This is a genomic window from Pseudomonadota bacterium (genome assembly GCA_013285465.1).
In the GTDB taxonomy this organism is placed as follows: Bacteria; Pseudomonadota; Alphaproteobacteria; order Micavibrionales; family CSBR16-224; genus CSBR16-224.
In genome coordinates, this window is record CP053449.1 from 1,517,632 (window position 1) to 1,632,974 (window position 115,343).

Here is a 115,343-nt window from a genome sequence, read left to right on the forward strand (position 1 = left end):
AGCTGATGGAGAAACACGGTATCAGCGATCTTGATTATATTGTCGGCACGATGATCGAACTGCCGCGCGCCGCGCTGAAAGCGGATGATATCGCACAAAGCGCCGCTTTCTTCAGCTTCGGCACAAATGACCTGACGCAAACCGCGCTGGGGCTCAGCCGTGATGATGCGGGAAGCTTCCTGCCCTATTACCATGATGTCGGTATCTGGGCGCGCGACCCGTTCATGACCATCGACAGCGAAGGTGTCGGCGAATTGGTCAAGATCGGCGTGGAACGCGGCCGCAAAACCCGTGCCGATTTAAAAATCGGCATCTGCGGCGAACATGGCGGCGATCCGCTATCCATCGACTTCTTTCAGGATGCCGGGCTGGATTACGTTTCCTGCTCGCCCTATCGCGTGCCGATTGCCCGTCTGGCGGCGGCACAATCCGCCTTAAAGCAGAAAAAAGGTTAAGCCGTATGATTATCCGCGACATGCTGTCCGCCCCCGGCGCACCCGCCCGTCCGAATGAGGATGTCTGCGGCGGCGTTGCCGAACGCGGCGCAGCATGGGTGATTGACGGCGCAACCGGTCTTGCGAAAATGCCGCTCATTGCCGGTGAAGACATGACGGATGCGGCATGGTTCTCCCATGCGGCGCATGCTTTGCTGATGCATAATTTCAAAAAATTCGACGACTCCCATGCGGAAACGGCTGTCGATTACGTGCAGGATATTCTGGACAAAACCGTCACGGAAATCCGCGCTGAATTCGACCGCAGCAAGCACCGCGACCCTGTAGACGGCTCGGAAATGCCCTGCGCCAGCCTTGCAATTGCCTATGCGCCGCCCAGTGGCCCGGATGTCTATTGTTTCAGCCTCGGTGACTGCCCGATCGTGCTGGAAACGCCGGAAGGCGTTGTCATGCATGCGCCCGACCCAATGCTGGTCGAGCTGGATCGCGCCTCCATCGCTGCGGCCGCGCCGCTACTGCAGGCCGGTTTTGATTTCCCCGGTGTCCGGCAAAAGCTGCTGCCGCATCTTGCAAACCAGCGCCGGAAAATCAACACGGAAGACGGCTATCCGATTTTCTCTCTCGATGCCGCGGCTCTCAAAGGTGTACGGCATGAGAAATTTCCGCGTAAACAGGGCGGTCACGCATTGATTATGTCAGACGGCTTTTCCGCGCTGGTTGATAAATACGGGCATTACAATAATGAAACGCTGATTGCCAAGGCAAAATCCGCCGGACTGCCGGCGCTGTATGACGAGCTGCGCTTTATCGAGAATGAGGAAGACCCGCAGGGCAAAAACTTCCCGCGCCTGAAAAAATCGGACGACGCAAGCGCCGTCCTGATTCAGCTTTAAACATCCGCCGACTACTCTTAGACGGGCTGGCGGACTTTACCGTCCAGCATGCCGCGCACATAGTTGGAGAGAAATGTCATGCGCGATTCATCCACATCTTCATATTCGATTTCTTCAAAACGCTCGGCAAAATTGAAAAAATCAGCCGGAACCGATGTGGAGACCTTGGCCAGATGCGCCAGCAATTTGGCTTCCAGCTCACCCAGATCATCATCCTCGCCGATCATGGCTTTCAGCCAATCCCATTCGGTATCATCCATAACGCCCCAGGAAATTTCATCCGCCAGCAGGAAGGCCGTAATCGCCTCGATAAACAGCTGGTCATATTCGCGGCATTTGCTGCCGCCGTCAGACACGGCATCATTAATGGCAAACAGCATTTCCGCCTCTTCCTGATCAATCGCGCCGTCAGCGACAATGCTGGCGCGCATCATTTCGACTTCATCTACGCTGATATGATGGTCTTCCAGAATTTGATGGGCAATATCGAGCAAATCCATCGTCTCGTTTTCATCTGCCATGATTTTCCTCCTTATAGTCCTTTAAAAAATAATACGATCTTACCAAAGATTCGGCTTGTCGGGGCGGTAATTCACCGTAAAGCGGTTTTCAAAGCTGTTGACCGCATGTTTGATCTGGATATGTCTTTGGCGCGCCGCCTCCAGTTTTTCTGCCCTTCCAGAATGCGCACCTATCGCGTCGCTGGCAAGTGCTGTTTCCGGATTGGCGAGTAAAATATTGAGCTCAATCGCCTCCAGGAAAGCACCGGCAATGGCAAAACAATCGGCAATCCGTTCAATTCTGCCCGCCTCGCCGCCTTCCGCCGTGAAGTGAAAAGTGTGATGACGCGTCCCCCCCCGATGCATCAATGAGGTGCGCGTAATCTCCCCGCTATCGCGGAAAATTGCGGCGATATTCGCGCTATGCTTAACCTGGACAGGCTTTTCCAGCTTATCCATGACGGTCTCGACCGTTTTTAAGGTCTCATCATAATTATACAATGTCGCCAGCGCACAACGTTCGACCACATCGGTAAAGGGGGATTTCGTTGTTTCATAAACGTTTTTACCGTCGATATAAACAGCCACCCAGTTATTTTCGGTGTTGAAATGTGCGCCATAGAGAGAAACAGCCTGCTGCCACATCGACCGCCATGGCGGTTTGCGCGTACTCAGCGCCCCTTTCCACATATGGTCTTCCACAACCCGCGCCGCCATGCGCAGCGTGTCACCCATATTTTGTGCACGGATGACGACATTATCCGTGACATCCCCTTTCACCAGCCGCAAATAAATGCGGTTGCTGCGGATCACCGTTGGCTCCTCATCACCGCCCTCGGCATCTTGCGGCAGAAAGACGATTTTTTCACGCACCAGCGATGTCACAAAATCATTCATATAAGAAAGAACCAAAACAGGTTTGTGCTTGCAGAAAACAGCATGCCACGGCTTTTGAACGGCGGCAAGAGTTTCCTCTTGATTTTGCAAAAACTTCCGTATAATCTGCCCATGGTTTGCCGCAGTAGCTCAGGGGTAGAGCAACGCATTCGTAATGCGTGGGTCGGGAGTTCAAATCTCTTCTGCGGCACCATTTCCACATTTCCACCAAAGCCACACCACTCTACTCGCCAATATTTCACTTTAAGATTGAGTCCTGTTGTAAAATTACAGACTGCTTATTAGGTAATTACTCATATTTACTGATCTTTTATAAAAGAATGATATGCTAATTTAAGCTCGTGCATTTACATGAAATTATATGATTGGCTGCCGAGAAATATTTGCACTTACAACTTTCAGGCTCGCGCATGAAGAATTTAATGCCGCTCATAAGGTTAACCGTCCTTTTCGCATCTTACTCTTTTTCCATTTGGGCAAGCTGGCAATGGATATGTGCGACTTACTTACGCCTTCCGGCAGAAGCGCCTGTTCCTTTGCATTATGGCCTTGTTCTACTGTTATTTCTCTTGCCCTTTTTTGTGGCCAATTACTATCTTTGGATGCTTAGCACCGTCCATAGGGAAGTCATTCCCAAACTGTTCCCATGGTTTAAACCTACCTATTACAGAATAAGGAATTGTATTGAAAAGAATTTTCCTCGTTTGGGTAAAAATCTGTTCTGGGGACATGAAGATCCTCCCGATAATCTAAATCCAACGCAAAAACACAACGACAAAAAACCGGAATAATGAGCGCTAACAAAAAAGAATATAGTCTAGCAGGACCTTAATAATCCGGTGTTTTTTCCGTCATCGAGAAACTGCGCTATGTCGCACCAAGCATTGCCGCAAATTCATCTGCACGCGGATTTTTTTCGTGATAACTCTCGAGAAGTTCTCTAATGCGGCGGATCGGGCGCTCTGTAGCCGGAATATCAAAAAGAAAGAATTCCTTGTTAGGATTAAGCGTACCGCACATTAATTTCCGCATTTCCGGAGTGTGAATGCTAACATGAATATCTACAAATTTATCATCTGATGACGGTGGACGCGGCGCCAATTCCACACCTCTAATTTCAAAATAAGGAAGGGATATGGAGCGCTTCTTTGGAGCTGTTTTGCCATCCAAGCCATACTCCATATAGTTATACTTTAACACGCGCTCATAAAATTCGTAGGAAATATCATAACCACCGCGGCCAGAAACATAACGGTGTGCGATAAGCAATGATGCCGCAACCACAGCCACTACAATATAAGCAAAGTTCTCGTCCAGATCGATGCGCAAGAAAAACATTAATAGAACAATCAAGACAATAGATGCGGCAGGCCAAACGGCTCCTATGATAAACACGCTTCGGGGACTCCGTCTTCTCGGACTATCCGGACTGGGCTTCAGAATAAAAAGCGGTTGATCATGTCCCCCCTCTGACTCTAAATTTCTATTGTTGATCATCACGCCCTCCTGCCTCTGAATTTCTGGCCTTGCTCTGCAAAATCAAACGCAGAATTACAAGCACCACAGAACCGAGAATAAGAACAACTACCAATGTAGGCTGTTGTCTGGATGGTATATAACCAAAAGCAAATAACCCGCCGAATACAAAAATAATTATAAATATATCAATGAATGTAAGTAATGTTTTACGCATTTATGTCCCTCCACACGACGATTATAAGCTCAATAATACAGTTCATAAAGCCTCTATATCAAAGTCATAATGCTACACATTACGATTTATTGTAATAAGGCAGTAATAAGGTTGGAAGGTATTGTCTGGTATAAATAGATATTTAAACAGCCGCTCAGGTGACGCGCTAAGAAGCCAAATAACACAAGAAACAGCGTGATTTTTTATTACTGCATCTTAATAGGTATTTGCCAATATTGCATTAGCCATAAAATAATTCGTAATGCGTGGGTCGGGAGCTCAAATCTCTTCTGCGGCACCACTTCTTTTATCTTTAAATCATCGCACAGGTTACTGATAGCAAAAAGCCGGTTTCAATCTGAAAGCCGTGATGCGCTTTTTCTCGACATGCGTCGCGGTAACACGCCATGTATCCGGCATCTCATCCGCATATGTGGAGACAAAAATTGTATCTTTCCCCGCCCCCGGCAAATCAGCTTCCGTTTCCAGATAAGCCAGAACTTCACAGCTATTGCCTTCGCATAAAGTGCATTTAATGTCAAAACGTGTTGGTCGTTGTTTGTTGCCGTCAAGCCACTCTTTCAAAGGTCTGTTCTGACGATTTTTTTCAAGCATGCTTTTTTGAACGCCACCGACAGCCGCATTCAAAAGCGTTTCATCATTCCATTGCAGTGCTTTAATAAATTTCTCGGCAGCCGCTTCAGCCGCTTTCATTTTAACCTTATCATTCGTTACAATCTGTGCCTTGGTAACGCCACCGGAAGCTTTGAGTGGCAACAACAGCTCACTATAGGAGGCGTTTGCAGTCGCCAGCGTTTCAGCAAGACCATCGCCTGTAGAGGCCAGAATTTTGCTCCAATCAGATTTTTCTAAAGGCCACTCGGCACTCAGAATACCATTCGAAAATCTCCGTGATGTGCGCGGGGTTAGCGTGGTCTGTTGGCCGCCGGCATCCACAAAAGCATCGCCATGATCAAGGTGATAATCTGTTGTGGCGGTATCAGGATTATAAGTGATGGCGACTTCCGTGCCACGAATACCGCATAATGAAGTGCCGGTTCTAACATTAAAAGAACTGCGGTAGCCCCAATTTCTGACAAAGCCCCGAACCGTTCCCCTGATTAAATCCAGAGTGCTTTGAGGTGGTCTTTGCATGCCTTTTATAAAGCGGGTCATTTTCACCTGAGAATCGCTACCGATATTAATGATGGCGCGTCCGGCCTGTCCCTCACTATAAGCCGTATCAAAAACAATACGGGCACGCCCTTCCGATCCCGTGCGTAGCTCATCACTCATGCGCAACTGGTATCCTCTTTTCACCTGCTTCCAGCGATTGCCTCGGCCACCCGGAAGAACCTCAACACTTTTGTGTGTGCGTGATACGACCGCAACCACATCAGTGGATGCCCGCTCTGTGCCTATCGCAAGATTATCAAGGTCACGATCAGCTTGCCGCTTTTTCTCAAGCTCTGCCTCTAGCTCTGCTATGTGGACGCCTAGACTTGGAATACTGTCATAGAAATCCACCAGATTATTATAAGCATTCGTATGTGCATCATAGGTTAAAATACCATGCGCCTTTAATATCGGATATCCGGGAAGATAGCGGGCATAGCAAGTCTCAAGATCTTTAATCGCATTTGTGTTCTCATCCTTTAGCTCTTGCGCTTGCCGACCATAATTACCTGTCGTTTTATTTTGCACTCGGCTGTTCAGCTCATCCAGCGCATCACGCGACTCTATGGCTTTTTTCCGGTATGTACCGCAAGTTGAAGTGCTTTTAAGGCCGTTCTGTGCCTGATCCAGCTCACGAAAAAACTTGGCTTCTTCAATCTCTTTGATCAGATCCGCTATAGAGGTTTTTCCGGATTGCGCTGCGCTTTCAGCATCTTTTGTGACCACAAGCTCTTCGCTATATTGTAAACGGTCCGTGTTGCCACGCAAGAAATCCTGCGTCTCTTTGCGTTTCGCGCGCGCTGCTTTTTCTGCTTTTTTAAGGCATGCCTCATCTTTTCCACATTCTTTAATGATTTTAATGCGCTGATTATAGTAATCTTCGCCGCTTTGCGCCTGCACAACAGAGGGCATAAGCATGACGCATAGCGCAATTATGCTTACAAAAATCGAAAGGATATAATCCTGCTTCATAATATACTCACAAATTTAATACTGGTTGGTCGCCCGTTATTGGCATGCAAATTGTCCCGGCATATAAATCAAGCCGCTCTTCCAATCTTCATCACGCCCCATCGTCATTGGGTACATATAATTCTGCGGAGCGCAATAAGTGCCGAGTATCACTTTATCATTCCCTCGACACTCACAAGTTCTTACTGCCGGAGCAGCTTTCTGTGTCGCTTCCACTTTTCCGGTCAAAGCATCTCTACCTTCTGCGCGGGAGCGATTGACAGTCAAGCCTGACGGTTTCTGTTTTGAATGACTTTGTTGCTGGCTTCCACTGTTGCCCGCGCTCCCCTGATTTCTTCCAATCAACTGATCCTGATAAGCCTCCTGCGCAGCATCTTGTTTTGCACGTTGCTGCGCCTCTTGTCGTTGACGTATTTGCATCTGGCGTTGCATGTCTGCATAGGGGTCATTTTGCGGCTGCGCTACAGGCTGCGCGGGTTGTGAATTAAACGGTTTATATTTCTGCTCAAAATTCTTATTATTTGCTTCAATCTCTTGCAAGAGCTGTTTTGTTTCCTGATTTTTACGCAGCCGCTCGTTTTCAGCATCTCTTTGTGCTTTTTTTTGAAGTTCTTCTTTATAGCTCTTATCGACGCTTTCAAAAACAGCATCCCATCTCGGATCATCCAAGCCCACTTTACCGTCTGCGCTTTGCGCGTAAACGGCTTGTGGAAAAGAGACTGTATTCATTGAGAGAAGGCTCAAAAAAAGCACCAAGAAAAAAGTCTGTTTCACAACGGAAATTCCTTATAATTATAAAATCAATGACAAACAGATTGTTTTTATACCATAACTAATTTATTGATGTCACGAATGTTTTCTGGCTTTATGCAACCTCCCCCAAGTGAGGAAAGGAAAGATGATGAAGACAAAGATAATAGCCTTAGCGCTTATTGTCATTGCATTGGGTTTGGCGCTCTTCCTGTTTCGCAATGCCGCACATCAAACGCAAAACAGCAATTCCATTGAACGCGGATTAAATGCGAAAAACGCCGCTGCGGAAAGACAAAACGCTGTTCCCGTCAGACCTGCCCAGCCCGGTAACAGGGCAAGGTAGTCAACAGCATAAATTCCTACTGCACATTTTTTATTGCTGAATATTGCAGCATAGGACAATTTATAGTATGTTAAATGCTAAAATCGTAACAATGGATTACAGTCACTATGTCCGACACGGATTGGAATTATCGCGTCATTTGGGCCTCCACCAAAGGCGATGTTGAAAAATTGCGGGAGGCTCTGGAGAACGGCGCCGACTGCGATGCCCAAGATTATCTGGGCACAACAGCCATCATATGGGCGGCCTATAACGGCCATGCCGATTGCGTCAAAATTCTTATCGAAGCCAATGCCGACATCAACGGGAAAGACAGTCTGGGCAGAACAGCCTCATTCTGGGCGGCAAGCGAAGGGCATAAGGATTGCCTGCGGCATCTTGTTGCCGCACATGCGGATATTACTATCGCCGATTCAGGCGGTAATACCGCCTTATCCAGCGCCTTAAAACAAGAACACGCCGATTGCGCCGCGCTTTTACGACACGCTTTAGACATCTCCGGCATCAAATCAGACCAACATCAAAACTTGCGCCGTTATATAAAGTCAAACAAGCCCGCACCTTAAGTTCTCTTATACAACTATTGAATGTCGAACATTTTTTTTACGATGCTTTTAAATGGGCGGACTGCGTTCACCGTCGTCCAATTGTTAAATTATGCCAAACATGATAAAATTAGGATTGTATTGGCAAAATGGTTTCAGCGGTTTTTCTTAAGAGTTTTACGCGTTGGATCATCCTAAATTATGCGCATAATGCATAGGAGTGACGGCAAATGAGCGACGAAAAAATGAACCTTGAAGAACAATCTGAACATGAAGAAAATACAGTACCTTCCGAAAGTACTCCATCAAGAAAAAAGAAATGGAAATTCTATATTGCTCTTGCCGTATTCGCAGGGGTATCTCTTGCACTCGCCTATATGAGTAAAAAATTTTCAACTCCACCTCCTAGCATCCATCATACGACACTAGGGGGTGGCTGCCCCACCTGCGGATTAGGATGAAGCTTAAATGACCTATGAAACCGTGCGCACGGGAATTGCATTTTTTCCAAATGATGCGGCGCGGCCTGTCTATCAACAACTGATTGATACGGGGCATGTTGCCGCCCTTGAATGGACGGTAGACACGCAATCAATCACAGCAGCAGACCAGAAAATTCTGCAAAGCTACGCTGAAAAACAATCATTGGTCGGTCACGGCGTACATTACTCTGTTTTATCCGTAGGAGGAGAAAAACAACGCCGCACATGGCTTGAAAGGTTAAAGACATGCCCATGGACAGCACATTACACACAACTATCTGTGCATTTCGGCTTTTCAAGCGGCTGGATATTCAAATATGGCGCTCCCTTACCTGTTCCCTATTCACAAGAAGCCGTTGCCATCGGTCATAAAAATATGGCGACGCTTGCCCAAGCACTACCATGCCGCATCGGCCTGGAAAACCTTGCGCTAGGCTTCTGCCGGAAAGATGCTGAAAATCAGGGCGCTTTCTTAGAAGAGTTACTAGCACCTTTTCAAGGGTATTTACTGCTTGATCTGCACAATCTCTATTGTCAGGCAAAGAACTTTACAATAGAACTTCCAGCTCTTCTCAAAACGTATCCGCTAAAGCATGTGGAAGAAATGCATATCTCCGGCGGTAGCTGGTCACGCGGTAGCCATACAAAAAATATTCGCCGGGATACACATGATCATGCCGTCCCTGATGAAGTCTGGGATATATTGCCCACCGCTTTAGAGGCCTGCCCCAATTTAAAATATATCTTTCTGGAACAACTACCGCACACTCTTGGCAACAAAGAGGCCGCCAATGCATATATTACGGATTACAAAAAACTTGTGAAGATCGTGAAAGGTTGATGAATGCTGCGCAACCCGTTTAAAAAGAAAACACCGCTGGAGCATTTTCAAACTCGGCTTTTGCAGATGCTCGCCTTGCAAATGCCCCCCGAGAAAATTACAGAGCAACTTTTGCAAGACAAACAACTTGCCGATTATCACGCCTATATTAAAGAATTTGATCCCGCCATGATCGAGATTGCAGAAGAGCTCGTCCAAAAATGGAGCGGACGATAAAAAAGACCGGAAAATTATTTTCCGGCCTTTTCGTATGGAATTTTCTATTAGCTTATTTTTTCAGCGAGCTTTGCGCCGTGCGCTTTGGTTTTGCTTTTTGCGTTTCGTAATTTTCCGCAACAAACTGGTCCAGCAAACGCACGCCGTAACCTGTGGCTTCGCTGCTGAACGCCGTTCCCGCAATATCCAGATGCGCCCATTCGCGGCCGTCATCAATGAATTTTTCAAGGAAAGACGCGGCAGAGGAACTGCCGGCCTTGCCGCCCATATGCATCAGATCGGCAATGTTTGATTTCAAACCATCGGCATAAGCACCGCCAACCGGCATGCGCCAAAGCTTTTCATCGGTTTTTGTGCCGGCCTCGAGCAGCTTGTCGGACAAGCTGTCGCTATTGGTGAACAATCCGGCATGTTCGCTGCCCAGTGCGGAGATAATCGCGCCGGTCAGCGTGGCAAGATCAACCACAACTTTCGGATCATGTTTTTGCTGTACATAGGTCAGCGCATCAATCAGCACCAAGCGACCTTCCGCATCGGTATTGACGATTTCGACCGTTTTGCCGGACATCGAGGTCACAACATCATCCGGACGCTGCGCGGAGCCTGACGGCATATTTTCCGCCAGCGCGATCACGCCGACAACATTGGAGCCTGCGCCGCGTTCCGACAGTGTTTTCATTGCACCGACAACAGCCGCCGCACCGCACATATCATATTTCATTGTACGGCCGCCGCCTGATTTCAGCGAGATCCCGCCGGTATCAAAGGTAATGCCTTTACCGACAAAGGCGACCGGGCGTTTTTCATCATCGGAGGCCGTATCCGGCGCACCGTTATATTCCATCACAACCAGACGCGACGGGCGCTCGGAGCCTTGACCAACGCCAAGAAGCGCACCCATACCCAGTTTTTCCATCTCTGCCTCGTCCAACACGCGGACGGTGACGTTACTGCCTTTAAACTCGTCAACCACGCGGTCGGCAAAGCTTTCGGGATAAAGCACATTCGGCGGTTCATTGCTCAGATCTTTTGTCAGGAAGACCCCTTTCGCCGTCGCACTCAGCTTCTCAAAAGCTTTCTCGGCTGCAGCCGGATCATCAACGACAAAATTCAACACGCGCTCATCTTTCTTTTTCGCGCCGGTTTTATATTTGTCAAAGCTGTAGGATTCCAGCGTGGCACCCAAAGCCATTTCCGCAGCCATATCCGCCGCTTTCGTGCCGCGCACGCTATCCAGCTCGACATCGACTTTTTTCACGCCGTTCTGGTTAAAAATCGCCGTCAGGCTTTTACCGTTTGCCTGCAGTTTTTTACCATCCAGTTCTGCGGATTTGCCTAATCCGGCAATAACGACATGTTTTGCATCTTCATTCGCGGGACCGGAAATGCTGATATTCTGCCCGGCATTGCCTTTAAAGCCCGTGGCCCTGACTGCGCGGGTCAGCGCACCGCCCGTTTTGGTATCCAGCGCCACTGCCGCATTACGCAGCTTGGCGGAGGATAGTGAAGTGACGACAACGGCATCACGTTTATCTGATTGTGTGGATGAGAAAGTGACTTTCATGCGGAATATGCTCCCTGAAATGTTTGATATGTATTTCGATCATAAATAATCGACCATATCATTCAGTAGCAAAGTTGCAATTATATGTCAATAAATTATTGTTACACGCATTTATCTTAAGGCAGAAAACCCGACCATCTTCTGATTATCCTCATCCCACAGCGCCAGCGTCAGGCATTTGGGGATATCCTTGAAGGTACGTTTCGGCACGGTTTGTAGCACCGGCACTGTTTCAAAACATTCGCGTAGTCGGTAAAACGGGATGCGCGAATTCAGGTGATGGATATGGTGGATATTGATATTGCAGATCAGCCAGCTGGGGAAACGGCCAAATTCAAAATAGGCGCTGCCCTTCCATCCGGCGTTGAAATAACTCCAGTCCTTATGCTCACGCCAATACATGTCTTCAAACTGGTGCTGGATATAAAAGATCAACACACCCAGAGAGCTGGCAAGCCAGCTGACCGGCAGCGCGACAAAGAACAACGCCTTCCAGCCGAGGAAATAAACAATCGCCGTAATCACCGCAACCAGCCCCAGATTGCTAAGCATGATATTCTTCCAGCTTTTCCATGAATGGAACGGGTTATCCAGCGGCACGCGATGCTTCACAAAAAACAGCGCGATCGGCGCGATAATCAGCATAAAATACGGGTTCCGGTAAAGGCGGTACCATGTCCGCTTAAAAAACGGCAGCGCTTTATATTCCGCGATTGTCAGCGTGTTGACATCACCGATGCCGCGCCGTTCAAGATTGCCGGAAAAAGCATGATGCACATTATGGTTCTTGCGCCAGTAATAATAAGGCGACAGCGTAAACACGCCCAGAATACAGCCGAGAATATCATTGGCCTTGGTCGAGGTAAAAAACGAGCCGTGACCGCAATCATGCTGCAAGGTAAAAATCCGCACCATCAGCACAGCCGCCGGGAATAATCCCAGAACCGTCATCCAGTACTGCCCTTCCAGCCCGAGAACCATCAGGGTAAAAATGGCGGTGAAAGCTGTTATTGTGAATAAAAGTTCCAAAACGGCTCTTTTATTATCGGCAACACAAAATTTATTGAGTTCAGCCATGATGGCTTTTTCATCAATCGTCTTCTGGATTGTATCCTTCGGGGCCATTATCCTGCGCTTTTTGTTGTTTTATACTGCTTTGATGTGATTTGCCCGAACACTTTACCCTGCAAAATCCGGCAGGACAAGCAAATCTGGCAAAAGCGCCGGATAAAATCTTGCCCGCCCTTGCCGCTTATGATAAGTTCATATCTCAATAACCCACAGGAATAGACAGATGTCCGACACGACGAAACTCCCCGAAAAGGAAAAGACGCCGCTTGCCGCGCGTCTGCGCGCCGTTCTGGACGGCGATTACAGCCAGTCCCGCGATGAAGCGCGCAAATTTATTTCCCGCCCGTCCATGGCGCCGGTTTCACCGGAGACGCCGAAAGAGGAACACCGCGAGCAAACACTCAGCTGGATCAAAGACATGATCGCCGAAGGCTATACCAAACTGCCTTATGAGAAAAAATACGGCGGCGGCGGTGAGCGCGAGAAATATATGAATATCGTCGAAGTGATCGCGCATCAGGATATGAGCCTTGCCGTCAAACAGGGTGTCCAATTCGGATTATTCGGCATGAGCGTCGAAACGCTGGGAACCGACAAACATCACGCAGAATATATCCCCGACATTATGACGGGCGATCTGCTGGGCGGTTTCGCCATGACGGAGGTCGGCGGCGGATCAGATGTGCAAGGCATCACAACTACAGCCGTCTATGACCACGACACGCGCAGCTTTACCATTAACACCCCCGATGATGATGCCCGCAAAGCCTATATCGGCAATGCCGCCCTGCATGGGGAGATGATGGTTGTCTTCGCACAGCTGAAAATGGACAAAGACAGTGATGAATCCATGGGCGTTCACGCCTTTATGGTGCCGATCCGCGATAAAAACGGTGACACGAAACCCGGCGTCAAAATCGAGGATTGCGGCCACAAAATCGGGTTGAACGGCATTGATAACGGCTATCTGGGCTTTGAAAATGTCACGGTTCCCTATGACAGCATGCTCGACCGTTTCGCACAGATTGATGAAGACGGCAAATACCAAAGCGCCATCGAGAAAAAATCAAAACGCTTTTTCAAAATGATCGGCACATTGGTCACGGGACGGATTTTCGTTTCCATGATTTCGCTTAGCGGCACAAAAAACGCCCTGACCGCCGCCATTGACCATGCGGAAGAACGTAAGGTCTTCGGCGATACGCTGATGGATAAACAAGCCACGCAAATGCGCATCCTGCCGCATCTGGCCGAAGCCTATGCCATGCATTTCATGACGCGCCATATGATGGAAGAATATCAGAACGGTAATGAATATCTGGAAACCATGGCGGCTGCCATTAAAGCCAAATCCTCCGATGCCGCACTCAAAGTCGTGGATGAAGCGCGCCTGCTGGGCGGTGCTGCGGGATATATGTCCGAAACCCGTTTTGGCGCATTGCGCAATGACATGGATGTGTTCCGCACTTTTGAAGGTGACAACACGGTTCTGCGCCTATTGGTTGCCCGAAACCAGCTGACGCGCTTCTCGAAAAAATTCAACAATCTCTCCGGCATTCAAAAACTCGCCAAAGGTACGGCGCTGCAAATGAAGAGCCTGTTCACGAAATTCAATGCGGAAAGCGGCAAAACCGACCCGACGCATTTCGGCGACCCCAACTTCCAAAACAAGATTTTCGCCGCACGCGAACGCGCGATGATGTATGCGCTCAGTTCCAAACTGATGAAAATCGCCAAAGCGGAAAACCCGGAAGTCGCGGCCAATAAATGCCAGACCGATATGCTGGAATATGCCGATGCCTATGCCGAACGCCTGATGATGCAAAAATTCATCAAGGCTGTCGAGGCGCAGAAAGATCCCGAGGTCAAAGAATTGCTGAAAGATGTCTGCGACCTTTACGCTGTCCATACGATGCGTAAAAACGGGCTGTGGTATGTTGAAAACGGCTTGATGAAACCGCAGACAACAAAGGCTCTGCGCCGCGTCGAACGCTATCTGACCGAAAAAATCCGCCCGCATGCCAAAACTTTGACGGATGCTTTCGGTGTTCCGCCCGCAGTTCTGGGCTGCACATTGGAAACGGATGCGAAACCCGCACAACCGAAAAAACAGGCTGGCGGCCCGCGTCACGGTTAATCAGTCAAGAAGACCGCTTCAAACTTGTCCGACAGCATGGAAATGCCTAGACTGCGATTTATATGTTATCGTGGTAATCATGCTTTAAGGAATTTTTCATGCGGTTTTCAACAAGATACACACCACTTCTTCTCGCACTCCTTCTCTGCGTCTTTCCGGCAGCGTGCAAAGCAGAGCCGTCCGGCGCTTCACAACAAATTGTCGTCAATGTCAAAAACAAGGCGGAGCAATCCCAGCAGCGCCTGAAGTACCATCTGGAACAAGGACATGATGTCGGCCACATCATTCATATGATGCAGCAAGTCAAAACGCTCGGCGAAAAGGGGGATCTGACAGAGGCCGAAGCGCTACTGGACAAAATTCATGCCGCCTTTGATGTGCTGGATAAAACGCCCGAAGTCATTCCCGAAAGTGCGCTGTTCACCCAACCCGTGGAAGTCGCCATCGAAGGATATGATGGCGATGCGATGGAGCCGTTCATCAGTCGTGACGGAGAGTATCTGTTTTTCAATTCCATGGATGACGATAATGAAAAAGATATGTACTACGCCAAGCGCATCGGTGAAAACCGCTTCCGTTTTCAGCGCGCCTTCACTGAAATCAACAGCAAGGAAGTCGATGGCGTGCCCGCAATTGACAGGCAGAATAATTTCTATTTTATCTCCACCGCGCATTACTCCCTGTTCAACAAGGTCTCGGCCTATCAGGCAAAATTCCGGGACGGAAAAATTGAAGATGTCCGCCCGATAAAATCCCTCTCCCTCCGTAAAGCCGGATGGCTGAATATGGATGTGGAGATCAGCGCCGACGGCAACACCCTGTATTATTCCAATGCCTATTTCGGTGATGGCGCACCACCGACAAAGTCCTTTCTGTCCTATGCCGTGCGTGACGGTGACAGCTTTAAGCCAGCCGCGGATACTGCTGAAATTTTCAAAAACCTCAACCGCGATGAAATTATCTACGCCCCCGCGATTTCTCCTGATGAATTAACAATCTCCTACACCCGCCTTAGCAACAGGCACAAACTGGAACAAGCCCTCTTCCATACGCTCATCGCAACACGTTCCGACAAAAACGCGCCTTTCGGCGTGCCGCAGATTATCCCTGTCATCACAGGCTTTGCCGAAGCGCCGAGTATCTCCGGCGATGGCAAAAAAATCTATTTCCACAAAAAGCCGCCGGGGGCCGCGCGTTTTAAAATCTATATGACCCAAAGAAAAGATTAGCAGCATCACTGCATGCAAATAATCTTGACAACATTCGCATATTTTAATATATTAGAAATGTTGAATATATTAAAATATGAATATATCGAATCAGGGATAGCCCATATGCCTAACCGTGCCGTTGCCGCAAAAGAACTGGCCAATATCTTCAAAGTCCTGTCGCATCAGGACCGTATCCGTATTGTGGAAGAGCTGCGTGACGGCGAAAAAGACGTTAATACGCTGTGTCAGCTTTTCGAGCTATCCCCCTCAAGAGTCTCGCAACATTTAAGTCTTATGCGTGCGCACCGATTAATTGAGGAGCGCCGCGAAGGCCGTCATGTCTTTTATCATCTGGTGCAGCCCGATATCGCCAAATGGATCGTGGACGGACTCGTCTTTCTGGAAGAACGGCTAAAAACCGAAGGGATCAGCCAATCCGCAATCGAAAAAGCCCGTGAATTATGGACAGCTGATCAAAAAAAATAATCATCCCATAGCAAAAAAGAAAAGGAATAAAGAACATGCCGAATATCGTGAACGGTGTCGTTAAGTTCAAACAACAGGTTTATCCCGGCAAGCGCGAACTGTATGAAAAACTGGCGACCGGACAATCACCGGAAGCCCTGTTCATTACCTGTTCGGATTCCCGCATTTCCCCGAATCTTGTCACACAGACGGAACCGGGCGAACTGTTTATCTGCCGCAACGCCGGCAATATCGTGCCGCCGCATACCAAGGCCACAGGCGGTACCACGGCAACCATCGAATATGCCGTTGCCGTGCTGGAAGTGCCGCATATCGTCATTTGCGGTCACACCGAATGCGGCGCCATGAAAGGTGCAATGGATCCGGGCAGCCTGAAAGATCTGCCGCATGTGTCGAAATGGCTGGCCTATAGCAGCGCTGCGGTTGAAATCGTCAAGGAAATCGGCGGCGAATTTGACGAAGCTGCACGTATGCGCATGCTGATCGAACAGAATGTCTTGCTGCAAATGGTGCATCTGAAAACGCATCCCTATGTTGCCGCCCGCCATGCCGCCGGAAAGCTGCAAATTCACGGATGGGTCTATGATATCCGATCCGGCAATGTTGTTGCCTATGACGACAAACAGAATAAATTCCTGCCGGTCGAAGAGCGCTATGCGCAGGAAATCGAAAAACTTACAAAAAACAACATCATACAAACCTGTTAAAACAATAAAAAAAGGGTGTAGAAAAAATGGGTATTTTTAACCGTGAAACCATGCGCGGCGATATTTTCGGCGGCATCACGGCGGGGGTTGTTGCCCTGCCGCTGGCGCTTGCTTTTGGAGAGGCTTCCGGTGCAGGCCCGATTGCGGGGCTTTGGGGCGCCATCATCGTCGGTTTTTTTGCCGCGCTTTTCGGCGGTACCAAAACACAGGTTTCCGGTCCGACCGGACCGATGGTCGTGGTTTTTGCCGGACTTTTCGCCTCGCTTTCCGGTGACCCGCGTCTGGTCTTTACGGCGGTTATTCTGGCAGGGCTGTTTCAGATATTGTTCGGGTTTTTAAAATTCGGCCAATATATCCGCCTTGTCCCCTATCCCGTTATTTCCGGCTTTATGAGCGGTATCGGCTGTATCATTATCGCTCTGCAGGTTTCGCGGCTGTTCGGTTACAAGCCGGAGGGCAAAAGCACAATCTCCGCCTTAAAAGCCATCCCCGATGCCGTCATGCATATGAACCTTACCGCCGCAGCGCTTGCAGCACTGACATTGCTGATCGTGTTCTTATGGCCGAAAAATGCGCGTGTTGGGCAGTATATTCCCTCTGCACTTGCCGCACTTGTCATCGGCACCCTTGCCAGCCTCTTTTTCCCCGGCGCGCCGGTTTTGGGCGATATTCCCACGGGACTGCCCGAACTCATCATGCCGTCTTTCTCCAAAGACACGGCCTTTATGGTCGTCGAAGCCGCGCTTATTCTTGCCGTTCTCGGTGCGATTGACAGCTTGCTGACCTCATTGGTCGCCGACAATATGACGCGCAGCCGCCATGATTCCGACAAAGAACTGATCGGTCAGGGTGTCGGCAATACCATTGCCGGATTTTTCGGCGGTATCCCCGGCGCAGGCGCAACCATGCGTACCGTCATCAATATCCGCTCCGGCGGCACGGGGAAACTCTCAGGCATGACTCATTCCCTGCTGTTATTGGCTGTTGTTTTGCTGCTTGCACCTTTCGCGCAGCAAATCCCGCATGCGGTGCTGGCCGGTATTCTCGTCAAAGTCGGCTTCGACATCGTTGACTGGCAGTATCTGCGCAATGCACATCGCGGCCCGCGCTGGGACTTGGCATTGATGGTGCTCGTACTGAGCCTGACAGTTTTCGTGGATCTCATCACAGCCGTCATTGTCGGTGTTGTTCTGGCGGCACTGGCCTTTGTCAAACAGCTGGCGGATGAGCAGCTGGCCACCATCGGCCAGGAATCCACGCACTCCATCACCAAAGCCGAAACAAAGCTGCTCAAAACCGTTGAAGGCAAAATCACGATTTTTGACTTTGACGGGCCGCTCAGTTTCGGTGCCGCAGCAGATGCCGGACATCATTTTCGTGAAAGAAACCAGGAACACTCTGCCGCGCTGATACTGGATTTCGGGCGCGTTCCCTTCATGGATGTTTCAGCGGCACGCGCTGTCGAGACCATCACCTGTGATGCCAAAAAAAGCGGCAAAACCGTCTATATCTGCGGTATGAAACCGAAAGTCGCCAAAATATTACGCGGATTGGAGGCGGATTGCTGCATGCTGCCGAAATTCAAATTTGAAAAACGCATCGATGCCGTCCGCGCCGCCGTAAAGGAAGTTACCGACGCCGCAAAAAATACAGGCTAGGTCAGCACGTCAATTTCTGCCGTATTTTTCTTCCCCCCGCCGTGATATATTAAGAACAGCGGGGGGAGAAAACAGTATGACGCACACACGCAGAAAAATATCCAAACAGGAACGCGATGTCTGGCTGAAACGTCCGGCCAATCTGATCGGCCAAGGACTATATACCGGCGGCATGATCGGTTTCCTGATCTTGCTGGCCGGACTTGAACTGGAGCTGCGCTTCAAACTGTTCATGGCCGTTTGCTTTTTCGCCTCGACAATCGGCATGGCCCTCATTCAAGGCTGCATTGAAGATCATTATTTAAGAAAATTGCTTTCCAGCAAAAAGGATAATAACGACCTTCGTTAACCGGAAAAACCGCTTCTTTTCTTGCCAATAAATTTGAAAAGACTCCCAGCTTGCGCTATACAGGGCGCAAGCAATAATAACGCCTAAAAACGGCATGAAAAGAAGGCAATATCCGTCCATGTTCACGCGCAGGCATATTGAAAGCTGGGCTTTGCTGTTATCGCGGCCTGCCGTACTGTTTTACAGCCTGCCCTGGTTGATGGCGCTGCTGATTGCCGGTACGGTCGCACAGAAATATCTTGGCCTTTACGATGCGACAAAGCTTTACCTGACCGCGCCGATCATCTGGCTGGGCGGTGTTATTCCCCTGCCCGGCGTTCCGCTGATCCTATTTGTGATCTTCCTGAACCTTGTCTTCAAGCTGTTTTTCAAAAGCCCGTGGAGGCCGGAAAACGCCGGTATTATCATCACCCATTTCGGTGCGGCTTTTCTGTTTCTGGGTATGGCGCTGACTGCAGGTCTCAGCAATGAGGGCTATATCGCCCTTGCCGAAGGCGAGAGCAGCACAAAAATCAGCGATTATCACCGCCGTGAACTGGTCTTTTTGCAAGACGGCAATGATGCCCTGCGTCTGCCCTATCAAACACTTAAAACCGGCATGATTGTGCAGAACCAAAGCCTGCCTTTCAGCGTTGAAATACTGGATGCCTGCCGCAACTGCACTATGCAGATGAATGATGCCGCAGATGATGACACGCCGCGTCACGGGCTGGCGGAAAAAGTCTCCTTACAAGCTCTGCCGCTTGAAAAAACGGAGGAAAGCAACCTTTCCGGCGTGATGATCCGTATCCGCGGCGCGGCGGAACAGGCGGACGGCATTTATATCGCTTTCGAACCCGTGAAAAACCTGCCGCAAATCACGGCAAAAGACGGACGCGTTTACAGCCTTGCCCTGCGCCGCGCGGAAACCACCCTGCCCTTTGCCGTCGAGCTGCTGGATGTCAAACGCGTACTCTATCCCGGCACATCCATGCCGCAAAGCTATTATTCCGATCTGCGCGTGCATGACGGCGATATCCTGTGGGAAACCCGCATCGAGATGAACAGCCCGCTGCGCTATAAAGGCTACACTTTCTATCAGTCCGGCTATACGCTTGCCGGAGAGACGGAAGTCTCCACCCTTGCTGTTGTAAAAAACGCCGGACGCGCCTTCCCTTATATCGCCGGACTTTTGCTCGGGCTCGGCATGCTGGTTCATGCCGTCATCCGCATCAGTGCAAAATCTGCAGGAGGCAAAAGCAATGCGTCATAAACTGCTTTTCCTTGCCTTTGCCGTCCTTTTTCTGCTGACAGCGCTGCTGCCGCGCATGGCAGCAGCAGAAACACCCCCGGCCTTCAACTATCAGGCTTTTGCCGAAATTCCCGTCCTGCATGGTGGACGCATCCGCCCGCTGGATAGTTTCGCACGGATCCAGCTGCGCAGCCTGTCAGACCGCGACAAAACCGTTGAGGGCGACAGTGCCGTGGAATGGCTGGCACAGACAATTTTCACGCCTTATGAGGCCTTACAGAAACGCGTCTTTCTGATCCGCAATCCCGAACTGAAAAATATGCTGAAACTGCCGAAACGGCGCGGCCATCTTTACAGCTATGGCGAATTATCACCGGGGCTGGACGCATTGCGTGACACAATTGCCCGTATCGCCGGAACGCCGCAAAAAGACTGGACGCAGGCGCAGAACGAGCTGATTGAACTGCAGCGCAACAGCCACAGCTTTAAACAGCTGCTCAGCGCCGTATCGCTGTTGCTGCCGCTGGCCATTGATCTGCCGCAGGATATCCGCGAAAAAACCGGCGCCGCACCGGATGCTGCGCTGACCTATCTTGATGCGGTCAAGGCGGAAGAACATCTGAAACAGCGCGTCATCGCGCTGCATGCGGATAAAGGCGCGGAAATAGACCGTTATACGGCACAGGAAATCGCCCTTGTCGAAGCCGCTTTTGCACTGGAGCAGATTGCCCGCGAAGGCGTACAAAGCAAATTGCTGCGCATTATCCCGCCCGCCGCAGGTGAAAGCACCCAAGACTGGCTGTCCCCTTGGGATGCGATGCTGTCGGGACATATCTCCCCGCAAAATGCCGGTTTAAACGACGCATGGCGTGCGCTTGCCGCCGCCTATCAGGCCGAAGATACCGCTGCATGGCAAGGTGCTGCGGAAAAGGCACGCGATACGGGCCGGCAGCTTGCCGCCACGCAAATTTCCACCACCCGCCTTGCGATGGAGCTGTCTTATAACCGTACCGCCCCTTTGAAGAAAAGCGCCCTGTTTTACGGGCTTGGTTTTTTCCTGCTGATCGGTTTTCTGCTGTTCCCGAAAGTTTTTCCGGCACGCAAAATCGTTATCGCAACGCTGGGGGTCGGTGCCTTTTATCATTTTTCGGCCATCGTCGTGCGCGTTATTGTGTTGATGCGCCCGCCTGTCGGCACACTTTATGAATCCGTTTTATTTGTCGGGCTGATTTGCGTATTGACCGGATTTCTTATTGAGTTCCGCCGCCGCGACAATGCCGGATTACTGCTTGCCGCCATATCCGGCGCGGTGCTGGGACTGGTCAGTCTGGGGCGGCTGGCAGGGCCGGACGATATGAATGTGCTGGTCGCCGTGCTGAATACGAATTTTTGGCTGACAACCCATGTGCTGATGATTACGGCAGGATATGCCTTCGCCATCATCACGGCGCTGATTGCGCATCTGGTGCTGTATCTGCGGCTTTTCGGACGGAAAGAAAAATCCGATCTGCTGCTGCCCGCTCTGCAAAAATCCGCTTTGATTGCCTTGCTGTTTACCGCGACAGGAACGGTTCTTGGCGGTGTCTGGGCCGACCAGTCATGGGGGCGTTTCTGGGGCTGGGATCCGAAGGAGAACGGCGCGCTGCTGATCGTGTTGTGGCTGTTATGGATTCTGCACGGGCGGCTGTCGGGGCATATCCGCCGCCTCGGCATGATTGCGGGGATGGCTTTCTTGAATGTCATTGTCGCGCTGTCATGGTTCGGCGTAAATCTGCTGAATGTCGGCTTACATTCCTACGGCTTTATCGATTCCGTCTTCTGGTCGCTGACAGGTTTCTGCACAATTGAAACGCTCATTATCGGCATTCCCTATCTGCGCCTGCTAAAATCAGGAAAAGAGCGCAGCGCATGAAACAGAAAATCATCCTCATCACCCTGTTCCTGCTGGCAAGCCTCGCGGCCATCATCTATGACCATACCGACCCGCCGAAAATACTCACCCTTCCGCCCACAGAAACGCCTGTCACATTGACGAATATGCCGCTATCCGGCGATATTCAACTGACGGATTTCAGCGGCAAAAGCTTTCCGCTGTCCGATCTGTACGGACGCATCATCATTGTCAATTTCTGGGCATCATGGTGCCTGCCCTGTGCAACGGAACTGCCCGCATTATTGGAAATCGCCGCAAAACAACAGGACAGCCTGACTCTGCTGGCTGTCAGCGTAGATGATAAGCAAGAGAATGCCGAAAAACTGCTGAAACTGATCAAAACCCGCAAGCCTGATCTGGTCTTTCCCAAAAACGCCCTTTTTGCATGGGACCCGCAGAAAAAAATCGCACAGGATGTGTTCCAGACCACCCGTTATCCTGAAAGCTATATTCTCGGCACGGATGGCAATATCAAAGTGAAAATTGTCGGTGATGATCTGGAAAAACTGCGCGCTGCGCTGGACGCGGTTAATGATGACCAAAGAAATAGTAATAAGCCAGCGGCCCCCAGATAAAAGAAACCGTCAGCGTCCCCTTCACAGCCTGATAGGTAATCCAGACCCAGAAGATTCTTTTACCGGCCTCTTTCTTGCCGGTAATACCCAGTTTCTCTTTGATGGAAGACAAGATGCGCATTGACTGCTCTCCGCCGTTTTTTTATGGCGTCAAATTATCAGTTTTGGCGGCAGTTGTCAAAAAACAAGACATAAAAAAACGCCTTGCGTATAAACGGCAAGGCGCTTTCTTAAGATATGGATGGCGTCAGGCTTATGCCGCGTCCGCAGGACGCAGCTCTGCCGCACATGAGCGTCCGTTGCGCTCTTCAATCTCGTAGGAGATTGCCTGGCCTTCTTGAAGCTCCTCAAGGCCCGCGTCCTTAACCGCGCTGATATGTACAAACACATCTTTGCCGCCGTCTTCGGGTGTAATAAAGCCATAGCCTTTTGCTGGATTAAACCATTTGACTGTACCGGTAGCCATCTTCAAGTTCCTTTCACGTCACGTTTCGTCGTATTTGCCGCAATGCGGCGGATTCTCGGCCAGACAAGGCCGGAACAGTCACGAAGCGAAATCGATCGGACGAAAGTACCGGTCACTTGATAATCATAACCTTGTTAATGATGCTAAAATCTTGCGCAGCCTGCGTCAAGCGCTATTTTACAGCCCTTGTTTCCGTCCCGATGCGCCCGGATGTGTCCGCCGCGCGGGGCTTTCCTGATGTCGTGATTCATATTTTTGCAGCACGCCCTGATAGCCCTCACCCAGATGCGTTTCCAGCTCGGCAAGGCTGATAAACATCTCATCCGCCAGTTTCGTGAAATCAACGCGGGCACCGCCCATCTTTGCGTTCGCCTCTTCCGCCAGCGCGTCAAGATCGGCTTTCATTTCTTTTGCGGCCATCACCCACAACGCAAAATATTCATGCGGATAGTGGTAATCCTCTTGGCGGGTCAACGCTTCTTTGAAGGTCAGTACCTCGGCCTGATCGGTTTCCTGATAACCGTTATGATTTTCATCACGATGCGAAATTTTGGCATTACCCGGGAACAACGCCTCCCACAATTCCGGTTCGGCCTCATAGGCATGTAGACGCGCATCCACAGCAAAGCCCTTGCCGTTATTAATCAGAAATTTATCGTCTTTTGCCGCATACAGAAATGTGTAACGCTCCTCTTTCAAATCCGGCTGATAGCCGAGAAGCTCTTCCATTTCCTCCTGCCCTTCACGCAGGGCATTACGGATCCCTGTTTTCAGATCATCGCCGGGGATGATATCTTCATCCTCGCCCAGTCCGCCGAAATGCGCCAACCCTGCACCGACATTGCCGCTGCGTGTGCTGACAATAATCTCGACACTATCAACATCGGACAGATCACCGCGCCAATAGATTGACCCCGCGCCGCGTCGCGATAGCGGGTCGCGGTTTTCCGGCTTTTTCAGCCATTCAATGCGTTCATCTCTTTGCGCGGGAATATTGCTCATCACGGTTGCCTTTTCTGTTTAGGCGGTTGCCTGTTTGGCATCTTCGTCATCACGGGCGGTTTTCGGCATGATTTCATCAACACCCATCACCGGACGCAAGACTTCGGGAACAATCACCGTGCCGCGCTCGGTCTGGAAATTCTCCAGAATGGCGATCGGCGTGCGGCTCATCGCAATCGCAGTGCCGTTCAGCGTATGAACAAAACGGTTCTGGCCTGTTGCCTTGTCTTTATAGCGGACATTCAGACGGCGCGCCTGAAAATCGGTGCAGTTACTGGCCGACGTAATCTCGCCATATTCTCCGTTTTCACCTTTGCCCGGCATCCATGCTTCGATATCGTATTTCTTCCATGCCGGCGCACCCAGATCTCCTGCGCAAATGCGTACAACGCGGTAGGGAATTTGCAACTCCTGATAAATGCTTTCCTCCAGCGCCAGCAATTCTTCATGCACGGCGGCACTTTGCTCCGGCGTTGTGAAAGCGTAAAGCTCAACTTTGCTGAACTGGTGTACGCGATACAGCCCTTTACTGGCTTGTCCTGCCGCGCCCGCTTCGGTACGGAAACAATGGCTCCACGCGACATAGCGCAGCGGCAACATTTCCTCCGGCAGGATTTCACCCGCATGCAAACCGCCGACAGGGATTTCCGCCGTCGCGACCAGACTTAAATCCTGATCTTCGATACGGTAGGTATTGCTTTCATTGCCGCGCGGCGCAAAGCCTGCGCCCTGCAAAACCTCGTTACGCGCCAGATCGGGTGTTTGCAGCGGAATAAATCCGTGTTCAATCGCCTTTTTGAAGGCAAAATGCTGCAACGCCATTTCCAGCATGACCGCTTCGTTTTTCAGGAAATAGAATTTCGCACCGGCAACTTTCGCGCCGCCTTCGAAATCGATCAAATCCAGAGATTTTCCGAGCTCGATATGGTCTTTCTGTTTGAAATTGACGCGCGGCGGCTCCAGAAAGGTTTTGACGGTTTCATTCGCCGTATCGTCTTTGCCTTCAGGCGTATCGCCGGGCAGCGTATTGGGCACGGTCAGCATCAGCTCTTTCCATTCCGCCTCATGCGCCGCCATTTCCTCCCCGAGTTTCGAGGTCTCGGCCTTCAGCGCGCTGCCGCGTTCGATCAGCGCCGGACGCTCAGACGGGTCGGCCGTGCTGATGGTTTTTGCGACCGTATTGGCCTCGGCCTGTTTTTCCTCCAGCGCCTGTTTGACACTGCGGAAACGGTCATAGGCGTCAATCACCGCATCCAGATCGGTTTTGAAATGACGCAGTTCAATGCTGCGTTCGACTTCCTCGCGGTTCTCGATAATGTATTTGATGTCCAGCATAAGCTTAAATTACCCTCTTAAAAAAAATGTCCTGACAATCGCCGTCACTATAGCGCGCCTTGCACCTATTATGCAATATCAGGATTGACCTGAAACCATATTTTTTCTATAAATATGCGGCATATACTCCATGAAAGAATGAAGAATGACAGCGGATATCAAACATTACATCGTCGTCCTGCATCAGGGCTCCCGCCCCGATGATTACAAAACGCCCGGCAAAGCCCCGCATGCGGAGCTGAACCATGCCAAGGAAGTCCGCGATGACATCCGCCGTACTGCCCGCAATTTCGGCTTTGAAAGCGAATTGAAAGACATCAATATCATTCCCGGCGCGCCGGTGATCTATGTCGAATGCAGCGAACGCCTTGCCGAAGAACTGCAAAATATCGCAGGCATCCGCGAGATTACCCGCAATACCTCCTTTGACCGCGAACCCGACAACGCCCCGCGCGCCGCCGTAAACCGCAACAACCGCCCCCGCGGCAATATTTTCAAGCGTTAATTTTCCGCACAGCCGTTCTTCCATACGCTCTCGCGGCATTCGTTTTCCCAGAGAGTTGTTTTTGCTTTATTTCGTGATAAAGGGCTTTAGAATGAAAGCCGTTATTTTAGTTTTAACTAGGAAGGATGGCACGGGATGAGGATTTCAATCTACTCTGCCCCCTTTGCCTAGATTTTGAAATTAAGGAACGAGTGGAGATGAACCGGATGAAATTTCAGTATACTTGGCCTCTTTTGTCGCTCTCTGCCGCTTTTAATCTTATAAAAAAAATTAAGTCTACGACCATTACGATATTTGTTGCATGTATTCTTGGTGCATCGAGTAGTATCGCCTACGCGACAAGCGAATTAGGTGTAACACCTATGGATCCCCCCTCATATGCGTGGCCTTTCACAATGCTGACATATGCGGAACGCGTTGCGAGACTTGATTTTTTTATTAACATCAAAGATTTGGCGTTTTACGAACGTTCCAGTACCCAATCAAAAAAAATCTGCGATGATTTACTGCAAGACTTGAAAGATAAAGAATATAAGATTCTTAAACCGCAATACTCATTCCCTATAAAAAATGATAAGGAAAATATTGCGTTCCCACGCTGTGTTAATCGTATAGACACATATTATATTCACGGCAGCGCACAAGACGCGGATCATTTTCAAAGAGCAACATCTCTTTATAATAGAGAATATTACGATTTGTCAGAATTTCTAGGACAGAACATCTGGGGCTTTTTTGCGGAAGGTGGACGTTTGGAGTGCGGTAAAGAAGTTAAGCAAATATGCCAGCCCTTTAATAAAGGATATGGTGGTGGCTACGCATCAGGTGCCATTTTCAATTCAAATGATTGTACCACCTTGGTCGGGCAGCCGTTTATTTTCTCTAGGCTGGAACTACTGAATGATGAGCGTACTCAATATCGCGAGGCAGCTTCATTTAATGCCTTCATACAACTTAGAGAAAATATTTACAGGCTTGTTTTCGATATTCCTTGGCTTGGAGGATGGTCTGAGCTTCTGTCTCCTGGATTTGCCACCCTTATTTTGACTTCTTCTAAAGAAGATAAGTGTGTATTTAGCGCCCCCTAACTTAATTATTTGACAAAGGGGCAGGATAAATTGAAAATCCGCGAGGCCTCAGCCTCCCCGCTTTACTTGCTACGGCAAATGCTTATAATTTTGCTTATTCATTTCTTATGCGGGAGAGAGATTCATGACACTGGAATATATGACGGGCTTCGGAAACGAATTTGCGACAGAGGCTGAAAAAGGCGCTTTGCCCGAAGGACAGAATTCTCCGCAAAAACCGCCTTTCGGGCTTTATGCCGAACAGCTCAGCGGCAGCGCCTTTACAATGCCGCGCGCAGAAAACCAACGCAGCTGGCTGTACCGCATCCGTCCCTCCGTCATGCACCGCCCCTTTGTACCGATGGATCCGTCCCGTATGACATGGGGCAGCACCCCTTTTAATACAGAGGATGTCACACCGAACCAGCTGCGCTGGTCTCCCGCGAAAATCCCGACGGTCGGCACCGATTTTATCGACGGCATCATCACCATGGCAGGCGGCGGCGACAGTTTCTCATGGGCCGGACTTGCGGCACATATCTATATCGCCAACCGCCCGATGAAAAAGCGCTATTTCTACAATTCCGACGGTGAGATGCTGGTCCTGCCGCAGGAAGGCGGCTTGACCCTGCGCACGGAAATGGGCGTTTTGGGTATTGAAACGGGTGAGCTTGCCGTCATTCCGCGCGGCATCAAATTCACCGTTGATCTGCCCGATAAAACCTCACGCGGCTATATCTGCGAGAATTACGGCGCGCCCTTTATTCTGCCCGATCTGGGGCCGATCGGTGCAAACGGTCTGGCCAATCCCCGCGATTTTGAAACCCCCGTTGCCGCCTATGAAGATATCGAAGGCGAATTTGAGTTGATCACAAAATTCGGCGGCAATCTGTGGAGCGCCTATACGCGTCATTCCCCGCTGGATGTCGTAGCATGGCACGGCAATTACGCACCTTACAAATATGATCTGTCAAAATTTATGGCCATTAACACGGTCAGTTACGACCATTGCGATCCGTCGATTTTCACAGTGCTGACCTCGCCCTCCGAACGCCGCGGTCTTGCCAATATTGATTTCGTGATCTTCCCGCAGCGCTGGAATGTTGCGGATCACACTTTCCGTCCGCCCTATTATCACCGCAATGTGATGAGCGAATTTATGGGACTGATCAAAGGCGAATATGACGCCAAGGGCGGCAAAGACAATAAAGGCTTCCTTCCCGGCGGCGCCAGCCTGCATAACTGCATGTCCGCGCACGGCCCCGATGCCAATGCCTTCAAAGCCGCCAGCGAAGTTGAGCTGAAACCGGATTATATGGCGGACACATTGGCCTTCATGTTCGAAAGCCGCTTCATTATGGCACCGACTCATCATGCCATGTCGATGAATACCCTGCAGAAGGATTATTACCATTGCTGGCTTGATCTGCCGAAGAATTTTGCCGCTCCGGAAAAGTAAAAACGGCAAACAGGGATTTTTTTTCGCAGGATTCTGACGTTCGCGGACGTATAACTCTTAACGGAACAAAATGCGGACGGAAAAATGATCTCAAACAGCGCCTATATCGCCATGCACCGCTTCGGCCTCGGGCCGAATGAAAGCGATGCCGCCCGCATCGGCGCCAGCCCGCAAAACTGGCTGCTGGCGCAGATGCAGAATTTCAATCCCGCCCCCGCCGCTTTTCAGGATTTGCCGACAACCGCCTATATCGCAGAAAACGCACTGGGGAAATTGAAACAGCTACGCGACGCCAAAAAGAAAAAAGGGGCCGATCCGGAAGAAAGCCAGAAAGCCGTCAAAGCGATGCTGAAGACTCTGGTGACGGATCTAACGGGCGAGATCACCACGCGGCTGAATTATGCCGCAACAACGGAGACACCGTTTATTGAGCGCCTTGTCCATTTCTGGAGCAATCATTTCACCGTTTCCACCACGCGCAAAGAAGTCATCGGGCTGGTCGGCGCCTATGAACGTGAAGCCATCCGCCCGCATATTTTCGGAAAATTTTCCGGCCTCGTCTTTGCGGTGCTGCGCCATCCGGCCATGCTGCTTTATCTGGATAATGTCCGCTCCATCGGCCCGCATTCTCCCGCCGGAAAGCGCGGAAAGAAGGGCCTGAACGAAAATCTTGCCCGTGAATTGCTGGAACTGCACACGCTGGGCGTTGACGGCGGCTATAGCCAGCAGGACGTGCAGGAAATGGCCAAAATGCTGACAGGCTGGACGGTCAATATCATGAAAGGCCTGCAAGGCAAAGATGTCGGCGCATTTCATTTCGTTAAACTGATGCATGAGCCGGGATCAAAAACCCTGCTGGGCAAAACCTATCCGGAAAGCGGCGAAAACGAAGTACGGCAGGCCGTTTTGGATATTTGCGCCCACCCTTCCACGGCGCGTTTTCTTGCCCGCAAAATGGCGCAGCATTTTATCAGCGATAACCCGCCGGACAGTGCCGTCAAAAAACTGGAAAGCGCCTATAAGCGCAGCGGCGGCGATTTGACCGCCCTGACCAAAGCGCTGATCGCCCTGCCCGATGCATGGAAGCTGCCCGCATCCAAAGTCAAAACCCCGCATGAGCTGGTCATCGCCACAATGCGCGGCTTTGGCGGCGATGTGAAACTAAAACCGGCGCTGATTGCCGCAACATTGAAACATCTGGGACATGTCCCCTTTTCCGCGCCCTCGCCTGCCGGATGGCCGGAGCGCGCGGAACACTGGATCAGCCCCGAGGCAATGATCCGCCGCATAGACTGGTGCCGCCTTGTCGCCGCCAAAATGCAGCGCGGTACGGATATCGAGACACTGATGGCGCTTTTACTCGGCGAGGCCGCTTCCCCCGAAACCCGTTTCGCGATCACCCGCGCACCCAGCAAAAATGATGCGCTGACATTGCTTCTCGCCAGCCCGGAATTCCAGAGGAGATAAGCGATGACCATCATGGACCGCCGTAAATTTCTGTACACTGCCGCAACCGGACTTGCCGGTGCCGCGACACTGACTGCCTTCCCCGGCTTGGCAACCGCCGCACTGCCAACGGATAAGCGGCTGATTGTCGTATTGTTGCGCGGCGGAATGGACGGGCTTGCCGCCGTGCCGCCGCTGGGTGATAAAGATTATGCCGCCGCACGCGGTAAACTGGCCTTGACGGACGGCCTGCCGCTGGACGGTTTTTTCGCCCTGCATCCCGCACTTGCACCACTGCATGCGCTGTACAAAAAGAAGGAGCTCACAGTCTTTCACGGCATTGCCAGCCCCTATCGCGAAAGATCACATTTTGACGGGCAGAATTTGCTGGAAAACGGCACTGACCGCCCGAACGGCGCAGATAGCGGCTGGCTGAACCGCACACTGGCCAGCTTTCCCGATGAGCGCGCCGACCGCGTTAAAGGTCTTGCCATCGGCCAAAATGTACCGCTGATCCTTTACGGCAAACAACCCGTGGCATCATGGGCGCCCTCGCGCAGCAAAATGCCGGATTCCGCGCTGCTGGATCAGCTGGAACGCATCTATGATAATGATGCACTGTTCCACAATGCGCTGGCACAAGGCCTCGCTATCCACGAAATTGCCGATGAAGCACTTTCCGGCGAGCAAAAGCAACGCATGAAAAACATCAATCGCGGCAATGCGGCAGGTGTGCTTGCCGCCGCTGCGTCAAAACTGTTGCAGGATAAAAACGGCGCACGGATTGCCACGGTGGATGTCGGCGGCTGGGACAGCCATGCGCGGCAGGGCACATCCGGCGGCAGCCTTGCCAATAACCTGAAAGGTTTTGCGCAAGGCGTTGAAGCCTTTACAAAAAATCTTGCGCCGATATGGGATAAAACCGCCGTACTGGTCGTAACGGAATTCGGGCGGACGGTGCATGAAAACGGCACCGGCGGCACCGATCACGGCACGGCAAGCGCCGCTTTCCTGATGGGCGGTGCGGTCAATGGCGGGCAGATTTACGCCGACTGGAAAGGGCTGGATAAAAACAGCCTTTACCAAAACCGCGACCTGATGCCGACCACCGATATGCGCGCCTTGTTCAAATCCGTTTTGCGTGACCATCTCGGCATCCCGCTTTCCACCATCGAAAATGTTATTTTCCCCGGCAGCCGCAGCGCCGGAACGCTTAGCAAGCTGATCCGCAAATCCTGATTATTCTCACCGGATGTGGATAACACCCGTACAAATCCGGCTTGCCTTTCCGTTCAAAATATGTATAACTCATATCGCAAATATTAGAGTGATTTTGAGCGAGTCTCCCATGGCCAAATTGTGGCAACGGCAATATAATCCCAACACACGACAAAGCGATCTTTCCGAAATCGCGCTGGACAGCCTGCGCATCAATTCCCCGAGTGTCGTGTTCTTCTCCGGCTGCACCACCATCAACCGGCATAAACGCCATATCGCCGGCGCAATCAAACGCATCGAAGAAATGCTTGGCATGGAAGGCCGCACGGAAAAACCTGTCAATATTTTTTCATGGTCATACAAAGGCTTAAAAGACATGTTTAATGTCGTCGCCTATCATTTGCGCCCGCAAAGCTTTGCCTCCAAAGGCGCGCGCAAAGCCGCCGCACATATTTTGATGCCGTTGCTGGGCAAAGATGTCAGCTGTGATAAAAAATTCCGCATCACCGGCGGCACCCCCCTGCCCGCGGAACAGGTGAAAGCCAATCTGAAAAACCTGACTCTGTTCGGCTACAGCTCGGGCAGCGCCTTTGTGCAGGAAGTCTATAACGCAACACTACAGGGCATGACGGCGATCGGCTATGACGAAAAAGCCGCTAAAGAACTGCTGCATGAGGTTGTGTTGATCAGTGCGGGCAGCATTTCGCAGCCGAAAAAGGAAACCGACCGTTTTACAACACTGTATCTGGCGGCGGATAACGACCATATCATCCGCGGCAAGGACGTCCTGACCTTTACCAAACCGCTGACAAAAATTTTCAATTTCCACGCCAAAAAGCTGAAGGTCAAACCGCTTTCAAAAACCAGCCTGCATGTCAGCGCCCCCGTTCCGGCAGATATGCATGAATGGAAACGTGAAAAGAACGGCAACTGGTCGCAGGAAAAGATCAAAACATTCTATCCGCGCTGGATGCTGCTGCGCAGCCATCACGAGCTACCGCATTACGTCACCTATGAAGACAAACAGAATGAATTCTCAAAAATGGCGATTTATGCCCTGACCAATGCACTCAAGCGCAAAGCACGGCCTGAACATGTCACAGAGCTTATCAAACCCGTTGATCCGTTCCCCGGCGCGTCCTACCCACCAAGTTTCCAAGAAAACCGTCACCATTACACCACCCGCATCACAGCGGCGATGCACCCTTAAGACATGCGGGCAAGCTTATTTCATTTTTAAGAAATGCACTTTAGCGCTTTGTAAATTAACTAAAAATCTCCAGCCCGACCCGTCCGATGGCGGCAACAATTCCTGCTTTAGAATTTTCGCCGGAAAATTCAGTGCTACATTCACAGCCTGCCCGTCTCCCGCAGATAAAGCCTTATAAGACGCAATCAAGGGTGAGAATTCCGGTGCCCAGTCGCGCGGCGCGGTCCAGCCGGTCGCCGGCAGTTTGATATTCAGCATTTTTCCGTCTTTTGACAATTCCGCCGCAGCATTGCTCTTACCCGTCAAATCCAGAACAATCTGCGTAGATGCCGGACGTTCCTGAATATTGAAAGCGGACACCAGCGCGGCATATTTTGCCGCCTCTGCCGCCGCAGCCTGTTCGGCCTGTTGCTGCGCCTCCAGCCCGCTTGTCAGTTTTTCCAGATGTTCAACGCGACTGCGCAGATCATGCTGCCCGCCCGACAAATTGGTCACCGCCAGCGCCAAAGTATCAGCATCTGTACGGTTTTGCTGCGCCGCTTCTTCCAGTCTCTTCAAGCGTGCGCTCTTACTGCCTCCCGCTTCTGCGAACAGTTCTTCGGTCTGCAATCCGGCGGCAGGCGCCCAGTCACGCAAAGCCTGCATGGATGTTTTCGGCGCGGCAGGCTGCACTTCTGCCGTCAATGCGGGCGGCGGCGCTTGATCTACAGCACAGCCTGCCAGCATCAGGCAGATACCCGTAACAACGGTCTTCAATTTCATGGAATTCTTCTGTCGCACGGCTTGTCTCCCGTCATACCGCTTCTTACCTTTCATGCTACGCGAGACGGCAGAAAATCGCAAGCCGCGCTTTTAACGGCGCGGCTTGCTGCATGAGAAAGTCGTAAAATCCAAAATCAGGCGCGCTTATTCAGCCAGTCACCGACCGAAGGCGGAACAAGACTGCGTGCGGCGCTGCTGACATAAATACCGATATGACCGCCTTTGAAGGACAGCTCGGTATAATCTTTGGTGCCGACATATTTGCCAAGCGGTTTCGACGCGCTGGGCGGTACCAGATGGTCGTCCTCGGCAAAGATGTTCAGAACCGGCATTTTGACGTTTTTCAGATCAACCGTCTTCCCGCCGATTTCAACCTTGCCTTTAATCAGCAGGTTCTGCTGGTAAAAATCTTTGATAAACTGGCGATAAGCTTCGCCTGCCTGATCGGGGCTGTCATAAATCCATTTTTCCATCCGCATGAAATTGTTCAGATATTGCGGATTATCAAGGATGTTGACCATATCGACATATTTCTGCGCCATCAAACGGTAGGGTTTCAGCGTCAGAAAGGTCCAGTTCAGATAATCACCCGGAATATTACCCAGCGTATCGACAAGCAGATCGACATCAACTTTCTGAATCCATTTGCTCAGCATGTTTTCCTTGGTGTGATAATCAACCGGTGTAACCATCGTAATCAGGTTCTTGACCTTTTCAGGATGCAGCGATGCGTAGCAAAGGCTGAATGCCCCGCCCTGACAGATGCCGAGAATATTGACATTGTCTACTTTATGGCGACGGCGCAGCGTATTAACGCAGCGGTCAATATAACCGTTGATGTAATCATCCATCGTCGTGAATTTATCGGCACGGTCGGGATAACCCCAGTCAATCAGATAGACTTCCTGTCCGCTTTCGATCAAACCGCGCACGAAAGAGATTTTTTCGTTCAAATCTGTCATGTACGGACGGTTGACCAGCGCATAGACAATCAGAACCGGTGTCTTGTTAACCTTCTTCGCCTTTACATGCGGCTTGAAGTGATAAAGGATCAGCTTATCTTCGGCATAGACCGCTTCTTTTTCGGTCACACCCGTCGGAATTTCTTCAAGATCCATCAGATTTTTAAGCCCGACAGCAAGTTTGCTGTTAAAGCGGATAATTTCATCCGCGATCTGTTCGGGACGGAATTGCGATGACATCATGGCTTATTTCCCCTTTTTCCCAGTCGTGTCTGTTTTGACAGGCGTTTTCAGCGCCTTGATTTCGTTTTTCAATGCGCCGACTTCCTTGCGCAGAGCGTCTACCTCTTTCACAGCGGCTTTCAGTTCTTTCAAAGCCCCCAGTTCGCTGCGCAGGTCTTCCAGATCTTCCAGCTTGTCCTGCATGCGGCGATGCTCGCGGCGCGCCTCATGGACACGCTGGTGCAATGTATTGACTTCTTTATGTGTCGGCATATTCATCGCCTCGAACACTTCATCCGACACAACCGCCATCTGTTTTTTCAGCGCCATCAGCGCATTGACCAGATTACCGTACAACGTGGTGTATTCATCCGACATCGCGAATTCGGCATAAACCTCTTCGCAGGCATCGACCCACAGGTCATAGATGTCTTTCACACTGGTCAAAGCCTTTTTCGCGGTTTTCTTTACCGCATCCGCACCGTCTTTGACCGTGCCGATCTGGGAGAGTTCCGTGACTTTCTTCTGGAACAGTTTCAGCGCTTCCTGATTGACCTTTGCAATCTCTGCACCATAGGCATACATGCTTTGCTGATAATCCAGCCACAGGCTTGAAAGCTTCTGATACTGGCCTTGCGTCTCGCGGCTGTAACCAACGGACGGCGTTGCCAGAAACTGGCTAAGATGTCCGTGGATATCGCCCGGACCGCGCGTGACCCCTTCAGGGCGTACACCGCGGAAGAAATCACCCGGAAACGGCGACAGGGAAGATGCCGTCCGCGCCCATGTATCTTGAAATAAATCCCACAATGCGCCGTGGCTGCCAACAGAGTGCTGTTGTGCATTATTATAGCTGCTGCTCATGTAATTGACCCAGTCCGTCGCCAGTTTCGACAGATTCATACCATCGGCGGATGCGCCGGAGAAATGCTGGATCATGTTGAAATACTGTTCCTGCGCGGCGAGCATTTTTTGCAGAATATCCTGCGCAGCAGGCGGGGTATTTTGTTGCGGAAAGCTCGTCCAGGGGTAGAATTGCTGCCATAAGGCATCATCATTCGTGCCGGTACCTGCGGCTGATTCGGGTTTTGCGGCACCTTCGCTGGCGACTTTCATCCAGCCGTCCCAGAATTTCCTTTGCGCCTCAAACCATTCATTATTGGTAAAGATATTTTCCGCTGTCATAAAGCTACCCCTTGGTAAAGCATTCAAATACTATGTGCTATTGTTCCTACACTATATTCTTGTGCGCTGCAACATCTTTATTTACCCGCGGATTCCGTAACTTCGCAGCGGGTAAGCATTTTTATTTTCACTTGCTTTTTTTTCCTGAAAATTGCTAAATACTGCTTGACAGGGAAACGGGCATATGTCCTTTTCCGAAGAAGACGGAATTTTTTATTTATTTTAATTACCACCGGGGAGTAACAACGAAATGGGACAAGCGTTGGAACAAAATTCAGATAACCCAAAGGCGGACGCAGCAAATCAGGTCGCCCTTGTCACCGGCGGCACCGGCGGCATCGGAACCGCTATCTGTGAAACACTGGCCGCTCACGGCTATAAAGTCGCGACAACCTACCGCAATGAAGCCAAAGCCAAAGCATGGCAAAAATCCATGCAGGATAAAGGCTGTGACGTTGCGATCTATCAATGCGATGTCGCGGATTTCGATGACTGCAAAAAACTGGTGGATGATATCACAAATGATCTCGGCCCCGTTGCCGTGCTGGTAAATAATGCCGGCATCACGCGCGATTCCACTTTCCGCAAAATGACCCATGACCAATGGCGCGATGTCATCAGCTGCGATCTGGACAGCGTTTTCAACGTCACACGCCCGATTATCGATACGATGCTGGAAAAAGGGTATGGCCGCATTATCAATATCTCTTCGATCAACGGCCAGAAAGGCCAGTTCGGTCAGTCCAACTACTCCGCCGCTAAGGCCGGCATGCACGGCTTTACAAAAGCGCTGGCGCAGGAAGTTGCGCGCAAGGGCATTACCGTCAATACGATTTCTCCGGGCTATATTGCCACCGAAATGGTGATGGCCGTTCCCGAGGAGGTCCGCAACAGCATTATTGCGCAAATCCCTCTCGGCCGCTTCGGCAAGCCGGAGGAAATCGCCCATATCGTCGGATTTCTGGTTTCGGAAGGCGCAAGCTTTATCACCGGAGCCAATATCACAGCGAATGGCGGCCATTACATGGAATAACGGATAACGACAGGGGGATAAAACCGTGGCAAGCAAAACGACAAAAGCCGGTAAGAAAGACGACAAAACCGCAAAAAGCGCAAAAGACGAAAATATCCGGATTATCAAAAAATATCCGAACCGCCGTCTTTACGATACGGCGACCAGCCAGTATATCACGCTGTCGGATGTGCGCGAGATTATCCGTCTTGGTACACCGTTCAAAGTCGTGGACACCAATACCGAGGAAGACATCACCCGCAATATCCTGATCCAGATCATCACGGAACAGGAAAACAGCGAACATACCGTTTTCACCACCGATATGCTGATGAAGATGATCCGCTTTTATGACGGATCAACCCGTAACATGTTCTCCGATTATATGGATCGCAATTTGCAGATTTTCAGCGAACAGCATAAAAACTGGCAGGAACAGGTTGGTCAGTTCATGGGCGCGCATCCGATGTCCGCCTTTACCAAAATGACCCAGCAGAATCTTGAATTCTGGAAGGAGATGCAGGACAACTTCTTCAAAACCAAAGGCTTTCCCTACCGCGTGCCGGAAACGGACGAAAACACCGATCAATAGGCGGTCCGCGCCATTTGGTGCAGTGCAATATTTTTTTAAATAAAACGGCGATAATGCTTGACATTAACGCCGTTTTATTGTTAATGTTGCAGTGCAGCAATTGTTGCGGTGCAACATTGCATATTTAAACGAATCACTAACCTATAACCAAGGAGTCAATACGATGACAACACCTAAAGACGTATTTGAAGCATGGGCAGACTGGAACCAGCAAACCTTCGAAGCTGCGAAAAAACTGGCTGAACTCAACCTCGCGCTCAGCGAAAAACTGATCAAAGAACAGTCTGATCTGGCGAACAACATTGTTGAACTGACAGCGAAAAACGCTGACACATTCAGCAAAGCCAAAGACGTTCAGGAAGTAATCGCAAACCAGACGGCAGCCTCGCAGGAATGCAGCAAGCAAGTCCTGAAAAGCTACCGCTCTTGCGCAGACATTCTGGGCGAAGCACGCAAAGCTTACAGCGACCTGTACGAAAAATCTTGCAAAGCTGCAGGTGACCTGAACGCAACGGCTGCAAAAAAATCAGCTTAAATTGCGACGGCGCTGTTATAGAAAATAGCGTTATAATAAGTGTTAAATAACGAATAAAAGAAAATAAAATGACACAAAGAACAGCGTTAATTACGGGTGGAATTGGCGGCATCGGATCAGCACTTTGCGAGGATTTCCTCAAAAACGGCTATCGTGTTGTCGCCAATTACCCGCCTTTTTTGCAGGAAGAAGCGGAAAAATGGCTTGCCAAACAAAAAGATAACGGCGCAAAAGACGTCTTTATCGCTGCAGGCGATGTTGCTTCCTACAAGTCATGTGAAGACATGGCGGCAAAGGTCAAAAGCGAAATCGGGCATATTGACACATTGGTCAATTGCGCCGGCGTTACGCGGGATAAAACCTTTAAAAGAATGACGGAAGAAATGTGGAACGAGGTCATTGATATCGACCTCAACGGTCTGTTCAACGTCACCCGCCAGTTTATCGAAGATATGGACGACAAAAACTTCGGTCGCATCGTCAATATCTCCTCGGTTAACGGGCAAAAGGGACAATTCGGACAAACCAACTATTCCGCAGCCAAGGCCGGCGTTCACGGCTTTACCATGGCGCTTGCGCAGGAGGTTGCGCGCAAAAATATTACGGTGAATACCGTATCGCCGGGTTATGTCGCGACGGAAATGACGAAAGTCATGCCGCAGGAAATTCTGGACCAGATTGTGGCCCATATTCCCATCGGCCGCATGGCGGAACCGGAGGAAGTTGCTTTCGCCGTGTCCATGCTGTGTGAAGAACGCGCCAGCTATATTTCCGGCACAAATTTGGGTGTGAACGGCGGTTTCTTTATGTCTTTCTAACGGACTCTCTCCCCTGCCGAAAGACGCAAAATAAAGAAAGAACGTGAACACCAAAAAGCGGCTCTGGAGCAATCCGGAGCCGTTTTTCTTTTAAGGATTGAAACGCTGCGGCGGTTTTCTGACTGGCGGTTTCGGCTTTGCCGCGTCATTGGCGGGCGCTTTTGCGGGGATCAGAATTTCCGCCAGATTGGCCAGTAATTCGACGGCTTTATCGGAAATATCATGCCCCTGCCCGTGCAGCATGGCAAAATCGGTGCGGAAGCCGAGCCTGTCGAGATATTCATGCGTGTCCTTGGCTTGCGGCATGCCGGAGTAATCCCCCTGCTCATACTCGCCCGCCAGCAGCGCCACAGGCGGTTTTGATTTAATCTCGTCAATCTGGCGCAATGCACCGCCCGACAGGCTGTAAACACCCGCCACGGGCTTGTCGCGCATCAATGCCGCGTAAAAAGCCATGGTCGCACCTTGTGAGAAGCCTGCGATAATCAGGCGGCTTTCATCAATGCCTTCTTCTTTGAGAACCTCGTCGATATATTTATTGACCTCTTCCGCCGCAGCCGCCGCGCGCGGCGCAACCGCATCAACCGAAGGCGCATCGAGAATATCCTGAATATCGAACCAGCTGTGATAACTCGCGCCGTCAAATTCCGCCAGTTTTTCCGGCCCTTCGGGACAGCGCAGCACGGCACCGGGAGCCTGCGGCATCAGTTTATTGCCGACATGGTCCAGCATCTGTGCGCCGCCGCTGCCGTAACCGTGAAAAAAGATGATGACATATTTGTCGCGGCTGTTATCCGCGCTTTCCCGGCGGTGATCTTTCACGCGCGCCTCCTCATAATCAGCTCAAGATAAATCAGTCTAATAAATATTAAACATAAAAAGCAATCTTTATTTCGCAGATGTCGCCTGCTTAAGCCGTTTCGGCGGTACGGCCCGCCTTTTTGCGCTCATGCGGGCACAGGAATTTCTTGCGCAGACGCAGCGATTTCGGTGTCACTTCAACCAATTCATCATCATTGATATAGGACATCATTTCCTCAAGGCTCATACGGCGCGGCGGTACAAGCACCACAGCCTCGTCAGAGCCGGAGGCGCGCATATTCGTCAGCTTCTTCCCCTTCAGCAGGTTGATTTCAAGATCATTGTCGCGGTTATGCTCACCAACCACCATGCCCTGATAAATCTGGGTTTGCGGATCGATAAACATGATGCCGCGCTCCTGCAGGTTAAAGATCGCATAGGCCACCGCTTTCCCGCCTTCCGTCGCAATCAGCGCACCGTTACGGCGCTGCGGAATATCACCCGCATAAGGAACATAGCTGTGGAACAAGCGGTTCATCACCCCCGTGCCGCGCGTATCGGTCAGAAACTGGCTCTGATAGCCGATCAAGCCGCGTGACGGTGCATGGAACACAACCCGTGTCTTTCCGCCGCCCGATGGACGCATATCCTGCATCTGTGCCTTACGTGCCGTCATTTTATCAATCACCGTACCGGCATATTCATCATCCACATCAATGATGACTTCTTCCATCGGCTCCAGACGTTTGCCGTTTTCATCTTCCTGATACAGCACACGCGGGCGCGATACGGATAATTCAAAGCCTTCGCGACGCATGGTTTCAATCAAAACGCCCAGCTGCAATTCACCGCGGCCGCCGACTTCAAAAGAGTCACGGTCGCCGCTTTCCTTAAAGGTAATGGCGACATTGGTCTCCGCCTCGGCTTTCAGCCGTGAGCGCAGCAGCGTCGAAGTGACTTTCTTGCCTTCGGTTCCCGCCAGCGGCGAGGTATTGACCGAAATCGTCACCGCCATGGTCGGCGGGTCAACCGGCGTTGCCCGCAATGCTTCATTACAGGCAGCATCACAGATCGTATCGGCAACCGAGGCTTCGACCAGCCCTGCGATACAGATAATATCCCCCGCCTCGACCGTTTCAACGGGAACGCGGTTCGTGCCTTCGAATTTCAGCAGTTTCGTCAAACGGCCTGTTTCGATGGTTTTATTTTCAAGATTAATGACTTTCACCGGTGAATTGATGCGTGCCTTACCGCTTTCCACGCGGCCTGTCAGGCAGCGTCCCAGATACGGGTCGGAATCCAGCAAAGTCGCCAGCATCGCAAAAGGCTTATCCAGATCAACCTGCGGCGGCGGTACATGGGAAATAACGGTTTCCATCAGCGGCGCAAGGCTTTCATGCGGGTCTTCCAGTTCACGCGCGGCCCAGCCGTCACGTCCGGCAGCATACAGGATCGGGAAATCAAGCTGTTTGTCATTCGCATCCAGCGCCACGAACAGGTCAAAAACCTCGTCCAGCACTTCAGAGGGGCGTCTGTCGGGGCGGTCGATCTTGTTGACCACGACAATCGGGCGCAAGCCCTGCGCCAAAGCCTTGCCCAGAACGAATTTCGTCTGCGGCATCACACCTTCCGCCGCATCGACCAGCAGAATAACGCCATCGGCCAGTCCCAGCACGCGCTCCACCTCGCCGCCGAAATCGGCGTGACCGGGCGTGTCAATAATATTGACGCGTGTCCCGTCCCACTGCACAGAGGTACATTTGGCCAGAATGGTAATACCGCGCTCGCGCTCAAGATCATTGCTGTCCATCATGCGTTCAACGGTCTGCTTATGTTCGTGGAACATACCGCTTTGTTTCAGGATTTCGTCAATCAGGGTTGTTTTGCCGTGATCGACATGCGCGATAATCGCAATATTCCGCAAAGTTTCTTTTGTCATTTTTTTTATCAAACCGCCAGATGCTGAGTTTTTCCATTTCTGCGCTGTTCGCCGTCTTTCGGGCGGCACTTATACTGGCACCAGATATAACCGCCGATGCCAACCGATATGTTGGCGAGCGCAGTCGCCACATAAAGTCCTTTCAAGCCGAGGAAATGCGACAATAGCAGAGCCGGCGGCAGATACAACAACAAAAGACGCGAAAAGGTTAAAAACAGTGACGCTTTTGGTGAACCAATCCCGTTCATCATACTCCCCGAGATCATTGCAACCCCTAAAAAGCTGTAAGTAAAAGGCACAATCATCAGATACCAGAAGGCAGAGTCAATCGCCGCCGGATTGTCATCAAACAGCCGGATTAAAGGCAATGCCGCCGCCCACAGGAAAACCGCAACCGACAATCCCCAGATCATGGAAAACCGCGCACCGCGATACACCACATGCCCGACACGGTCTTTACGCCCCGCACCCCAGTTCTGCCCGACAATCGGTCCGGTGACCGAGGACATCGCATAAAGCACAATCAGACACATCGCCTCCAGCCGCGTTGCCACACCGTATCCGGCCACCGCTTCCGTCCCGTAACGCGCCACCAGCCAGGTCGTCAGCGCCATGGATAAGGGACTCATCAGATTTGTTCCCAATGCCGGAATACCGACATGCAGAATGGCTTTCCAGCTTTCCCAAACGCGCCTGAAGCAGCTTTCCAGATTGATAATCCGCATGCGCTGCGCCAGCACGTAAAGCGAGACGCAAAAAGCCACGGAATAGGATATCACCGTTGCCAAAGCTGCCCCCTGCATTTCCAGTCGCGGAAAGCCAAACAGACCAAAAATAAAGATAGGGTCAAGAACCATATTCACAACAGCGATCAACACCATGATATAACCGGGAAATTTTGTGTTACCCATCGCGCGGATCGAGGCATTGCCGACCATCGGTACAACAACAAGAAAACAGCCGAAATACCAGATCCCCATATAATCGCGAATATAGGGCAGCAGTTCCTTTTCCGCCCCCAGCATGGTGAAAATCGGATCCATCAATGTGTAACCGGTCACGGCAAAGGTAACGGAAATCATCAGCGCCAAAATCAGCGCCTGCGTCGTATAAGCCTTCACTTTCTCGGTATTGCGGCTGCCAAGCGCCCGTGCCACGACGGATGATACGCCGACACCAATCCCGAAAGCCAATGCGTTCCGTATCATGACAACAGGAAAAATAAAGCTGATTGCCGCCAGATGCGTCGTTCCCAGCTGTCCGACAAAGAAAGTATCCACCACATTCATCATAATGACCGCCAGCAACCCCAAAATCATCGGAATTGTCATACGAATCAAATGTCCTTGAATACGTCCTTTTGTCAGATCGACTTGCATGGCTATACATCTCTTTCCTTATGCTTTTCTTCATGCGCGATACGCCGCCATTTTGCAAGGAATTTATACTATCTTTACCTTTTGCCTGTAGTATATGTTAAAGGCTGTGGTTGGAGAAAAACATGAAAAAAGACGCATTTTATAACGCGCATGAAAAAATAGGCCATACGATCCGCGAAACCGCTTTTAAGCGCTTCCGGAAGCATAATATGTTCGAATACACGGCGACAACGGATCGCTACGACCCGCTGGCACAGGTACTTGATGCGTATCTGAACCATTTTGAAGCCGCATGGGTCGAATTATGGGAGATGCTTGATCTGGGTGATTATGACCCCGCGGATGCAAAAACCGGAAAAGATGAAAGCTGTAAAAACGCGATGGGTTTGGCGGAATATATGCGCGACAGCACAACCACTGCCGTCCTTGCCTATGAGGCCGAAGAGCCGGGGCAGGAATTTTTTGCCATGGTTCTGGTGGCACGCGATGCGCCGATGACACCGCTGACGGATGAATTTCAATGCGTTTTCGAAAACGAAGATGAAAACGACCATATTGAGGACAGCGTCCGCGCCATCGCAAATATTGCCGAAACCGTTAAACACGGTATCTGCGATATTCTGCGCAGCACGGCGGAGGATGCCTATATCGCGTTTCACAGCAAAGCGGGACAAGAACCAACCCTGCCAAAACAGCGCAAAGCCGGTAAACCCAGCCTGACCGTCATCAGCTAAAACCCGTTGTCAACAGCAAGCGCCGGATTCGCATTCCGGCGCGGTTTATGTTATGGTTTTCCTGATATTCTTATGAATGAGTCGACAGAAAAGGACATGGATATGACCGTCGATCTTTATGCACAAGCCTTCGACAAGGCCGGCACGGATGTGGTAAAAAAATCTCTGGAACGCCTGATGTGTGGGCATTTGTCCGAATTCGGCGGCAATGCCGATTATACACAGCTGGAAAAAGATTTCGCCCGCGCTCTGGCACCGCATTTCGCCGGACTTTACGCTGATTTATGGAACAATGTTGAAATGGATGCCCATGATATTTACGATGCATCCGGCGGGCAGTTCTATGGTTACCGCACGGCATCCGCCCTCGCCGATTACGTCGCACTCAATGTAGAGGCAACAGATATGGATTTCACAATCCGCCACATCCCTGACGGTCAAAGTGAAACCGATGTCGCGCTTGATTTTGTTGAAATGTTCAACAAGTTGAAAAATGATTTCTGCGAAATTATCCGGGTCACAGCACAGGAACAACAGGATTCCATGCGCAAGCTTGCCCCGGATGCGCCGAAACTGGATGCCGCGGCGAAACCGAAACCGTCCGGGCCAAAAGACCCTTATACGGTTTCCGACGATCCTTATGCTTAAAGGCACGCTCTTCCCATGGAAAAACCACAACGTCTCAGCTATAAGAGAGCCGTCAGCCATGCATAGCTGATTAAGATTGCCCTATATGTAAAATATGTGTATACTATGCACACAAGAAGATTGACGACAGGACAAAGATGAAAAACACCAAACAGCCGCCAAAAAAGCGCAAAGGCATGGGATGGAAGGGGAAAACCCTAATCGGGCTCGGCATCACCTTCGGTGCTGCCGGCGGCGGGTTGTATTATCTCGGTGAAAAAACGCTGGAGATGGAAGCCCGGATTGATCAGAGTAATTTTGACGAAGTCTGCGTTACTGTCGGCGAAGCTGCCGGTCTTGCCGAAAACCCGCTAATGAATGTCTTTAACAGCGATCTGACAAAAATATTCAATGCTGTGCAGTCCTCCCCGCTTGGTAAACAGCTTTACGATTATGCCGATGCTGCAGATTTAAAGACCTGCTATCTGGACGATATCGCCCAAGAAATTCATGCGAACGCTTTTCTGGATATGCAGGATCCGCCCCATATGGGCTACAGCCTCAACATGATTACCAGTTCCACCCATAGCGGTGCGGAAACGACAGGGCACGAATTTTTTCATTTTTACCAGCGCGAAAATGCCCAGGCCGCACGCTTTGTTCCCGGTAATGCGGGCACAGGCGATCACCTGCTGCGTCTGATGATTATGGAGGCTGCTGCAAAAACCGTTGGCACAATGGTATTGTACGAAATTGACGAATCCCCGCAGGAAAGCGTCAGCCGTTACCGCCTGACGGCAGATGACCGCGTCAATTTCGATTGGTATAAAACATTCCTGAAAAAATATGATGATAAACCGCGGGAAGAGGCAAAAACCATGGCCGCGCAGGATATGATGCGCCATCTGCTGATTGGTGATGTTCTCAATGACGGCTGGCGTGCCAGCTACCTGAAACGCCTCTATGTGAATGAACTGACCACAGACGAAAAAACAGATCATAAAATCTCTGATGAAACTGCTTTCCGGGCTCTATATGAAGAATTGCGCAAACCGCAAACAATCCATTTCAGCCATTCCACACTCTCCAAACTGGCCGAATTGCCGGATGGCCGCAATATTATGCCGGACAATATCAGTGGCCAGGATATCATCAATGCAATGGTCAACACCGTAAAAGAAATGGTGGAAACCTATGATCTCTGGCCGGAAGAGAAAAGCAGGCCCGACGGCACACCGAAACTGACGCAAACAAGCGATAATGACAATGCCCACAAGACAAAAGCCGCCGCGGCAAATAGCTGGCGCCAACGCCTTTCCCGCTAATATTTAACAACATATAAAAAAAAGGGGCTGTAACAGCCCCTTTTACATCTGTTTTGTTCTGAAAATTTACTGTTGTAACACGCCCTGCGTGCCTTTAACAATCCAGAGGCCTGTTCCAGCACTCGGCGCAATTGAAGTAATACGCCCCAATCCCGGAACCGTATCACCAACGGACACCTCTCGCTTGCTGGAACTGCCTTTTTCAGAAATCCATGCCGTTCCAGGCTGTGCCGAAACCATAACCCATTCGCGTTTCGGCGCTGCTTTTACAGCTTTAACAGGACTTGTCGTCGCCGCTGTTGCAGAAGAAGAAACCGCCGCTTTCGGTGCAGATGCTGCATTACGTGCAACAGATGCCGTCTTTTTCAACTCGCTGCGCAGGGCTTTGATATCCGCCTGCAAAGACGACACATTGCTTTTCAAACCGGCCATATCTTTCTTGGTCACGACTGTTTTTTCCAGACCGTGCACCGCATTTTCCAGTACCGCCATGCGGTCTTCCAGATCAATCAGTTGTTCGGTTTTAACCGCAGGCATCTGATTTGTCGCGACATCTAATGACGAAGCGGTATTTTCCGGTGTTTTTCCCGTGTCTTCGGTCAGGCTGCCAGACGTCTCGTGTTTCTCATCCGCCGCATTTGTTGCCAGAGGTGCAGGATTTTCATCAACAGCCGCCGTCTCGTTATCATCGGCGCTATCAAAAGAAAGCGCTGTTGCACTATCTTCAGAAGGCGTCTCGCTTCCCCATGCCGCTGTGCCGGCATCAGCTGTTTCAATTGCATCCACAGCAGAATCATCTTCTTCTGCGCCATCAAATGTGGCAAAACTTTCCGTGTCTTCACTATCAGCCGTCGCATCATCGGCAGCAGCCGTATCTTCCGCATCTGACAACGACGGCATTGGCGGTGCCTGAAAACCGAGAGGATCAATATCATCTGCAGCATTCTGTGTTCCGCCTGTATCCACATCGCCATCCAAAACATCAGCAACATGCTGGTCTTTCGGCGTGCCGGCGATTTTTGGTTTCGGTGCCTCCGCTGCGGGCAAAAAACCTCGTACAGCTTCGGGAAGATAGTCGCGATAAGGCGCACCGGCAGGTGTGGTCAGGTAATAGAATCCACCACCGGCACCGCCCAGCAAAATCAGGAGAAACAGAAGAATACCACCGCCGCCTTTTTTCTTAGCAGGTTTCTGCTGCGCAGAGGCTTCTTCAAATCCACCGTCATCTTCTTCAGGAAAACCTCCGACATCTGTATCATCCGATGGGAAACCTTCATCTTCCCAATCGTCAAACATTTCTTCTTTTTCATCCGAAATCGTCATCACAATACTCTTTCGTTTTATTAAGCTTACCTATTCGCGTTTGACTCTCGGATCGACTCAAGCAGCAACAGTCCCATCGGCGTTCCTTGGTGCAGGTGAACCGTCAGCGGACGGTCAACGCCCTCATCCAGAATTTCCACAATGCCGTCTGCAGCTTCCTTAACACCGGACATCAGCTCTTCACGCGTATCCAAATCTTCCTGAGACTGAATCGCCCCGCCACCGCCATCGGCAACCGCAGTTGTCTGCGTCTGTGTTGCCGCATCAGAGAAACCGGCAATGAATTTCGATGCAGCAGGCAGAACGACACGCGTCCAGTAATGTTTATCCACATGCGACTTCATACCGCCCAGTGTCGTTTCAGGGTCAAGCGCAATTGCATCAATATCATAGGTAATATCATCCTTCACAATATAGTTGAAGGTAATCACCAGATACTCGTCCTCTACCGTGAACTCACCCAATGCACGGCCGCCTTTCAGAGGCCCCTGCAATACATGCGCCAGAACAGGTGTCGGCACATCCGAGTTCAACTCGTTCAGGAGCTGTGCATAAATCACCTGCCCCATAGCGGTGATAACAGGGTCGTCAGACACCTGATCATCCGCTGCAGCAGCCGCAGCACTATCCATAGAGCCCATACCCGCAGTCTCGAAAGTTCCGTTGGGGCTCATTGCCGGAGATCTGCCCTGCTCAACCGCTTCGCGATCCTTCAGAACAAGAACATAAGGTTCAGGCATAGATGTTACCTTTTTATGCTCGGCTGATTGCGGCGCTTTGGAGGCAATAATCATTTGCATTTGCTGCACGAGCCGGCTAACGAGTTCAGGATCCTGCACCACCTCGGTTTGCGGGCGGATAGGCTCGATAATCGGCGTAATCTCCGGAACCGGTGCCGGTGCCGCTGTCGGATCTTCACTAAAATCAATCTCAAAGCGGCGCGCTTCAGCAGTACGGCGCCATTCCTGAAGCGGATCCGTTCCGACATTTTCCTCTTCTTCGTTACGGCTCACATCCAGCTGCCCCTGAACCTGCCCGATTGGTGTCGGCAAGGCACTTCCGCCAATTTTCTTAGCGATTTCAGCGCGTTTAACGTTGGTATCTTCAACGGCTTTTCGGTACTCCTCCGACGTTTCTTCACCGACGGTTCCTTGTGCCGTTGCGTTTGCACGCAGGATGGAATCGTCTTCAGGCTTATCACTGCCGCTACTACCAAAAACGGTCATATAGACGAAACCGACAATAATGATACCTACGACAACAGCCCCGATTTTCAGGAACGGGTTGTTATCCCACATATCTTTCAAAGTGGGCTTACTCGCCGATACGTCGTCAGCAAACTCGTCCTCGAGATCCAAATCCATGTTATCGCTACTCATTTGACATCGCTCCCGTGCTTAAATGTGCCTGTACCATCTGTCCTTTTTCAGACAAGAGGACAATCGGTGTCTCTTTCATGCTGTAAATGCGTGTACCGTCACCGGATGCAATGCTGCTTTCCCAGCTGGGGGACAGCAGAAGCAGAGGCGTACGAAGAATCATTCGTCCGTCTTCCGTCAACCATGCGCGTGTACGCCCGTCCGTGCCTTCCACATTCAGCGCTTCCGCAGTACCGGGAACATAGCCATCCATAAACTGCACAAGCTCCTCAGCAGAGGCAACGGTTTCAATACCGCCCTTCTCTACAATCGGTATTTCCGCCAGCGGCCCCGTGCGCGGCATGCGCGCCTCGAAGCGGTAATGAACAACGTCCAGCTGCGTATTCAGCGTCAAAGTAATCGGTGTACGCAACTCTGCCAGACGAATGGAAATATTACCGCGGCCATGCGCTGTCATCGGGGTGATGCGGAAGATATGCCCGCCTTTTTCCGGTGAAATAATTTCAAATTCACCGGCCCAGCTAACATCCTGGATCGGCCAGGGCGCTCCGGTCATATCAACGACCGAGACGGTTGTCACATAACCGGGAGACATCTGGATCACAAGCGGTTCGGCACTCGGATCAAGAGAGACATTACCGACATATGTTTTCGGCTCGGGAACTGTCACCGGCTGTTCTGCCGCCTCGCGGTTGATTTTAAAGGCATCCAGCATCGTGCGGATTTCCTCAGGGGTCAGCGGCATCAAAGATTCCAAAGCCGAATCAAAGGCCAGTTCCCGCAGTTTTTCCTTTTGCTGGGACGCTTCCTCTTCCATCTGGCGCTGGATTTCTTCAGGAGACGGCGGATTGAAGTTCATTGCGGGACGACCGCTACCGGGCAAAGCTCCACCTGCACCAAGCGGACTGGGAGCCCCCTGCTGCATGGCAGGCGCGCCACCTAAAGGAGAGGCCAAAGGAGACGGCGACACAGAGTCTTCCTGAAAACCCGGCGCACTATCTTCCTGCGCATTTTGCCAGGGAAACTGTTGCGCCTGAACCGTTCCGCCCCCGCTTAAAGCCATAAAACATGTCAGCCCCAGCGCTAGGGTAAAAGTCTTTTTAAACAGCGTCATTTCTATCCTCTTGCCTCGCTTCTTCCCGAAAACGGTTCCCCGTTGTCACATACTCTGTATAAATTATAGACCAATCCATTGAGAGATACCAAGCCCATTTGGACTATCCACCGTAGAAACCCGCTCAATCGTCAGATATACGGTCATCGTCGTGGTTTTTTTGTCCTGACCTGATTGATACGTCACCAACAAACTTAACTGAACAAGCCAGCGATAACGGCCGTTAAAGAGCCCCTCACCGGTTAAAATAGGTGCGCTCCGCGGCACAGCCGTCACAATCTGCTGCGTCCCCTCGACACTCTCGATAATACGCGAACGTCTCATAGCGCCCAGGAATTTCTCCCAACCCTCCGGTGTAAAGTGACGTGAGGATTTCTGGAAGCGCTGCTGATAATCGTTAAAACCGAAAGTCATAATCTCGGATGCAGCCTGCGCAGCCCATGACAACAGAGCCGGCGTCTGCATATTGGGCTGGTTCAACGGCACCAGCGGAATCTGACGGCCATCATGCGTGGTGGCAAAATAAATATCATGCGGCTTCGACACATTCATGTAAATAATCAGTGCGGCAACAAGTCCCAGAATAGCCAGAGATTCAAAAACAACGACGCGCAGCATATTCTTGAAGCCTGCCTGATAATGCGCACTACGCGCCAGAACGATTTCAAGCCCTTGCTGGCTTGTGTTTTGCGCACTTTGCGCCGGAGCGGCTTTCGCCTGCCCGCCACGCGCCGATGCACCCTGAACGCCTTTTGATTTGACGTTCAGCATCCCACCGCCAGCCGGGGCAGCGGCAGGTGTTTGAGCAGAGCCCGCGGGGCTTGCGGCATTTTGTTTTTGTTGTTCCATAAGATATTATGTACCGAAAAGCATTAACAAACCTTACTGATGATAGCAAAATCACCACACAAGTCTATAGCCGAAATTTCAAAACCGACAAAAACAGCCGATTACGATTTTGTCAGCCCTTCCTGAACGAGCAAATCTTTGCGGGAAAGCTTGCCGACAGCTGTTTTCGGCAAAGGCTCATCCCGCACGATAATTTTGCGCGGAATTTCGATTGGTGACAATTTGTCTTCCAGAAAAGCCAAAATTTCTTCCGCCGTCACAACTTTACCGCTTTTTGGCTTCACCCAAGCCCATACGGTTTCGCCGCGTTTATCATCGGCAACACCGGCGACGATGCATTCCTCCACGGCTTCATGCAGATAAATTGCTTCCTCCACATGGCGCGGATAAACGTTATAGCCGCGCACAAGGATCAGATCTTTGATACGGTCTACCAGAAACAGATAGCCGTCCTCATCCAGATAGCCGACATCGCCCGTATGCAGACGACCGTTACGTACGGTTTCCACCGACGCATCCGCAGCTTTGTAATAACCGGGCATCACCTGCGGACCGCTGATGCAGACCTCGCCCTTTTCACCGACAGGCAGTGCCGTCATGCCGTCATCGCGGTCAATAATTTCAATCAGTGTCCCCGGCAACGGCAGACCGACGGCACCGGCGCGGTTATTGCCGACAGGGTTGCACGTCGCCACGGGCGAACATTCCGTCAAGCCATAACCTTCACTGATGCATTTGTTCTTAACCTTTGATTCAAACAGATTGCGCACATCCTCCGGCAAAGGCGCACCGCCTGACAAACAGAATTTGATGGAGGAGAAGTCGTAATCATCGACTTTCGGGTGATTGCCGATTGCGTTATAAATCGCCGGGACGGCCGGGAAATAGGTCGGCTTTTTCTTATTGATAACCCCCATCACTTCTTCGACGTCAAATTTCGGCATCATGATGATTTTCATGCCATACCATGTCGACACATTCATAATGACCGTCATGGCAAAGACATGGAAAAACGGCAGCACCGCCAATTGGCTGCTGTTGCCGGGCTCAACACTGTCAATGATCCATGCCGCCGTCTGCTGCGTATTCACATAGAGATTTTTATGCGTCAGCATCGCGCCTTTCGGAACACCGGTCGTACCGCCGGTATATTGCAGCACGGCAATATCTTTCTCCGAATCAATCTCGATTGTTTCGGGCTGTTTGCCATGACCGCGTAGCGTTTCAAAACGCACAAAGCTTTCATCCTGCGGGATTTTGGCAAGATCTTTGCCTTTCAACAACGGAAACAGCAGGTTTTTCGGGAATGGCAATGCCGCCGCCATCGAACAGACAATCACTTTTTTCAAACGCGTCGATTTCATCACATGCTGCATTTTTTCGATCATCATCTTGAAATCCATCGTCACCATGATATCGGTGTCGCTGTCTTCGATCTGGTTTTCCAGCTCACGCGCGGCGTAAAGCGGATTGTAATTCACAACCGTACCGCCTGCCTTCAGAATGCCGAAATAAAATACCGGATAATAAGGTGAGTTCGGCAGAAACAAACCGACTTGTTTACCTTTTCCGATACCCATTTGCTGCAGGCTGTAGGCAACCTCATTCACCATATGTCCGATTTCGGCATAGCTGTAAGTCTTGCCCAGAAAATCAATCGCCGTGCAATCGGCATATTTTTCCACCGCCTGATCCATCAGAGTGTGAAGCGGTTTAATATCCAGCGGCATATGCCAGTCTGCATGTTGCGGATAACTCTTTTCCCAAGGGTAAGAAGCGCCTGTGTCTTTTTCCATGATTTTCTCTGCTGTGCTGGTTTGTGCGGACATCGTATCAATACCTTTCGTTTTTTCAAACGTTTTGAATATGTTTTTTATCAATGACAGGCATCTAATATACCCATCTGTGAAATGCTGAAAAGAGTAAAAACGCAAGAAATTTCCCATATGGTGTTGTTTTCTGCAATTTTCGCAAAAGTTTTCCTTGTCTCGCGCATATAAATCTCATAGCCTTTCATCACGCGCATCAAATGACTGCCGACTCACAGGAGCGGCCCGATACGCACAAAAATGTAACCCACAAAGACAGGAGCCCACAAAATGAAACATGGTCACGGTAAAAAAATCCTGAAACATATTTTCGAAAACACGAAATGCCCGGCAGCCGGCAAATGCCCGAAAAATCCGGCAAATGACAAAAAAGCCGAAGCGCCGAAAAAAGACAAATCCTGCTGCAAGCCGAAAACTTGCGCCCCGAAAAAAGGCTGCGGCTGCTAAGCAGCGGCAAGTGAGGCTTGTCATTTCCGCCAATCGGTGAAAAAATGACAACCAAGGATAAAGATGCCCCGGACATCAAAAGCCGGGGCATTTTTTCGGTCAAAAACAAGAGATGAAAGACGGGCGCGGCAATGGCAGGCAACAGCTTTGGAACGATTTTCCGTTTTACCACATGGGGCGAAAGCCACGGCAGTGCCATCGGCTGTGTTGTTGAAGGCGTTCCGCCGCTGATCACGCTTTCCGAAAGCGATATCCAGCCTTTTCTGGACAAACGCCGCCCCGGCCAGTCGCGTCATACCACCCAACGGCAGGAGGCCGATACCGTCAAAATCCTCTCCGGTATTTTCGACGGCAAAACAACCGGTGCCCCGATCAGCCTGATGATTGACAATACCGATACCCGCTCGAAAGATTACAGCGACATCAAGGATAAATACCGCCCCGGCCATGCCGATTTCACCTATGATAAAAAATACGGCATCCGTGATTATCGCGGCGGCGGGCGAAGCTCTGCGCGGGAGACTGCCATGCGTGTCGCCGCAGGCGCGATTGCCCGCAAAATTCTGGCACATGAGCTGAAACAGGAAATTACAATCCGTGCTGCTGTTATCCAGATCGGCCCGCATGAGATCAACCGCAAAAACTGGAACTGGGACGAAATCCACAATAATCCGTTTTTTACACCGGATAAGGAGATTGTCGCCACATGGGAAGGCTTCCTTGACCAGACCCGTAAAAACGCCTCCAGCGCAGGCGCACTTGTCGAGGTTGTGGCGCAAGGTGTTCCGGCAGGGCTCGGTGCCCCCTCATACGACAAGCTTGATGCCGATCTTGCCAAGGCAATGATGGGTATCCATGCCGTCAAAGGCGTTGAAATCGGCCTCGGCTTTGATTGTGTCGCCACACCGGGCGAGAAGAATGTTGATGAAATCCGTATCGGTAAAGACGGGCAGCCGCTGTTTTTATCCAATAATGCCGGCGGCGTTCTCGGCGGGATTTCCACCGGGCAGGATATTGTGATGCGTGTGGCCTTTAAACCGACCAGCTCGCTGCCGCAGCCGCGCAAAACCATCACCACAGACGGCAAGGAAACCGAGATTGTCACCAAAGGCCGCCACGACCCTTGTGTCGGCATTCGCGGCGCACCGGTTGTCGAGGCGATGATGGCCATCACGCTTGCCGATCACTGGCTGCGCCACAAAGCGCAATGCCTGACGCTTTAGAAGCTCACGCAAATTTATAGTAATAAACCACCAACCCGCCAACGATCAGATAGGCGATGCCGACCCGTATCATACCATCCGTGATAGGCGTGAAGGTTTTTTGCAGAAAATCACGGTGCAGCGGCGGAAAACACAAGACCAGCGCCAGAAAAATCACCAGATAATGCACCAGCACAGGCGTTGGCGGCATCTTCTGTTCCTTCAAAAAATCCAGCACCGGCTCAGGTGCTTTCACAAGCCAGAAACTGACTACTGCCAGCAGAACAAACAACCCCCACATTAGTTTTTCCGCCAGTTTCCGGCGCTCATAAGCCGATTCATAGCGTTTGCTCTGCCGTTCTTCCGTCGTCAGTATTTTACGTTTTTTCATGTTTCAAATCCCCATCTTTCCACAACAACCCGCACTCTCTTACAAGAGCTGCGCCGGTAAATCTTTCTTAACGATTATCATGCTAATCTTGCCTTAAGGCAAAACATAAAACAGGAGGCATTGCTTATGGATCGGGTCATTTGTATTTCTGTCACGCTCGCAGCCCTGCTCGTTCTGGCCTTTGCGCCCGATATCCACGCAACGGTCGCCTCCCTTCGATAATCTCAAATTCGTATGACACAGTCTTGCCGCATTGACGCATGACGGTCAAGACGTTATAACCCGTGCATGTCTCCTGTCATGCCCCCATCTGTGGCGGACGGCAACATTCCGCCCGTGCCGCTTTACCCCGCAAAATCCTTGCCCTGCGGCTCTGTGACTTTCAGACATATCGCCCGTTTTCTAAGCCTTTATGCCGCACTGGTACTGACCGGATTTGCGCTGGCATTTTTCAGTCGCTATACCGCCGCGCAGATCTTCGGTCTGGGTATGATTTTTCCCGGCGGCGGATTTCTGGCTCATGCTGATTTTTCTTCCCTGCAGGGGATTCTGCATTGCGGTTTGGCCGTTTTCAGTCTGGCGGGTTTTGTGTTTTCTCTGTTTATCTGGTTTGCGACTGGCAACGTCCTTGCACCGCCTGTATTCTGGCTGTTCACCGCGCTGGCAGCCGCCGGTATGAGGCACGGGCATCTGCACGACTCCGCTCTGCCTGCCACGCTGTATTGTGCCGCCATCCTTTACGGCAGCGGATTACTCTATGCCGTTATTTTATGGCTGTACGGATTACGGGCACGGCGCAGGCAGAATGCCTATCTCGGCATGCTCACAACAGCCGCACTTGACCGTATCTTTGCCGCACCGTCCTCGCCCGCCTGTCCTGCTCTTGATGCCCGCGGCGCAGAGCAAATGCGCTTTCTTCTTGACCGTGCCCTGCAACCCGTCCATGACTTCAACGGCTTTGAATGGCTGGATCAGTTTCAAACCGCCGCGGTCCGCTATCAGATAAATTTCACCGGCTATGCCCTATCAATGGCGCAAGCGACTTACCTGCCCGCCTTTTCCGGTTATATGCATCAGGCACAGCAGCGCCTGATTGAAAAACTGACGGATCACCGCGTCTGGAAATATTGGGCGTTAGAAAATTTGTGGGGCAATCTGCAGAACAATACCGACCCTGTCGCACGAGAAAATATCATGTTTACAGGATTTGGCGCGACACAGATGGTGCTATATCACGCCGCGACCAGACGGATTGATTTCACGGAAAAAGGCAGCTTTGCGCTAACTTATCCGAGCGGCGATACGCTCCCCTATGATCTTGACGCCCTGATTTCCGCATTGGATAAAGAAGCCGCCGCTTCCCCCTTTCATCTGATTGCTTGTGAGCCCAACTGGATTTACCCGTTATGTAACAGTATCGGTGCCGCGGCTCTCAAAGCGCAGGCACCTGCCCTATGGACAAAGCGTGAAGAGAATTTCCGTACCATGCTGGAAAATGAATTCATTGATCTGCGCGGACGGCTTGTGCCCTGTAGATCGCGCTATACGGGTTTCGCTCTGCCCGCTATCGGCGGCGTCATGGCGCAGGCGCTACCCTGTTTTTTCCTGAACGCCAGCCTGCCCGATATTGCACAACGGCAATGGCTGCGCCTGCGGCAGGATATCACTGACGGAACCCGCTTAAAACACACAAATTTCTGGCGTATTGATACTGGCAATTACAGATTTTCCCGCGCCGCCGCCTACAGCGCTACAGCACTTGCCGCGCAGGAACTGGGTGACAGCCACGTAGCTGCACTTTGTTTTGAAGCGCTGGAGCAGGAATGCCCGCCGGCAAAAAATGCTGTACGTTTCTACCGCCCCGCAGCATCCGTCTGGGCACATGCAACGGAATTTTTAGCACGCAGTACCCGCAAAAACAGCTTGCGCGGTCTGATCGCAACACAGAAAGCGACAGGAGTTTCCCCGTATATCAGTCAAGCCGCCTATCCCAATATTCTGGTTGCGGGTGCACATTCCGATAGCGAAAACCTGGAAGCCGTTCTTTTTCCCGGCGGTAAAGCCGGACAGCAAACAATCACGGTTTCCGGTCTAAATCCCGGCAAAGCCTATCTGTGTCGCGGCGGCACGGAAGAAAAAATTCTTGCCAATAAAGACGGAGATGCGATGATACAACTGACCTTGAACGGCAGGATTGAGCTGGAACTACGCCCTGCCGCATGAAACAGGAAAGGAATAAAACATGGCCTGTTGCGCTTTTATTGCCGGAATTTTTGCCACCGTGCTGGCCGCCTTCCGCCGGTTGACAGGCTATCAACCGCAAAACAATGCGCTGGAATGGTGTCTTGAGAAGACGGAGACCGATGAAGAAATCTAAACAAAGCGCCCGTCCCGTCCATGTCGCTTTTTTGCAAAGCTTTTCCTTTGCCTTTCAGGGTATTTTCTTTTGTCTGAAAACGCAGCATAACGCCCGCCTTCATTTGATATCTACAGTCCTTGTGCTGGCTGCCGGAGCCGCTTTCAAGATCAGCCCTGCGGATTGGCGCTGGCTAACCGTCTGCATTGCCCTTGTCTGGTTTGCGGAATTGATGAACACCGCCTTTGAATATCTCTGCGATGTTATCTCGCCGGAATTTCACAACTCCGTCAAACGGGCCAAAGATATTGCGGCAGGTGCCGTGCTGGTTTGCGCTGCTGCCGCCTGCGTCATCGGCATTCTTACCTTCCTGCCTTATTTGCAGTCATAAACCCGCAAAGAAGAAAGGCCGCAAGTAAACTGCGGCCTTTCCGTTTATTCTAGCGTTTGACGCCGGGCTGATTACATCATGCCCATGCCGCCCATTCCGCCCATGCCGCCCATATCAGGCATATGTGCATGATTGTCCTCTTTCTGAGGAATTTCGGAAACGGTCGCTTCGGTTGTGATCAACAGACCGGCAACAGAAGCAGCGTTTTGCAGCGTCGTGCGAATAACTTTTACAGGATCGATGATACCCGTTTTCACGAGGTCAACAAACTCACCTGTTTGTGCGTTAAAGCCGAAGTCGAGGCTTTTCTGGTCGAACAGCTTGCCGACAACGATCGAGCCTTCAACGCCCGCGTTTTCAGCAATCTGGCGAACCGGTGCTTCCAGAGCGCGGCGAACAATCTGTACACCAACGGCCTGATCGGCATTCCCCGGCTTCACTTTGTCGAGCGTGCGTGTTGCATAAAGCAGAGCTGTTCCGCCACCTGCAACAATACCTTCTTCGACAGCCGCACGGGTTGCGTGCATAGCATCGTCAACGCGGTCTTTGCGCTCTTTCACTTCAACTTCCGTTGCACCGCCGACACGGATAACGGCAACACCGCCGGACAATTTGGCCAGACGCTCTTGCAGTTTTTCACGGTCGTAATCGGAAGACGTGTCTTCGATCTGCTGACGGATTTGCGCAACGCGCGCTTTGATGTCGGTGTTTTTACCGGCACCGTCAATGATCGTGGTTTCGTCTTTCGTGATGCGGACTTTCTTGGCGGAACCCAGCATGTTCAGCGTAACGGTTTCCAGCTTGATGCCCAGATCTTCGGAAACGATCTGACCTTTGGTCAGAATCGCCATATCTTCCAGCATCGCTTTGCGGCGATCGCCGAAGCCCGGAGCTTTCACAGCAGCAACTTTCAACCCGCCGCGCAGCTTGTTGACAACCAGTGTTGCCAGCGCTTCGCCTTCAACATCTTCCGCAACGATCAGCAGCGGACGTCCGCTTTGAACGACAGCTTCCAGAATCGGCAGCATGGATTGCAGATTGGACAGCTTGCTTTCATGGAACAGGATATACGGGTTTTCCAGTTCGCAAACCATTTTCTCGCTGTTGGTCACGAAGTAAGGCGACAGATAACCGCGGTCAAACTGCATGCCTTCAACGATGTCCAGCTCGGTTGCCAGAGATTTGGCTTCCTCAACCGTGATAACGCCTTCATTGCCGACTTTTTCCATCGCTTTTGCAATCATGCCGCCGATTTCGATATCACCATTTGCGGAAATCGTACCGACTTGTGCGATCTCGTCGTTTTTGGAGACTTTCTTGGCGCGTGCCTGAAGGTCTTTCACGATGCTGGTCACAGCAAGGTCAATACCGCGTTTCAGATCCATCGGGTTCATGCCGGCAGCTACGGATTTTACGCCTTCGCGGAAAATCGCCTGTGCCAGAATGGTTGCCGTTGTCGTACCGTCACCGGCGATGTCGTTTGTTTTGCTGGCAACTTCACGCACCATTTGTGCGCCCATGTTTTCCAGCTTGTCAGCCAGTTGGATTTCTTTTGCAACGGAAACACCGTCTTTCGTAATGCGCGGCGCACCGAAGCTTTTTTCGATAACGACGTTACGGCCTTTCGGGCCCAGCGTGACTTTTACCGCATTGGCAAGAATATCAACGCCTTTCAGCATTTTCTGACGTGCTTCCGCACTGAATTTTACATCTTTTGCAGTCATGTTCTTTAGACTCCTTAATATATTGGTTTCATCTTATATGGTATATGGCCTGATTAAGCTGCTTTTTTAGCTTTTTTTTGGCCTTCAACAATACCCATGATGTCGCTTTCCTTCACGACCAGATACTCGACACCGTCAATGGTGACTTCCGTACCGGACCATTTGGAGAAAAGAACGGCATCCCCTGCTTTGACATCCAGCGGTACAAGTTTGCCGCTTTCATCGCGTGAGCCGGAACCGACAGCGACGACTTCGCCCTGCATCGGTTTTTCTTTGGCTGTTTCGGGAATGATAATGCCACCGGATGTTTTTTCTTCGCTATCCAGGCGGCGTAACAATACGCGGTCGTGTAATGGACGGAATTTCATTTTGGATTCCTCCTTGGTTTTAATAGTTGCTGTTGTCGCATATTCGCACCATGCGCATATGCTTAACAACCGCTTCGGCTCCACAACTGGACCTTTTCCGTAGCGTCCAAACAAAGCCTTGTTCAAGCGGTCGGCTGTATATTTAGCGAAAAATGATGCACTCCGCAACAAAAAAGACGAGAATCCCTTGCCGAAAAGCCGCGAATGGCCTTATATTAGCTTCATTGAAGCCGTAAAAATCAGAAATAAAAGACGGAGGAGAAACAAGATGTCTGTACACCCGATTACGGATCAGGAATTTGAAGCGGAAGTTTTAAAAGCGGAAGGGCCGGTATTGGTCGATTTCTGGGCGGAATGGTGCGGTCCCTGTAAAGTCATGGGCGCGGCGCTGGACGCACTGGCCGGCGATATGGGCGGCAAGGTCAAAATCACCAAGGTGAATATTGAGGAAAGCCCGGAATCGCCGACCAAATACGGTGTCCGCGCGATTCCGACTCTGATCCTGTTTAAGGACGGCGAAATCATTGCCGAAACACGCGGCGCGATGAGCAAAGACGCCTGCAAAAGCTGGATTGAACAAAATATCGCTTAAAGGAAAGACCCGCCTTTAAAAAGCGGGATGTTTGAGAAACACCATGTTGCGCATCCATGAACAAGGTCAGAATCCCGGTGCCAATGTCAGCTTTTCCGGCGGCATCAGACCTCCTGTGATTATGCAGATCATTCCGGCGCTGGACGGCGGCGGCGTGGAACAAGGCGTTATTGATATGAATGCGGCGATTATTGCAGCGGGCGGGATTTCCATTGTCGTCTCCGCAGGCGGGCGGCGGGCGCATGAAATCACCCGCGCGGGCGGCACGCATATCCAATGTCCGGTCAACAGCAAAAATCCTTTCGTGATGCTGCGCAATACCGAGCGCCTGAAAAAAATCATCCGCGATTATCAGGTCGATCTGGTACATGCGGCCAGCCGCGCCCCGGCATGGAGCGCCCGCAAAGCCGCACGCGAATGCGGCATCCGTTACGTCACCAGCTGCCATGCGGCGCACCGCGTTGAAAACGGTTTCAAACGTTTTTACAACAGCGCCATCGCCAAAGGCGAGCGCGTGATTACCGTCTCGCATTTTCTGGCTGATTATCTGGTGGAGGAATATAAAATTCCCCGTGCCAATATTACCGTTATTCATCGCGGCGTCTCACTGGAAAAATTCCATCCCAATTCCGTCACCCCCGACCGGTTGATCAAGATTTCCAAAAACTGGCGTCTGCCGGATGAAGCACCGGTTATTCTACTGCCCTCGCGCCTGACCGAAGGCAAAGGCCACCGCGAATGTATCGAGGCACTGGCACAGATGAAACATCAGGATTTCTTCTGCGTCTTCGTCGGCAAGGACCGCAAAGGCCGTTTCCGTACCGAACTCGAAGAACTGATCGAAGCAAAGAATCTGCAAAGCCGCGTGCGCATCGTTGACCAATGTGACGACATGCCCGCCGCCTATATGCTGTCCAGCGCCATCGTCTGCCCGACAACGCAGCCCGAAGGTTTCGGACGCGTGCCGATCGAAGCGCAAGCCATGGGGCGTCCTGTCATCGCAACCGATCACGGCGGTTTTCAGGAAAGCGTTCGCAGCGGCGAAACAGGCTGGCTGATTCCGCCGGGAGATGTCGAAGCGCTGGCGCTGACTCTGGATGCCGTTATGGGGCTGGACACACGACAGCGTGCCGTTCTGGCCACGCAAGCGATGGCACATATCGCGGAAAATTTCCTGAATGAAAAAATGTGCCGCGAAACACTGGGTGTTTACGCCGATCTGCTGGGACGCGGATTATCACAGGCCGCACCGCTCTCCGCTGTGCCGCAGCAACAACCCGGCGAACCGCCGCAAATCACCCATCAGCCGCTTGTCGGCAGTCTTTAAAAAATAAGAAAGCCGCATTTTGTCCATGAAACGCAAGACTTTTGCCATTATTTCGCACCCCGATGCGGGTAAAACCACGCTGACGGAAAAACTGCTGCTGTTTGGTGGCGCAATCCAGCTTGCCGGTGCGGTCAAAGCACGCGGTGATGCGCGCCGCGCCCGTTCCGACTGGATGAAGGTTGAACAGGAGCGCGGTATCTCTGTCGCCTCCAGCGTTATGACTTTCTGCTATCATGATATGATTTTCAATCTGCTGGACACGCCCGGCCACGAGGATTTCAGCGAAGATACCTATCGCACGCTAACCGCCGTCGATTCCGCCATCATGGTCATTGATGCCGCAAAAGGTATCGAGGCGCAGACCCTAAAACTGTTTGAAGTCTGCCGGTTGCGCGATATGCCCGTCATCACCTTTATCAATAAAATGGATCGTGAAGGCCGCGATACTTTTGACCTGCTCGATGAAATCGAACAGAAACTGGCGCTGGATGTCAGCCCGGCCAGCTGGCCGATCGGCATGGGACGCAATTTCCTCGGCTGTTACGATTTGCTGGATGACCAGCTGATTCTGCTATCCCGCAGTAAAGGCGACCGCCCCGCCGAAGGTGAAAAATGCACCGGTCTTGATGACCCGAAACTGGAGGCACAACTGCCCGCAGATGCCGTCAAAGAACTGCGTGACGGCGTCGAAATGGCGCGCGGGTTATGCCCGCCGCTGTCGCAGGAAGCCTATCTGGAAGGCCATATGAGTCCCGTCTTTTTCGGCAGTGCCCTGAATAATTTCGGCGTGCGCGAATTGCTGCACGGGTTGGAGCGCTTTGCCCCCGTCCCGCGCCCGCAGCCCGCAGCGGAACGCAAAATCGACCCGGACGAGAAAAAAGTCAGCGCCTTTGTCTTCAAAATTCAAGCCAATATGGATCCGAAACACCGTGACCGCATCGCCTTTGCGCGGCTGTGTTCCGGCCATTTCAAACGCGGCATGAAGCTGAAACATGTGCGTAGCGGCAAAATTCTGACCATTCACAATCCGCAGCTGTTTCTGGCGCAGGACCGCGAAGTGGCGGAAGAAGCCTTCCCCGGCGATATTATCGGCATCCCGAACCACGGCAATCTGCGAATCGGCGATGCGCTGACCGAAGGCGAAGATTTGCACATCACCGGCATCCCGAATTTCGCGCCGGAGCTTTTGAAACGCATCCTGCCCGAAGACCCGATGCGCGCCAAGCATCTGGGCAAGGCGCTGCAGCAACTTGCCGAAGAAGGTGCCGCCAGCGTATTGAAACCGCGCATGGATCCGCACTGGATTGTCGGTGTTGTCGGCTCACTGCAATTTGACGTCCTCGCCGACCGCATCCGCACTGAATATAATATTCCGGTCAAATTTGAATCGACCAGCCTGTACACGGCCCGCTGGGTCGAGGCGGATGATCCGAAAGCCGTCAAAAAATTCATTGACGACAATCTGGTCAGCATTGCCGATGACCATGACGGCGCCCCCGTCTTCATGGCGCGAAATGCCTGGCATCTAGATCACGCCTTGGAAAACGCCCCCGGCATCCGCCTGTCGGCCACGCGCGAACAGCTGGTCGCCGCCTGAGTCCTTCCCGACTTGCCATTGTAAAGAAATTATGGTATATATCACCGCTTCATTTGAAGAAAAGGAAGCGCGTCCATGATGTTTCGTAAAAAATTCGCCGATGCGGCGTTAAAGACCGAACAGATCGTCAAACGCAATAAAGGTATTCTGCCGCTTATCGCCGTCTGGGCTGCCGGCATGGGAGCAATCGGCGGATTGGAAGTCGCGGAAAATATCGGCCATTATGATGAAGGCAACGCCTATCAGCAGGACATCAACCAACAATATACTGACGCTTTGAATCTGCTGGCCGAAGGACGGCAGAACTATCTGGAAGAATATGCCGATATCTTAAATGAAGACGAACGCACCTCCAATGTCTCCCGCTCCTTTGAAGAAGAATTTTCCGCAATTTTCAACTTTTTCGGCGATGACGATGATGAAGAGGATGATGAATTGCGTCAGGCCAAAGAAGACTGGGACGGTTTCAAACATTTCGCCGGTATCTATGCCCGTGACATCCAGACCGATGCAAAACTCTCGGAAGCCGATGCCGCGCGCCTGATAGAGCGTTTCGAGAATGAGGTCATCACCTTCAAGGAACTGGGTTATACCGGAACCCCCGATGCCAAAGACTTGCGCGAAAGTCAGGCGCTATCGGATAATGCCTTCACCATCAACAACACCACGATCGAAAAAGACTTCACGACAAGCGAACAAGCAATGACATTCGGCGGGATTGGCGGTGCGCTCGGATTGCTGTTGTTTCTTGCTTTACCGCTTGGCGCGGCCGGCGCGGCCTCCCGCAGCAGAAATACATTGAAAAACTGGCAAAAAGGCAAGAAAACTTCAGGCCCAAGACACTGAGCATAACTTCCTTTCGTTTTTTTGGCGTTTTTCGGAAAAGGCAGAAAAACACTTGCGAAAGAGCAGAATTTGGGTTACAAGTCGCAGTTATTGATTGAATGCAAACCAAAGGAAAAGAACGATGAAAGCAGACATTCATCCCGATTACCATGAAATCACCGTTGTGATGACAGATGGCACGGAATTTAAAACACGCAGCACATGGGGCAAAGAAGGCGACGTTATGAAGCTGGAAATCGACCCCAAGACCCATCCGGCATGGACGGGTGGTACGGCACGTGTTCTGGAGCGCGGACAGCTTGCCCGCTTCAAAAAGCGTTTTGGCGGTTTCGAAGCACCGAAAAAAGCCGCAGAAGGCGAAAAGTAAAACTTTTCATGCCCGCCGGATGCGGGTTTTTACGCGCCGGTTGCAAATAAAGTTATCTCCCCTCAGTCAGCCGTCTGCTTGTCAGACGGCTGATTTTTTTGGCTAATTTCGATTACCCTTGAAAATTTTTCCGAATCTTTGCTATAATGGAGATATAGAGAAGCAAAATAAATGCCGCCGATGCGGGTTTATTCTCTCTAGCAAAATGCAGGAGACCGACCATGGTGGTGGTTTTCCGAAGACGAAAAGAAACAGTCACTATTGCTCACAGGAGGATATGACGATGACAAATTTTGATCTCACCCCATTCTTACGTTCCACTGTCGGATTTGACCGCTTAACGCGCATGCTTGAAAACGAGCTTGGCGCAACCGGCGGCGCATCCAGCTACCCGCCCTATAATATCGTGAAACTGGATGAAAATGACTACCAGATCACAATGGCGGTTGCAGGCTTTTCCGAAGATGATCTGACGATCACACTGAAAGAAAATCTGCTGCTGGTTGAAGGCCGCATTCTGGAGGCAGAACAGGACGAAACCCGTCAATATCTGCACCGCGGTATCGCGGAACGCGCTTTCGAGCGCCGCTTCCAGCTGGCTGACCATATCCGGGTTGTGAATGCAGCACTTTCCAACGGTCTCCTGACCATCGACCTCGCGCGGGAAATCCCCGAAAGCATGAAACCGCGCCAGATCGAGATCACGTCCGGTCAAAAATACATTGACCACAAAAAGGACAAGGGATCAAAGAAAGCGGCCTAACCCTTTAACCCCTGCGGAGGCGCCCCGATAACAAGGGCGCGGATACGGAGCCCCGCTCCTCACGGAACCCGCTCGCTCACCTCACTCCCTAAACCGTGACCTGAGCTCCTGTCCCGCCCGCTGACGCAAAGCGCACCCACACGCACCCCTGCGACAGCACGGAACGCGCCTCCGCCAACTGCCCTCCCCCGCCTGCGGTTCCTCACCCGGCGGGGGATTTTTCTTCTGCGGAATCTTTGCGAATGGTTTGCACTTTGCGCGCCAGAAAATATCCGGCGACAAGCACTTGCGCTGCAGGCGGGAACAGTGCCGCCAAAGCGTCATCGCTCATTTGCGGCCAGAACCAGCGCAGAATTTCCCATACGGATGCCGTTGTGCCCTCCGCCTCGGACAGGAACAAATTCTGCGGCTTCAAAGCATCTTCAAAAGCCGACAGCACCAACCCCGGCAGCAGGATATAAGCAAACAAAAAGAATACCATCGCCTTGAAAGAGCCGAAACTCTCATTGCCGCGCAGCAGAAACAGATGCAATACAATCCCGTCACGCAATATAAAGCACATGATGGATGCCAGCAAAACCGTCAACTCCATATGTTTCAATTGCTGCATCTCCGTCACCGGCGCATAGATCAGATAAATACCGAAAGCCGCAACCGAGAGCGCCAGCGGAATCGTCCAGCGCGGCAAATGTTCCAGAAAACGGCGGCGTTCACCGTGATAGAGCGCATGGAAAAAGCGTTTATAACCGTTCAAATTCCCCGCCTCCAGCATAAAGCTCCAGAACAGGCAAGGCAGCACAGCGGCGTAAAACACCATCGCTTTCAGCCAGATCGGCTTTTCCGGATCAAGGAAGCCCGTACAATAGACACCGACGGTCAGCACAAAAAACAGGAAATCAAAGGGCAGATTGCGATACAGCATACGTCTGCGCATCATGCACACGGCAGCGCGAAAAACCCAGAACCCCAGCAATGCCGTTGTCATGCAATAGAATATCGGTTTTTCAAAAATATATCCGTACCATTCCAGCGTTGCAATTCTGTCACCTTCCAGAAAACTGCTGAACATCGACACCACAATGATTGAAACGATGATACCGGGAAAGGAAGCGGAATCATCCGATGAAATACTATAGGCAAAGGCCGTCACCTGCCCGACAATCCCCGCACAAATCAGTCCCATCATAAAATAGGGCAGCCCCGTCAGATCCGGCGGTGCAAAATACCATGCCGCCCCCAGCGCCAGCAATCCCGCATACCATGTGTAACAAGTCGCCCCGATAACTTTTCCGATCACCAGATGCAAAGGCTTTAAGGCGGAGGTCCTTTGAAAATCCCAGGTCTTGCCCCGCAGCTCCTCCGCAAAGGTGCTCCCTGCCCGTACATTACCGAAATACAGCACAATACCGCCGTAAAACCACATATATATCTGGGTGAAAAGCCTTTTGGTTTCCAGAGTTTCCGCGTTATTCAAGCCCTCCATCAAGTGATGAGGTATCAGCAGCCCGATAGCAATCGCCGCCAGCGGCGTCAGAACCCGGAACAGAGAAAAATTCAGCCAGAGATAGCGCTGTATTTCAGGATTAAACAACCGCATCAAAATCCTCCCTTGCCTTTCTCTTCCGCAAGATCCATATAGGCTTTTTGCAGCGATCTTTTTTGTGCGGTAAAACGGTAAACGGGAAGCTTTTTGCGCAGCAGCCTTTTCAGTAAAAGATGCTGTTCCTTTTCATCCGCCAGCGTGCGGCAAAAAACAATATCTCCTTCGCCTCTCTCAACGCCGGTCAAAGCCGCATCTTCGGACAGTATTTGCAAATGCGCATCCGTCAAGCCGGAGACGGCAATCATCAGACTCAGCTCTTCCTTCTTTTCATGGTCAGACAAATAGACATGTTCCGCAATGCGTCCGTTCCGAATAACAAGCATATCCGTGCAGTAATCTTCAAGCTCTGCCAGAATATGGGATGAAACAACAATAGTATGTCCGGCATTTCTAAGATTTAAAATCAGCTTTGAAAATCCGATACGCGATTCCGGATCCATGCCCGATGCCGGCTCGTCCAGCAGCAGAATGCGCGGATTATGCAGCAGGGTCATACCGATCCCCAAACGCTGGCGGTATCCGCGCGATAATGTTCCCGCACGCTCGTCCATGCGTCCCGTCATACCGACCATATCGGCAACTTCATTGACGCGGAAATCAACATCATCACCGGGCAGATTTTGACACCATGCCATATAGGTCAAATTCTGTCTGACCGTCAGCTTATCATACAGACCGAAAAAATCTGACAGATAGCCGATCTGCTGATGCACGGCGCGCGGCTGTTCGGACACATCAAACCCGGCCACCGTCACGGTGCCGGACACAGGTGTTTCCAGCCCGACGATACAGCGCATTAAAGTGGTTTTTCCGGCACCGTTCGGACCGACCATGGCGGTGACCGCGCCTTCCTTGATATCCATGCTGACATCATGCAGGACGCGTTTGCCGAAATATTCGAAATTCAGTTTTTCAACTTTAATCATCTGACAGTGGCCTCTTCCGCAACAATTCTGTGCGATAGCGGCCATAAAGACAAGGAAGAACACGGCAGAAAAAGAAAAAGCCGCGGAAGGAAAACCCCGCCGCGGCTTTTGTAATTTTTTTGTGACCGTCTCTTAACGAGAGTAAAACTCGATCACGAGGTTCGGTTCCATGCGAACAGGATACGGAACTTCGTCCAAAGACGGTGCGCGCAGGAATTTACCCTTCATCGCTTTGTGATCCACTTCCAGATATTCCGGAACGTCACGCTCGGGCGAATCAATGCCCTGCAGAACCATCGGAATCTGGCGGGATTTTTCGCGTACTTCAATCACGTCACCGTCATTAACGGAATAGGACGGAATATTAACGCGCTTGCCGTTCACCAGCACATGGCAGTGATTGACAAACTGGCGTGCCGCGAAAACCGTCGGGACGAATTTCATGCGGTAAACAACTGCGTCCAGACGGCGCTCCAAAAGCTCGATCAGGTTCGCACTGGTATCACCCTTGCGGCGGCCTGCTTCATCGTAATAGCGGCGGAAGCGTTTCTCACCGATATTGCCGTAGTAACCTTTCAATTTCTGCTTGGCAAAAAGCTGCGTACCGTAATCGGTCGGCTTTTTGCGGCGTTGGCCGTGTTGGCCGGGACCGTATTCGCGTTTGTTAAACGGGCTTTTCGGACGACCCCAAAGATTGCAGCCCAGACGGCGGTCAATCTTGTATTTGGAATGCGGGCGTTTTTCACTCATTGGTGTTTACTCCTAAATATTTGTTTTTACGTTATTGTCCCGATAGTCCGTCCGGTTTTCCGGCGGCGTGGTGAACCTCTGGCCTAATATCCTTTACCTTAAAAAACATATTTCAAGGGGGATGCCCGATGCCCGATTCACCCGCTTTCTCGGGAATAGGCGGACAATAGCCGAAATATGCCAAAAAGGTCAAGCAAAAACTGGTTTTTTCAAGGGGAAGCCGTTATGATCTCACCCATGAGTCAAAACCTGTTTGAAGCCAGCGATCTGTCGCAGGATATCAATGCCCCGCTTGCCGAGCGTTTGCGCCCGCGCAAACTGGAAGATGTGGTCGGGCAGGATCATCTTTTTGCCGATGGCGGGCCGCTTTCCGGCCTTCTTCAGGGTAAGCCCTGCCCGTCAATGGTGCTGTGGGGACCGCCGGGTTGCGGAAAAACCACGCTAGCGCGCTTACTGGCCGGGCATGTTGATCTGCATTTCGAACCGCTTTCCGCGATTTTCTCCGGTATTGCCGATTTAAAGAAAATCTTTGCCGAAGCCCGCAACCGCCGTGAAACAGGCACAGGCACATTGCTGTTCGTCGATGAAATCCACCGTTTCAACAAATCACAGCAGGATGCGTTCCTGCCTTATGTCGAAGACGGCACCATCGTACTGGTCGGCGCAACCACGGAAAACCCGTCCTTTGAATTAAACGCGGCGCTGCTGTCGCGTTGTCAGGTGCTGGTGCTGCACCGGCTGGACGAGGCCGCGCTGGAGAAAATCCTATGCCGCGCCGAAGAAACGGAACAGCAAAAACTGCCGCTGGATGATGCCGCGCGTCTGCACCTGAAAGCGATGGCGGATGGTGACGGACGTTTCCTGCTGAATATGGCGGAACATCTGCTGTCGCTGGACAGCAAGAAACAGATGGATACCGCCGCACTGACCAAAATCCTGAACCGTCGCGCCCCGCTTTACGACAAGGGGCAGGACAGTCATTACAATCTGATCAGCGCCTTGCACAAAGCCGTGCGCGGCTCGGATGCCGATGCCGCCCTGTACTGGTTGTGCCGGATGCTTGATGGCGGTGAAGACCCGCATTACGTTGCCCGTCGTGTGCTGCGCATGGCGGTCGAGGATATCGGCCTTGCCGATCCGCAGGCGCAAAGCGTTGCGCTGCATGCCTGGCAGGTTTATGAACGTGTCGGCTCCCCCGAAGGAGAACTGGCGCTGGCCGAAGCTGTGGTCTATATGGCCACCGCACCGAAATCCAACGCCATTTACAGCGCCTATAAATCCGCGATGCGCGCAGCAAAGGAAACCGGCTCACTGATGCCGCCCAAACATATTCTGAATGCGCCGACCGGTTTGATGAAAGAGCTTGGTTACGGCGCAAATTACGCCTATGACCATGACGCACCCGATGCGTTTTCAGGTCAAAATTACTTTCCCGATGAAATGGCGCGGCAAAATTTTTATACGCCGGTCGAACGCGGCTTCGAGCGTGAAATCAAAAAACGTCTCGATTACTGGGCCAAGCTGCGTCAGGACAAGAAAGCGTAACGTTACCGCTGTGTTAGAATCCGGGATATGGCGTCTTTCCAGCCGGCATACAGTTCTTGCCGTTCCTTGTCATCCATACGCGGTTTAAAGCTGCGCGACAGTCGCCAGTTTCTGGCGATCTGTGCCGGTGACTCGTAAAACCCGACCGCCAGCCCCGCCAGATAGGCCGCGCCCAGCGCCGTGGTTTCAATCACCTGCGGGCGGTTAACATCGCAATTCGTCATATCCGCCAGAAACTGGCACATCCAGTTATTTTCCACCATGCCGCCATCGACACGGATTTCCGTTATATCCGTGCCGCTATCTTCCAGCATCGCGCCCATCAGGTCACAGGTTTGATAGGCCTGCGCCTCCAGCGCCGCACGGACGATATGATCCAGCGTCGTATCGCGCGTGACGCCGAAAATTGCGCCGCGCGCATCGGGGTCCCAATACGGCGCGCCCAGTCCGGTAAAGGCCGGCACCATGTAAACGCCGCCGTTATGCGGAATGCGTTTGGCAATTTCCTCGCTTTTCGCGGCATGGGCGATAATCTGCAAGCCGTCGCGCAGCCACTGCACCGCCGCGCCGGCGATAAAGATTGACCCTTCCAGCGCATAAGTTACTTTGCCATCCAGCTGATAGGCAATCGTTGTCAGCAATTTATGTTTGGAGGTGCGGAATTTACCGCCGATATTCATCAACGCAAAACACCCCGTGCCATAGGTGCTTTTCATCATGCCTTCGTCAAAACATGCCTGCCCGACAAATGCGGCTTGCTGGTCGCCGGCAATACCGGTCACCGGTATCTGGATACCAAGAAACTTCTCTGCCGACATGCCGAACAGCCCGCTGCTGTCTTTTACTTCGGGGAACATCTTGCGCGGCAGATTCAAAATTTTCAGCAGCTCGTCATCCCAACAGCCTTCCACGATATTATACAGCAATGTGCGCGAGGCATTTGTGGCATCGGTGACATGCGCCGTTGCGCCTGTCATCCGCCACAAGATATAGGTATCGACTGTTCCGCACAGTAAATCGCCGCGCTCCGCCGCTTCGCGTGCGCCCTCCACCGTATTCAGCAGCCAGCTCAGCTTTGTGCCGGAAAAATACGGATCCAGCAGCAAACCGGTTTTGTTCCGGAAAGTCTCTTCATGTCCCTCCGCCTTCAGCTCGCGGCAATAATCCGCGGTGCGCCTGTCTTGCCAGACAATTGCCGGACCGATCAGCGTGCCGTCATGTTTGTTCCACAGCACCACCGTCTCGCGCTGGTTGGTCACGCCGATGGCGGCGATTTCTTCCGGAGATATCTCTGCGGAATCAATTGCCTTGCGACAGACGGATTTGGTATCACGCCAGATATCATGCGGGTCCTGTTCCACCCAGCCGTTTTGCGGATAAACAAGTTTCAATTCTTTTTGCGCGAAAGACACAGCCTGCGCATCACGGTTAAAAAGAACCGCACGTGTGCTGGTTGTCCCCTGATCAATGGCGAGAATGTAATCTTTCATCGTTATTCACCTGCCCTTTTCTCGGCAATATAGCGCTCCAGTTTTTCAAACATATCCGGATCGCCGTGCAATCCGCATTTTGACCGCCGCCACAGAATATCCTCTGCGGTCTGCGCATCTTCGAAATCCATCATATAGTCAATTTCATTTGCGTAAAGACCCGCGCCGAAATATGCCCCCATATCATTTTCATGGTGACAATTCTTGAAAATTTCACGCACGCGGCTGCCATAGCGCCGCACATATTGCTCCGCTGCCTCAGCAGACAGCCAGTGATATTCACGGCGCAGCGTTTTCAAAAATGTTTCCAGATTGGCAACAGGCGAAAAATCCGCGCCGGGCAGTACGGTCTCCGCAGTCCATGCAGCACCCGCATCAGGGAAAATTTCCTCTTTCAGCAAATCGGCAACCTGTTCCGATAATTTGCGATAGGTCGTCAATTTGCCGCCATAAACGGACAGCAACGGACAGGATTTATGATGCGCCAGATCAAGCTTGTAATCGCGCGTTACCTCCGAAGCATTCTGCGTGCCGTCATCCAGCAGCGGGCGCACACCGCTATAGCTCCAGACGACTTCCTCCGGAATGACGGGTGTCGTGAAATAGCGGCCAACCGCATCACAGAGATATGATATTTCCTCTTTCGTAATTTTAACCTGTGCGGGATCGCCTTCATAAGCGACATCGGTTGTGCCGATCAGCGTATAATCATTTTCATACGGGATAACAAAAATGATGCGCCCGTCCTTATTTTGCAAAATATAGGCATGCGCACCATTATAAAGACGCGGTACAACGATATGACTGCCCTTGACGAGACGCACATGGTAATGGGGTTTGAAACCTTTGACGGTTGCCGGCAAAAAGCTTTCCACCCACGGTCCTGCCGCATTCACAACACAGCGCGCTTCGATTTCGTGGCTTTTCCCCCGCGCATCGCCGGGCTCCTTATGAAACAGCGCCGCCTTCCACAGCCCTGCTTTTTTATCCGCCTCCAGCCCGCGGCACTCCGTACGTGACAGAACAACCGCGCCTTTTTCATGCGCCGCCATAACATTGGTCAATACCAGCCGCGCGTCATCAACCCAACAATCGGTATAAACAAAGCCGGTTTTATAGGTTTCATGCAGCGGGTGATCGGTGAGCGGCAGCATATAGGATTTCTCAAACACATTATGCCGTTGCCGCCCGCCCAGATGGTCATACAGAAACAATCCGGCACGGATCATCCATTTCGGGCGCAATGATTTATCATGCGGCAGCACGAAACGCAGCGGTTTAATCAAATGAGGTGCTAGACGGTAAAGGATTTCTCTCTCAATTAACGAGGAACGGACAAGCCCGAATTCATATTGTTCCAGATAACGTAATCCGCCATGAATCAATTTACTGCTGGCGGAAGATGTGGCGCTGCCCCAGTCATTCTTTTCGCATAACACAACAGATAACCCGCGTCCGGCAAGGTCATGGGCAATACCGGCACCGTTAATACCGCCGCCGACAACCAGCACATCACAACGATAGACCGGGTCGTTTTTGGTGCGGGTGATTTTTTGAAGATTATCCCGGCTGCGCAACATAAACACGTAACTCTTAAAATTGAAAATACGGCACATATCACCGTGCCGCATTTATTACATCCTTTTTATCATGTTAGAGATAGCGCTTCGCCTGCGCAAGAGGTCAGTGCCCTGTCAGGAAGATGGCGCGACGACAGGAAAGAGAAGTTGGAAACGCTGACATCCGCGCACAACCTGCACCGGCGCAGTACAAACACAGCCGTCCATCTGTTCGACCAGAACATAAGCCATATAAAGGCGCGTCAGACAATCCTCCCGCCTTTTCAGCTGTGACGACCGGGGATAAAACAGTTTGGCCTCCAGCCCCTCTCCGGCATCCGCATCATCACCGATATGACAGATATCCAGTACAGCCTGTTGCCGCCCGTCCTTTAATCTCCGTATTCCGAGAGACAAAGAAACATCAGACAATTTACCGTCAGCGCCATAGACATGCGGCAGGAAGACAACCAATATATGCGCCAGCGTTTCAAAATTTCCTTTAATCAGACAGGGTTGTTCCGGCAGGGATAAATGCAGCATACCGTCCGCGTTCCCGTCATTTTCTTTCACCTGCAATGTTTCCATGACCAAACGTGCCGCCTCTGCCAAATCGCATATGTCGCCCGCCTCAGGCAAATCCGTAAAAAAGCCGGAAATATCGTCTGTCAGCGCCGTACCGCGCCGGAGCGTTTTTAAAATATGCTTTAGATGCTCCTCCGTCAGACGCCCTTCGCGCAGCTTACGCAAAGCAATCTGCGTATAACCTTCTACAATCGTCAGGATGTCACTGAAATCCGCATTGATGCGGCGCGAAAAGTCTTCAAACAGAGCGAAGGAAATTGCGGCAGCTTTTTTGTCATCCGCGCCTTCTTCTGTTTTCTTTTTATCTGACCGCACAAAACGCAAGTCACTTGGACGAATCACCATGACGACACCTTATAAAATATAATGTCACTTAAGAAATAAACCCCTAGTTGTATAATAGCACGAAAGAATAGAATTTTCAAAGCACTGAAAGAAATTTTATGCAGTGATACCGATTGTTGCAACAATCAGAACAAGATACAGGAGGTGAGAAAGATTATGCGCTTCCTGATCAAGGCCGAAAACAACCCAAAACTTATGATCATTATAAGTCCAGCCGGCTTTTTGGGTCAGTACGCCTTTCAGGCGGTCAATGCCTGCATGCAGGGCAAAATCAAACAGGCTGAGCCACCACAATTGCGGCGCATAATAAAGAACGATCGCAAGCGTAAAAACTGCGTGAATAGCGCAATGCTGGAACAGCGCCTTGGCCGCACCTTCGCGCCATGCTTTATGCTTATGGGTCACCATATAGGTACTTTGCAAAACAAAATCGCAAATCATCTGTTTTGCGCGGAATACCAGATACAGAATAAGAATACCAAGATAGGTCATATGCCGTTTTCCGCCGCCTGGGCTTAAAAAATAAGATCAATCAATATAGAACAAACGCCCTATGCTTATACAGGATAGCGCGGTTTCATAAGAATACCACAAAAGTTTTTCAGAAAATTCCCGTGGATTTAACTTTCCTTTACTTTATTCTAGAATAATAGCCTATAGGGCGATCCCCTATTCGTCATATCCAGCAGGAGCCACGTATGTCCACTTACGAGACCGGCGCAATCAAATCATTAAAGGCGGGCGACCTTCTTATGCAGGAAGGCGAAAGCGGCGATTGCGCTTATATCATTGAGACCGGCAGCGTCGAAATTCTGATTGACCGCGATGGCGTGCCGCAGGTTATCGGCACGCGCGGTGCCGGCGCATTGCTGGGCGAAATGGCAATGATTGACGACCAGCCGCGCACGGCTTCGGTGCGCGCTATTGAGGATTGCAGCGTACTCGTCATTTCACGCGAAGATTTCGCCAGGCGGACGGAATCCGCCGATCCTATTCTGCGCATGGTGACAAAAGTCATACTGACGCGTTACCGCGATATGCTGGGGCGCTCCCAACTTATCGTTACCCCGCCTGATGCGGATTTAGCCGATCCTGCGGATCTGGAAACGGATCAGGAACTGCGCGATCTGGCCGTCAACACCATTAAAATTTATCATGAGCTGAAACACGCTCTGGAAAACAACGAATTACAGCTTTATTACCAGCCGATTGTCGATCTTGAAACCTGCCGTATCGCAGGTTTTGAGGCTCTGGCCCGCTGGATTCACCCGGAAAAGGGCATGATATCCCCCGGCGTTTTTATTCCCGTTGCGGAGGAAAGCGGGCTGATTGTTGAAATATCGCGCTGGGCGCTGGATGAATCCTGCAAAGCCGTCAAACAGTTAGAACCTTTCAGTGACGGCGGTGCACCGCTGTTTGTCAGCGTCAATTTTTCCGTCCATGATTTTTCCGATCAGGACTTTCTGCACCATGTCACCACAATCATGGAGAAAAACGGCACAGACCCCGCACATATCCATCTGGAGATTACCGAAAGCCTGCTGATGGAAAAGCCGCATGTGGCAAAAGAGGCATTGGAAAAATGCCGCGACTACGGGTTTGAAATCTCCATTGACGATTTCGGCACGGGATATTCTTCTTTGAGTTATCTGCACTCCTTCCCGATTGATACGCTGAAAATTGATCAGAGCTTTATCCGCTCCATGCTGGCACAGCACAGCAGTTTACAGCTTGTGAAGTCCATTATTTCTCTGGCGAAAAATCTGGAAATGCGCGTCATTGCCGAAGGTATTGAACATCCGGAGGAAGCCGCGGCGTTGCGTGAACTGGACTGCGAATACTGTCAGGGTTTCTGGTTTGCCAAACCGCAGCCGCTGGAGGAAGCCGCCGCGCTTTTGCAAAACTGGACACCGCCCTCCTATCAGGCGGATAAAGCCGCAGGGGGCAAATAGCATCATGCACATCGTTATTGTCGGAGCGGGAATTGTCGGCACCATGACCGCTTATTACCTTGTGCAAAAAGGTGTGCAAGTCACGATGATCGACCGCCATGAGAAAGCAGGAACCGCCGCCAGCCGCGCCAATGCTTCCCTGTTATGCTACGGCCAGAAATCTCCTCTCGGCACGCCGGATATTTGGGGGAAGATTCCGAAAATTCTTCTGGGGCGTGATCCCCGTATCAAAATCCACAAATATTTCAGTCCGACACTGTATTTCTGGCTGGCCGGGCTTTTGAAAAACAGCTCATCCGACCGTTACCGCCTGAACTATCTTTATCTGTCAGAGCTTGTAGAGGCCAGTCGGGAGCTTCTGGAAGAGATCATTGAAAAGCATAACCCGTCTTTCGATCACCGCCGGAACGGCCGCCTGAATCTTTATCCTGATGCCGCCGCGCTGGAAAAAGGTAAATTTCATAATTCCCTGTTCGCGGAGCGTTTCGATATTGATTTCAGTATCCTGTCAGCGGAACAATGCATCGAGAAAATCCCGTCAATGAAAGACCGGAAGGCGCCGCTGGCCGGCGGCATTTTTACGCCACTTGACGCATCAGGAAACTGCGAGAAATTTATTGATGACATCATTGAAAAATACCTTATTCCCAGCGGATTGTTTCACTTTATGCCGGAAACCAATGCACAACGTATAGTTGCAAAAAACGGTGCGATTGAAGGGCTGATCACAGATAAGGACGTGATTGTTGCCGATCATTACGTGTTGTGCAACGGTGCATGGGCGCCTGAATTTCTTAAACCTTACCAGATATATCTGCCGATTTATCCCGTCAAAGGCTATCATATCCAATGCGACATGCCCGATGGTCTCAGTATCGGGCCGAATATCATGGATACCTACAGCAATCTTGTCGCCATGCAGCTGGGAGACCGACTGAAACTGTCCACCGGCTTTATTTTTAACGGCTTTAACGACGATGTCCCGAAAAAATATCTAATCAATCTGAAAGCCGCCGCACAGGAAATTTTTCCCGGACTGTCATTAAAAAACATTGTCGTGAATAAAGGTTTTCGCCCTTACACGCCTGACAGCCTGCCGATTGTCAAACCCTCGCAAAAAATCAGAAACCTGTCTTATAACCTTGGCCACAGCATGCTGGGCTGGACTCTGGCACCTGCGACCGGAAAACAATGTGCGGAACAGATCGCCCATTTTTACGGATTAAAGCAATGACTTTTTCCATTCTTGCCTTTGACCGCGAACAAGACCTCATCGGCAGTGCCGTTGCCAGCAAATGGACAGGCGTCGGCGGATGCACGCAATTTTTTCGCCCCGGCACAGGGCTGGTCAATATCCAGAACCATTCCTATGCACAGGTCGCCTACCGCATTCTGGACAATATCGAGACCGGTATGGCTTTATCCGACAGCCTTGCGCAAGCCTTAAGCGGTGACAATGCCCGCGAAAAGCGGCAATGTCTTCTGGCGGATTTGCACGGCCATTTCCATGCCGCATCGGGCGCAGCCTGCAGCGGCATCTTCCGTCATAAGGTCTCCGTCAATTGCGCGGCCGCAGGCAATACGCTCGCCAAGCCCGATGTCGTTGATGCCATGATTGACGCCTATGAAAGCTCCGCATCAAATGTGATGACGGAACGGCTGCTGGATGCGCTTGAAGCCGGACAAGCGGCAGGCGGCGACAGCCGCGGGCAGGAAGCAGCGGCAATCAAAGTCTATAAAACAACCTACCCCGTCCAGCGTTTTTATCCGATTGATCTGCGCGCCGACAGCCATGATGCGCCGCTGGAAGAATTACGCCGTCTTTATACTATTTTCGGGGAAAATGATCGCCGCGTTGAGTTTTAATCCTTTGATGCGCTATACTTGCCACAGCATTGTTAAAGGAGACAGCACCATGAAAAAACTCTTCGCTGCAGCATTCTGCACAATCTTTCTGCTTTCCGGCTTTCTGCTTTCCGGCTTTCTGCTTTCCGGCAGTCCGGCGCATGCCGCATCTGCGGAGGCCGTACAGGCCGCACCCACACCGCCGGAATCCGCATCCCCGACCGATGCCATCGAGGCCGCCGCCAATCAGGGCGACCGCGATGCGCAATATACGCTGGGCACCTTTTACATGCACGGCCATCACAAACAGCAAAATCACGAACTGGCGGAAAAATGGCTGAAAAGCGCCGCGGAAAGCGGCCAGAAAGATGCCCCCGGCAAGCTGGGACTGCTTTATGCCGCGACTCCCTTCAGCGACTATCCCGAAGCCTGTTTCTGGCTGACACTGGCCGTGCATGAAGGTGACGCGGCCTCCACCGCATTACTGGAAAAGATACGCGGCCACCTAACCAAACAAGAAAAAGCCGCTCTGAATGAGCGGCTGGTGCAATGGATTACAACAAATAAAGCGGCCCCCGCGCAATAGGCTCAGCCATGACGCCGCCCACCCTGCTTTTTTATGCCGGTTGTCAGATCAGCCGCCATATCGCGTTTGACGGCCTCATCGACCAGCCCGGCAATCCCGGTTGCACCGTTTTCACGGCAGATATCGGCAATGTCCTGCGTTCTGGCATCGGCAGGCAGCGCATCAATCAACAAATCATCGCCAAAACTGCGCTGCATCGCGGGCAGAACGGAACTGCAATATTTCAGGATTTGCTTCACGCGCTTGTCGGGATCCGCCGCGCCGCGGTTAAAGGCAATACGGGCCACAATGATTTTCGGCATTTCCATCACGCGGACACTATCGGAAAAAACCTCCGCAGGGCTCGCACCATCCGGCGCATTTCCGGCAGATTTCACAACATTTTTGATAAAGCTTTCGACGATTCCTTCAAAGACCTTGACCTGGCCCGCATTGTATTTCGGCATAATGCCTCCTTGAAATCCTGTTTCCCAAAATAAGAAATGTGACGGGTAATTTCTCATAATTCCGGCCCTTTGTCAAGTCGAATTATGGAAAAATTTAAGCGGCGGAAAAAACATTGCCCCACCCCCGCTTTTACGGCTATATAATGCACCGATGACAACAGCACAGACACATATTTCCCTGACCGATCCCAATGCGGCTTTTTCAGGATTAACGCACCGCAATACCGATATTGCGGCCTGCCTTGACCGTCTGCGCCTGCTGCAGCCGCTGGAAATGATTTCCGCCCCCGCAAAGCAGCGGATGCTGCCGCTTTTGAACAAAATGGGTGATCCGCAACTGGCTATCGCTCCGGTGATTCATGTGGCGGGAACCAACGGGAAAGGCTCGGTACTCGCCTATCTGCAAGCGGTGTTTGAAGCCGCCGGTTATGATGTGCATAAATTCACCTCCCCCCATCTTGTGCATTTTAACGAACGGATTGTACTGGCAGGGGAAGATATCAGCGATGAACTGCTGCTGGATGCGCTGCAAGCCACGGAGAAAGCTGTAAATGGTGAAAATATCCGTTTTTTCGATGCGGCGACACTGGCAGCACTTTATGCCTTTGCCTGTGTTCCCGCCGACATCGTGCTGCTGGAAACGGGAATGGGCGGCAAGCTTGATTCCACAAATATTTTCGATGCGCCGCTTTGCGCTGCGCTGTCCACCGTTTCGCTGGATCATACCGGCGTGCTGGGGACAACGCATGAAGACATCGCGACCACAAAATGCGGCATTGCCAAACCGGATAAACCCTTTGTTATCGGGCGGCAGGAAAAAGATAGCATCTATGATCTGGCTATCCGGCTTGCGCAGGAAAACAACGCCCTGCCCTATTGTTATGGGCGTGATTGGCAAATTTCCGAACAAGACGGCTTGCTGTCTTTCAAAGGCCGATACCGGGAATGGGTACTGCCGCGTCCGCAAATGGCCGGCACCTATCAAGTGGAGAATGCAGGGCTGGCACTGGCCATGCTGGAGCAGGTTTTGGAAAAAAACAGCTATGACATTGCAGCAGGCGATGTCGCTGCAGGCATCCGGCAGGCGCAATGGCGCGGACGGCTACAGCGGATTGTGAACGGACCGCTTTGTGAAGTACTGGGAAAAGGCGAAAAACTGTGGTTGGATGGCGGTCATAACGGTTCTGCCGCACGGATGCTGGCGGAAGAAATCAAAAAATGGGACAAGCCGACCGATATCGTGCTCGCCCTGTCGCGCAAACGCTATTATAACGAGGTTCTGACACCACTGGCGCAAGCCGCGCGCAGTGTCACACTTGTTCCGCTGAAAAATTACGAACAGGTTCTCTACGACCTGCCCGATCTGCAAAAACTGGATACGGACAAGAATTTTGACCTGCATTTTGCACCGTCATGGCAGGATGCCCTGCGCCATCTGGCTGGGGGGGACGGCAATATCCTGATTGCGGGGTCGCTCTATCTTGCAGGAGATGTTTTGAAAGAACATGGTTGATTTCACTGTCAAATCTCTTTAAACCAACGCCTATGACCAATGTAATAAAAACAGATGCGATTATTATCGGCGCAGGGCCTGTCGGCCTCTTTGCGGTATTCGAGCTTGGCTTGCTGGATATCCGCGCCCATCTGATTGATATTCTTGACCGCCCCGGCGGACAATGCGCGGAACTCTATCCCGAAAAACCGATTTATGATATCCCCGCCTTGCCGGTTGTCACGGGGCAGGAGCTGACGGATCGTTTGATGGAACAGATCGCGCCTTTTCATCCCATATTTCATTTTTCACAAATGGCCGATTCCCTTGAAAAAACGGCAGATGGCCTGTGGCGCGTCAGCACCGATATGGAGACAGTTCTGGAGGCACCTGTTGTCATTATCGCCGCAGGCGGCGGCAGTTTCACGCCGAAAAAGCCGCCGATCAAAGGCCTTGACGAATATGAAGGGAAATCGGTCTTTTATGCCGTACGCAAAATCGACCAGTTCCGCGATAAGAATATCCTGATTTCCGGCGGCGGCGATTCCGCGCTGGACTGGGTTCTGAACCTGCAGCCGATTGCCAAATCCGTGACGCTGGTGCATCGCCGCGACGACTTCCGTGCCGCCCCCGACAGCGTCAATAAAATGCGCGCGCTGGCCAATGACAACAAAATCACCCTGCATATCGCCGAACCGGTTGCATTGAACGGACAGGGCGGCATGCTGGAAAGCGTGCATTTGCGTTCCAAAACCGCCGGAGAATTCGATGTCGCCTGCGATACGTTTCTGCCCTTTTACGGGCTGACGATGAAGCTGGGACCGGTTGCCGATTTCGGCCTCAACCTGCACGAAAACCTGATCCCCGTAGATACGGAAAAATTTGAAACAAGCACCGCAGGTATTTTCGCCATCGGCGACATTAATCATTACCCCGGAAAACTGAAACTGATCCTGTCCGGCTTCCACGAAGCCGCGCTGATGGCGCAGCAGGCTTTCCGCTATATTTATCCCGATAAGAAACTGCGCTTTCAATACACAACCTCTTCCTCGAACCTGCAGGAAAAACTGGGTGTAAAATAGCGCGCAATAGTGTAGATTGACGAAGTTATGAATGAACGCGACGCGACAGATACCCCGCCCGTGCCGCCGCATCTTTTTAGTGTTGTCGGCAGCGCCAAATCCGCCTTCGGCTTTATTGTCGATGAATGGCGCTATCTTGCACGTCTGGCAGCACCCGTTATTTTTCTGCAAATCGGCTTTTCGGTCGGATATGCGATGTTTAAAGACTGGCGCGGCACCCCCCCGAATAATTTCGAGCTTTATCTGTGGGACTTGCCCGGCTCTATTATGATGGGCTGGTTCATCTGTTCTCTTGCGCGGATGATTGTTTTTGGTGAAAAACTGACCAATCTGCCGCTGCGCGATATCCGTTTCATGCAATACCGGGCAGAACTGACCCGCTCCTCCATTTTTCTCTCGCTGCTGATACAGGCTGTCATTGTTGTACTGATGACGGCTCTGAGCAGTATGATGAGCTCGCTGGAAACAATCTCCAAGACCGAGGGGGCTGAATCAATCCCCGGATATATGTCCGGCCTGATTATCTTCCTGCTTGTGATGATTTTCTGGAGTGCGCGTTTTCTTGTCACGCCCCTGCTGGTCGCCGTTGATTATCCGATCGGCACCTTTCTGCGGCAAGCGCGCGGCTTTCTATTTTCCCTGCGCCTGATCGGTCTGACCATTCTCTGCGCTTTTCCGGTGTTATTTGTCTTTAACATGATCTTCGCACTGCTAATCCCCGACCCGCAGAATATGACCGATATGCAGCTGATGACCGTCATGGCGCTAAACAAGCCTGCATATCTGGTGGCTGCCGCGCTGATTAATGCCGGATATGTCTTTGCCCTGATCGAAATGCTGGGACGGAACAAGCAGATATGAGCGAGGGAGGCGATATGCATATTCTGGTGACCGATCAGACCGGGCAGAAACACAGGCTTGATGCGCTGGAAGGCTGGAGCGCGATGGAAATCATGCGTGACTTTGATTTGAATATCAAGGCGGAATGCGGCGGCTGCATGTCTTGTGCCACCTGCCATGTTTATGTTGATACCGACTGGCTGGAGAAGCTGTATCCGCCGCTGGAAGAAGAAACGGATATACTGGAGAACGAAGCCTTCGCCGTGCAGGAGAATTCACGGCTTTCCTGTCAAATACTGTTTACAGAGAATTTAAACGGCTTAAAATTAACGCTCGCCCCCGGTACGGAAAAAGACGCGTGAGGCGTAATGCAGAAAGGACAACCCGCTATGAGCAGTATTGAGGCGCTGAAAAAAGAAATCGTCGAAACGGTACAGGCCGCAAATGATATGCAGAGCCTTGAGGATGTGCGTATTCAGGCGCTTGGTAAAAAAGGCAAGGTCACAGATTTAATGAAATCCCTCGGCGGGATGGATCCCGATCAGCGCCGCGAGATGGGACAGGCACTGAACCGTCTAAAGGACGAGATTACCACAGAAATCGAAGCCCGCGCCACCGCGCTGAAGCGTAAGGAAATGGATGCACGGCTTGAAAATGAAAAGCTGGACATGACCCTGTCCATCCGTCCTGAACAGCAAGGCAGCATTCATCCGATCAGCCAAACGATTGAGGAGATGATTGCCATTTTCGCCACGATGGGTTTCACCCTTGCGGAAGGGCCGGAAATTGAAGACGATTTCCACAACTTCACCGCCCTGAACTTTCCGCCTGAACATCCGGCGCGGCAAATGCATGATACGTTTTATCTGCCGAATGACCCGCATGGCGAAGGCGAAGCGGCAACGCGCCTTTTACGCACGCATACATCGACCGTACAAATTCACGTGATGCAGGAGCAGAAACCGCCGATCCGTGTCATTACGCTGGGGCGCACTTTCCGTTCCGATTACGACATGACGCATACGCCGATGTTCCACCAGGTCGAAGGACTTGTGATTGATAAAACCACGCATATGGGGCATCTGAAACATTGCCTCAGCACCTTCTGCAAAAAGTTCTTCGGCGTCAGCGATCTGCCGGTGCGTTTCCGCCCCAGCTATTTCCCCTTTACCGAGCCTTCCGCCGAGATGGATATCGGCTGTGCCGTCAATGACGGCAAGCTGGAAATCGGCGCGGGCAAAAACTGGATGGAAATTCTGGGCTGCGGCATGGTACATCCGAATGTGTTGAAAAACTGCGGCATTGACCCCGATGAATATCAGGGCTTTGCCTTCGGGATGGGGATTGAACGTGTCGCGATGCTGAAATACGGCATTCCCGATTTGCGTACATTCTTTGAATCCGATATCCGCTGGCTGCGCCATTACGGTTTCGGCCCTGCCGAACAGCCGAATACGGTACTGCGTTCGGAATAAGAGAAAAACAAGGAAGATAAAAAATGAAATTCACATTGTCATGGCTGAAAGAATATCTGGACACAGATGCCTCGCTTGACCGCATTGCCGAAACCCTGACCGCCATCGGGCTGGAGGTTGAAGGCATCACCGACCCTGCCAAGGATCTGGAAGGCTTTGTTGTCGGTGAAGTGATTGAATGCGGCCCTCATCCCGATGCCGACAAGCTGCAGGTCACGATGGTCGATACCGGCACGGAAAAACTGCAAGTCGTCTGCGGCGCACCGAATTGTCGTCTGGGGCTGAAAGGCGTGTTTGCGCCGTCAGGCTGTTATGTGCCGGGTCTGGATTTCACGCTGGGTAAGGCAAAAATCCGCGGTGTGGAATCAAACGGTATGCTCTGTTCGGAAAAAGAGCTGCGCCTGTCCGATGAACATAAAGGCATTATTGATCTTCCTGCCAATACGAAAATCGGCACCCCTGCCGCTACCGTGCTGGGACTGGATGATCCGGTGATAGAAATTGCGCTGACCCCGAACCGCGGCGACTGCGCAGGCATTTACGGCATTGCCCGCGATCTCGCCGCAGCAGGTCTCGGCAAGCTGAAAACACCGGACACCACGCCTGTGAAGGGCAGTTTTGACAGTGCTGTGACGGTCAGCATCAAAGACGATGCGGAAACCGCCTGTCCCTGTTTTGTCGGACGCATGATCAAAGGCGTGAAAAACGCCGAAAGCCCGGCATGGCTGCAGCAACGCCTGACGGCTATCGGTCTGCGCCCGATTTCGGCGCTGGTCGATATCACCAATTTCTTTACCATTGCCTTCGCGCGCCCGCTGCATGTTTATGATGCCGACAAGCTGCAAGGCAATATCCATGTCCGCCTCTCCAAAAAAGGTGAGGAAATCGACGCGCTGGATGACAAACATTACAATCTGACAGACGGCATGACTGCCATCTGTGATGACAGCGGCGTGCTGGGGCTGGGCGGCATTGTCGGCGGCGAGCCGTCTTCCGTCAGTGAAACCACCGAAAATGTCTATCTGGAATGCGCCCTGTTCGACCCTGTCGCCATTGCCTCCACAGGCCGCGCCCTGCAAGTCGACAGCGACGCGCGCTACCGCTTTGAACGCGGTGTTGACCCCGCTTTCGTCGAAGCCGGCGCAGAACTGGCGACCAAAATGATTCTGGAACTCTGCGGCGGCGAGGCAAGTAATACCTGCATCGCAGGTGCCGCCAAAGCAGCTGAGAAAACCGTCAAATACGATCCCGCCCTGTGCGAAAAACTTGGCGGGCTCGCCCTTCCCGAAGCCCGCCAGAAAGAAATTCTGGAAACACTCGGCTTCACTGTTGCCAAAGACTGGACAATCACCGCCCCCAGCTGGCGTCCCGATATTGACGGCAAAGCCGATATTGTCGAGGAAGTCTTGCGCATTCACGGCTATGATAATATTGAAGATGTCGCGCTGGAGGCCAATGACAATCTGCCGCCGCCGCTATCGGCCTTGCAGAAAAAACTGTCGATCACCCGCCGCATTCTGGCAGGCCGCGGCTTATCCGAAACCGTGACATGGGCCTTTATGTCGTCAAAAACCGCCGATCTGTTCGGTGCCGATCTGCATCAGCACAAAGCGGCGCTGACGCTTTCAAACCCGATCAGCAGCGAGCTGGATATGATGCGCCCCTCTCTGCTGCCCAATCTGATTGACGGCGCAGCACGCAACATTGCACGCGGTCATGCCGATGTCGGTTTGTTCGAAGTTGCCAATGCCTATATCTCGACTGCCAAAGAAGGGCACGTGATGACAATTGCCGGCGTCCGTACCGGCGATGCCGCCCCGCGCCATTGGAGCGGTGTTCACCGCCCGACGGATGTCTATGACATCAAAGCGGATGCCTTGGCCGCGCTGGCTGTCTGCGGTGCTCCCGTCGACAAATTGCAACTGACGGAAGACGCGCCGGGCTGGTATCATCCCGGTCGCTCCGCCTGCCTGCGTCTTGGCCCGAATGTGCTGGCACAATTCGGCGAAATTCATCCTGCCGTATTGGATGACATGGATACCGGTGCGCGGGTTTACGGTTTTGAAGTTTTCCCCGAGAATGTACCGCAGCCGAAAAAGCAAAGCGGCACGGCACGCGAACCCTTGAACGCCCCCCCCTTCCAGCCTGCTTACCGTGATTTCGCCTTTTTGGTGGATGATGCGCTACCGGCGGAAAAACTGATCCGCGCAATCCGCAATGCGGATAAGGATTTGATTGCTGCCGTTGATATTTTCGACATCTATAAAGGCCAGGGCGTGCCGGAGGATAAGAAATCCGTTGCACTTTACGTGACATTGCAGCCGCGTGATGCCACGCTGACTGATGCCGATTTCAAAGCCTTTACGGATAAAGTCGTCGCCAATGTCGAAAAACAGACAGGCGGCACATTGCGGGGATAAGGTAAGGCCTGTCTTAAGGCTTATTCACCGTCTTTGTCATTCTGGTTGTTTTGCTGTTGCTGCGCGACTTTCAGCAATGTTGCGAAAGGACGGCTTGTGCGCTGCTCCGGCGGCAGCAAAGCCTCCGGTGCTTCGATATGCCCCTCAAAGGCAACGCCCTCGGCACGGGGATAATCCGGCAGCGCGATGGAAATCTGCTGCGCCACGATTTCCCCAAGATCAATCACATCACCCTCGACAGGCTCCAGCGCCAGATCAGGCATGAGTGTGTCCTCCGCCAGTTCCTGTTCCTCCTCTGAAAAAGTGATATCAAATTCCGTATCAATAACGGTTTTGACAGGCTCCAGCGTCACGACACATTCCTGCACTGCTTCACAGGACAGCTTTCCGGACAGCTCGATCATATGCTTGCGCACGCGCTTCAGCGTAAGTTTTGCCTGCACATCCGCAATCTCCAGAATATGCAGTCGTGCGGCCAGCTCTTTGCAATCGCCTTCCGTCGCTTTGATAACGAATGTTTTTTCTTTGGTATCAATATCGGCAAGCCGGATGATTTCTGACAGCATTTTCAAGCCCTTTCGCTAGAGGCATTTCCATCTCTTCCCCGCCGTTTCCCGCGGTTATTCCGTTATAAAGACTACAGGGGATAAAAATCAATGTTTTTTGTTGAAAACAGCTTGCATTTCTTGCGGAAACCCGTTAAAAAAATCTGTCCTTACACGTAGTAGGAATTTCCCATTGCGTCCCCTTCGTCTAGAGGCCTAGGACACCGCCCTTTCACGGCGGCAACACGGGTTCGAATCCCGTAGGGGACGCCAATTATTTCAACAACTTAGTGATTTTTGATCGGCTGCGTACGTAACTTATACGTAATATACGCGCTGAAATGGGCATGAATTGCCTTAGACAATCATGAACATATGCTGCTTGTTATTTATGCAATCGGAGAGACAAAACTTTTCAGGGGCCTTTTTGGGGGCCTTTTCAAACAAAAAATGCAACACGGGTTCGAATCCCACCCCTAGGGGGCACACCACCACAAACCTATTTTTTTATATCTGATTGGCCGAAGTAAATTTTTTTATAGCACCCAGCTCACCTACATTTTGTAGATATAGTTTCATTCCAGACAAGATCGACACCCAAGCCAGTAGCTGTGCCCTTAAGCCTCAAACAACTCATCCCAATCCGTTGTGTATCGCGGTGACCTGTTGCCCGCCCGCATAATCCATGCCTTTTTCGTTCCAGCGCTGGCGGGATGAATTGTGTCTTTGCCCATGCGCCTGTTAATGGCATCAACCGCTGTCATCAGTGCGTCACTCTTCTCACTATCGCCCGTGCTGAACAAGTCCGGCTGTGCTGTGCCTTTCGGGATTAAATCATCCAGCATCACACCCGCCTTATAAAACGGATAGCCGTCTTTCCAGATATGCTTGGCGGCTTTTACGGCGGCATTAACCAGCGCCAGCGTATCAGATGTCGGAACGGCAAAGGACATGCCGCAACTGTTGCCGTAATATTCGCCTTTGGCATGTTTGCCTGTATGCATGAAAACAGTGATAGAAGCCGTTTCAAGCCCTTCACGGCGCAGCTTTGCCGCTGCACGGGTGGTATAGGTGGAAATGGCTTCCAGCATCTCCGTTTGTTTGGTGACGCGCTGTCCGAAAGAACGAGACACGGTAATGCCTTTCTTGGCGGGGGCGGTGATTTCCAAATCATGGCATTTCGTGCCGGAGAGTTCGTCTATCAGGCGCTCTCCGTTGACGTTTAGCAGCTTTCTGGCCTGCGGGCGTTCCATACGGATAAAGTCGGCAACGGTGCGAATGCCGATATTCTCTAGCTTTTCCGCCGAGCGTCTGCCGATGCCCCAAACTTCGCCAACGGGAATTTGCGGAAACAGCTCCTGCCGTATATCAGGGGCGGATAAATCACACACGCCGTCAAATTGCGGCATTTTCTTGGCGCAGTAATTGGCAAGCTTTGCCAGCGTCTTTGTTGCTCCCAAGCCGACACAGGTCGGAATGCCTGTCCATTTCAGAACGGTTTGGCGGATTTCATGCCCGTATTCCATCAGGTCTTTTGTTTCAAATCCGGATAGGTCGAGGAAGCTTTCATCAATGGAGTAATTCTCGATGTCTGGTGCGAACATGGACAAGACTTCATCCACCCGGCGGCTCATATCCCCATACAGCACATAGTTGGAAGAGAACACGACAACGCCGTGCTGTTTACACAGGTCTTTAATCTGGAAGAATGGCTGCCCCATCTGGATACCCAGCGCCTTGGCTTCATTTGACCGCGCAACGGCACAGCCGTCATTATTGGACAGCACAATCACAGGCACGCCTTCAAGGTCAGGGCGGAATACCCTTTCACAGGAGACATAGAAATTGTTGCAGTCAACGAGGGCGAGGGTCATTCCCTTTCTTTCCACACATAGTCTTCAATTTTCTCATCCCATTCACAGGAGTGACTAGTTGGGTAGTCGTGCCCCACAACAGTCAATGCCTTACGGATTTCAGATATAAGAATTCTATAGATTCCTTTATCTCTCTCCTTATCTGAGCATACATACACACTTTCCCAATTACGGTCTTCACTCCGCAGCGCAAACATAGTGCATTGGTGTATAAACTGGTTAGCCACAAACGCCAGGCTTTTCAGTTGTAGTAACTCACCGTCCAACTCATAAATCTCTTCTAACTCAAAGCGATTGCGTTTGTGGACCTTAACGCCTTTAAGAACAGGAGAGAAATAAAGAGGTATACGATAGTTTCTCGATTGTGATGACAGTTTCGTATCAGCCTCTAATAACATTCTAATTTTCAAGAACGAAACGACTAAATCCTTTTCAAAGTTGACAACCCTCTTTTCACTCCACCGGGGCGGGTTCTTAACAGGCTTTAAACAGCGGGCGTGACATAGAAGATCTTCTTTCCAAAAACGCGATTCAATGACCATACCAGCAACCTGTTATTTAAACCGATGCACCATGCCCGTCACCACCCCCCAGATTGAGAAGCTGTCATCTTCTGTGACTTCTATCGGTGCATAGTCGTTATTCTCAGGGGTCAGCATCACTTGACCGCCAAGATGATACAGGCGCTTAATCGTCAACTCTCCGTTTAACACAGCAACAATAATATCCTTGTGCTGCGCCTCCAGTGAACGGTCAACAATCACAACGCTGCCTTCCAGAATGCCCGCATCCTTCATGCTGTCACCTGTAATACGCACACAGAAAGTCGCCGCCGGATGGTCAATCAGATATTCGTTCAGGTCAAGCTTGCCTTCTTCATACTCTTCGGCAGGTGATGGAAAGCCAGCCGATAGCTTGCTCTGCATAAGCGGCAGTTCGACCTTGGACAGGTCGTCTTTCAAAGAAATGATTGTCAGTTCTGATTTAAATGATTCCATGCCTGATTATGACGTAAATTGCGCTGGTTTAGAAGTTCCGATGACGAGCGCGAAAATAAACTTACGCAAAGCATGGGTTGTTCTTTATACTTTTTCTATATTTTTATTTCTCTGCAAAGCATGGTAATCGGTCGGGCCTCAAGTTTGATTGACGCCTGAAATGCTATTGATAAATGCTCCACCGTATTTTTGTTCTATTGACGTAATGAATTCCGGCTCTACTGATCGGACATATGAGAGTATCCCGGACAACTGACCTATTTGTTGCTCATTAAGAAGTCCATTTTTATGCTTGAAAATTAGACTCCTTATTTGCCTTTTTCTATCACGACCTATTGATACTTTGCGGTCACTTGTTAAAGTTAAACCCGTCACAGTTCTATTACGCTTTTTTGATGTGTGAACCACTTTGTTGTCGTTGATGAAAAGCCGCGGGTTAGGATTCTCGCGCAGATATTCGCGCACATCAATTAAGCACTGGTTTAACAAGTTAGGTACGTTTGTAGAAAAGTAAATATCATCAGCATATCTACTATAAGTAATGCCTCTCTCAGAAGAATATTGATCCCAATAATGATCAAATTCATACATGAGAATATTTGAAATAATTGGAGAGGATGGCGCTCCAATAGTTAATTGGCCTGATTTAGTTACAATTTTCGTGATAAAGTCAATCTCCGCAGGTTCAAGATTAGAGCCGTCTTTATATCTAAAATCATTAAGTTTGTGTTTTATATTCTCGGCTGTAATAGAAGGAAAAAAGTTTTTAAAGTCAATTCTGAGAAGATAATTGTTGGACACATGTATTTCGGCGTGATGAGCAATACTTTTCCCTCTTACATAGGCAAACGCTTTTGAATGAATTGGAAATTTCGAAAATAGCTTTCTTCCAAGCCACCTTTGAACAAATTTTAATTGCCTCGATGGGTGTTCAATAGTTCTATGCTGTCCATTTCTCTTAGATATTTTGTAGGTTTTATATCTATGGTTAGCAGAATTTGCTAACGCTATCAAATGGGCCGCAGTAACGGCGGAGGTTTGTTTTGCAATGATCTGCGCTATTCTCATAGTTATAGCTCCTCACCTTCGTCTTCAAATACCTCATATGGCTTGAGTTCATTTGATTGGTAATATTGCAGGACTTTCAACCTAATCTCTTTTCTAGTTTCTCCATCATATTCTATAAAATCAGTGTGTTCACAGTCCGAAACCAAGTAGTCAGTATATGTTTCGTTGTAATGTACTAAACCGCTCCCCTCAAGAATGGCTATTATTTGTTGCAACTCTAGCCTTTTATATTTAATCGATAAGTTGCGCAAAATTTCTTCAATTGACAAAAGAGAGCAAGGGCCAAAAATATTAATGATTTCATTGATGATAAATAGTTGATCTTGAAGCAATAGCTGAGCGGCTTCTTCAACAACAAACGATTTTCGCCGTTCAGCAACCTTAAGTTTCTCGTTCAGCCTGTTGGTTACCAGATTAAAGTTTGGAGCATTTTTCTCTAACACTATGGTTGATGAAAATTTCGTTTCTTTGTTGATAAGAGCAATTGGCCCCTCATTGATGAAAGATCCAGCTGCATGATGATCGACGTTATTTACGATTAAAATCTTTTTAATAATGTCGCTTTTATGAGCGAAGTATCCAACTTCACAATAGGAACCAACACTTTCAGGAAATATGAGGATACAGTCCGATATTTCACAGATAGTTCTTTCAAAGAGCGCTAGGTTATGAGAGACATCATCATTGATTTGCATTAAAGATTTATAAGCTTTCTCCGCCAAAAAGAAATGGTAATCAGGTGGATTATCATTGGCAAAGTTCAAAAAGTCTTTACGAAAATTACTGCTGGGTCCGATTTCACCGCCACACACAAAGACAATATGCCTTTTAATGCTTTTGTAGACGCGCCCAGATTGGAGCACATCCTTATATTCAGACAGTATTTTTTTTCCGTGCTCAGTACTGAAAAACTTGGTCGTCTTATTTGGCACAAAAAAATCCCTTACCTAAGATACGACAATTAAAGTGTCGTGGCATGTCTCGCAGAGGCATGACGCGACACTTTAATTGTCGGAACATGCCACTCAATCCAGAACGGCCTAGCTATACACCCGGCAACAGAGTCAGTATTTAATTTTTACAAACTCAACTAAAGGATAAAAGGATTTTACACCATGATGAAAATCGAACTCAAGGAAATTTTATCTATGCCATAGGCAGGCATTTTTTAATGCAGAGACTGCCAACTCCTACTATGCAGGAGCGTCTCTTATTCTTCTAAGGGTACGCGAAACTCATGGTTTCTTGTAGTGTATCGGGCCTTTTGGTCCATAAAAGAGCGATAATCAACTACCAACTCATACTCCGAACTTAAAAAATGCTGTATCTCTTCAACTGAAAGTCCTTCATTATGAACCTTGATGTTAAGTAACAAATGCTTCTCTCCTGCAGCAATCGCGCCATTAGGCGTTAAAACTGTTATGCTACAGTCTTCTATAATATCAGTGATTAGGTTTAGGGCTGCGTTCCCTCGGTAAGTTCTACCAGCGCTAATAATTGCAAAATCATCGATGATAGCTGGCCCTAAACCCACGTTACTAATCCACAACTGAACAAAATCATGACCATCAACCGATGCAAGCTCGAATACGGTATTCAGATAGGGCCTGACAGATTGTTTGTTTTGCACGCGCGCTGCATGAGCTTGGAATATAGTGGCAGCAAGAGCTACAATACTAATAAATATCCCTGTTGCCGCAGCGGGATTACTGACTGCCCACGAATAAAACAACGTCCAATGCTCAGTCATTTTTGCTCTTGCCACTCTCGCACTTTAGCAATGCAATTATCTAAGTCATCACGGATCTCGTATACCCAAAAGCGCATAACATCCCAACCTAGCTCATACATACGCTGGTTACGGAGTTGATCTCGTCTGCATAACTCCCCCGTCCAATTCCGGTGATATTTTTCCCCATCCACCTCAATATCCAGCATTCTATCGCCATCTACAATCGCCAGATCCAGCGTAAATTTTTCGACCTGATACTGGGGCAAGGTTTTGATACCAGCTTCGTATAGTGCCGAATAAAAGATCTTCTCCCAATCAGACACTTGCTCCGGGTTGCTAACCGCTGGGTAGGCAGAGCCTAAATCTTTTTGCGCTTTCTTCCTATTGCTAGCTTTACTTCTCTTCTCCAGGCCTTGGGTGTATTTTGCGAAATTAGACAGATAATCAACATCGCATTTGCCACAAGCAGCAAGGTCGCCAACGACAATTAACTGAGCCCGCGCTCTTGTAATGGCGACATTAAACAAGTTCCCGTTATTCATGAGGAAGACAAGGCCACCCCCCGGCATATTCTTTGATAGAACAGGCGAGAAAATCATGATATCCCGCTCATCCCCTTGAAACTTGTGTACGGTATCAACAAGAAAATCACATTTCTGAAGTGCCTTGGCCAGCGAATCATCCTTATCGACTGCATTCCGTATGGCATTGGCCTGCGCACGGAATGGGCTGACTACACCGATGCTGCCTTGATATTTTTTCTTTAAGACCAAATCACTGAGCACATCGACAATAGCTTGAACTTCCTGCTTATTTTCGGCACCTCCATTATTAGGGCGCTGGACATTACCTTTCACATCCACCCATCTAACGCCGGGCTCCTTTTGTGACAACCGGCGGAGATTATCATAGCGCGTCGCAACACGCAGGCGCCCTTCATAAAATTGACTGTTTGAAAATTCGATAACATCCGCATGGGAGCGATGGTGATCTAGAAGACTTACAACGTTATCGTATGAAACCATACCAGCGGCCAGATCAAACAAAGAATTATAAGAATATGCCCAATGCGGGTAATCATCAACTAGACCGTATTTCTCAAGCAATTGTTGGTCCTGCCCACGCTGCAGACTACTGATATGTGACAACTGCTTTGGATCACCGATAATGACTGCGGCTTTCGCTCGATACAAAAGAGGTAATGCAGAAGCTATGTCGCATTGGCTGGCCTCATCAAAGATGACTAAATCGAAGAACCCAGGCTCAAAAGGTAGCTTCCCTTTGGCAGAAAGTGATGTCACTGCCCAACAAGGTAGTAGATGCGATGCCTGAGGAAAAAGTGAATAATACTTACCATAGACGGCTTTTGACAAGTTGCCTTCCGGTCCAGCCTCAATCACCATTTTAAGAACAGAGTTATATTTGTTCAGCATAGATCGGTCACTGGCACTCAATTTCTTTGGCTGAAGCCTCAACCAGCACTTCCACAAAGCATCAGAATTACTTGCAATTTTTTGAACTATTCCCAACCTATCAGCAGAGATTTCTTCGAGACTTCTGCACTTTTGTAGTTTTTGCAGCGCTTGGAAATAATCGTCAACAGCACGAATAAGGCTAAGCCTTTTATCAATTGCCTTTAGAAATTCAGCCCAATGCGGCAAGTTAATTTCATCTACAAAGCTATCAGGAGCTTTCAATTCAATTTCTTCAGCTGCTGAGGAAAGCCCGGACACACGCATATTCACAGCCTCAAACCGCGATTTTTTGATTAGTGGCCAGGTTATATTTGAAATAAGACCTTGCTGAGACCGATCCGCCGCGGATAAGGCTGTTTTAAATCCTTCAATCTTATATTCCATATCCGTCAGATCAAGTTCACGTATTGAAGAGAAAAGATCATCGGAAAGCTCAGATCGCAATTCTTCTACGTGGCGCTCAAGAGCATCAGTTTCATTTCGCGCTGCAATGAGCTTATCGACCTGAGCATCGAGTTCTGCCGACTTTTGTAGCAAGTCGCTATGAATCTCATGCGCTTCTTCGTAATGGAGCTCGTCATCTTGTGAAGCTGTAGCAGAAAGCAGTCCAATCAAATATTCCGCCAGGCGCGTTTGGTAAGCGCTGGAACCCACGCGAAGCAATATGGGGCGCGGTCCCAGATTATTGATACGTGTTTCAACAACATCAACCGCTTTATTATTCTTACTCGCAAAAAGCACGCGCTTTCCCTGCCAGGCAGCATTGACAAGCAGGTTGGTAACGACTTGGGACTTTCCTGTGCCCGGCGGGCCGGTTATGATCGTTAACGGCTGTGTTAGGGCAGATTTAACTGCCTCCCTTTGCTCCAAATTCATTGGCAATACTTCCAATAGTGGAACATGCTCCTTATCAGGGGAGGACGAACCAGCGTCCTTAGCCTTAGGCGGCTCGCCCGTAAGCCATTGACCCAATGCTGTGTCGCTGAATTGTCTTTGCTGTTTTTGCGCTAATCCTCGCAGTTCAGCTTCAAGCCCCTGCGTGAAGGGAGACTTATCAGCCAGAATAAGGACCGCGCGATTAAAAATACCCTCTTTCTTGACTTTAGAGAGTGGCGGGTTTGCATCAATCAACTTATCCGGATTTATTTTTTCTTCCCACGGCCATTCAGAACGAACTGATTGCAGTCGCATGACCAGTTCATCAATCTCGATTGTGCCGCCCTCTGAGCCTATCCCCAATTCCTCTTCAAGCTGCACAAGCTCGTCCAACAAGGCGTCTCGTTCCGTATTGGAGTAAGCTTGGAGGGGTTTTAAGTTTATGATTGGATAGCTGGTGTCCAGCTGCGGCTTATTACTGCCAACCTCAATTTCAATCGGGAACAGGATGACAGGCTCAACCATGTAACCTTCCCAGCTTGATTTTTTCGATTTCACAAGCTTTAGGCTGGTCGGATAGCCGAGATACATTGATTGTCTGGAGCGATCTTTGCGTATTTTGCCAAGAAGTGTTTGAAACCCCTCTGTGCCAAACAAATCCCTACCGTTTTTCGGCAAGGCTGCGAGTTCGCAATAATCAGGCGTAAACTTGCTTTCAGCAAAAGTTGAGACGCCAGTTGCATCTTGCCCCATACAGGACAGATAATACCGACAGAGTTGTGCGAGATCGGTATTCGCGAAAACCTCAGGCTCAAAACCCTCATCATCATTTTCAGCATTTGTAGCGCCGCCGGTGATATACCAGCGGTAGCTCTTATCTTGTCGCACTTTTGAACGTAGGCGACCATAAAGAAGGCTGTTAACATCCTTCTTATCCACGCCGAACTTGTCCGCCATGGCACGCGCCTGTTGCCCAGGTGCTGCGGTTAAGGCATCAAGGATTTGCTTTTCTAGTTTTTTGCTCATCTACATTCTCGGCAGTTGCAATATCCAGCTTTGGCAGGCTGCGGACAATTTTCATGGTTTCTAGGCTGACGGTGATGACGCGCAGGAAGAGTTCCAGCGGGTATTTGGCGTTGCCCATTGTTTCGGTTGCCCACAGATTTGCGTCATTCACAATGCCGCTGGCTTTGTCGGTTTTGACGCATTGGCGATCCATCACCCATTCAAGGGCGGGTTTGCCGTTGACGACGTAATCATAAGCCTCCTCCGGTATATCGCTGATGGTGATGCGGGCGTTATAGACCACCTTTGTTTTGTCACCCTTTTTCTTGAATTTCATTTTGGTGACGTAATAGTCCTCTGCTTTCAATTCAGACAGCTTTTTACTGCCAGTTTCCAACTTTGCCTCATAGGGTTTGACGCTTTCATAGCCAACATGCAACTCTGCCAAATCGCGCCCCGCCTTGCTGAACGTCCAGAAATCCGCCGCTTTCTTGACGCAAGGGATGCGCGGCAGTTGTTTGGACAGGTTATCGGCATAGCGGGTACGGTATTCCTCCGAATGGAGCAGCCCGTAAATATAATAGAAAATATCCTCCTTCGTGATGCTCTCGCCGGGATAAGCGGCTTTAAAATGCGCCAAGCCTTCATCGGTAATGCCGTCCTTGACGCGATAGCCGTCCTCCGCGTCCTGCCCCGCAAACAAGCCAGCATCACATTCATTAGAGCTTTCATATATTTTAAGTGGAAAGTTTTGACCGTTGTAGTGAGTTTTATACTCAGGCACAGCATTACACATCAAGGCAGAAAAATTTTGAGTTTCGCCAGTCCCAGTCGTACAAATTACTAGATTATCAAAGTCGCCAGACGGAAAAATTTTCCGTAATTGGGCTTGTCGCTCATTTAACGATCTATCAAAGTAAACCCACTGTTTTGAGAAAGGTCTATACAAGCTAACTCTAATATTATTTGTGTTAAACTCCAGCTTTCTATTTTTCTCTAAATCGCCTTTAAGATTATTACTCCATTTAATCTTTGCTCCATCCGAGGATACAAAATCGCTAATATTAGCTGTGTTGCGATGAGGATTGGCAATGTAACGATCAAGTTCCGTGTTGTAAAAACTCACCATTTTAATAATATTGCGTGTTAATTCTTGAGCCGAATAATTAAAACACCATGCATCCCTTGTAGTCATAAGCCCTAGTGAGTAGTTTTCAAAAATAGCTTTCTCATTCGATTTGCCTTTATTTCCGGTAACAATGAATAAATCAAAGCTATCATCGCGCTGGTTGATCCAGTCATTGTGGTCATCGGGGACAATTTCCTGCCAAAAATTTTGTTCAGCAATACCGCTAACGCTTTTAAAGCCGCGAATAATATCCAGTTTCTGCTGTTGCGTCAGATAGTCGCCGATATCGTGGAAGTAAATTTTCCCGTGTTCTTTTGCTTTCGGGTTTTTGACAAACAGGGTAATGGCAATCGGAGCGCGACTGCCGGAGCCGAAAATCTTGCCCCCTTCCTTCCGCGATAACTCCCCTTGTGTGCGCTGGTTTCCACGCAAATGGAACACATAGATGCTGGAATATTCCTCCGCCAAGCATTTGCGCAACCCGTCCATTGCATTGCCGTCTATCCAGCCCGCGTTGGAGACGTAAGCCATAACACCGCTTTTCCCCAAACGATCCGATCCCCAGCGAATGGCACGGATATAGGAATCATAAAGCGCATTTTTTAGCTTCGCTGTTGAATTTGCAACATATGTACTGCGTATATCATCATCCAATGATGGATAATCAACATTTGCACTATTATCGTTTTCATTTTTTTGTCCCGCCGAGTAGGGCGGGTTGCCGATGATGACCCTAATATCCAGCTCCTTTTGCCGCATCCGACGGTCGCTGTTATCTGCCAGATATTTGCTGATCAGATCATCGGCTTCGTAAAGCTGGAAAGTATCCGTCAGGCAAATACCTTCAAAAGGCTGGTAATCGCCGCCCGCGATGCCGTGATAGGCGGCCTCGATATTGATCGCGGCGATGTAATAGGCCAGCAGCACGATTTCATTGGCATGGATTTCATGCCTGTATTTATGCGGCAGCTCTTCCGGCTTGATCAGGCCGGATTGCAACAACCGGGTGATGAAGGTTCCCGTCCCCGTAAAGGGGTCGATAATATGCACGCCCTTGCTGCCCAGCGTTTCACCGAATTCGGATTGCAGCACGTCATTGACGGAATGGATAATGAAATCCACCACCTCGACCGGCGTATAGACGATGCCGAGTTTTTCGGTCATTTTCGGGAAGGCGTTGCGGAAAAACTTGTCGTATAGCTCGACAATGATTTTCTGTTTACCTGCGGCGCTGTCGATCCCCTCCGCCCGCATCTGGACGCTGTGGTAAAACCGTTCCAGCGTATCGGCCTCCTTATCCAGCCGATGTTCCTGCAACACGTCCAGTACGTGCTGCATAGCCTGTGACACGGGGTTGTTGCTGGCAAAGCTGTATTGTTTGAACAGCGCATCGAAAACCGGTTTGGTAATCAAATGCTGTGCCAGCATTTCGATTACCTCATCATTGGTGATACTGTCATTCAAGTCATCGCGCAATTCATCGGCGAAGTCATTAAAGGCTTTAATCTCTTTCACATTCTTGTCATCACCGACAATCGCCCTGATACGGGTGATATGTGTTTGCGCGATTTTGGCGATATCTTTCGCCCAATCCTCCCAGTAAAGGCGGTTGCCGCATTTTTGCACCAGCTTGGCGTAGAGCGCCTTTTCCAGCGCCCCGACCTCGAACTGGAATTCGTAATTGACGGGTTTTTCAGGTGTTCCCGCTTCGCCAATGGTAAAGCCGCCTGATGCGGCGTTACGGTCTTTGGATTTGCCGTCGGTTTGACGTTCCGTCTTTTTGTTGATTTTGTCGGTGACGGCAATGACCTCCATTTTGCTGTGATCTTTACCGATCAAGTCCAGCTTGTTGATCATCGCGTCAAAGCGGTCATCATGCGAGCGCAAGGCTTGCAAGACCTTCCAGACGACTTCAAAGGTTTTATTATCGTTCAGCGCCTCATGCGGCTCCGTCCCTGCGGGGATCACCACCGGCAAAATCACATAGCCGCGTTTCTTGCCGGGGGCAATCCGCATGATGCGCCCGACCGACTGCACAACATCGACCTGCGATTTGCGCGGCGATAAAAACAGCACCGCATCCAGCGCGGGAACGTCCACGCCTTCGGACAGGCAGCGGACATTGCTGAGGATACGACAGGTATCTTCCGGCGGTTCTTCCTTCAGCCATTCCAGTTTGGCTTCCTTTTCCGTCGCGTTCATACTGCCATCAACATGCGAAGCCTCACAGCGCAGCGGGTTGTCGCCTTCCTCCTGCTCCTGATAGGCTTCGACCACGGCCTGAAACATATTGGCAATATTTTTGGAACTGACTTTATGCGTTCTCGCCTTGTCCTGCGGCTCGATCACCTGACAAAAGGCAACAGCGCGTTTCATCGGCGTATCGTCATCGGCAAGGCTGCCGTCCTGCTCCTGCTTTGACAATGCTTTCCAGCAACCGATAATTTTACCGGCATCATCGACCTTGAGCTGGTTATCCTCCCCCGCCAGCAGGCTTTGCAGCCTTTTACTGACATGCGCCTCGTCAATCGTCAGCACCAGCACCTTGTAATCGACCAGCAGCCCGCGCGTTACCGCTTCGGAGAAGGTCAGTACATACAATTCTTTGCCGTAAAGGGCTTCATCATCCATCGAACACAGCGCGACATTATCGCGCTCGGCAGTCGCCTGTGCCGTATCGCCGTAAATGCGCGGCGTTGCCGTCATATAAAGGCGCTTTTTGCCTTTCAGGAAGCCATTATCATGGACTTTGACAAAGGCGCTTTCCTCTTCACCGTCAAAGGTCGCGCCGGTGGTGCGGTGCGCCTCGTCACAGATAATCAGGTCGAATTCGCCAAGATCATGGTTTTTCTGCGCCTTGCTGATCACTTCAATGGAATGATAGGTCGAAAACACGACGCTCATATGCGTTGCGTCATGCCGCTTTTGCATCTCATTGGCCAGCGATGCGGCATTGGTTGTGGCGGGATAGCGCAGCTCGTGCATAAAGGTCGTGACGATATCGTCATCCTTTTTGCGCTTTTTGCCGACATCGCTATCGGAACAGACGGCAAAGCTGTGCAGCGGTGTTTCGCTTTCCTGTGTCCATTCCGTCAAGGTCTGGGACAGCAAAGACAGGCTCGGCACAAGAAACAGCACCCGCTTGCCTTTACCTGCCAACTCTTCGGCAAGCTTCAAAGCGGTGAAGGTCTTGCCCGTACCGCAGGCCATGATCATTTTGCCGCGATCCGCATCCTTGAAACCTGCCGTCACTTCCTTTAAGGCGCGTTCCTGATGCGGGCGCAGTTTTTTCTGTTCTTTCAGGACAGGTTCTTTTTGCGGCTGGAATTTTGCCCAGTCGATCTGGCTGTTTTCAAGATCGTAAAGGTCGATTTTGGTGACAGGCGGCTGCTGACCCATCAGCGCGTCTTCGGCATTTTCCGTCCAGTTATTCGTGGTTGTCACAATAACGCGGTGCGTAAACGGCTTTTTGCCCGATGCGGTGAAAAAACTGTCGATATCCTTTTTCTGGACGCGGTAATCCTCCGCATAAAATTTGCATTGAATTGCGTGGAATTCCTCCGTGCCGTGCGTCTGCGCCACCAGATCAATTCCAGTATCGCGCTTTTCAATCCCTTGTTCTGCTGCCCAACCCGCATATGTCCAGACTTTCTGGTACAGATCGCGGTAAACTGCTTCGTGCCGTAGATAGGTCAGCACCAGCTCTTCAAAATAGGTGCCTTTCTCGCGCTCGGTTACAGCGGCATCACGATAAGTTTGTAAAAGTTTTTGAAGAGCACTCATTCAATATCTTTCCAATTTAAAATTGTGAACGTGGGTATGTTAAAATCATAGTAGTGAAAGGTCGTGACAAAATAAAGCCAAGAAAATGGCCTATATATTGGACCATTCAATTCATCTTTTGCCGTGACGGAAACGAAACCTTGCAAAACAAATACCTGCTTAAATTTTTCTAGGCTTTAACATCACAGTTACACCCGCATCTATCAGTTGAACCAGCCACCAGACTTGCTTTTACCCCCAATAAATAAGCTTAGTAACCTTGTAGAAACGAAGGTCTTATTCTGTTCAGAGCTCACAAATGCGTATTTTTAAGCAAACAACGCCTTGTTTGAAGCAAGGTTGGGTTGTTTTAGGTTGAGAGATCAAAGGTATTTGTATAATCTTTCACAAGGAAATTAGTGTATTTCCGGGGCGTAGTAACCCCTCCTAGACGGCCTTAAGACAGCATCAGGCCGTTATCAATGATGCTGCTTTCTCAACTCTGGTTGGGGAGGCAGCGGAATACAACAGCGCTCAGCGTAAATACGCTGCGCCGTTCTAGGACGGTTACTAACTCCCCGGCTGCCAGAGAAATCTGGTGGCCGTTTTTATGATACAGGGGAGAAGAGCATGATGGCGTTTCTATTTCAGAGTTCAGGTTTGTTTCTGCTTATGTTAGCAGGACACATTGAATACAAAACAAGAGGGAAGCTAAACCTTCGCGCCAAATCATCCGAAAAAAAGCTCCGCGCAATCGCAAATATTTCGCTCCTCCTATGGCTTGCTTTTGGTTTTTCGTCTGCTTATTGGATGCCATGGTATCTCGCTTTGCTTGCCTTAACCTTATCAGTCATTTTGCCAGGAAATTTTACAAAGCAGATTATCGCAAGAGACATGGTAAACAAGTCAACATATTACGGATTCGGGGTCGGACTATTTTTCTGCACCGCAGCTTTTTTGCTAGGGACATCATGATCCAGTTAGAACTGCCATTACGAGCTAATAATTCTTTGCCTTGCTCTTTCGATCAGATCGCATACGAAGAGGCTGACAGAATCTTTCAATTGCATCCATATGCGGCTTTGCAATATATATCAGATCAACTAGGCAGCTCCCCTGCAGATGCACCTCAGCTTCTATACTGGATTCAGGTGCGGCGTGCTTGTAAATTCATTATCGCTTGGCATGACTACTGGTTTAAAGGATATCATTGGCGATTACCTGTATTTGATTAGAAATTCCCTCAGCCTTCTCTGAAAACCGACAAAACCGACAAAACCGATTAGTTTATATTTGCTCTAACCTCCAATCCTTCGCATTTTTATTGGAGAGCCCAAGTACAATCCTTCGGCCATTTACAATCCGTCCGGCATTCCGCTTCAGCCACCATCCGAGCTTCTTCTTGTTTATGCCAGCCTTGTTATCAGGCGCGATATCTTCCAATATGTCTCTCAACTCTGGATTTGATGTATCAATCAGCTGTCGAACCATCACTGGCTTTGAACAATAAATTTTCCACCATAGATCCATCAATATTCGAATATTTTCCCTGTCGGGATCAGCGCCAATAGTTTCAAATGCAGAAGTCATAGGATTTTCATATCCTAGCCACATCAACGGTTGGCAGCACCAGTCTGCCCATTCATTATAACTAACCAACGTTCTCTCTGTCAGTCTGGGTTTCCCTGCACACTCCCAAGCGCGAATAATCGTCAATGCAGCAGAGATATATCTGCCTCTTTCCGACTTTACTTGATCAAGCAAGTTCGGGTTCTTGTATGTTTTAGATGCCGGTGTTTCGCACTCTGCGTCTAGGTTAATTGTAATTGTACGACGCCCCATATCTTGAACCGGTCCCACATTATTACCACTCGATAGAAATAGAGTTGCAGTACTGACACTAGCATTTTTTGAAACACCAAGAATTCGTGATGAGAATGTTTCCTCGGTCAGCACAGTGCAAAGCGATGGATGAGGCAACAAATCGGTTGTAAGGTTATCAAAGTTTACTGCTGCAGGAGCCTCCATCAAAGCAGCCAAAAGAACTTTTTTACACTCTTCTTCTGTATCCGGGAATGTATGAGGTGCCACGGAATGGGGAGTTGCAAACAGACAAATTAGCTGATTTAGATATGATTTACCCGAACCAATTTGCGGAGCACGCGTGTGAAACATTGGCGCTTTTGGCAAGCTAGCACGAATAACAGCCGTTAAAATTGCTGCCAGTGCTGCAGATTGGTCATGATTAGCCTTAAAATCAAATTCATTCAATAAACTAGCAAGCAATTCACTCGCTTCAAGCGCCATCACTTTCGATGGTTGGGCAAGGACGTTAAATGCATCTGCCTCAAATGCACCAAACATATGTGTTTCCACATCATAACCGGGCTCCGACATTAGAGAACCATCTGACCTAAGATATGGCTGGCACGCTATCCCCCTGAGGACTGGCAAATGCTCATACCGCGGAGCATCAAATAATGCTTGAGCGTATGTGGTCGGCGGGTCGATTTCAACGTACTCCTCCTTAAAAGCATTATATTTTTGCCATTTAGCAACCTTCGCTAACGCCACCCTGATGGTTGGAGTTCTAATCACTGCAACCTCCAACTTATCACTTTCTGGGTTTCGTCCTAGAGAAACAATTGTTCCCCCACGCTGAAAATGTTGCCCTGAACTTGCCAGTGCCTGCTCTGCCTCATCAACAACTTCTTTTAATCTTCCCGGATCAGCATATATAGTAACCTTCCCTTTAATGCGCGGTTCGGAAACTCCAAGAGCGCGTCGCAAATGAGACAGGTTTCGATTATTGCAGTGCCCGTGATGACATTTAAATCCTCCGCCTGGGTAATTCTTACTAGGTTCAAAATAAGCCGTTCCATTATCTTCTGCATTTGTATGCTCTTTCACCCAAGGACAGGTAATATCATGCTTACCATCACCTAGCGTAGCTTTGTATAAACCCTTATCCTTTAGTGCCGAAACAATGGCTTCGCCCCCGCTACCTGATAGAGAAATTTCAGCATCACTTTTAGCTTCAACTCGCTTAGAAGACGATCTATGTTGACCCAAACCAAAGGCGAGCGACATTTCTTCTAGGCTATATTGGTTCTGGGGATTCCAATCTGTCAAACGACACTCAAAATATGGTACATGCTTGCCATTACACCCGAAGGGTAATCTTGCTAAACGGGCAGTTGGGCCGCCAGCGCCAGCATCGCATAATCCAGCGCTGATCACCGCTTTCATAAAGCTATCAATTTTTTTGATATCAGATTCAGGAGCCTTCAGAAAGTATAGGGCTTGAAAATTTCCTGCAGAGGTTTCTATTAACGCCGATGGCTCTACTCTAAGCCTCTCCCTAGGCACTTTGGTTCCTACATCATCCAGCATTATGCAATGTAACGACTTAAAGCTTTTCTTCCTGCGGCGATAGTACCCATCCCCATCCGGAACAAAGGTCGCAATGCTAAAATATGTATTTGATGTTTGAGCATTTGCCGACAAGATATACGCACGCTTTCTTTCTGTCCCCTTCCAAACACGCTTATCCTTCTTTGCAGGATTGCCAACAAAATCAACAATGATTGGCTGTTCTGTTTGCTCGCGGGATCCAAAGACCACCTCCAAAAACTCTTCGTTTGAAGTCGGAAAGACGGGTGTGTGCGACACCGTTTGAACCTCCCCTGCGTTTTTATCGGTTTTATCGGTTTTATCGGTTTTATTGGTTTTGGTCGCGCCATTTTTAGATTGTTGATTGGGTCCTGATTTCATATCAAGATGCATCCCCTGGCTTAAATCAGACATTTTTCCCCTCCTCATTACGCATCGGATAACTGTCTAAAGTTGACAGCCATTCTTCGATAGCCTCTCTAGTTATAAGGGTGCGCTTACCTAATTTAATGGCACGCAATCTACCACTGTTTAATTCGCGGTAAATCACAGTACGGCACAAGCCAACCATTTGGGTTACTTCAGGTATTGAGTAGCTAAGTTTATCTTGCTGGATGTCCATAAATTCCTCCTGCTTCTGGTACTCAGGCATGAACCTTTCGTGCCTTCTATGAAACAAGGTAAAAAAATATGAACAGTCGAAAGAGTGGGGAAAAAAGACGATGTTTTCCCCATTTTCTATTTCATTGTATCTATTGCCTTTTTTACAACTTCTAGCAATTCATTTTCATTGGGACGGGGCGAATTCTTTTGAAAATGGGCATATTTAGCCTCCCAAACCATGAAAAAAAGTTCCTCTTTAAGCCACCCTTCAAGTGTTCGCCGGTAATCACGAGCTTCATTCCCGCCAGCCTTGTCAAGTTTGCGCCCTTGCATCTGAACTCCGTCACACTCCTCTATAATACGGTGCACCTTTGTTTTTGTGCCTCTTGGGAGGTCTTTTACTTCTTTTGTTGGAGGATATTGCTTAGCTAAAAAATTTAGGACAGCAAACTTCGCATAGGACCAACTATGCTTTTTTCCAAATAGACAAGCAGTTAAGAACACCAAATCCAAAGGAGGCGGTATCTGCTTAAAATGGCACTCCCACATTAACTGCATAGCTTGTTCTTTAAAGCGATTCTGCCATTGCGCTGTATCTCTAGGTTTCCTCACACGTCCATAATACACTTGCATCATTTCAGCAGCTTTTGTAGCGATTGAATCCCTGATAAAGTCCTGATGTTTCTGTGAAAACATAATTACCTCTTTTTTACATTCACAATTGAAACAATGTTCTCATCCTCTAACACTCCCATTACAGGGAAGTTAGCCCTGATGGTATCCGCAACATAGTTAGGTGTTAAGTGCGCATAATGCTTCTCACAAATACGAGTATCAGCATGCCCTAGCTGATGGGCAATTACAGGCAACGGGGTTCCATTCTGCGCCAATAGACTTGCATGCGTATGACGCAAAATATGAAAACTGATCGCAGGAGAAATTCTGGCGCGCTCACAAGCTTCTTTTAAGCGGCGAGTTTGATGCGATCTTCCCCACTGCTCACCATCCTCACGAGTGAAGATAAGCTCTCCACCACATTTACCAACAACAGCTTTTTCAAAGAAACGACGCCCCTCATCGGTTAAAGTCACATGACGTGGTTTGCCGTTTTTGCTATCAGCAATAAAGAGTGTTCCGTTTTCCGGGTTAAAGTCACTTACATGAAGCTTAGTCAACTCGCCATATCTACAGGCGGTAAAATATCCAGCCAACACCATTTTTCTAAAGTCTGGATCACATGCATTCACGAGGCGCTGGACTTCATTAGGCATTAAAAACCTTATCTTCGCGTTTTCTACATTTCGGAAAGGTTTAACGCGTCGCCACGCATCGTCACTTGCGACCTTGCCTTCTTGGTACGCCCTGTTCAATGCCGCTTTCAGTATCGTCAAAATACGGTTTGCAGAGCTTTTCCTCTTGCGCGCATAATCTGACTGTTTTTTTGCGTCTTCATTGTTGGATATTTCACCATGCTTTGACCGTTGTCTCGGCTTCTCTTGAGCAAGCCCCCTATGCCAATCTGAAATTTTCTTAGAGGTCAGCTTGGTAACAAGCAAATGACCAAACTCAGGACGCAGATAAGCTTCAATACTATATTTTGCACGCTCTGCTGATTTACCATGCATACGCAAGTATTCCAAATAATCATCCAAAATATCGTTTACGGTAAGCTTAGCATTCCCAATCCCCAGCTCGCTTTTTTTGCTTTCCTCAAACCATTGGCGACCTTTTGCTTGAGCTTGCGAGAAATCCAAGACAGCCATACCGTCTGCATCCTGAATGTCATCCGCCTTGCCCAATTGACAAAATTGATATTTGCCTTCCTCAGAGCGCACACGTGCAATCCAAGAGCCTCCACCATCTTTGTGCTTTCTATATCCAATGTGGAAACCCCTATCAATGTTCTTCCAATGGGGTTCACGCTGAGCTTTTAATGACTGGCGTGCAGTCCGTGTATCCAGCCTTTTATCCTTAACAGTCCTTGCCATTTAATGAATCTCCAAATTATCCGTACGTAACTTGTACGTAATATACAGTGCCAAATATGGGTAAACAATAAAAAACACTAAAATAGTAACATATTGTATTGTTTTGATTATATGTGTTTACTGGCGTTTTCATAAAGTAACGTTTTTCCCCTTTCACGGCGGCAACACGGGTTCGAATCCCGTAGGGGACGCCATTTTTCACCTCATTACTTCTACACATCATGCAGAAAGTCTATTGATAAAGCGGTTTTATTATGGATACAATATTAATATAAATTAATTTATTGAAAAATAATTTAATTTGATGTAAAATAAAGATAGATAAACATTTACAGAAGGATTGCAACACATGAATATTGATCGTTTTGTCTTTGCCTTTGCGGGGTTTGTGATTTTGCTAAGCTTGGCTTTGGCGCATTACTTTTCCCCTTATTGGCTCTTGCTAACGGGCTTTGTAGGGTTGAATATGTTTCAAGCGGCTTTCACAGGTTTTTGCCCGTTGGCGATCATTTTAAAAGCTGCCGGTTTCAAGCCCGGACAAGCCTTTAAATAAAACAGGAGCGCAACATGGCACATATTGTTATTTTAGGTGGCGGAATTGGCGGGGTTTCCATGGCCTATGACATGCGCGCCGCATGCAGCCGCAAGGACGGACATAAAATCACCGTTATTTCCGACAGCCCGACATTCCATTTTGTTCCTTCCAATCCCTGGGTCGGGGTCGGCTGGCGCAGCCGGAAGCATATTGAAGTGCCTCTTGAAAAATATCTAAAGAAAAAGAATATCGACTTTATCCCTGTCGCCGCGAAGAAGGTCGACCCTGATCATAACAGTATTGAACTGGCGGATGGACAAACTGTCTCTTACGACTACCTGGTGATTTCGACAGGCCCGCGTCTCGCCTTTGAACAGATCGAAGGACTGGGACCTCATGACGGCTTCACCGCATCGGTCTGCCATGTCGACCATGCCGAAAAAGCCGCCGAAGGCTGGGCTGTTCTTAAGAAAAATCCCGGTCCGGTGATTGTCGGTGCCGTACAGGGCGCCTCCTGTTTCGGCCCCGCCTATGAACATGCCTTTATTATGCATCAGGATCTGAAAAAGGCCGGTATCCGCAACAAAGTGCCGATGACTTACGTCACTGCGGAACCTTATATCGGTCATCTGGGGCTGGGCGGTGTCGGCGATTCCAAAACATTGCTGGAAAGCGAACTGCGCAAACGCGATATTAAATGGATTTGTAATGCCAAGGTGGATCGCGTTGAAGACGGCATGATGCATATCACGGAACTGGACGAATTTGGCAAAGAGAAACGCAAACATGAACTGCCTTTCAACTATTCCATGATGCTACCGGCCTTTAGCGGTGTGGATGCCTTGATGGGCGTAAAAGGTCTGGTGAATGAGAAAGGCTTTGTACTGGTCAATGATTATCAGCAAAACCCGACCTATCCCAATGTTTTTGCCGTCGGTGTCTGCGTCGCCATTGCGCCGCTGGAACAAACCCCCGTACCGGTCGGCGTTCCGAAAACCGGTTATATGATCGAATCCATGGTCTCAGCCACGGCGCATAATATTATTGATATCTGCCGCGACAAGGCGCCAAGCCACAAACCGTCTTTAAGTGCTATTTGTCTGGCTGATATGGGCAATACCGGCGTTGCCTTCGTCGCACTGCCGCAAATTCCGCCGCGCAATGTCGCATGGATGAAAGGCGGCAAATGGGTTCATTGGTTGAAAATAGCTTTTGAATGGTATTTCCTGCGGAAAGTCAGAACGGGTTCCGTCTCCCCTTTCTACGAGACTTATGCTCTAAGGCTGATGGGTATCCGCAAAAGAGAACGCCAAAAATAAAGGGACAAAAACATGTTAATGCTGTCAGAAAAAGCCGTACGCAAACCCAAAGCCTCGATGTGGCTGGCTGTTTTTTTAAGCCTGTTTTTTATCGCAGGCGTTGCCCTGCCCAGCCTGTTCCCGCAACAGATTACGGCACTGCACGGTCTGAGCATTGATACCGACCCTGAAAACATGCTCTCGGAAGACGAACCCGTGCGCATCTTCCACAATGAACGCAAAAAAGAATACAGCCTGTATGATATGATCGTCGTCGGCGTCGTTAATAAGAGCCATGAAAACGGCGTCTTTAATAAAAAATCTCTGGAGAATATCTACGCGCTTGGCGAATATGCGCGCAGTATCGTCTGGCAGGATGATAACGGACAGGATGCCGGCGTTATCGAAGCGGAAATGATTTCGCCCTCCAATGTCGACAATATCGAACAGGCCGGGCTGGGTACTGTCCGCTTTGAATGGCTGATGAAAGAGCCGCCCGCAACAGAGGACGATGCCAAAGCGGTTTACAGCAAGGCCGCAAAACTGCCGTTCTTGAACAACACGCTGGTTTCCGGTGACGGCAAGGCCATGGCACTTTATATCCCGATCACTGCGAAAGATACCAGCTATGCCGTTGCCAAAAAGCTAAAAGAAAAAATCGCAAGTTTTGACGGCAATGATGATTATCACATCACCGGTCTGCCGATTGCGCAGGATACTTTCGGTGTGGAGATGTTTATCCAGATGGCGGTTTCCGCGCCAATGGCGATGGCGCTGATTTTCCTGCTGATGTGGTATTTCTTTAAAAGCGTGAAACTGATTGTCGCGCCGATGATTGTCGCGATGGTGGCGGTGATTATCACAATGGGCGCCTTGATTATGACCGGACATACGGTGCATATCATGTCCTCAATGATTCCCGTCTTTATCATGCCCATTGCCGTATTGGATGCCGTACATATATTGTCGGATTTCTTTGATGTCTATCCGCGCTTTAAGAACCGCAAGAAAGCCATCAGCCATGTGATGGAGGAACTGTCAAAACCGATGCTGTTTACCTCCCTGACCACGGCGGCGGGTTTCGGCTCCCTCGCCTTTACGCCCATTCCGCCCGTGCAAACTTTCGGCATCTTTATTGCCTTTGGTGTGCTGATGGCATGGCTGTTCACCATTACGCTGGTGCCGGCCTATATCATGCTGATGAGCGAAAAATCGCTGGAAGGTTTCGGCCTTGCCCATCACGAAGACGAGGCACACCCCTCCTCGCCGCTGGCAAAGCTGCTGCATATCATGGGACCTTTCACCTATCACCGCGCCCGTGCCATTCTGCTGCTGGTCGTGGCACTATTTGCTTTGTCGGGCTATGGCATCAGCAAGATTGAAATTAATGACAACCCCGTCAAATGGTTTACGGAGAAACATGAGATTCGCGTCGCCGATAAGGAACTGAATGCGCGTTTTGCCGGAACCTATATGGCCTATCTGGAATTACAGCCCAAAAACGATTTGAAGACAGACTTCCACGATGCGCTGAAAACTGCACTGGATGAAAACAGCTCCACACAGGCTACCGCCTTGAATGCAGAGCTGACAACACTGGGCGGCGATATTAACGCCATCAAAGACTTTATCTATCAGCAGCAGGATGCGGCGGCGGATGATGATGCCTATTATGCCTGGGATGATATCGGCACGCTGGTGGATCAAATCTATGGCCGTTTCGAGATTTTCAAACAGCCTGCCACTTTGCATTATCTTGAAAAACTGCAGGCCAATCTGCTGGAAACGGGACTGGTCGGAAAAAGCAACGCCCTGCCGGATATCGTCAAAACCGTGCATCGCGAATTATTCCTTGGGGAAGCGGATGCCTTCCGCATTCCCGACACGCAGAATGCTGTGGCGCAGACTTTGATCACCTATCAAAACTCGCACCGCCCGAATGATTTGTGGCATTTCACCACTCCGTCCTACGACAAAACCGTCTTGTGGATCCAGCTGAAAAGCGGCGACAATAAAGATATGAACAAGGTCATTGCCGCCGCCGATGATTTCTTTGCCAAAAACGAAGGGCCGGTGGCGCTGGAGCATAACTGGTTTGGCCTGACCTATATTAACACCGTCTGGCAGGACAAAATGGTCGCGGGAATGCTGGAAGCGTTTCTGGGCTCTTTCGTCATTGTGCTGATTATGATGGTGTTCCTGTTCCGTTCTCTGCTCTGGGGTGTTCTGTCCATGGTGCCGCTGACCGTCACAATTGCCTTTATCTATGGTATTATCGGCTTGATCGGCAAGGATTACGATATGCCGGTCGCCGTGTTGTCCTCGCTGTCGCTGGGGCTGGCCGTGGATTACTCTATTCACTTTCTGGCACGCAGCCGCGAAGCTGCGAAGAAACACGGCACATGGAAAAACACCATTGCCGCCGTCTTTGGCGAACCCGCACGCGCCATCGCCCGTAATGTGATTGTCATCGGTGTCGGCTTTACCCCTCTGCTTTTCGCACCGCTGGTGCCGTATAAAACGGTCGGATTTTTTATCTCAGCCATTCTGCTATTTGCAGGGGCGGCCACCTTGCTGATTTTACCGTCGCTGATCACGGTGTTTGAAAAATACTTGTTTAAAAATAGGCAAGGCAAAAGAAAGCCTGCATAATATAACCGTCAAGGAGATGTGACATGAAAAAAAGCCTGAAAATATTATCCTCCTCCCTCGCTCTGGCGGCGTTTTGGGCGACGGCAACGCCGGCCTTTGCTGTGGATGTTTCCGAGATTGTCGCCAAAGCCAATCACAGCTCCTATTATCAGGGAGAAGACGGACGCGCCCATGTCAAAATGGAGATCACCGATAAACAGGGACGCAAACGCAGCCGCGATCTTGTCATCCTGCGCAAGGACGGCGGAGAAGATGACACGGAACAAAAATTCTATGTCTATTTCAACCGTCCCGCCGATGTGAATAAAACCGTTTTCATGGTCTGGAAACATGTCGGTGCGGATGATGACCGCTGGATGTATCTGCCCGCGCTGGATCTGGTGAAACGCATTGCAGCAAGCGACGAGCGCACCAGCTTTGTCGGCTCCGACTTTTTTTATGAAGATATTTCCGGACGCAACCCTGTCGAGGATACACATGAATTGCTGGAAACAACGGATAATTACTACGTATTGAAAAGCACACCCAAAGACCCTGATGCGGTGGAATTCAGCTATTTCAAAAGCTATATCCACAAAGCCAGCTTCATCCCTGTCAAAATCGAATATTACGATAAAAACGGTAAAAAATACCGTGAAGGTGCTGCCGAAAAAGTCGAAACCATCGGCAAATATCCGACCGTGACGCAAGGCAGCATGACGGATTTGCGTTCGGGCAGTGTCACCAAACTGACCTATTCGAATGTGGATTATGATATCGGCGTGCCGGATGATATTTTCACGGAACGCTATTTGCGCCAACCGCCTATGAGCTATATCAAACGATGAGAAAATTGCTCCTGCTCTCCGCTATTCTGTTGCCCGTATTCGCGACGGCTCCTGCCGCTGCGGAGGAGCCGCCTCTGCCTTTCGGTCTGGGCGGCGGCACAACATCATCCGAACCGGCCCTTCCCGCAGGGCTTGGTGGCAGTGATGAACCGTCATTGCCGATGGGGCTTGAAAGCACTGAACCCGCGCTTCCCTCAGGCATTGATATGATGGAGACAGATTTTGCTGATAGCCCGACAGCAGAAGAAAAACAGGGTTTTGATCTGCCCTTCCATCTGACAGGCTTTATCGAAACCCGCGCAGGTATCCGCCTTCCCGGTCAGAATTTTGAAAAAGATGCCAGCATCGGCGAAACCCGTTTGCAGCTTCAGGCCGAAAAATTCTGGGATAAAATCAGCACCCGCATCACGGCGGATTTTATCGCCGATCCCGTTGCCGACCGCTGGGCGATTGACCTTGATAACGGTGACGGCTGGATTGACCTGCGCGAGGCTTTTGTCAGCTGGCGCGCAACGGATTTCATGGATGTCAAAGCCGGGCGGCAAATCCTGACATGGGGTACGGGTGATCTTATCTTCCTGAACGACCTGTTCCCGAAAGACTTCGATTCTTTTTTCATCGGGCGTGACGAGGAATATCTGAAAGCACCGTCTGATGCGCTGAAAACGTCGTTCTTTTCCGACATCGCCAATCTGGATGTTGTTTACACACCGAATTTTGATTCAGACCGTTTCGCCGATGGCGCACGCATCAGCACCTTCAACCCGTTCACAGGCGGACAGACAAGTCGCGGCACCGTGCTGATGACAGACCCGCGCGGAAAATATTTCACCGAAGATGAATGGGCGATGCGGCTCTACAGAAATTTCGGTGCCTATGAAACCGCACTTTACGGCTATGACGGTTACTGGAAAAACCCGCAGGGGCTGGATGTGCCGAATACGCGTGCTACCTTCCCGCGCTTGTCCGTTTATGGTGCCAGTATCCGCGGGCCGGTTTATCACGGCATCGGAAATATGGAAGTCGCCTATTACGACAGCAAGGACGACAGATCAGGGCGCAACGCCGTATTGCCGAACAGCCAGTTCCGCGTCCTGATGGGTTATGAGCAGGAAATCGCCACGGAGCTGACCGGCGGCTTCCAGTACAATCTGGAACATACGACGGATTACGATAGGCTGATCGCCGCCGCCGCGCCGGGGTCGCCCGTGCCGGATGAAAACCGTCATGTTTTCACGCTGCGCCTGACAAAATTCCTGATGAACCAGAATGTCAAATTGTCGCTTTTCAATTTTCTTGCCCCCGGCGACAGTGACGGTTACACACGCGGCAATATCAACTGGAAACTGACTGACCAATGGACGGCAGAGGCCGGTGGCAATCTTTTCTATGGCGAAAGCCGCAACACCTTTTTCGGACAGCTGGAAGATAACAGCAATCTGTATGTTTCTCTGCGCTACAGTTTTTAAGATATCCGTTTAGCAAGAAAGGGCATCATTATGAGTAAAATTGAAATGGTCGATTGCAAAACCTTAAAGGAATGGCTGGATAAAGACGAAGCCGTGGTGATTGATGTGCGCGAGATTGCCGAATATGATGCGGCGCATATCAAGGATGCCATTCTGATACCGGTCGGTACATGTTCAACCGATACCGTGCCGCATACACCCGGCAAAAAAATTGTTTTCCACTGCAAAGCAGGGCTGCGCGGCAGCAAAGCTTGTGAAATTTGCGCCAAGGGTCTGCCTGAAACAACCGTCTATAATCTGCAAGGCGGACTGGATGCATGGATTGCGCAGGGCTATCCCGTTCAGAAATCCGCTTAAACAGCTTTTGCGTGGCGCGTTTCGCAGGGCTGAAAATAAGGGTCGAAACAAGCCGCCACAATTCTAACAAAGGGACGTCCGCCTTCCGTCACGGTCAGCCTGCCTCCATCCCTCTCTAAAATTCCATCTTGCTCCAGCAGTGCAAGCGCGGACTCCGTCTCTTCCCGCAAATGCGGAATATCCGTGTAATGCCCAAGATCAACCGTGAAATAACACATGATTTCTTCAATCAGCGCGCGGCGGCGCGTATCTTCTTCCGTCAAGACACGTCCACGTTTCACAGGAAACAGGCCGTTATTAACAGCACGGCGATATGCGGGCGCATCGGTAATATTCTGCAAATAAGCACCGCCGAAACTGCTGATGGATGACAGCCCGAAACCGAGCACAATTTCAGATTCATCATCGGTATAGCCTTGGAAATTACGGCGCAGGGTTTTATTTTCCAGCGCGGTATATAAGGGATCATCTTTTCTGGCAAAATGATCCATGCCGATAGCGGCATATCCGGCATCTTGCAAAGTCTTGTTCAACAGCGCCGTCATCTCAAAACGCCGGCGGGCATCAGGCAAATGGTAAACCTCCAAAAGCTTCTGATGCTTTTTCATCCAGGGCACATGCGCATAACCGAAGACAGAGAATCTATCCGGATTTAAGGCAATCGCCTGTGCGGAGGTTTTGGCAACCGTTTCCGCCGTCTGCTCCGGCAAACCGATAATCAGATCGAAATTCAGATGATAAATGCCCTCATCCCGCAGCGTCTCCACGCAGCTTTTCACTTGTTCGAAAGGCTGAATACGGTTGATACAGTTTTGCACCTGCGGATCAAAATCCTGAATACCAAGGCTTGCGCGTTTCACACCCATTTGCGCATAGGCACGGATTTTTTCTTTTGTCAGCAGGCGCGGATCCATCTCCATATCAATCACTGCGCCGCTGTCCAGCCGCGCAAAACGGGTGAGCGTTTCCAGCAAATGCGCGACATCATCCGTTTTTAAAAAATTCGGAGAACCCCCGCCAAAATGCAGACGGTTAATTTTCAAATCCTTTGGAAGATATTCTCCGGCTTTACGGATTTCGGCATGCAACAATTCCAGATAGCTTTGTACGGGGCTGTAGCTGTTGACGATTTTAGTATTACAGCCGCAGTAATGGCACAGCTGATGACAAAACGGCACATGGATATATAAAGAAACCGGCTTATCGGTATCAATGCCGGACAGCAGAGCGGCACAATCATCCTGCGCGATATCCTGATCAAACTGTACCGCCGTCGGAAAGCTGGTATAGCGCGGCGCGGGGCGATCATATTTCGTCAGCAGATCATATGGGATTTGTTGCATCATCATAGCCGGAAACTTACCCTAAACAGCCCGCCTCACGCCTTGATTTGGATCAAGTTTTTATGACTTACAATAGAGTTGAAGCAAGGTTTCAGGCCTCTTAAAAAAAATAGCGCCCCTGCTTTTGCAAGGGCGCTATTCCTAAAAATATTTATTATTTTTATTTGCCGGGAGCTTTCGGCGCTTTAATTGCCGGAACAATTTCCCGCATATCTACCAAAGTGGAGGCACCGCCGCCGGATACGGCAGGTACGGAACCATCCCATTTGCTTGTTTGCAGATAGGTCGCAATATTTTCCTGACCAATAGCTTCAACAATTTTCAGGAAACCTTCCGCTTCGGCTTGCGCAATGGCAAGGTTACCAATAGCTTCAGCTTCTTTTTGCTTTTGCAGCTGATATGCGGCAGCATCGGCTTCCAGTTTTTTGGCTTCGTTCGCGCCTTCTGCCGTCACGATTGTTTTGTCTTTTTCAACACGTTGCTGCTCCAGCTCTGTTCTTTTTTCGTCCAGAACGGCTTTGGCGTTCGCAGCTTTACTGACCGCTCTTTCAAAGTCATCATCAAAATCAAAATTCGGCATTTTGACGGCGACAACTTCAATACCCAGCAGATCTTTCACTTGCTTGCCGGTTTCTTCGGTTACCTGCAACATGATCTGCTCGCGATTCTGCGCTACATTTTGCGCTTCTTGACGACCCAGAGCGCTTTTTGCAGCATCCATCACCGTTGTTTCAAGCTTGCTGAGATAATCGGGGTTGTTTTTAAAGATTGAGACAAGCTCGCCTTCCGGCATTTTGTACATCACGGTCAATGATGCCGTAATGACCTGGTTGTCCCGTGTATATGTTGACACAACCGGATAATCAGCTTGTTGCAAAGAAATATCGACTTTTTTAACGGATGTTAAAAACGGCATTTTCAGGCTAAAGCCCTGAGAACGGAGCTGATCCGCACTCTCTGTGACCATTTCACCGAGGCGGTAATCAATACCACGCTCTGTTTCTTCCAGGATTGTAAAGGAACCCAAGCCAAGACCAACCGCACCCACCAGAGCAACACCGGCAAAAGCTTTTGAAGGCGAAAAATTAAATTCTGTCATTGTGTATTCTCCATTACCAAATTTCGTTTTGTTACATTCGCAACGTTCATCCAATATTAAACGTTCAGGGACTATATGTTAATATACACAGTATGTCAAATGAATATGATTAAATAATTGTTTATAAGGCACAATACCGGCTTGCCTTTTTAAACTTCAGAACTGAAAGAGAGAAAATTTGGTGCGAGCGGGGGGACTTGAACCCCCAAGGGCACAAGGC

At 50.3% G+C, this 115,343-nt stretch carries 107 protein-coding genes and 3 tRNA genes (2 of these 110 only partly in view); 60 read left to right on the forward strand and 50 right to left on the reverse strand.

The annotated features are described in order from the left end of the window. Together HND56_07460 and HND56_07465 are read left to right on the forward strand one after the other, a co-directional pair. On the forward strand, positions 1–455 hold the end of the coding sequence (locus tag HND56_07460) for a pyruvate, phosphate dikinase (protein QKK05529.1). Its footprint begins 2,284 nt before the window's first position; the window shows 455 of its 2,739 coding nt (coding positions 2,285–2,739); the start codon falls outside the window, past its left edge; its stop codon occupies positions 453–455. 5 nt (positions 456–460) lie between these two features. Continuing rightward, positions 461–1,348: a hypothetical protein gene (locus HND56_07465; GenBank protein QKK05530.1), complete on the forward strand. Its 888-nt coding sequence runs from the start codon at positions 461–463 to the stop codon at positions 1,346–1,348. 17 nt (positions 1,349–1,365) lie between these two features. On the opposite strand, the gene HND56_07470 is transcribed toward HND56_07465, so the two are convergent. Together HND56_07470 and HND56_07475 are read right to left on the reverse strand one after the other, a co-directional pair. Beyond that, entirely contained in the window at positions 1,366–1,869 is a 504-nt protein-coding gene (locus HND56_07470; GenBank protein ID QKK05531.1) for a hypothetical protein, read from the reverse strand. 39 nt (positions 1,870–1,908) lie between these two features. Continuing rightward, a complete protein-coding gene (locus HND56_07475; GenBank protein QKK05532.1) occupies positions 1,909–2,835 on the reverse strand; it encodes a hypothetical protein in 927 nt (308 codons plus the stop codon). Positions 2,836–2,863: 28 nt separating this feature from the next. Here HND56_07475 and HND56_07480 point away from each other — a divergent pair. Continuing rightward, positions 2,864–2,938, forward strand: a tRNA-Thr gene (locus tag HND56_07480). 172 nt (positions 2,939–3,110) lie between these two features. Continuing rightward, positions 3,111–3,536 carry a hypothetical protein gene (locus HND56_07485; GenBank protein QKK05533.1) on the forward strand — a complete coding sequence of 142 codons (426 nt, stop codon included), beginning with the start codon at positions 3,111–3,113 and terminating at the stop codon, positions 3,534–3,536. A gap of 76 nt (positions 3,537–3,612) precedes the next feature. On the opposite strand, the gene HND56_07490 is transcribed toward HND56_07485, so the two are convergent. The 4 genes from HND56_07490 to HND56_07505 all read right to left on the reverse strand — a co-directional run bounded on the left by HND56_07490 (position 3,613) and on the right by HND56_07505 (position 7,360). Beyond that, positions 3,613–4,140 carry a hypothetical protein gene (locus HND56_07490; GenBank protein QKK05534.1) on the reverse strand — a complete coding sequence of 176 codons (528 nt, stop codon included), beginning with the start codon at positions 4,138–4,140 and terminating at the stop codon, positions 3,613–3,615. An 88-nt stretch (positions 4,141–4,228) separates the two neighbouring features. Continuing rightward, complete coding sequence (locus HND56_07495) at positions 4,229–4,438, reverse strand: hypothetical protein (GenBank protein QKK05535.1); 210 nt, start codon at positions 4,436–4,438, stop codon at positions 4,229–4,231. Positions 4,439–4,768: 330 nt separating this feature from the next. Further along, positions 4,769–6,586 (reverse strand): hypothetical protein, encoded by a 1,818-nt coding sequence (locus HND56_07500; GenBank protein QKK05536.1) that lies wholly within the window; start codon positions 6,584–6,586, stop codon positions 4,769–4,771. A gap of 36 nt (positions 6,587–6,622) precedes the next feature. Next, complete coding sequence (locus HND56_07505) at positions 6,623–7,360, reverse strand: hypothetical protein (protein ID QKK05537.1); 738 nt, start codon at positions 7,358–7,360, stop codon at positions 6,623–6,625. A gap of 124 nt (positions 7,361–7,484) precedes the next feature. Here HND56_07505 and HND56_07510 point away from each other — a divergent pair, with 124 nt between their 5' ends. From HND56_07510 to HND56_07530, 5 genes are all read left to right on the forward strand, one after another. After that, entirely contained in the window at positions 7,485–7,682 is a 198-nt protein-coding gene (locus tag HND56_07510; protein QKK05538.1) for a hypothetical protein, read from the forward strand. Positions 7,683–7,789: 107 nt separating this feature from the next. Continuing rightward, complete coding sequence (locus tag HND56_07515; GenBank protein ID QKK05539.1) at positions 7,790–8,248, forward strand: ankyrin repeat domain-containing protein; 459 nt, start codon at positions 7,790–7,792, stop codon at positions 8,246–8,248. A 209-nt stretch (positions 8,249–8,457) separates the two neighbouring features. Continuing rightward, positions 8,458–8,688, forward strand: a complete 231-nt coding sequence (locus HND56_07520; GenBank protein QKK05540.1) for a hypothetical protein — start codon at positions 8,458–8,460, stop codon at positions 8,686–8,688. Between the two features lie 7 nt (positions 8,689–8,695). Next, positions 8,696–9,550 (forward strand): DUF692 family protein, encoded by an 855-nt coding sequence (locus HND56_07525; GenBank protein QKK05541.1) that lies wholly within the window; start codon positions 8,696–8,698, stop codon positions 9,548–9,550. A 3-nt stretch (positions 9,551–9,553) separates the two neighbouring features. Then, positions 9,554–9,766 carry a hypothetical protein gene (locus tag HND56_07530; GenBank protein QKK05542.1) on the forward strand — a complete coding sequence of 71 codons (213 nt, stop codon included), beginning with the start codon at positions 9,554–9,556 and terminating at the stop codon, positions 9,764–9,766. A gap of 52 nt (positions 9,767–9,818) precedes the next feature. On the opposite strand, the gene HND56_07535 is transcribed toward HND56_07530, so the two are convergent. Beyond that, a complete protein-coding gene (locus HND56_07535) occupies positions 9,819–11,330 on the reverse strand; it encodes a leucyl aminopeptidase (protein ID QKK05543.1) in 1,512 nt (503 codons plus the stop codon). Positions 11,331–11,441: 111 nt separating this feature from the next. Then, positions 11,442–12,455 carry a fatty acid desaturase gene (locus HND56_07540; GenBank protein QKK05544.1) on the reverse strand — a complete coding sequence of 338 codons (1,014 nt, stop codon included), beginning with the start codon at positions 12,453–12,455 and terminating at the stop codon, positions 11,442–11,444. 169 nt (positions 12,456–12,624) lie between these two features. Here HND56_07540 and HND56_07545 point away from each other — a divergent pair, with 169 nt between their 5' ends. The 9 genes from HND56_07545 (at position 12,625) to HND56_07585 (ending at position 22,688) form a co-directional block, all read left to right on the forward strand. Beyond that, the gene (locus HND56_07545; GenBank protein ID QKK05545.1) at positions 12,625–14,538 is read left to right on the forward strand and encodes an acyl-CoA oxidase; all 1,914 of its coding nucleotides are present in this window, start codon (positions 12,625–12,627) and stop codon (positions 14,536–14,538) included. 98 nt (positions 14,539–14,636) lie between these two features. Further along, complete coding sequence (locus HND56_07550; protein ID QKK05546.1) at positions 14,637–15,767, forward strand: hypothetical protein; 1,131 nt, start codon at positions 14,637–14,639, stop codon at positions 15,765–15,767. Between the two features lie 105 nt (positions 15,768–15,872). Beyond that, positions 15,873–16,235 (forward strand): helix-turn-helix transcriptional regulator, encoded by a 363-nt coding sequence (locus HND56_07555; protein QKK05547.1) that lies wholly within the window; start codon positions 15,873–15,875, stop codon positions 16,233–16,235. Positions 16,236–16,270: 35 nt separating this feature from the next. Continuing rightward, a complete protein-coding gene (locus HND56_07560) occupies positions 16,271–16,942 on the forward strand; it encodes a carbonic anhydrase (GenBank protein ID QKK05548.1) in 672 nt (223 codons plus the stop codon). Between the two features lie 26 nt (positions 16,943–16,968). Next, the gene (locus tag HND56_07565) at positions 16,969–18,600 is read left to right on the forward strand and encodes a SulP family inorganic anion transporter (protein ID QKK05549.1); all 1,632 of its coding nucleotides are present in this window, start codon (positions 16,969–16,971) and stop codon (positions 18,598–18,600) included. A gap of 76 nt (positions 18,601–18,676) precedes the next feature. Then, positions 18,677–18,949 (forward strand): hypothetical protein, encoded by a 273-nt coding sequence (locus HND56_07570; GenBank protein QKK05550.1) that lies wholly within the window; start codon positions 18,677–18,679, stop codon positions 18,947–18,949. Positions 18,950–19,067: 118 nt separating this feature from the next. Beyond that, positions 19,068–20,201, forward strand: a complete 1,134-nt coding sequence (locus HND56_07575) for a hypothetical protein (GenBank protein QKK05551.1) — start codon at positions 19,068–19,070, stop codon at positions 20,199–20,201. Further along, on the forward strand, positions 20,191–22,092 hold the full coding sequence (gene ccsA, locus HND56_07580; protein ID QKK05552.1) for a cytochrome c biogenesis protein CcsA: 1,902 nt from the start codon (positions 20,191–20,193) through the stop codon (positions 22,090–22,092). Before HND56_07575 ends, ccsA begins: the two co-directional genes overlap by 11 nt. Further along, the gene (locus HND56_07585) at positions 22,089–22,688 is read left to right on the forward strand and encodes a TlpA family protein disulfide reductase (GenBank protein ID QKK05553.1); all 600 of its coding nucleotides are present in this window, start codon (positions 22,089–22,091) and stop codon (positions 22,686–22,688) included. The genes ccsA and HND56_07585 overlap by 4 nt, the downstream gene beginning before the upstream one ends. Here HND56_07585 and HND56_07590 read toward each other — a convergent pair. The 4 genes from HND56_07590 to serS all read right to left on the reverse strand — a co-directional run bounded on the left by HND56_07590 (position 22,642) and on the right by serS (position 25,491). After that, entirely contained in the window at positions 22,642–22,809 is a 168-nt protein-coding gene (locus HND56_07590) for a hypothetical protein (GenBank protein QKK05554.1), read from the reverse strand. The two genes, HND56_07585 and HND56_07590, sit on opposite strands and share 47 nt — an antisense overlap. A gap of 132 nt (positions 22,810–22,941) precedes the next feature. After that, positions 22,942–23,154 (reverse strand): cold-shock protein, encoded by a 213-nt coding sequence (locus HND56_07595; protein ID QKK05555.1) that lies wholly within the window; start codon positions 23,152–23,154, stop codon positions 22,942–22,944. Between the two features lie 177 nt (positions 23,155–23,331). After that, on the reverse strand, positions 23,332–24,156 hold the full coding sequence (locus HND56_07600) for a hypothetical protein (GenBank protein QKK05556.1): 825 nt from the start codon (positions 24,154–24,156) through the stop codon (positions 23,332–23,334). A gap of 18 nt (positions 24,157–24,174) precedes the next feature. Beyond that, entirely contained in the window at positions 24,175–25,491 is a 1,317-nt protein-coding gene (serS, locus tag HND56_07605; GenBank protein QKK05557.1) for a serine--tRNA ligase, read from the reverse strand. Between the two features lie 145 nt (positions 25,492–25,636). Between serS and HND56_07610 the strand changes: the two genes are divergently transcribed. From HND56_07610 to HND56_07635, 6 genes are all read left to right on the forward strand, one after another. Then, the gene (locus HND56_07610) at positions 25,637–25,996 is read left to right on the forward strand and encodes a hypothetical protein (GenBank protein QKK05558.1); all 360 of its coding nucleotides are present in this window, start codon (positions 25,637–25,639) and stop codon (positions 25,994–25,996) included. Positions 25,997–26,193: 197 nt separating this feature from the next. Next, the gene (locus HND56_07615) at positions 26,194–27,084 is read left to right on the forward strand and encodes a hypothetical protein (GenBank protein ID QKK05559.1); all 891 of its coding nucleotides are present in this window, start codon (positions 26,194–26,196) and stop codon (positions 27,082–27,084) included. A 124-nt stretch (positions 27,085–27,208) separates the two neighbouring features. After that, a complete protein-coding gene (locus HND56_07620; GenBank protein ID QKK05560.1) occupies positions 27,209–28,522 on the forward strand; it encodes a homogentisate 1,2-dioxygenase in 1,314 nt (437 codons plus the stop codon). An 84-nt stretch (positions 28,523–28,606) separates the two neighbouring features. Then, a complete protein-coding gene (locus tag HND56_07625) occupies positions 28,607–29,989 on the forward strand; it encodes a DUF1800 domain-containing protein (protein QKK05561.1) in 1,383 nt (460 codons plus the stop codon). 3 nt (positions 29,990–29,992) lie between these two features. Beyond that, positions 29,993–31,207: a DUF1501 domain-containing protein gene (locus tag HND56_07630; protein ID QKK05562.1), complete on the forward strand. Its 1,215-nt coding sequence runs from the start codon at positions 29,993–29,995 to the stop codon at positions 31,205–31,207. Positions 31,208–31,316: 109 nt separating this feature from the next. Beyond that, positions 31,317–32,396 (forward strand): hypothetical protein, encoded by a 1,080-nt coding sequence (locus HND56_07635; GenBank protein ID QKK05563.1) that lies wholly within the window; start codon positions 31,317–31,319, stop codon positions 32,394–32,396. Between the two features lie 15 nt (positions 32,397–32,411). On the opposite strand, the gene HND56_07640 is transcribed toward HND56_07635, so the two are convergent. The 3 genes from HND56_07640 to phaE form a co-directional block, all read right to left on the reverse strand. Beyond that, on the reverse strand, positions 32,412–33,158 hold the full coding sequence (locus tag HND56_07640) for a hypothetical protein (GenBank protein ID QKK05564.1): 747 nt from the start codon (positions 33,156–33,158) through the stop codon (positions 32,412–32,414). 134 nt (positions 33,159–33,292) lie between these two features. Continuing rightward, positions 33,293–34,363, reverse strand: a complete 1,071-nt coding sequence (phaC, locus tag HND56_07645) for a class III poly(R)-hydroxyalkanoic acid synthase subunit PhaC (GenBank protein QKK05565.1) — start codon at positions 34,361–34,363, stop codon at positions 33,293–33,295. Positions 34,364–34,366: 3 nt separating this feature from the next. After that, positions 34,367–35,527 (reverse strand): class III poly(R)-hydroxyalkanoic acid synthase subunit PhaE, encoded by a 1,161-nt coding sequence (phaE, locus tag HND56_07650; GenBank protein QKK05566.1) that lies wholly within the window; start codon positions 35,525–35,527, stop codon positions 34,367–34,369. Between the two features lie 250 nt (positions 35,528–35,777). Between phaE and phbB (HND56_07655) the strand changes: the two genes are divergently transcribed. From phbB (HND56_07655) to phbB (HND56_07670), 4 genes are all read left to right on the forward strand, one after another. Continuing rightward, the gene (phbB, locus tag HND56_07655; protein ID QKK05567.1) at positions 35,778–36,560 is read left to right on the forward strand and encodes an acetoacetyl-CoA reductase; all 783 of its coding nucleotides are present in this window, start codon (positions 35,778–35,780) and stop codon (positions 36,558–36,560) included. A gap of 25 nt (positions 36,561–36,585) precedes the next feature. Next, positions 36,586–37,131 carry a polyhydroxyalkanoate synthesis repressor PhaR gene (phaR, locus tag HND56_07660; GenBank protein ID QKK05568.1) on the forward strand — a complete coding sequence of 182 codons (546 nt, stop codon included), beginning with the start codon at positions 36,586–36,588 and terminating at the stop codon, positions 37,129–37,131. A 163-nt stretch (positions 37,132–37,294) separates the two neighbouring features. Next, positions 37,295–37,666 (forward strand): phasin family protein, encoded by a 372-nt coding sequence (locus tag HND56_07665; protein QKK05569.1) that lies wholly within the window; start codon positions 37,295–37,297, stop codon positions 37,664–37,666. A 68-nt stretch (positions 37,667–37,734) separates the two neighbouring features. Then, a complete protein-coding gene (phbB, locus tag HND56_07670; protein QKK05570.1) occupies positions 37,735–38,484 on the forward strand; it encodes an acetoacetyl-CoA reductase in 750 nt (249 codons plus the stop codon). A gap of 90 nt (positions 38,485–38,574) precedes the next feature. On the opposite strand, the gene HND56_07675 is transcribed toward phbB (HND56_07670), so the two are convergent. The 3 genes from HND56_07675 to HND56_07685 form a co-directional block, all read right to left on the reverse strand. After that, the gene (locus tag HND56_07675) at positions 38,575–39,306 is read right to left on the reverse strand and encodes a hypothetical protein (GenBank protein QKK05571.1); all 732 of its coding nucleotides are present in this window, start codon (positions 39,304–39,306) and stop codon (positions 38,575–38,577) included. An 88-nt stretch (positions 39,307–39,394) separates the two neighbouring features. Next, positions 39,395–41,224 carry a translational GTPase TypA gene (gene typA / locus HND56_07680; GenBank protein ID QKK05572.1) on the reverse strand — a complete coding sequence of 610 codons (1,830 nt, stop codon included), beginning with the start codon at positions 41,222–41,224 and terminating at the stop codon, positions 39,395–39,397. Between the two features lie 8 nt (positions 41,225–41,232). Next, positions 41,233–42,603 (reverse strand): MATE family efflux transporter, encoded by a 1,371-nt coding sequence (locus HND56_07685; GenBank protein QKK05573.1) that lies wholly within the window; start codon positions 42,601–42,603, stop codon positions 41,233–41,235. Positions 42,604–42,812: 209 nt separating this feature from the next. On the opposite strand from HND56_07685, the gene HND56_07690 reads away from it, so the two are divergent. From HND56_07690 to HND56_07700, 3 genes are all read left to right on the forward strand, one after another. Continuing rightward, positions 42,813–43,337 carry a hypothetical protein gene (locus tag HND56_07690; protein QKK05574.1) on the forward strand — a complete coding sequence of 175 codons (525 nt, stop codon included), beginning with the start codon at positions 42,813–42,815 and terminating at the stop codon, positions 43,335–43,337. Positions 43,338–43,439: 102 nt separating this feature from the next. Then, positions 43,440–43,985 carry a hypothetical protein gene (locus HND56_07695; GenBank protein ID QKK05575.1) on the forward strand — a complete coding sequence of 182 codons (546 nt, stop codon included), beginning with the start codon at positions 43,440–43,442 and terminating at the stop codon, positions 43,983–43,985. A gap of 137 nt (positions 43,986–44,122) precedes the next feature. Then, complete coding sequence (locus HND56_07700) at positions 44,123–45,289, forward strand: hypothetical protein (protein QKK05576.1); 1,167 nt, start codon at positions 44,123–44,125, stop codon at positions 45,287–45,289. A 66-nt stretch (positions 45,290–45,355) separates the two neighbouring features. Here HND56_07700 and HND56_07705 read toward each other — a convergent pair whose 3' ends face one another. The 5 genes from HND56_07705 to HND56_07725 all read right to left on the reverse strand — a co-directional run bounded on the left by HND56_07705 (position 45,356) and on the right by HND56_07725 (position 51,750). After that, a complete protein-coding gene (locus tag HND56_07705; GenBank protein ID QKK05577.1) occupies positions 45,356–46,612 on the reverse strand; it encodes a hypothetical protein in 1,257 nt (418 codons plus the stop codon). 26 nt (positions 46,613–46,638) lie between these two features. Beyond that, complete coding sequence (locus tag HND56_07710; GenBank protein ID QKK05578.1) at positions 46,639–47,991, reverse strand: hypothetical protein; 1,353 nt, start codon at positions 47,989–47,991, stop codon at positions 46,639–46,641. Continuing rightward, on the reverse strand, positions 47,984–49,105 hold the full coding sequence (locus tag HND56_07715) for a type IV secretion protein DotH (GenBank protein ID QKK05579.1): 1,122 nt from the start codon (positions 49,103–49,105) through the stop codon (positions 47,984–47,986). Before HND56_07715 ends, HND56_07710 begins: the two co-directional genes overlap by 8 nt. Before the next feature lie 63 nt (positions 49,106–49,168). Continuing rightward, positions 49,169–49,954 (reverse strand): type IVB secretion system apparatus protein IcmL/DotI, encoded by a 786-nt coding sequence (locus HND56_07720; protein ID QKK05580.1) that lies wholly within the window; start codon positions 49,952–49,954, stop codon positions 49,169–49,171. A gap of 101 nt (positions 49,955–50,055) precedes the next feature. Further along, a complete protein-coding gene (locus HND56_07725; GenBank protein QKK06594.1) occupies positions 50,056–51,750 on the reverse strand; it encodes a long-chain fatty acid--CoA ligase in 1,695 nt (564 codons plus the stop codon). A gap of 303 nt (positions 51,751–52,053) precedes the next feature. On the opposite strand from HND56_07725, the gene HND56_07730 reads away from it, so the two are divergent. Beyond that, positions 52,054–52,230, forward strand: a complete 177-nt coding sequence (locus tag HND56_07730) for a hypothetical protein (protein ID QKK05581.1) — start codon at positions 52,054–52,056, stop codon at positions 52,228–52,230. Between the two features lie 131 nt (positions 52,231–52,361). Beyond that, positions 52,362–53,453, forward strand: a complete 1,092-nt coding sequence (aroC, locus tag HND56_07735) for a chorismate synthase (GenBank protein QKK05582.1) — start codon at positions 52,362–52,364, stop codon at positions 53,451–53,453. 4 nt (positions 53,454–53,457) lie between these two features. Here aroC and HND56_07740 read toward each other — a convergent pair whose 3' ends face one another. Beyond that, positions 53,458–53,823 (reverse strand): hypothetical protein, encoded by a 366-nt coding sequence (locus tag HND56_07740; protein ID QKK05583.1) that lies wholly within the window; start codon positions 53,821–53,823, stop codon positions 53,458–53,460. Positions 53,824–54,111: 288 nt separating this feature from the next. Between HND56_07740 and HND56_07745 the strand changes: the two genes are divergently transcribed. Both HND56_07745 and HND56_07750 read left to right on the forward strand, forming a co-directional pair. Continuing rightward, positions 54,112–56,046, forward strand: a complete 1,935-nt coding sequence (locus HND56_07745; protein ID QKK05584.1) for a hypothetical protein — start codon at positions 54,112–54,114, stop codon at positions 56,044–56,046. Between the two features lie 140 nt (positions 56,047–56,186). Further along, positions 56,187–56,570 carry a diacylglycerol kinase family protein gene (locus HND56_07750; GenBank protein ID QKK05585.1) on the forward strand — a complete coding sequence of 128 codons (384 nt, stop codon included), beginning with the start codon at positions 56,187–56,189 and terminating at the stop codon, positions 56,568–56,570. 71 nt (positions 56,571–56,641) lie between these two features. On the opposite strand, the gene groL is transcribed toward HND56_07750, so the two are convergent. Beyond that, entirely contained in the window at positions 56,642–58,294 is a 1,653-nt protein-coding gene (gene groL, locus HND56_07755) for a chaperonin GroEL (GenBank protein QKK05586.1), read from the reverse strand. Positions 58,295–58,347: 53 nt separating this feature from the next. After that, positions 58,348–58,662 (reverse strand): co-chaperone GroES, encoded by a 315-nt coding sequence (gene groES / locus HND56_07760; protein ID QKK05587.1) that lies wholly within the window; start codon positions 58,660–58,662, stop codon positions 58,348–58,350. Positions 58,663–58,930: 268 nt separating this feature from the next. On the opposite strand from groES, the gene trxA reads away from it, so the two are divergent. From trxA to HND56_07790, 6 genes are all read left to right on the forward strand, one after another. Further along, positions 58,931–59,254: a thioredoxin gene (gene trxA / locus HND56_07765; GenBank protein ID QKK05588.1), complete on the forward strand. Its 324-nt coding sequence runs from the start codon at positions 58,931–58,933 to the stop codon at positions 59,252–59,254. A gap of 43 nt (positions 59,255–59,297) precedes the next feature. Further along, the gene (locus HND56_07770) at positions 59,298–60,581 is read left to right on the forward strand and encodes a glycosyltransferase family 4 protein (GenBank protein QKK05589.1); all 1,284 of its coding nucleotides are present in this window, start codon (positions 59,298–59,300) and stop codon (positions 60,579–60,581) included. Positions 60,582–60,606: 25 nt separating this feature from the next. After that, positions 60,607–62,178, forward strand: coding sequence for a peptide chain release factor 3 (locus tag HND56_07775; protein QKK05590.1), 1,572 nt, complete (start codon positions 60,607–60,609; stop codon positions 62,176–62,178). A gap of 75 nt (positions 62,179–62,253) precedes the next feature. Continuing rightward, entirely contained in the window at positions 62,254–63,024 is a 771-nt protein-coding gene (locus tag HND56_07780; GenBank protein ID QKK05591.1) for a hypothetical protein, read from the forward strand. Positions 63,025–63,145: 121 nt separating this feature from the next. Then, the gene (gene rpmE / locus HND56_07785; GenBank protein ID QKK05592.1) at positions 63,146–63,391 is read left to right on the forward strand and encodes a 50S ribosomal protein L31; all 246 of its coding nucleotides are present in this window, start codon (positions 63,146–63,148) and stop codon (positions 63,389–63,391) included. Positions 63,392–63,674: 283 nt separating this feature from the next. Beyond that, positions 63,675–64,154, forward strand: a complete 480-nt coding sequence (locus HND56_07790) for an Hsp20 family protein (protein QKK05593.1) — start codon at positions 63,675–63,677, stop codon at positions 64,152–64,154. Positions 64,155–64,356: 202 nt separating this feature from the next. Here HND56_07790 and HND56_07795 read toward each other — a convergent pair whose 3' ends face one another. From HND56_07795 to rpsD, 3 genes are all read right to left on the reverse strand, one after another. Continuing rightward, positions 64,357–65,751 (reverse strand): hypothetical protein, encoded by a 1,395-nt coding sequence (locus HND56_07795; GenBank protein QKK05594.1) that lies wholly within the window; start codon positions 65,749–65,751, stop codon positions 64,357–64,359. Then, the gene (locus tag HND56_07800) at positions 65,751–66,683 is read right to left on the reverse strand and encodes an ABC transporter ATP-binding protein (GenBank protein QKK05595.1); all 933 of its coding nucleotides are present in this window, start codon (positions 66,681–66,683) and stop codon (positions 65,751–65,753) included. The genes HND56_07795 and HND56_07800 overlap by 1 nt, the downstream gene beginning before the upstream one ends. Positions 66,684–66,815: 132 nt before the next feature. Next, positions 66,816–67,433 (reverse strand): 30S ribosomal protein S4, encoded by a 618-nt coding sequence (rpsD, locus tag HND56_07805; GenBank protein QKK05596.1) that lies wholly within the window; start codon positions 67,431–67,433, stop codon positions 66,816–66,818. 237 nt (positions 67,434–67,670) lie between these two features. Between rpsD and HND56_07810 the strand changes: the two genes are divergently transcribed. After that, positions 67,671–68,978 (forward strand): replication-associated recombination protein A, encoded by a 1,308-nt coding sequence (locus HND56_07810; GenBank protein ID QKK06595.1) that lies wholly within the window; start codon positions 67,671–67,673, stop codon positions 68,976–68,978. Positions 68,979–68,980: 2 nt separating this feature from the next. Here the strand turns inward: HND56_07810 and glpK are convergent, their stop codons facing one another. From glpK to HND56_07830, 4 genes are all read right to left on the reverse strand, one after another. Continuing rightward, positions 68,981–70,468, reverse strand: coding sequence for a glycerol kinase GlpK (glpK, locus tag HND56_07815; protein ID QKK05597.1), 1,488 nt, complete (start codon positions 70,466–70,468; stop codon positions 68,981–68,983). A 2-nt stretch (positions 70,469–70,470) separates the two neighbouring features. Continuing rightward, positions 70,471–72,048, reverse strand: a complete 1,578-nt coding sequence (gene glpD, locus HND56_07820; protein QKK05598.1) for a glycerol-3-phosphate dehydrogenase — start codon at positions 72,046–72,048, stop codon at positions 70,471–70,473. Between the two features lie 114 nt (positions 72,049–72,162). After that, a complete protein-coding gene (locus HND56_07825; GenBank protein ID QKK05599.1) occupies positions 72,163–72,957 on the reverse strand; it encodes a hypothetical protein in 795 nt (264 codons plus the stop codon). 96 nt (positions 72,958–73,053) lie between these two features. Further along, positions 73,054–73,449: a DUF3307 domain-containing protein gene (locus HND56_07830; GenBank protein ID QKK05600.1), complete on the reverse strand. Its 396-nt coding sequence runs from the start codon at positions 73,447–73,449 to the stop codon at positions 73,054–73,056. A 206-nt stretch (positions 73,450–73,655) separates the two neighbouring features. Between HND56_07830 and HND56_07835 the strand changes: the two genes are divergently transcribed. From HND56_07835 to HND56_07850, 4 genes are read left to right on the forward strand one after another with little or no spacing between them, the layout of a single operon-like run. Then, positions 73,656–74,909, forward strand: a complete 1,254-nt coding sequence (locus HND56_07835; GenBank protein QKK05601.1) for an EAL domain-containing protein — start codon at positions 73,656–73,658, stop codon at positions 74,907–74,909. A 4-nt stretch (positions 74,910–74,913) separates the two neighbouring features. Next, entirely contained in the window at positions 74,914–76,143 is a 1,230-nt protein-coding gene (locus HND56_07840) for an FAD-dependent oxidoreductase (GenBank protein QKK05602.1), read from the forward strand. After that, the gene (locus HND56_07845; GenBank protein QKK05603.1) at positions 76,140–76,775 is read left to right on the forward strand and encodes a DUF1028 domain-containing protein; all 636 of its coding nucleotides are present in this window, start codon (positions 76,140–76,142) and stop codon (positions 76,773–76,775) included. Before HND56_07840 ends, HND56_07845 begins: the two co-directional genes overlap by 4 nt. A gap of 49 nt (positions 76,776–76,824) precedes the next feature. Further along, a complete protein-coding gene (locus HND56_07850; GenBank protein ID QKK05604.1) occupies positions 76,825–77,340 on the forward strand; it encodes a sel1 repeat family protein in 516 nt (171 codons plus the stop codon). Between the two features lie 2 nt (positions 77,341–77,342). On the opposite strand, the gene HND56_07855 is transcribed toward HND56_07850, so the two are convergent. Further along, entirely contained in the window at positions 77,343–77,786 is a 444-nt protein-coding gene (locus HND56_07855) for a hypothetical protein (GenBank protein ID QKK05605.1), read from the reverse strand. A 151-nt stretch (positions 77,787–77,937) separates the two neighbouring features. On the opposite strand from HND56_07855, the gene HND56_07860 reads away from it, so the two are divergent. The 6 genes from HND56_07860 to HND56_07885 are packed head-to-tail and all read left to right on the forward strand — an operon-like array spanning position 77,938 to position 85,095. Then, positions 77,938–79,299: a bifunctional folylpolyglutamate synthase/dihydrofolate synthase gene (locus tag HND56_07860; protein ID QKK05606.1), complete on the forward strand. Its 1,362-nt coding sequence runs from the start codon at positions 77,938–77,940 to the stop codon at positions 79,297–79,299. Between the two features lie 32 nt (positions 79,300–79,331). Then, positions 79,332–80,360 carry an NAD(P)/FAD-dependent oxidoreductase gene (locus HND56_07865; protein ID QKK05607.1) on the forward strand — a complete coding sequence of 343 codons (1,029 nt, stop codon included), beginning with the start codon at positions 79,332–79,334 and terminating at the stop codon, positions 80,358–80,360. A gap of 27 nt (positions 80,361–80,387) precedes the next feature. Then, positions 80,388–81,221: a hypothetical protein gene (locus tag HND56_07870; protein ID QKK05608.1), complete on the forward strand. Its 834-nt coding sequence runs from the start codon at positions 80,388–80,390 to the stop codon at positions 81,219–81,221. 14 nt (positions 81,222–81,235) lie between these two features. Then, on the forward strand, positions 81,236–81,562 hold the full coding sequence (locus HND56_07875; protein ID QKK06596.1) for a 2Fe-2S iron-sulfur cluster binding domain-containing protein: 327 nt from the start codon (positions 81,236–81,238) through the stop codon (positions 81,560–81,562). 27 nt (positions 81,563–81,589) lie between these two features. Further along, the gene (gene pheS / locus HND56_07880) at positions 81,590–82,675 is read left to right on the forward strand and encodes a phenylalanine--tRNA ligase subunit alpha (GenBank protein ID QKK05609.1); all 1,086 of its coding nucleotides are present in this window, start codon (positions 81,590–81,592) and stop codon (positions 82,673–82,675) included. A gap of 23 nt (positions 82,676–82,698) precedes the next feature. Beyond that, entirely contained in the window at positions 82,699–85,095 is a 2,397-nt protein-coding gene (locus HND56_07885; protein ID QKK05610.1) for a phenylalanine--tRNA ligase subunit beta, read from the forward strand. Between the two features lie 20 nt (positions 85,096–85,115). Here HND56_07885 and HND56_07890 read toward each other — a convergent pair whose 3' ends face one another. Next, positions 85,116–85,661: a DUF177 domain-containing protein gene (locus HND56_07890; GenBank protein QKK05611.1), complete on the reverse strand. Its 546-nt coding sequence runs from the start codon at positions 85,659–85,661 to the stop codon at positions 85,116–85,118. A gap of 176 nt (positions 85,662–85,837) precedes the next feature. Between HND56_07890 and HND56_07895 the strand changes: the two genes are divergently transcribed. Continuing rightward, positions 85,838–85,913, forward strand: a tRNA-Glu gene (locus HND56_07895). Between the two features lie 344 nt (positions 85,914–86,257). Here HND56_07895 and HND56_07900 read toward each other — a convergent pair. From HND56_07900 to HND56_07935, 8 genes are all read right to left on the reverse strand, one after another. Next, complete coding sequence (locus HND56_07900; GenBank protein QKK05612.1) at positions 86,258–87,514, reverse strand: Y-family DNA polymerase; 1,257 nt, start codon at positions 87,512–87,514, stop codon at positions 86,258–86,260. Continuing rightward, positions 87,511–88,056: a hypothetical protein gene (locus HND56_07905; protein QKK05613.1), complete on the reverse strand. Its 546-nt coding sequence runs from the start codon at positions 88,054–88,056 to the stop codon at positions 87,511–87,513. The genes HND56_07900 and HND56_07905 overlap by 4 nt, the downstream gene beginning before the upstream one ends. Positions 88,057–88,068: 12 nt before the next feature. Beyond that, complete coding sequence (umuD, locus tag HND56_07910) at positions 88,069–88,512, reverse strand: translesion error-prone DNA polymerase V autoproteolytic subunit (protein ID QKK05614.1); 444 nt, start codon at positions 88,510–88,512, stop codon at positions 88,069–88,071. 138 nt (positions 88,513–88,650) lie between these two features. Then, on the reverse strand, positions 88,651–89,580 hold the full coding sequence (locus tag HND56_07915; protein ID QKK05615.1) for an RNA-directed DNA polymerase: 930 nt from the start codon (positions 89,578–89,580) through the stop codon (positions 88,651–88,653). A 2-nt stretch (positions 89,581–89,582) separates the two neighbouring features. Continuing rightward, entirely contained in the window at positions 89,583–90,512 is a 930-nt protein-coding gene (locus HND56_07920; GenBank protein QKK05616.1) for a hypothetical protein, read from the reverse strand. 278 nt (positions 90,513–90,790) lie between these two features. Then, complete coding sequence (locus HND56_07925) at positions 90,791–91,330, reverse strand: hypothetical protein (protein ID QKK05617.1); 540 nt, start codon at positions 91,328–91,330, stop codon at positions 90,791–90,793. Then, positions 91,327–94,689 (reverse strand): AAA family ATPase, encoded by a 3,363-nt coding sequence (locus tag HND56_07930; protein QKK05618.1) that lies wholly within the window; start codon positions 94,687–94,689, stop codon positions 91,327–91,329. Before HND56_07930 ends, HND56_07925 begins: the two co-directional genes overlap by 4 nt. Continuing rightward, entirely contained in the window at positions 94,658–99,580 is a 4,923-nt protein-coding gene (locus HND56_07935; protein QKK05619.1) for a DEAD/DEAH box helicase, read from the reverse strand. The genes HND56_07930 and HND56_07935 overlap by 32 nt, the downstream gene beginning before the upstream one ends. A gap of 609 nt (positions 99,581–100,189) precedes the next feature. On the opposite strand from HND56_07935, the gene HND56_07940 reads away from it, so the two are divergent. After that, entirely contained in the window at positions 100,190–100,534 is a 345-nt protein-coding gene (locus HND56_07940) for a hypothetical protein (protein QKK05620.1), read from the forward strand. A 312-nt stretch (positions 100,535–100,846) separates the two neighbouring features. Here HND56_07940 and HND56_07945 read toward each other — a convergent pair whose 3' ends face one another. The 4 genes from HND56_07945 to HND56_07960 form a co-directional block, all read right to left on the reverse strand. Next, on the reverse strand, positions 100,847–103,366 hold the full coding sequence (locus tag HND56_07945; GenBank protein ID QKK05621.1) for a hypothetical protein: 2,520 nt from the start codon (positions 103,364–103,366) through the stop codon (positions 100,847–100,849). Beyond that, positions 103,359–103,604 (reverse strand): helix-turn-helix domain-containing protein, encoded by a 246-nt coding sequence (locus tag HND56_07950; GenBank protein QKK05622.1) that lies wholly within the window; start codon positions 103,602–103,604, stop codon positions 103,359–103,361. The genes HND56_07945 and HND56_07950 overlap by 8 nt, the downstream gene beginning before the upstream one ends. An 86-nt stretch (positions 103,605–103,690) precedes the next feature. Next, entirely contained in the window at positions 103,691–104,251 is a 561-nt protein-coding gene (locus tag HND56_07955) for a hypothetical protein (protein ID QKK05623.1), read from the reverse strand. Positions 104,252–104,253: 2 nt separating this feature from the next. Then, positions 104,254–105,543: a site-specific integrase gene (locus HND56_07960; protein ID QKK05624.1), complete on the reverse strand. Its 1,290-nt coding sequence runs from the start codon at positions 105,541–105,543 to the stop codon at positions 104,254–104,256. 349 nt (positions 105,544–105,892) lie between these two features. Here HND56_07960 and HND56_07965 point away from each other — a divergent pair, with 349 nt between their 5' ends. Genes HND56_07965 through HND56_07990 form a run of 6 tightly spaced genes read left to right on the forward strand, consistent with a single transcriptional unit; the run spans position 105,893 to position 112,681 of the window. Continuing rightward, positions 105,893–106,096 (forward strand): DUF2892 domain-containing protein, encoded by a 204-nt coding sequence (locus HND56_07965; protein QKK05625.1) that lies wholly within the window; start codon positions 105,893–105,895, stop codon positions 106,094–106,096. Positions 106,097–106,110: 14 nt separating this feature from the next. After that, positions 106,111–107,397, forward strand: coding sequence for an NAD(P)/FAD-dependent oxidoreductase (locus HND56_07970; GenBank protein ID QKK05626.1), 1,287 nt, complete (start codon positions 106,111–106,113; stop codon positions 107,395–107,397). A 12-nt stretch (positions 107,398–107,409) separates the two neighbouring features. Then, positions 107,410–110,028 carry an MMPL family transporter gene (locus tag HND56_07975; protein QKK05627.1) on the forward strand — a complete coding sequence of 873 codons (2,619 nt, stop codon included), beginning with the start codon at positions 107,410–107,412 and terminating at the stop codon, positions 110,026–110,028. Positions 110,029–110,051: 23 nt separating this feature from the next. Further along, on the forward strand, positions 110,052–110,855 hold the full coding sequence (locus tag HND56_07980; GenBank protein ID QKK05628.1) for an outer membrane lipoprotein-sorting protein: 804 nt from the start codon (positions 110,052–110,054) through the stop codon (positions 110,853–110,855). After that, a complete protein-coding gene (locus HND56_07985; GenBank protein QKK05629.1) occupies positions 110,852–112,324 on the forward strand; it encodes a hypothetical protein in 1,473 nt (490 codons plus the stop codon). The genes HND56_07980 and HND56_07985 overlap by 4 nt, the downstream gene beginning before the upstream one ends. Positions 112,325–112,354: 30 nt before the next feature. After that, positions 112,355–112,681 (forward strand): rhodanese-like domain-containing protein, encoded by a 327-nt coding sequence (locus HND56_07990; GenBank protein ID QKK05630.1) that lies wholly within the window; start codon positions 112,355–112,357, stop codon positions 112,679–112,681. Here the strand turns inward: HND56_07990 and hemN are convergent. From hemN to HND56_08005, 3 genes are all read right to left on the reverse strand, one after another. Next, entirely contained in the window at positions 112,678–114,030 is a 1,353-nt protein-coding gene (hemN, locus tag HND56_07995; GenBank protein QKK05631.1) for an oxygen-independent coproporphyrinogen III oxidase, read from the reverse strand. The two genes, HND56_07990 and hemN, sit on opposite strands and share 4 nt — an antisense overlap. Positions 114,031–114,184: 154 nt before the next feature. Continuing rightward, on the reverse strand, positions 114,185–115,177 hold the full coding sequence (locus tag HND56_08000; GenBank protein QKK05632.1) for a hypothetical protein: 993 nt from the start codon (positions 115,175–115,177) through the stop codon (positions 114,185–114,187). A 125-nt stretch (positions 115,178–115,302) separates the two neighbouring features. Continuing rightward, positions 115,303–115,343: transfer RNA gene (locus HND56_08005), tRNA-Leu, on the reverse strand (it continues 47 nt past the right edge of the window).

Coding starts and splice junctions, on each gene's coding strand:
- HND56_07465 (QKK05530.1), top strand. CDS start 461: ATGATTATCCGCGACATGCTGTCCGCCCCCGGCGCACCCGCCCGTCCG.
- HND56_07470 (QKK05531.1), bottom strand. CDS start 1,869: ATGGCAGATGAAAACGAGACGATGGATTTGCTCGATATTGCCCATCAA.
- HND56_07495 (QKK05535.1), bottom strand. CDS start 4,438: ATGCGTAAAACATTACTTACATTCATTGATATATTTATAATTATTTTT.
- HND56_07500 (QKK05536.1), bottom strand. CDS start 6,586: ATGAAGCAGGATTATATCCTTTCGATTTTTGTAAGCATAATTGCGCTA.
- HND56_07510 (QKK05538.1), top strand. CDS start 7,485: ATGATGAAGACAAAGATAATAGCCTTAGCGCTTATTGTCATTGCATTG.
- HND56_07515 (QKK05539.1), top strand. CDS start 7,790: ATGTCCGACACGGATTGGAATTATCGCGTCATTTGGGCCTCCACCAAA.
- HND56_07520 (QKK05540.1), top strand. CDS start 8,458: ATGAGCGACGAAAAAATGAACCTTGAAGAACAATCTGAACATGAAGAA.
- HND56_07525 (QKK05541.1), top strand. CDS start 8,696: ATGACCTATGAAACCGTGCGCACGGGAATTGCATTTTTTCCAAATGAT.
- HND56_07530 (QKK05542.1), top strand. CDS start 9,554: ATGCTGCGCAACCCGTTTAAAAAGAAAACACCGCTGGAGCATTTTCAA.
- HND56_07535 (QKK05543.1), bottom strand. CDS start 11,330: ATGAAAGTCACTTTCTCATCCACACAATCAGATAAACGTGATGCCGTT.
- HND56_07540 (QKK05544.1), bottom strand. CDS start 12,455: ATGGCCCCGAAGGATACAATCCAGAAGACGATTGATGAAAAAGCCATC.
- HND56_07545 (QKK05545.1), top strand. CDS start 12,625: ATGTCCGACACGACGAAACTCCCCGAAAAGGAAAAGACGCCGCTTGCC.
- HND56_07550 (QKK05546.1), top strand. CDS start 14,637: ATGCGGTTTTCAACAAGATACACACCACTTCTTCTCGCACTCCTTCTC.
- HND56_07555 (QKK05547.1), top strand. CDS start 15,873: ATGCCTAACCGTGCCGTTGCCGCAAAAGAACTGGCCAATATCTTCAAA.
- HND56_07560 (QKK05548.1), top strand. CDS start 16,271: ATGCCGAATATCGTGAACGGTGTCGTTAAGTTCAAACAACAGGTTTAT.
- HND56_07565 (QKK05549.1), top strand. CDS start 16,969: ATGGGTATTTTTAACCGTGAAACCATGCGCGGCGATATTTTCGGCGGC.
- HND56_07570 (QKK05550.1), top strand. CDS start 18,677: ATGACGCACACACGCAGAAAAATATCCAAACAGGAACGCGATGTCTGG.
- HND56_07575 (QKK05551.1), top strand. CDS start 19,068: ATGTTCACGCGCAGGCATATTGAAAGCTGGGCTTTGCTGTTATCGCGG.
- ccsA (QKK05552.1), top strand. CDS start 20,191: ATGCGTCATAAACTGCTTTTCCTTGCCTTTGCCGTCCTTTTTCTGCTG.
- HND56_07585 (QKK05553.1), top strand. CDS start 22,089: ATGAAACAGAAAATCATCCTCATCACCCTGTTCCTGCTGGCAAGCCTC.
- HND56_07590 (QKK05554.1), bottom strand. CDS start 22,809: ATGCGCATCTTGTCTTCCATCAAAGAGAAACTGGGTATTACCGGCAAG.
- HND56_07595 (QKK05555.1), bottom strand. CDS start 23,154: ATGGCTACCGGTACAGTCAAATGGTTTAATCCAGCAAAAGGCTATGGC.
- HND56_07600 (QKK05556.1), bottom strand. CDS start 24,156: ATGAGCAATATTCCCGCGCAAAGAGATGAACGCATTGAATGGCTGAAA.
- serS (QKK05557.1), bottom strand. CDS start 25,491: ATGCTGGACATCAAATACATTATCGAGAACCGCGAGGAAGTCGAACGC.
- HND56_07610 (QKK05558.1), top strand. CDS start 25,637: ATGACAGCGGATATCAAACATTACATCGTCGTCCTGCATCAGGGCTCC.
- HND56_07615 (QKK05559.1), top strand. CDS start 26,194: ATGAACCGGATGAAATTTCAGTATACTTGGCCTCTTTTGTCGCTCTCT.
- HND56_07620 (QKK05560.1), top strand. CDS start 27,209: ATGACACTGGAATATATGACGGGCTTCGGAAACGAATTTGCGACAGAG.
- HND56_07625 (QKK05561.1), top strand. CDS start 28,607: ATGATCTCAAACAGCGCCTATATCGCCATGCACCGCTTCGGCCTCGGG.
- HND56_07630 (QKK05562.1), top strand. CDS start 29,993: ATGACCATCATGGACCGCCGTAAATTTCTGTACACTGCCGCAACCGGA.
- HND56_07635 (QKK05563.1), top strand. CDS start 31,317: ATGGCCAAATTGTGGCAACGGCAATATAATCCCAACACACGACAAAGC.
- HND56_07640 (QKK05564.1), bottom strand. CDS start 33,158: ATGAAATTGAAGACCGTTGTTACGGGTATCTGCCTGATGCTGGCAGGC.
- phaC (QKK05565.1), bottom strand. CDS start 34,363: ATGATGTCATCGCAATTCCGTCCCGAACAGATCGCGGATGAAATTATC.
- phaE (QKK05566.1), bottom strand. CDS start 35,527: ATGACAGCGGAAAATATCTTTACCAATAATGAATGGTTTGAGGCGCAA.
- phbB (QKK05567.1), top strand. CDS start 35,778: ATGGGACAAGCGTTGGAACAAAATTCAGATAACCCAAAGGCGGACGCA.
- HND56_07665 (QKK05569.1), top strand. CDS start 37,295: ATGACAACACCTAAAGACGTATTTGAAGCATGGGCAGACTGGAACCAG.
- phbB (QKK05570.1), top strand. CDS start 37,735: ATGACACAAAGAACAGCGTTAATTACGGGTGGAATTGGCGGCATCGGA.
- typA (QKK05572.1), bottom strand. CDS start 41,224: ATGACAAAAGAAACTTTGCGGAATATTGCGATTATCGCGCATGTCGAT.
- HND56_07685 (QKK05573.1), bottom strand. CDS start 42,603: ATGCAAGTCGATCTGACAAAAGGACGTATTCAAGGACATTTGATTCGT.
- HND56_07690 (QKK05574.1), top strand. CDS start 42,813: ATGTTCGAATACACGGCGACAACGGATCGCTACGACCCGCTGGCACAG.
- HND56_07695 (QKK05575.1), top strand. CDS start 43,440: ATGACCGTCGATCTTTATGCACAAGCCTTCGACAAGGCCGGCACGGAT.
- HND56_07700 (QKK05576.1), top strand. CDS start 44,123: ATGAAAAACACCAAACAGCCGCCAAAAAAGCGCAAAGGCATGGGATGG.
- HND56_07705 (QKK05577.1), bottom strand. CDS start 46,612: ATGACGATTTCGGATGAAAAAGAAGAAATGTTTGACGATTGGGAAGAT.
- HND56_07710 (QKK05578.1), bottom strand. CDS start 47,991: ATGAGTAGCGATAACATGGATTTGGATCTCGAGGACGAGTTTGCTGAC.
- HND56_07715 (QKK05579.1), bottom strand. CDS start 49,105: ATGACGCTGTTTAAAAAGACTTTTACCCTAGCGCTGGGGCTGACATGT.
- HND56_07720 (QKK05580.1), bottom strand. CDS start 49,954: ATGGAACAACAAAAACAAAATGCCGCAAGCCCCGCGGGCTCTGCTCAA.
- HND56_07725 (QKK06594.1), bottom strand. CDS start 51,750: ATGGAAAAAGACACAGGCGCTTCTTACCCTTGGGAAAAGAGTTATCCG.
- HND56_07730 (QKK05581.1), top strand. CDS start 52,054: ATGAAACATGGTCACGGTAAAAAAATCCTGAAACATATTTTCGAAAAC.
- aroC (QKK05582.1), top strand. CDS start 52,362: ATGGCAGGCAACAGCTTTGGAACGATTTTCCGTTTTACCACATGGGGC.
- HND56_07740 (QKK05583.1), bottom strand. CDS start 53,823: ATGAAAAAACGTAAAATACTGACGACGGAAGAACGGCAGAGCAAACGC.
- HND56_07745 (QKK05584.1), top strand. CDS start 54,112: ATGTCTCCTGTCATGCCCCCATCTGTGGCGGACGGCAACATTCCGCCC.
- HND56_07750 (QKK05585.1), top strand. CDS start 56,187: ATGAAGAAATCTAAACAAAGCGCCCGTCCCGTCCATGTCGCTTTTTTG.
- groL (QKK05586.1), bottom strand. CDS start 58,294: ATGACTGCAAAAGATGTAAAATTCAGTGCGGAAGCACGTCAGAAAATG.
- groES (QKK05587.1), bottom strand. CDS start 58,662: ATGAAATTCCGTCCATTACACGACCGCGTATTGTTACGCCGCCTGGAT.
- trxA (QKK05588.1), top strand. CDS start 58,931: ATGTCTGTACACCCGATTACGGATCAGGAATTTGAAGCGGAAGTTTTA.
- HND56_07770 (QKK05589.1), top strand. CDS start 59,298: ATGTTGCGCATCCATGAACAAGGTCAGAATCCCGGTGCCAATGTCAGC.
- HND56_07775 (QKK05590.1), top strand. CDS start 60,607: ATGAAACGCAAGACTTTTGCCATTATTTCGCACCCCGATGCGGGTAAA.
- HND56_07780 (QKK05591.1), top strand. CDS start 62,254: ATGATGTTTCGTAAAAAATTCGCCGATGCGGCGTTAAAGACCGAACAG.
- rpmE (QKK05592.1), top strand. CDS start 63,146: ATGAAAGCAGACATTCATCCCGATTACCATGAAATCACCGTTGTGATG.
- HND56_07790 (QKK05593.1), top strand. CDS start 63,675: ATGACAAATTTTGATCTCACCCCATTCTTACGTTCCACTGTCGGATTT.
- HND56_07795 (QKK05594.1), bottom strand. CDS start 65,751: ATGCGGTTGTTTAATCCTGAAATACAGCGCTATCTCTGGCTGAATTTT.
- HND56_07800 (QKK05595.1), bottom strand. CDS start 66,683: ATGATTAAAGTTGAAAAACTGAATTTCGAATATTTCGGCAAACGCGTC.
- rpsD (QKK05596.1), bottom strand. CDS start 67,433: ATGAGTGAAAAACGCCCGCATTCCAAATACAAGATTGACCGCCGTCTG.
- HND56_07810 (QKK06595.1), top strand. CDS start 67,671: ATGAGTCAAAACCTGTTTGAAGCCAGCGATCTGTCGCAGGATATCAAT.
- glpK (QKK05597.1), bottom strand. CDS start 70,468: ATGAAAGATTACATTCTCGCCATTGATCAGGGGACAACCAGCACACGT.
- glpD (QKK05598.1), bottom strand. CDS start 72,048: ATGTTGCGCAGCCGGGATAATCTTCAAAAAATCACCCGCACCAAAAAC.
- HND56_07825 (QKK05599.1), bottom strand. CDS start 72,957: ATGGTGATTCGTCCAAGTGACTTGCGTTTTGTGCGGTCAGATAAAAAG.
- HND56_07830 (QKK05600.1), bottom strand. CDS start 73,449: ATGACCTATCTTGGTATTCTTATTCTGTATCTGGTATTCCGCGCAAAA.
- HND56_07835 (QKK05601.1), top strand. CDS start 73,656: ATGTCCACTTACGAGACCGGCGCAATCAAATCATTAAAGGCGGGCGAC.
- HND56_07840 (QKK05602.1), top strand. CDS start 74,914: ATGCACATCGTTATTGTCGGAGCGGGAATTGTCGGCACCATGACCGCT.
- HND56_07845 (QKK05603.1), top strand. CDS start 76,140: ATGACTTTTTCCATTCTTGCCTTTGACCGCGAACAAGACCTCATCGGC.
- HND56_07850 (QKK05604.1), top strand. CDS start 76,825: ATGAAAAAACTCTTCGCTGCAGCATTCTGCACAATCTTTCTGCTTTCC.
- HND56_07855 (QKK05605.1), bottom strand. CDS start 77,786: ATGCCGAAATACAATGCGGGCCAGGTCAAGGTCTTTGAAGGAATCGTC.
- HND56_07860 (QKK05606.1), top strand. CDS start 77,938: ATGACAACAGCACAGACACATATTTCCCTGACCGATCCCAATGCGGCT.
- HND56_07865 (QKK05607.1), top strand. CDS start 79,332: ATGACCAATGTAATAAAAACAGATGCGATTATTATCGGCGCAGGGCCT.
- HND56_07870 (QKK05608.1), top strand. CDS start 80,388: ATGAATGAACGCGACGCGACAGATACCCCGCCCGTGCCGCCGCATCTT.
- HND56_07875 (QKK06596.1), top strand. CDS start 81,236: ATGCATATTCTGGTGACCGATCAGACCGGGCAGAAACACAGGCTTGAT.
- pheS (QKK05609.1), top strand. CDS start 81,590: ATGAGCAGTATTGAGGCGCTGAAAAAAGAAATCGTCGAAACGGTACAG.
- HND56_07885 (QKK05610.1), top strand. CDS start 82,699: ATGAAATTCACATTGTCATGGCTGAAAGAATATCTGGACACAGATGCC.
- HND56_07890 (QKK05611.1), bottom strand. CDS start 85,661: ATGCTGTCAGAAATCATCCGGCTTGCCGATATTGATACCAAAGAAAAA.
- HND56_07900 (QKK05612.1), bottom strand. CDS start 87,514: ATGACCCTCGCCCTCGTTGACTGCAACAATTTCTATGTCTCCTGTGAA.
- HND56_07905 (QKK05613.1), bottom strand. CDS start 88,056: ATGGTCATTGAATCGCGTTTTTGGAAAGAAGATCTTCTATGTCACGCC.
- umuD (QKK05614.1), bottom strand. CDS start 88,512: ATGGAATCATTTAAATCAGAACTGACAATCATTTCTTTGAAAGACGAC.
- HND56_07915 (QKK05615.1), bottom strand. CDS start 89,580: ATGAGAATAGCGCAGATCATTGCAAAACAAACCTCCGCCGTTACTGCG.
- HND56_07925 (QKK05617.1), bottom strand. CDS start 91,330: ATGACTGAGCATTGGACGTTGTTTTATTCGTGGGCAGTCAGTAATCCC.
- HND56_07930 (QKK05618.1), bottom strand. CDS start 94,689: ATGAGCAAAAAACTAGAAAAGCAAATCCTTGATGCCTTAACCGCAGCA.
- HND56_07935 (QKK05619.1), bottom strand. CDS start 99,580: ATGAGTGCTCTTCAAAAACTTTTACAAACTTATCGTGATGCCGCTGTA.
- HND56_07940 (QKK05620.1), top strand. CDS start 100,190: ATGATGGCGTTTCTATTTCAGAGTTCAGGTTTGTTTCTGCTTATGTTA.
- HND56_07945 (QKK05621.1), bottom strand. CDS start 103,366: ATGTCTGATTTAAGCCAGGGGATGCATCTTGATATGAAATCAGGACCC.
- HND56_07950 (QKK05622.1), bottom strand. CDS start 103,604: ATGCCTGAGTACCAGAAGCAGGAGGAATTTATGGACATCCAGCAAGAT.
- HND56_07955 (QKK05623.1), bottom strand. CDS start 104,251: ATGTTTTCACAGAAACATCAGGACTTTATCAGGGATTCAATCGCTACA.
- HND56_07960 (QKK05624.1), bottom strand. CDS start 105,543: ATGGCAAGGACTGTTAAGGATAAAAGGCTGGATACACGGACTGCACGC.
- HND56_07965 (QKK05625.1), top strand. CDS start 105,893: ATGAATATTGATCGTTTTGTCTTTGCCTTTGCGGGGTTTGTGATTTTG.
- HND56_07970 (QKK05626.1), top strand. CDS start 106,111: ATGGCACATATTGTTATTTTAGGTGGCGGAATTGGCGGGGTTTCCATG.
- HND56_07975 (QKK05627.1), top strand. CDS start 107,410: ATGTTAATGCTGTCAGAAAAAGCCGTACGCAAACCCAAAGCCTCGATG.
- HND56_07980 (QKK05628.1), top strand. CDS start 110,052: ATGAAAAAAAGCCTGAAAATATTATCCTCCTCCCTCGCTCTGGCGGCG.
- HND56_07985 (QKK05629.1), top strand. CDS start 110,852: ATGAGAAAATTGCTCCTGCTCTCCGCTATTCTGTTGCCCGTATTCGCG.
- HND56_07990 (QKK05630.1), top strand. CDS start 112,355: ATGAGTAAAATTGAAATGGTCGATTGCAAAACCTTAAAGGAATGGCTG.
- hemN (QKK05631.1), bottom strand. CDS start 114,030: ATGATGATGCAACAAATCCCATATGATCTGCTGACGAAATATGATCGC.